General features: G+C 71.0%; 94 protein-coding genes and 3 pseudogenes (1 of these 97 only partly in view). 49 read left to right on the top strand and 48 right to left on the bottom strand.

All coding sequences use genetic code 11. The features are described from left to right. Window positions 1-113: 113 nt before the first annotated feature. The 9 genes and pseudogenes from ACIQRL_RS17840 to ACIQRL_RS17800 form a co-directional block, all read right to left on the bottom strand. Window positions 114-319 (bottom strand): annotated as a pseudogene (locus ACIQRL_RS17840) (GntR family transcriptional regulator); the annotation flags it as partial. A 118-nt stretch (window positions 320-437) separates the two neighbouring features. After that, complete coding sequence (locus ACIQRL_RS17835; protein WP_401332239.1) at window positions 438-1,274, bottom strand: undecaprenyl-diphosphate phosphatase; 837 nt, start codon at window positions 1,272-1,274, stop codon at window positions 438-440. Window positions 1,275-1,357: 83 nt separating this feature from the next. Then, on the bottom strand, window positions 1,358-1,732 hold the full coding sequence (gene crcB, locus ACIQRL_RS17830) for a fluoride efflux transporter CrcB (protein ID WP_401332237.1): 375 nt from the start codon (window positions 1,730-1,732) through the stop codon (window positions 1,358-1,360). After that, complete coding sequence (locus tag ACIQRL_RS17825) at window positions 1,729-2,145, bottom strand: DUF190 domain-containing protein (RefSeq protein WP_401332235.1); 417 nt, start codon at window positions 2,143-2,145, stop codon at window positions 1,729-1,731. Before ACIQRL_RS17825 ends, crcB (ACIQRL_RS17830) begins: the two co-directional genes overlap by 4 nt. Further along, the gene (crcB, locus tag ACIQRL_RS17820) at window positions 2,142-2,618 is read right to left on the bottom strand and encodes a fluoride efflux transporter CrcB (RefSeq protein ID WP_401332233.1); all 477 of its coding nucleotides are present in this window, start codon (window positions 2,616-2,618) and stop codon (window positions 2,142-2,144) included. Before crcB (ACIQRL_RS17820) ends, ACIQRL_RS17825 begins: the two co-directional genes overlap by 4 nt. A 247-nt stretch (window positions 2,619-2,865) precedes the next feature. After that, window positions 2,866-3,846, bottom strand: coding sequence for an SMP-30/gluconolactonase/LRE family protein (locus ACIQRL_RS17815; protein ID WP_401332231.1), 981 nt, complete (start codon window positions 3,844-3,846; stop codon window positions 2,866-2,868). Window positions 3,847-3,850: 4 nt separating this feature from the next. Then, entirely contained in the window at window positions 3,851-4,138 is a 288-nt protein-coding gene (locus ACIQRL_RS17810; RefSeq protein ID WP_401332229.1) for an ArsR/SmtB family transcription factor, read from the bottom strand. Window positions 4,139-4,282: 144 nt separating this feature from the next. After that, window positions 4,283-5,842 carry an arabinogalactan endo-beta-1,4-galactanase gene (locus tag ACIQRL_RS17805; RefSeq protein ID WP_401332419.1) on the bottom strand — a complete coding sequence of 520 codons (1,560 nt, stop codon included), beginning with the start codon at window positions 5,840-5,842 and terminating at the stop codon, window positions 4,283-4,285. An 820-nt stretch (window positions 5,843-6,662) separates the two neighbouring features. After that, entirely contained in the window at window positions 6,663-8,684 is a 2,022-nt protein-coding gene (locus tag ACIQRL_RS17800) for a beta-galactosidase (protein WP_401332227.1), read from the bottom strand. Between the two features lie 311 nt (window positions 8,685-8,995). Between ACIQRL_RS17800 and ACIQRL_RS17795 the strand changes: the two genes are divergently transcribed. The 6 genes from ACIQRL_RS17795 (at window position 8,996) to ACIQRL_RS17770 (ending at window position 14,219) form a co-directional block, all read left to right on the top strand. Then, on the top strand, window positions 8,996-10,318 hold the full coding sequence (locus ACIQRL_RS17795) for an extracellular solute-binding protein (protein ID WP_401332225.1): 1,323 nt from the start codon (window positions 8,996-8,998) through the stop codon (window positions 10,316-10,318). After that, a complete protein-coding gene (locus ACIQRL_RS17790) occupies window positions 10,315-11,238 on the top strand; it encodes a carbohydrate ABC transporter permease (protein WP_401332224.1) in 924 nt (307 codons plus the stop codon). Before ACIQRL_RS17795 ends, ACIQRL_RS17790 begins: the two co-directional genes overlap by 4 nt. Beyond that, window positions 11,235-12,140, top strand: a complete 906-nt coding sequence (locus ACIQRL_RS17785; RefSeq protein ID WP_401332222.1) for a carbohydrate ABC transporter permease — start codon at window positions 11,235-11,237, stop codon at window positions 12,138-12,140. Before ACIQRL_RS17790 ends, ACIQRL_RS17785 begins: the two co-directional genes overlap by 4 nt. Further along, window positions 12,137-13,168, top strand: coding sequence for a LacI family DNA-binding transcriptional regulator (locus ACIQRL_RS17780; RefSeq protein ID WP_401332220.1), 1,032 nt, complete (start codon window positions 12,137-12,139; stop codon window positions 13,166-13,168). Before ACIQRL_RS17785 ends, ACIQRL_RS17780 begins: the two co-directional genes overlap by 4 nt. 196 nt (window positions 13,169-13,364) lie before the next feature. Next, entirely contained in the window at window positions 13,365-13,715 is a 351-nt protein-coding gene (locus tag ACIQRL_RS17775) for a VOC family protein (RefSeq protein WP_401332218.1), read from the top strand. Between the two features lie 105 nt (window positions 13,716-13,820). Continuing rightward, a complete protein-coding gene (locus tag ACIQRL_RS17770) occupies window positions 13,821-14,219 on the top strand; it encodes a MarR family winged helix-turn-helix transcriptional regulator (RefSeq protein WP_401332216.1) in 399 nt (132 codons plus the stop codon). 32 nt (window positions 14,220-14,251) lie between these two features. Here ACIQRL_RS17770 and pqqB read toward each other — a convergent pair whose 3' ends face one another. From pqqB to ACIQRL_RS17755, 3 genes are all read right to left on the bottom strand, one after another. Then, window positions 14,252-15,145, bottom strand: coding sequence for a pyrroloquinoline quinone biosynthesis protein PqqB (gene pqqB / locus ACIQRL_RS17765; protein ID WP_401332214.1), 894 nt, complete (start codon window positions 15,143-15,145; stop codon window positions 14,252-14,254). 165 nt (window positions 15,146-15,310) lie between these two features. Then, window positions 15,311-15,727, bottom strand: coding sequence for an SseB family protein (locus tag ACIQRL_RS17760; protein WP_401332212.1), 417 nt, complete (start codon window positions 15,725-15,727; stop codon window positions 15,311-15,313). Window positions 15,728-15,937: 210 nt separating this feature from the next. After that, the gene (locus ACIQRL_RS17755; protein ID WP_401332210.1) at window positions 15,938-18,907 is read right to left on the bottom strand and encodes a carbohydrate binding domain-containing protein; all 2,970 of its coding nucleotides are present in this window, start codon (window positions 18,905-18,907) and stop codon (window positions 15,938-15,940) included. A 408-nt stretch (window positions 18,908-19,315) separates the two neighbouring features. Between ACIQRL_RS17755 and ACIQRL_RS17750 the strand changes: the two genes are divergently transcribed. Continuing rightward, a complete protein-coding gene (locus ACIQRL_RS17750; protein ID WP_401332209.1) occupies window positions 19,316-20,335 on the top strand; it encodes a permease in 1,020 nt (339 codons plus the stop codon). Beyond that, window positions 20,332-21,240, top strand: a complete 909-nt coding sequence (locus tag ACIQRL_RS17745) for a TIGR03943 family putative permease subunit (protein ID WP_401332208.1) — start codon at window positions 20,332-20,334, stop codon at window positions 21,238-21,240. The genes ACIQRL_RS17750 and ACIQRL_RS17745 overlap by 4 nt, the downstream gene beginning before the upstream one ends. A gap of 148 nt (window positions 21,241-21,388) precedes the next feature. Here the strand turns inward: ACIQRL_RS17745 and ACIQRL_RS17740 are convergent, their stop codons facing one another. Continuing rightward, window positions 21,389-22,162, bottom strand: coding sequence for a TetR/AcrR family transcriptional regulator (locus ACIQRL_RS17740; protein WP_401332206.1), 774 nt, complete (start codon window positions 22,160-22,162; stop codon window positions 21,389-21,391). A gap of 273 nt (window positions 22,163-22,435) precedes the next feature. Between ACIQRL_RS17740 and ACIQRL_RS17735 the strand changes: the two genes are divergently transcribed. From ACIQRL_RS17735 to ACIQRL_RS17725, 3 genes are all read left to right on the top strand, one after another. Then, on the top strand, window positions 22,436-24,148 hold the full coding sequence (locus tag ACIQRL_RS17735) for an MFS transporter (protein WP_401332204.1): 1,713 nt from the start codon (window positions 22,436-22,438) through the stop codon (window positions 24,146-24,148). 324 nt (window positions 24,149-24,472) lie between these two features. After that, window positions 24,473-25,594, top strand: a complete 1,122-nt coding sequence (locus tag ACIQRL_RS17730; RefSeq protein WP_401332202.1) for an aminotransferase class V-fold PLP-dependent enzyme — start codon at window positions 24,473-24,475, stop codon at window positions 25,592-25,594. A gap of 534 nt (window positions 25,595-26,128) precedes the next feature. After that, the gene (locus ACIQRL_RS17725) at window positions 26,129-27,640 is read left to right on the top strand and encodes a DUF4246 domain-containing protein (protein WP_401332201.1); all 1,512 of its coding nucleotides are present in this window, start codon (window positions 26,129-26,131) and stop codon (window positions 27,638-27,640) included. Window positions 27,641-27,701: 61 nt separating this feature from the next. Here the strand turns inward: ACIQRL_RS17725 and ACIQRL_RS17720 are convergent, their stop codons facing one another. Then, on the bottom strand, window positions 27,702-28,595 hold the full coding sequence (locus ACIQRL_RS17720; protein WP_401332199.1) for a hypothetical protein: 894 nt from the start codon (window positions 28,593-28,595) through the stop codon (window positions 27,702-27,704). A gap of 820 nt (window positions 28,596-29,415) precedes the next feature. On the opposite strand from ACIQRL_RS17720, the gene ACIQRL_RS17715 reads away from it, so the two are divergent. Continuing rightward, window positions 29,416-31,071 (top strand): ricin-type beta-trefoil lectin domain protein, encoded by a 1,656-nt coding sequence (locus ACIQRL_RS17715; RefSeq protein WP_401332198.1) that lies wholly within the window; start codon window positions 29,416-29,418, stop codon window positions 31,069-31,071. A gap of 251 nt (window positions 31,072-31,322) precedes the next feature. Here the strand turns inward: ACIQRL_RS17715 and ACIQRL_RS17710 are convergent, their stop codons facing one another. Then, the gene (locus ACIQRL_RS17710) at window positions 31,323-33,149 is read right to left on the bottom strand and encodes a cellulase family glycosylhydrolase (RefSeq protein ID WP_401332196.1); all 1,827 of its coding nucleotides are present in this window, start codon (window positions 33,147-33,149) and stop codon (window positions 31,323-31,325) included. Window positions 33,150-33,897: 748 nt separating this feature from the next. On the opposite strand from ACIQRL_RS17710, the gene ACIQRL_RS17705 reads away from it, so the two are divergent. Then, window positions 33,898-36,030, top strand: coding sequence for a glycoside hydrolase family 6 protein (locus ACIQRL_RS17705; protein WP_401332194.1), 2,133 nt, complete (start codon window positions 33,898-33,900; stop codon window positions 36,028-36,030). A gap of 612 nt (window positions 36,031-36,642) precedes the next feature. Here the strand turns inward: ACIQRL_RS17705 and ACIQRL_RS17700 are convergent. The 3 genes from ACIQRL_RS17700 to ACIQRL_RS17690 form a co-directional block, all read right to left on the bottom strand. Further along, a complete protein-coding gene (locus ACIQRL_RS17700; protein ID WP_401332192.1) occupies window positions 36,643-37,917 on the bottom strand; it encodes a sulfite oxidase in 1,275 nt (424 codons plus the stop codon). A 137-nt stretch (window positions 37,918-38,054) separates the two neighbouring features. Beyond that, window positions 38,055-38,138: a putative leader peptide gene (locus tag ACIQRL_RS17695; RefSeq protein WP_389348440.1), complete on the bottom strand. Its 84-nt coding sequence runs from the start codon at window positions 38,136-38,138 to the stop codon at window positions 38,055-38,057. 491 nt (window positions 38,139-38,629) lie between these two features. Then, on the bottom strand, window positions 38,630-39,007 hold the full coding sequence (locus ACIQRL_RS17690; RefSeq protein ID WP_401332190.1) for a winged helix-turn-helix transcriptional regulator: 378 nt from the start codon (window positions 39,005-39,007) through the stop codon (window positions 38,630-38,632). Window positions 39,008-39,141: 134 nt separating this feature from the next. On the opposite strand from ACIQRL_RS17690, the gene ACIQRL_RS17685 reads away from it, so the two are divergent. The 7 genes and pseudogenes from ACIQRL_RS17685 to ACIQRL_RS17655 form a co-directional block, all read left to right on the top strand. Beyond that, window positions 39,142-40,110: an NADP-dependent oxidoreductase gene (locus tag ACIQRL_RS17685; protein WP_401332188.1), complete on the top strand. Its 969-nt coding sequence runs from the start codon at window positions 39,142-39,144 to the stop codon at window positions 40,108-40,110. 30 nt (window positions 40,111-40,140) lie between these two features. Continuing rightward, window positions 40,141-40,461: an NIPSNAP family protein gene (locus tag ACIQRL_RS17680; protein ID WP_401332186.1), complete on the top strand. Its 321-nt coding sequence runs from the start codon at window positions 40,141-40,143 to the stop codon at window positions 40,459-40,461. A gap of 66 nt (window positions 40,462-40,527) precedes the next feature. Then, window positions 40,528-40,974: a heme-binding protein gene (locus ACIQRL_RS17675; protein ID WP_401332184.1), complete on the top strand. Its 447-nt coding sequence runs from the start codon at window positions 40,528-40,530 to the stop codon at window positions 40,972-40,974. 105 nt (window positions 40,975-41,079) lie between these two features. Then, on the top strand, window positions 41,080-41,448 hold the full coding sequence (locus ACIQRL_RS17670) for a peptidase inhibitor family I36 protein (protein ID WP_401332182.1): 369 nt from the start codon (window positions 41,080-41,082) through the stop codon (window positions 41,446-41,448). A 191-nt stretch (window positions 41,449-41,639) separates the two neighbouring features. Further along, complete coding sequence (locus ACIQRL_RS17665; protein ID WP_401332180.1) at window positions 41,640-42,563, top strand: LLM class F420-dependent oxidoreductase; 924 nt, start codon at window positions 41,640-41,642, stop codon at window positions 42,561-42,563. A 79-nt stretch (window positions 42,564-42,642) separates the two neighbouring features. Beyond that, window positions 42,643-43,467: a DUF1684 domain-containing protein gene (locus tag ACIQRL_RS17660; protein ID WP_401332178.1), complete on the top strand. Its 825-nt coding sequence runs from the start codon at window positions 42,643-42,645 to the stop codon at window positions 43,465-43,467. 161 nt (window positions 43,468-43,628) lie between these two features. Further along, window positions 43,629-43,892: pseudogene (locus ACIQRL_RS17655) on the top strand (hypothetical protein); the annotation flags it as partial. Between the two features lie 68 nt (window positions 43,893-43,960). Here ACIQRL_RS17655 and ACIQRL_RS17650 read toward each other — a convergent pair. Next, window positions 43,961-44,464 (bottom strand): NUDIX domain-containing protein, encoded by a 504-nt coding sequence (locus ACIQRL_RS17650; protein ID WP_401332176.1) that lies wholly within the window; start codon window positions 44,462-44,464, stop codon window positions 43,961-43,963. A 304-nt stretch (window positions 44,465-44,768) separates the two neighbouring features. Between ACIQRL_RS17650 and ACIQRL_RS17645 the strand changes: the two genes are divergently transcribed. Beyond that, window positions 44,769-45,290: a hypothetical protein gene (locus ACIQRL_RS17645; protein WP_401332174.1), complete on the top strand. Its 522-nt coding sequence runs from the start codon at window positions 44,769-44,771 to the stop codon at window positions 45,288-45,290. Window positions 45,291-45,404: 114 nt separating this feature from the next. Here the strand turns inward: ACIQRL_RS17645 and ACIQRL_RS17640 are convergent, their stop codons facing one another. Next, window positions 45,405-47,006: a sensor histidine kinase gene (locus ACIQRL_RS17640; protein ID WP_401332172.1), complete on the bottom strand. Its 1,602-nt coding sequence runs from the start codon at window positions 47,004-47,006 to the stop codon at window positions 45,405-45,407. Then, window positions 46,999-47,727 carry a response regulator transcription factor gene (locus tag ACIQRL_RS17635; protein WP_401332170.1) on the bottom strand — a complete coding sequence of 243 codons (729 nt, stop codon included), beginning with the start codon at window positions 47,725-47,727 and terminating at the stop codon, window positions 46,999-47,001. The genes ACIQRL_RS17640 and ACIQRL_RS17635 overlap by 8 nt, the downstream gene beginning before the upstream one ends. A gap of 175 nt (window positions 47,728-47,902) precedes the next feature. Here ACIQRL_RS17635 and ACIQRL_RS17630 point away from each other — a divergent pair, with 175 nt between their 5' ends. The 3 genes from ACIQRL_RS17630 to ACIQRL_RS17620 all read left to right on the top strand — a co-directional run bounded on the left by ACIQRL_RS17630 (window position 47,903) and on the right by ACIQRL_RS17620 (window position 52,563). Then, window positions 47,903-49,387 carry a DUF2079 domain-containing protein gene (locus ACIQRL_RS17630; RefSeq protein WP_401332168.1) on the top strand — a complete coding sequence of 495 codons (1,485 nt, stop codon included), beginning with the start codon at window positions 47,903-47,905 and terminating at the stop codon, window positions 49,385-49,387. Between the two features lie 44 nt (window positions 49,388-49,431). Beyond that, window positions 49,432-49,563 carry a hypothetical protein gene (locus ACIQRL_RS17625; protein ID WP_401332166.1) on the top strand — a complete coding sequence of 44 codons (132 nt, stop codon included), beginning with the start codon at window positions 49,432-49,434 and terminating at the stop codon, window positions 49,561-49,563. Window positions 49,564-50,397: 834 nt separating this feature from the next. Continuing rightward, complete coding sequence (locus ACIQRL_RS17620) at window positions 50,398-52,563, top strand: SpoIIE family protein phosphatase (protein WP_401332164.1); 2,166 nt, start codon at window positions 50,398-50,400, stop codon at window positions 52,561-52,563. A gap of 170 nt (window positions 52,564-52,733) precedes the next feature. On the opposite strand, the gene ACIQRL_RS17615 is transcribed toward ACIQRL_RS17620, so the two are convergent. After that, a complete protein-coding gene (locus tag ACIQRL_RS17615; RefSeq protein WP_401332162.1) occupies window positions 52,734-53,918 on the bottom strand; it encodes a type III polyketide synthase in 1,185 nt (394 codons plus the stop codon). Window positions 53,919-54,271: 353 nt separating this feature from the next. On the opposite strand from ACIQRL_RS17615, the gene ACIQRL_RS17610 reads away from it, so the two are divergent. Next, complete coding sequence (locus ACIQRL_RS17610; protein WP_401332417.1) at window positions 54,272-54,757, top strand: CBS domain-containing protein; 486 nt, start codon at window positions 54,272-54,274, stop codon at window positions 54,755-54,757. Between the two features lie 394 nt (window positions 54,758-55,151). Then, window positions 55,152-56,573: an MFS transporter gene (locus ACIQRL_RS17605; protein ID WP_401332160.1), complete on the top strand. Its 1,422-nt coding sequence runs from the start codon at window positions 55,152-55,154 to the stop codon at window positions 56,571-56,573. Between the two features lie 15 nt (window positions 56,574-56,588). On the opposite strand, the gene ACIQRL_RS17600 is transcribed toward ACIQRL_RS17605, so the two are convergent. The 4 genes from ACIQRL_RS17600 to lnt form a co-directional block, all read right to left on the bottom strand. Further along, window positions 56,589-58,514 carry a helix-turn-helix domain-containing protein gene (locus tag ACIQRL_RS17600; protein ID WP_401332158.1) on the bottom strand — a complete coding sequence of 642 codons (1,926 nt, stop codon included), beginning with the start codon at window positions 58,512-58,514 and terminating at the stop codon, window positions 56,589-56,591. A gap of 157 nt (window positions 58,515-58,671) precedes the next feature. Further along, window positions 58,672-59,472: a 3-hydroxybutyrate dehydrogenase gene (locus ACIQRL_RS17595; RefSeq protein ID WP_401332156.1), complete on the bottom strand. Its 801-nt coding sequence runs from the start codon at window positions 59,470-59,472 to the stop codon at window positions 58,672-58,674. Between the two features lie 60 nt (window positions 59,473-59,532). After that, complete coding sequence (locus ACIQRL_RS17590) at window positions 59,533-60,006, bottom strand: NUDIX hydrolase (protein WP_401332154.1); 474 nt, start codon at window positions 60,004-60,006, stop codon at window positions 59,533-59,535. Window positions 60,007-60,062: 56 nt separating this feature from the next. Continuing rightward, window positions 60,063-61,676, bottom strand: coding sequence for an apolipoprotein N-acyltransferase (gene lnt / locus ACIQRL_RS17585; RefSeq protein WP_401332152.1), 1,614 nt, complete (start codon window positions 61,674-61,676; stop codon window positions 60,063-60,065). Between the two features lie 239 nt (window positions 61,677-61,915). On the opposite strand from lnt, the gene ACIQRL_RS17580 reads away from it, so the two are divergent. Next, window positions 61,916-62,974: an O-antigen ligase family protein gene (locus ACIQRL_RS17580; protein ID WP_401332150.1), complete on the top strand. Its 1,059-nt coding sequence runs from the start codon at window positions 61,916-61,918 to the stop codon at window positions 62,972-62,974. Between the two features lie 16 nt (window positions 62,975-62,990). On the opposite strand, the gene ACIQRL_RS17575 is transcribed toward ACIQRL_RS17580, so the two are convergent. Both ACIQRL_RS17575 and ACIQRL_RS17570 read right to left on the bottom strand, forming a co-directional pair. Further along, entirely contained in the window at window positions 62,991-63,536 is a 546-nt protein-coding gene (locus ACIQRL_RS17575) for a hypothetical protein (protein ID WP_401332148.1), read from the bottom strand. 208 nt (window positions 63,537-63,744) lie between these two features. Then, window positions 63,745-64,530, bottom strand: coding sequence for a glutamate racemase (locus tag ACIQRL_RS17570; protein WP_401332146.1), 786 nt, complete (start codon window positions 64,528-64,530; stop codon window positions 63,745-63,747). Between the two features lie 58 nt (window positions 64,531-64,588). Between ACIQRL_RS17570 and ACIQRL_RS17565 the strand changes: the two genes are divergently transcribed. Continuing rightward, window positions 64,589-65,764: a glycosyltransferase gene (locus ACIQRL_RS17565; protein ID WP_401332144.1), complete on the top strand. Its 1,176-nt coding sequence runs from the start codon at window positions 64,589-64,591 to the stop codon at window positions 65,762-65,764. 16 nt (window positions 65,765-65,780) lie between these two features. Here ACIQRL_RS17565 and ACIQRL_RS17560 read toward each other — a convergent pair whose 3' ends face one another. Beyond that, the gene (locus ACIQRL_RS17560; protein ID WP_401332415.1) at window positions 65,781-67,118 is read right to left on the bottom strand and encodes a TerD family protein; all 1,338 of its coding nucleotides are present in this window, start codon (window positions 67,116-67,118) and stop codon (window positions 65,781-65,783) included. Between the two features lie 297 nt (window positions 67,119-67,415). Here ACIQRL_RS17560 and ACIQRL_RS17555 point away from each other — a divergent pair, with 297 nt between their 5' ends. The 4 genes from ACIQRL_RS17555 to ACIQRL_RS17540 all read left to right on the top strand — a co-directional run bounded on the left by ACIQRL_RS17555 (window position 67,416) and on the right by ACIQRL_RS17540 (window position 72,115). After that, entirely contained in the window at window positions 67,416-67,838 is a 423-nt protein-coding gene (locus ACIQRL_RS17555; RefSeq protein WP_401332142.1) for a DUF6643 family protein, read from the top strand. A 45-nt stretch (window positions 67,839-67,883) separates the two neighbouring features. Further along, on the top strand, window positions 67,884-68,708 hold the full coding sequence (locus ACIQRL_RS17550) for an MOSC domain-containing protein (RefSeq protein ID WP_401332140.1): 825 nt from the start codon (window positions 67,884-67,886) through the stop codon (window positions 68,706-68,708). A 208-nt stretch (window positions 68,709-68,916) separates the two neighbouring features. Continuing rightward, on the top strand, window positions 68,917-69,522 hold the full coding sequence (locus ACIQRL_RS17545) for a hypothetical protein (protein WP_401332138.1): 606 nt from the start codon (window positions 68,917-68,919) through the stop codon (window positions 69,520-69,522). A 172-nt stretch (window positions 69,523-69,694) separates the two neighbouring features. Beyond that, entirely contained in the window at window positions 69,695-72,115 is a 2,421-nt protein-coding gene (locus tag ACIQRL_RS17540; protein ID WP_401332136.1) for a right-handed parallel beta-helix repeat-containing protein, read from the top strand. Window positions 72,116-72,189: 74 nt separating this feature from the next. Here ACIQRL_RS17540 and ACIQRL_RS17535 read toward each other — a convergent pair whose 3' ends face one another. Next, on the bottom strand, window positions 72,190-74,607 hold the full coding sequence (locus ACIQRL_RS17535; protein WP_401332134.1) for a hypothetical protein: 2,418 nt from the start codon (window positions 74,605-74,607) through the stop codon (window positions 72,190-72,192). 282 nt (window positions 74,608-74,889) lie between these two features. Here ACIQRL_RS17535 and ACIQRL_RS17530 point away from each other — a divergent pair, with 282 nt between their 5' ends. Both ACIQRL_RS17530 and ACIQRL_RS17525 read left to right on the top strand, forming a co-directional pair. After that, window positions 74,890-75,720: a DeoR/GlpR family DNA-binding transcription regulator gene (locus ACIQRL_RS17530; protein ID WP_401332132.1), complete on the top strand. Its 831-nt coding sequence runs from the start codon at window positions 74,890-74,892 to the stop codon at window positions 75,718-75,720. A 239-nt stretch (window positions 75,721-75,959) separates the two neighbouring features. Further along, window positions 75,960-76,439: an SRPBCC family protein gene (locus tag ACIQRL_RS17525; RefSeq protein WP_401332130.1), complete on the top strand. Its 480-nt coding sequence runs from the start codon at window positions 75,960-75,962 to the stop codon at window positions 76,437-76,439. 367 nt (window positions 76,440-76,806) lie between these two features. Here ACIQRL_RS17525 and ACIQRL_RS17520 read toward each other — a convergent pair whose 3' ends face one another. Continuing rightward, window positions 76,807-77,931, bottom strand: a complete 1,125-nt coding sequence (locus ACIQRL_RS17520; protein ID WP_401332128.1) for a PLP-dependent cysteine synthase family protein — start codon at window positions 77,929-77,931, stop codon at window positions 76,807-76,809. 317 nt (window positions 77,932-78,248) lie between these two features. Here ACIQRL_RS17520 and ACIQRL_RS17515 point away from each other — a divergent pair, with 317 nt between their 5' ends. After that, window positions 78,249-78,572, top strand: coding sequence for a hypothetical protein (locus tag ACIQRL_RS17515; protein ID WP_261703200.1), 324 nt, complete (start codon window positions 78,249-78,251; stop codon window positions 78,570-78,572). Between the two features lie 216 nt (window positions 78,573-78,788). Next, the gene (locus ACIQRL_RS17510; RefSeq protein ID WP_401332126.1) at window positions 78,789-79,304 is read left to right on the top strand and encodes an ATP-binding protein; all 516 of its coding nucleotides are present in this window, start codon (window positions 78,789-78,791) and stop codon (window positions 79,302-79,304) included. A 62-nt stretch (window positions 79,305-79,366) separates the two neighbouring features. Here the strand turns inward: ACIQRL_RS17510 and ACIQRL_RS17505 are convergent, their stop codons facing one another. Genes ACIQRL_RS17505 through ACIQRL_RS17495 form a run of 3 tightly spaced genes read right to left on the bottom strand, consistent with a single transcriptional unit; the run spans window position 79,367 to window position 82,985 of the window. Further along, a complete protein-coding gene (locus ACIQRL_RS17505) occupies window positions 79,367-81,928 on the bottom strand; it encodes an ABC transporter permease (RefSeq protein ID WP_401332124.1) in 2,562 nt (853 codons plus the stop codon). Then, entirely contained in the window at window positions 81,925-82,683 is a 759-nt protein-coding gene (locus ACIQRL_RS17500; RefSeq protein WP_401332122.1) for an ABC transporter ATP-binding protein, read from the bottom strand. Before ACIQRL_RS17500 ends, ACIQRL_RS17505 begins: the two co-directional genes overlap by 4 nt. Further along, window positions 82,680-82,985 (bottom strand): SHOCT domain-containing protein, encoded by a 306-nt coding sequence (locus ACIQRL_RS17495; RefSeq protein WP_401332120.1) that lies wholly within the window; start codon window positions 82,983-82,985, stop codon window positions 82,680-82,682. The genes ACIQRL_RS17500 and ACIQRL_RS17495 overlap by 4 nt, the downstream gene beginning before the upstream one ends. Window positions 82,986-83,205: 220 nt before the next feature. Here ACIQRL_RS17495 and ACIQRL_RS17490 point away from each other — a divergent pair, with 220 nt between their 5' ends. The 3 genes from ACIQRL_RS17490 (at window position 83,206) to ACIQRL_RS17480 (ending at window position 85,342) form a co-directional block, all read left to right on the top strand. Beyond that, window positions 83,206-83,766, top strand: coding sequence for a TetR/AcrR family transcriptional regulator (locus tag ACIQRL_RS17490; protein ID WP_401332118.1), 561 nt, complete (start codon window positions 83,206-83,208; stop codon window positions 83,764-83,766). A 74-nt stretch (window positions 83,767-83,840) separates the two neighbouring features. Then, window positions 83,841-84,425, top strand: a complete 585-nt coding sequence (locus ACIQRL_RS17485; protein WP_401332116.1) for a DUF4865 family protein — start codon at window positions 83,841-83,843, stop codon at window positions 84,423-84,425. 35 nt (window positions 84,426-84,460) lie between these two features. After that, window positions 84,461-85,342, top strand: coding sequence for a phosphotriesterase (locus ACIQRL_RS17480; protein ID WP_401332114.1), 882 nt, complete (start codon window positions 84,461-84,463; stop codon window positions 85,340-85,342). Between the two features lie 3 nt (window positions 85,343-85,345). On the opposite strand, the gene ACIQRL_RS17475 is transcribed toward ACIQRL_RS17480, so the two are convergent. Further along, on the bottom strand, window positions 85,346-86,584 hold the full coding sequence (locus tag ACIQRL_RS17475; RefSeq protein WP_401332112.1) for an ROK family protein: 1,239 nt from the start codon (window positions 86,582-86,584) through the stop codon (window positions 85,346-85,348). Window positions 86,585-86,741: 157 nt separating this feature from the next. Further along, complete coding sequence (locus ACIQRL_RS17470) at window positions 86,742-87,419, bottom strand: alpha-ketoglutarate-dependent dioxygenase AlkB family protein (protein ID WP_401332413.1); 678 nt, start codon at window positions 87,417-87,419, stop codon at window positions 86,742-86,744. Between the two features lie 71 nt (window positions 87,420-87,490). Between ACIQRL_RS17470 and ACIQRL_RS17465 the strand changes: the two genes are divergently transcribed. Then, complete coding sequence (locus ACIQRL_RS17465; RefSeq protein ID WP_401332110.1) at window positions 87,491-88,633, top strand: methyltransferase; 1,143 nt, start codon at window positions 87,491-87,493, stop codon at window positions 88,631-88,633. Between the two features lie 118 nt (window positions 88,634-88,751). Beyond that, window positions 88,752-90,149, top strand: coding sequence for an NAD(P)/FAD-dependent oxidoreductase (locus ACIQRL_RS17460; RefSeq protein ID WP_401332108.1), 1,398 nt, complete (start codon window positions 88,752-88,754; stop codon window positions 90,147-90,149). A gap of 144 nt (window positions 90,150-90,293) precedes the next feature. On the opposite strand, the gene ACIQRL_RS17455 is transcribed toward ACIQRL_RS17460, so the two are convergent. The 3 genes from ACIQRL_RS17455 to ACIQRL_RS17445 form a co-directional block, all read right to left on the bottom strand. Then, a complete protein-coding gene (locus ACIQRL_RS17455) occupies window positions 90,294-91,526 on the bottom strand; it encodes an MAB_1171c family putative transporter (protein WP_401332107.1) in 1,233 nt (410 codons plus the stop codon). A 446-nt stretch (window positions 91,527-91,972) separates the two neighbouring features. Further along, window positions 91,973-92,824 (bottom strand): class II fructose-bisphosphate aldolase, encoded by an 852-nt coding sequence (locus ACIQRL_RS17450; protein ID WP_401332105.1) that lies wholly within the window; start codon window positions 92,822-92,824, stop codon window positions 91,973-91,975. A gap of 33 nt (window positions 92,825-92,857) precedes the next feature. Beyond that, complete coding sequence (locus ACIQRL_RS17445) at window positions 92,858-93,739, bottom strand: SIS domain-containing protein (protein ID WP_401332103.1); 882 nt, start codon at window positions 93,737-93,739, stop codon at window positions 92,858-92,860. Window positions 93,740-93,861: 122 nt separating this feature from the next. Between ACIQRL_RS17445 and ACIQRL_RS17440 the strand changes: the two genes are divergently transcribed. After that, a complete protein-coding gene (locus tag ACIQRL_RS17440) occupies window positions 93,862-94,641 on the top strand; it encodes a DeoR/GlpR family DNA-binding transcription regulator (RefSeq protein WP_401332101.1) in 780 nt (259 codons plus the stop codon). Window positions 94,642-95,079: 438 nt separating this feature from the next. Here the strand turns inward: ACIQRL_RS17440 and ACIQRL_RS17435 are convergent, their stop codons facing one another. After that, window positions 95,080-96,195 (bottom strand): GNAT family N-acetyltransferase, encoded by a 1,116-nt coding sequence (locus ACIQRL_RS17435; RefSeq protein WP_401332099.1) that lies wholly within the window; start codon window positions 96,193-96,195, stop codon window positions 95,080-95,082. Between the two features lie 473 nt (window positions 96,196-96,668). Between ACIQRL_RS17435 and ACIQRL_RS17430 the strand changes: the two genes are divergently transcribed. From ACIQRL_RS17430 to ACIQRL_RS17420, 3 genes are all read left to right on the top strand, one after another. Beyond that, window positions 96,669-98,114, top strand: a complete 1,446-nt coding sequence (locus ACIQRL_RS17430; RefSeq protein WP_401332097.1) for a glyceraldehyde-3-phosphate dehydrogenase — start codon at window positions 96,669-96,671, stop codon at window positions 98,112-98,114. A gap of 519 nt (window positions 98,115-98,633) precedes the next feature. Beyond that, window positions 98,634-99,800 (top strand): MFS transporter, encoded by a 1,167-nt coding sequence (locus ACIQRL_RS17425; protein WP_401332095.1) that lies wholly within the window; start codon window positions 98,634-98,636, stop codon window positions 99,798-99,800. A gap of 256 nt (window positions 99,801-100,056) precedes the next feature. Continuing rightward, window positions 100,057-100,833: a maleylpyruvate isomerase family mycothiol-dependent enzyme gene (locus ACIQRL_RS17420; protein WP_401332093.1), complete on the top strand. Its 777-nt coding sequence runs from the start codon at window positions 100,057-100,059 to the stop codon at window positions 100,831-100,833. Between the two features lie 194 nt (window positions 100,834-101,027). On the opposite strand, the gene ACIQRL_RS17415 is transcribed toward ACIQRL_RS17420, so the two are convergent. Then, a complete protein-coding gene (locus ACIQRL_RS17415) occupies window positions 101,028-101,441 on the bottom strand; it encodes a MarR family winged helix-turn-helix transcriptional regulator (RefSeq protein WP_401332091.1) in 414 nt (137 codons plus the stop codon). Window positions 101,442-101,526: 85 nt separating this feature from the next. Between ACIQRL_RS17415 and ACIQRL_RS17410 the strand changes: the two are divergent. Both ACIQRL_RS17410 and ACIQRL_RS17405 read left to right on the top strand, forming a co-directional pair. Continuing rightward, a pseudogene (locus tag ACIQRL_RS17410) lies at window positions 101,527-103,058 on the top strand (MFS transporter). An 87-nt stretch (window positions 103,059-103,145) separates the two neighbouring features. After that, window positions 103,146-103,481, top strand: a complete 336-nt coding sequence (locus ACIQRL_RS17405; RefSeq protein WP_401332089.1) for a DUF6332 family protein — start codon at window positions 103,146-103,148, stop codon at window positions 103,479-103,481. On the opposite strand, the gene ACIQRL_RS17400 is transcribed toward ACIQRL_RS17405, so the two are convergent. The 3 genes from ACIQRL_RS17400 to ACIQRL_RS17390 all read right to left on the bottom strand — a co-directional run bounded on the left by ACIQRL_RS17400 (window position 103,442) and on the right by ACIQRL_RS17390 (window position 106,259). After that, window positions 103,442-104,107 carry a response regulator gene (locus tag ACIQRL_RS17400; RefSeq protein WP_401332087.1) on the bottom strand — a complete coding sequence of 222 codons (666 nt, stop codon included), beginning with the start codon at window positions 104,105-104,107 and terminating at the stop codon, window positions 103,442-103,444. The genes ACIQRL_RS17405 and ACIQRL_RS17400 overlap by 40 nt on opposite strands. Further along, complete coding sequence (locus tag ACIQRL_RS17395) at window positions 104,104-105,339, bottom strand: sensor histidine kinase (RefSeq protein ID WP_401332086.1); 1,236 nt, start codon at window positions 105,337-105,339, stop codon at window positions 104,104-104,106. The genes ACIQRL_RS17400 and ACIQRL_RS17395 overlap by 4 nt, the downstream gene beginning before the upstream one ends. A 191-nt stretch (window positions 105,340-105,530) precedes the next feature. Further along, window positions 105,531-106,259, bottom strand: coding sequence for a TetR/AcrR family transcriptional regulator (locus ACIQRL_RS17390; RefSeq protein WP_401332084.1), 729 nt, complete (start codon window positions 106,257-106,259; stop codon window positions 105,531-105,533). A gap of 230 nt (window positions 106,260-106,489) precedes the next feature. On the opposite strand from ACIQRL_RS17390, the gene ACIQRL_RS17385 reads away from it, so the two are divergent. Further along, complete coding sequence (locus ACIQRL_RS17385; protein ID WP_401332082.1) at window positions 106,490-106,939, top strand: nitroreductase family deazaflavin-dependent oxidoreductase; 450 nt, start codon at window positions 106,490-106,492, stop codon at window positions 106,937-106,939. Window positions 106,940-107,033: 94 nt separating this feature from the next. Here ACIQRL_RS17385 and ACIQRL_RS17380 read toward each other — a convergent pair whose 3' ends face one another. Further along, window positions 107,034-108,305: a geranylgeranyl reductase family protein gene (locus tag ACIQRL_RS17380; RefSeq protein WP_401332080.1), complete on the bottom strand. Its 1,272-nt coding sequence runs from the start codon at window positions 108,303-108,305 to the stop codon at window positions 107,034-107,036. Window positions 108,306-108,481: 176 nt separating this feature from the next. Between ACIQRL_RS17380 and ACIQRL_RS17375 the strand changes: the two genes are divergently transcribed. Further along, window positions 108,482-109,837, top strand: a complete 1,356-nt coding sequence (locus ACIQRL_RS17375) for a dipeptidase (protein ID WP_401332078.1) — start codon at window positions 108,482-108,484, stop codon at window positions 109,835-109,837. Between the two features lie 374 nt (window positions 109,838-110,211). Here the strand turns inward: ACIQRL_RS17375 and ACIQRL_RS17370 are convergent, their stop codons facing one another. The 3 genes from ACIQRL_RS17370 to ACIQRL_RS17360 all read right to left on the bottom strand — a co-directional run. Next, the gene (locus ACIQRL_RS17370) at window positions 110,212-111,252 is read right to left on the bottom strand and encodes an NUDIX domain-containing protein (protein WP_401332411.1); all 1,041 of its coding nucleotides are present in this window, start codon (window positions 111,250-111,252) and stop codon (window positions 110,212-110,214) included. Between the two features lie 131 nt (window positions 111,253-111,383). Continuing rightward, window positions 111,384-111,581 (bottom strand): hypothetical protein, encoded by a 198-nt coding sequence (locus ACIQRL_RS17365; protein WP_401332076.1) that lies wholly within the window; start codon window positions 111,579-111,581, stop codon window positions 111,384-111,386. Window positions 111,582-112,132: 551 nt separating this feature from the next. After that, window positions 112,133-112,738 carry the 3' portion of an ROK family protein gene (locus ACIQRL_RS17360; protein ID WP_401332409.1) on the bottom strand. 348 nt of this gene lie beyond the right edge of the window, so the window shows 606 of its 954 coding nt (coding positions 349-954); its start codon lies off the right edge, out of view; its stop codon occupies window positions 112,133-112,135.

Raw genomic sequence — 112,738 nt, 5'->3', positions numbered from 1 at the left:
GCCCGCGTCGGCGACCACGAAGGTGTCCCTGGCGGTACGGGACACGGTCGGGCCCATCGTCCGGAGGGCCCGCAGCGCCTCGCGCAGCACCGGACGAAGGTAGGGTCCCGGCCCGCGTCGGCGACCACGAAGGTGTCCCTGGCGGTACGGGACACGGTCGGGCCCATCGTCCGGAGGGCCCGCAGCGCCTCGCGCAGCACCGGACGGCCGGCCTCCGGACGGCGGCAGAGCTCGGCCTCGGAGGGAGCTTGCCGCCGACGGCGTGGTCGCCTCGCTCGATGGCGTCGCGGAGGCGACCCTCCGGACGGCCGAAGCCGATACCAAGCGGGGCGTGGGGAACGACACAGGGGGCGCGAAGCCTGGAAATCGGCTTCGCGCCCCCTGTGAGCGGCGTATTCAAGTCCTGGGACCGGTTCGCACCGGCGTCCCGGGCGGTGTCAGCTGTCGATGATGCCGGCGCCCAGCAGCCCGAAGAGCAGCACGCCGATGATGATGCGGTAGATCACGAAGGCGTTGAAGGAGTGCTTGGCGACGAACTTCAGCAGCCAGGCGATCGAGGCGTAGGCGACGACGAACGACACGACGGTGCCGACGATCAGCGGAGCGGCGCCGACACCGGTGCCCAGGGCGTCCTTCAGCTCGTACAGGCCCGCGCCGGTGAGGGCCGGGATGCCGAGGAAGAAGGAGAGCCGGGTGGCGGCGACGCGGTCCAGGTCGAGGATGAGGCCCGTCGACATGGTGGCGCCGGAGCGCGAGAAGCCGGGGAAGAGCAGGGCGAGGATCTGGGAGCTGCCGACCAGCATCGCGTCCTTGAACGAGACGTCGCCCTCACCGCGCTTGTGGCGACCCATCTGGTCGGCCGCCCACATCACGGCGCTGCCCGCGATCAACGAGCCCGCGACCACCCACAGGGAGGCCAGCGGACCCTCGATGAGCGGCTTGGCCGCGAGACCCACGGCCACGATCGGGATCGTCGCGTAGATGACCCACCAGGCGAACTTGTAGTCGTGGTTGTGCCGCTCGTCCTTGTTGCGCAGCCCGCGTCCCCAGGCGGAGACGATCCGCACGATGTCCTTGAAGAAGTACACGAGCACGGCGGCGATCGCGCCGACCTGGATGACCGCGGAGAAGCCGACGACGGCGTCGTCGTCGACGGGGATGTTCATCAGTCCCTCGGTGATCTTGAGGTGACCGGTCGAGGACACGGGAAGGAATTCGGTCACCCCCTCGACAATTCCGAGGACGACGGCCTGACCGACGTTGATGACGCTCATGGGATCCAGTTCTGAGGAGTTGGTCGACAGTGCTGTAGACGGTGCAGGAGACAGTGTTACCTATGCGCGCGGACGCCCGTCATCTACGTCCACAAAGCTTGCGCAAACGAGACCCCGGCGAACGCCGCGCCGAGGCCCGCCGTCACGCTCACGATCACGTTGGCGGCAGCGTAGAACCCCGCACCTGTCTCGGTGAGCCGCAGGGTCTCGTACGAGAACGTCGAGTACGTGGTCAGCGCCCCGCACAGACCGGTCCCGATCAGCAGTTGCACGTGTTCGGACACGTGCCCGGCCGAGGCGGTGCCGGTCAGCAGACCGAGAACCAGGCACCCTGTCACGTTCACGACGAGGGTGCCCCAGGGGAAGACCGTATCGTGCTTCAGCTGTACCGCCCGGTCGGTCAGATAGCGCAGGGGTGCGCCGACCGCGGCGCCGATGATCACCAGCAGCCAGTTCACAACGACTTCTCACCCTTCCCAGGCAGGTCGCCGCCGGTGGCGCCGGGGGTGCCGTCGGGGGTGTCCCCGGGGGTGCCGTTCCGTCCCGCGTAGCGGATGACCTCGCAGTCGTCGAGGATCACCAGGCCCTCGGTGACGAGTTCGTCGAGCTGCGGCAGGAAGGCCCGTACGCGCTCCTCGGTGTCCACGACGATCACGGCCACCGGAAGGTCCTCGCTCAGCGAGAGCAGCCGCGAGGTGTGGATGAGGGAGGAGGCGCCGAAACCCTCGATGCCGCGGAAGACGCTGGCGCCCGCGAGACCCGCCGCGTGGGCACGGTGCACGATCTCCGCGTAGAGCGGCTTGTGGTGCCAGGTGTCGTTCTCGCCGATGAAGATCGTCACCCGCAGGGCGCTGCCCGTCAGTCGTGTCATCGCCGCCTCCATGCCAGGACGCGGCGGGCCGCGGTCACGCCGAGCCACACCGCCGAGAGCGCCGCGCACAGGGTCGCGGCGAGATAGCCGAGCCCGGTGCCCGGATGGCCCGTGCCGACAAGTTTCCGGATGTCGACGGCGTACGTCGAGAAGGTGGTGAAGCCGCCGAGGACTCCGGTGCCGAAGAAGGGGCGCACGAGGCGGTGCGGCGTCCACGCGTCGGTGATCAGCACCATGAAGACGCCGATCACGAAGCAGCCCACGACATTGACCGTGAACGTGGTCCAGGGGAAGGCGCCGTCCGGTGTGGGCCACAGCCGAGCCGCTCCGTACCGGGCGGTGGCGCCGAGGGCACCGCCGGCGGCGACCACCGCGACGACCGGGCCCTGGCCGTGCCAGGGGGACGGCGCTCGCGCGGGCACGCGCACGGGGCTGCCGGATTCACCGACGCGCTCGGGACGCGGGACTGTCATGGGACGGGCACTCCTACTCGCCGGGCCGGTGCGGGCACACGGCATCGCAAGCAGGGACCGTTGGCGGCTGCCGTGCCGCGGTTCGGGTACGGCGGGCCCCACCGCCGCGCCGCGACGCAAGATCGCGGCCGGTGAACAGGGTAACGCCGGGTGTGCGCGCCGCGCACACCCGGCCTGTCCCCGAAGGGCCTCTGCGGAGTCCTCCTCGGCCGGGACCTTGGCGTGCTCGGCGCCCTTGCGCGCCGGCTCAGTCGGTGGCGCCGGGCGGATCACAGACCGCGAGGCCTCGCTCCCAGATGCTTCCGAGGATCAGCCGGCCGTCGGCCTCGCAGGCGCTGGTGACCATGCGGAACCGCGCACGGCGGCTTTCCAGGTGATGCACGACACCGCCCGCGTCGTCGACCGCGAGGACGCCGGTGGTGCCGGGCGGACGGAAGGGAGCGCGCACGGCGAGCCGGGCCGCGGCGCGCCGGACGGCCGGGCCCCGGCCGTGCAGGAATTCCAGGGCGCCGACGCGGGGTCCCGCCAGCGCCACCCAGATCGGACCTTCGGGGGCGCGCCAGAGGTTGTCCGGCTGGCCCGGGAGGTCGTCGACGAAGGTCTCGGCGTGGCCGGCCCGCGGTCCGGTGAGCCAGTAACGGACGAGGCGCCACGCGCCGGTCTCCGCGACCACGAGGAAGGACTCGTCGGCCGAGGAGGCGAGGCCGTTGGCGAACTGCAGTCCCTCCAGGAGTACTTCCGGTTCCTTCTCCCCCGGCGCGAGGCGCAGCAGGCAGCCGGATCCGGTGTGTTCGACGAGATCGCCGATCCACTGCTTCAGGGGGTAACTCCGGCTGGAGATGGTGAAGTACACCGTGCCGTCCGACAGGGCGACGACATTGCTGCAGAAGCGCAGCGGCACACCGGCGACCCGGTCGGCGAGGACGCGGACGACTCCGTCCTCCAGCCCGATCCGCAGCAGTCCGCGTTCGGCGTCGCACACCAACAGCGCGTTGTCCGGGAGGAGTTCGAGGCCCAGTGGTCTGCCGCCCGTCTCGGCGACGACGCGGACGTCGGCACGGTCGGGGTCGCCGAGCCCGTCGACACGGACGATGCGGCCGTCCTCCAGACCGGTCAGCACCCCGCCCCGGGAGTCGGCCACCACGTCCTCGGGGCCGCGGCCTCCGAGGAGCACGACGTGCCGGGGTGCGAGTGCGGTGGGTCCCGCCGTCGCGGACCGTTGTCCCACGCGTCTACCAGCCCTTCTCGAAGTAATGGGTGACCTCCGCGATGCGGTACTCGTCGCGGCGATAGTAGGTCCGCCGGCCCACCTTCTTGGCACGCAGCAGTCCGACGCCGGTGAGGAGGTCGAGGTGGGTGCGCGCCACGGCACGGCTGACGCCGAGTTTGACGGCGAGGGCCTCGGGGCTGACGCCGTCCTCGACGAGGTCGCCACGACGCTGCGGCGGGAAGTGCGCCGCGGGGTTGCGGAGCCACTCCAGGATGTCCATCCGTTGCCCGTTGGCGGGCCCCTTCAGCATCTCGTCCCCCTCCGTCGCGACGGTCTCCCGCTACTGTCCCGCAGCCCGGGGTGGCACGCACGGCCTTCCACGACCCTGGCCGGAGCCCAACGGCCCCGAAAGGGCACGGGGCCCGGCCGCACCGGCGGCCGGGCCCCTGCGCGCTCAGCGGTGGCTGAACAGGGACATGGCCGGAAGCGCCTTGTCGTCGAAGCCGAACAGGGCCTGGTTCTCCCATCCGTTGCCGGAGGTCGGGTCGGTCGGGTCCCAGCCGTTGCCGGTGACCGCCGTCCAGGTCGCCTCCCAGTAGAAGACGCCGAGACCACGGCCGTTCGGCACGGCCTCCACGATGTTCATCACATCCCGGAGCCAGTTGGACTGCCCGGTGGTCGTGGCCGCGTAGCCGGAGACCAGTTCGGCGGTCGTGTCGATCTGGTTGGTGAGCGCGTCGTCACTGTCCAGACGGAAGGGGTAGGCCGTCTCGGCGACGAAGACCGGCTTGCTGTAGCGGGCGGCCGCGTCGTCCAGGGTGGTCTGGAAGTCGTAGAGCGAGCCGTGCCAGTAGCCGTAGTAGGACAGGCCGATGGCGTCGAACTTCACGCCGTTGGCGAGGGCGGTGTCGAACCACCAGCGGGTGCCGGTGAGGTCTCCGCCCTTGGCGAGGTGCAGGGCGACGACGGTGGAGGAGCTGACCGCCTTGGCGGCGTCGTAGCCGGAGTTGAGCAGTCCGGCGAGCTGAGCGAAGTTGTCCGTGGAGCCCTCGGACCAGAGCATGCCGCCGTTGATCTCGTTGCCGATCTGCACCATGTCGGCGGTGGTGCCCTGCGCCTTCAGGGCGTTGAGGACGTCGTACGTGTGGTTGTAGACGTCCGTCTTGAGCTGGCTGTACGAGTGTCCTGCCCAGGCTGCCGGCTTGGTCTGGGTGCCGGGGTCGGCCCAGGTGTCCGAGTAGTGGAAGTCGATCAGGAGCTTCATGCCCTGTGCCTTGATGCGCTTGGCCATCGCGAGGACGCGGGCCTTGTTGTTGTAGCCGTCGGCCGGGTTCACCCAGACCTTGAGGCGCGCGTAGTTCATCCCGGCGGACTTGAGGATGGCGAGCGCGTCGCCGGTGGTGCCCGAACTGGTCTTGTAGACCCCGCCGTAGGCCTCGCTCTTGGCGAGGGAGGAGATGTCGGAGCCCTTGACGGACAGTCCGGTGGTGCCGGCGGTGAACGTCAGGTCGTCGACGTTGATCCAGTTTCCGGCGTTGGCGTCGGAGTAGACGCTGATCGTGCACTGGTTGTTCGTCACGGCGACGGGCACGACCAGGTGGATCCACCCGCTCGTGGAGACCGGCAGATCGGTGCGTTGCGCGGTGCCGCCGCAGTTCTTCAGCGTGAGATAGGCGGAGTTCTGTCCGCCGCCCGAGCGCACCCACGCGGTGAGTTTGTAGTTCCCGTTGGTCAGCCCGGTGAGGGTCTGGTAGGTCTCCACCTTGTAGGCCGAGGCGGAGTAGTGGCTGAGGCGGTAACTCCCGCCGTGGCCACCGGCTTCGACGTACGAGGCGGCGGTGGTGCCGGACTCCGACCAGCCGCTGGGAACGGCGGCGCCGGCCCCGTCGGCCTCGAATCCGGCGTTGGTCAGGGTGCTCGCCGCCTGCGCGGTCTGCGCGGGGAGGGCGGCAAGGGCGAGCCCGGCCGCCAGCGGCAGCAGCAGGGCCCTGAGTGTGCGTCTGGGATGGAACATCATCGTCCGTCGTCCCTTCGACGTGGTGGGGAGAGAGTGCCTCCGGCGGATCCGGGGGCGGACCCCTCCGCCCGCGGCTTCATGGCTCACACGGGCGGAGGGGAGTTCGGCTCGCCGTCGAGTCCCTTGACTCGGACGGCTGTTGGAGCGGTCTTGGCGGGGTGCAGGACCCCGCCGGGTGGGGCGGTCGCCGGGCGCGCGACCCGGAAGACCCGGCGTCGTCCGCCGGTGACGCGACCCGCCGGATCGGGGCCGGTCGCCGGATCGTGCACTCTGGACCGTGCGGTTCGGAGGCGGTGGCCGGGTTGCGAACCCTTCGGCGGGTCCACCGGGTCACACGTCCCGGACGGTTCAGGGCAGTTGTCGAACAGCGAGCCCGACGACTCGGGGTGGTCGCTGGGTCGCGCCCACGGCAGCCGGGGTGGTCGGTGGGCTGCCACCGCGACGACCGTGGTGTGGTCGCCGGGGTCACACCCCCAACGGCGGCAGGCGCGTCGGCCGGCCGGACAGCTCTCGGTGCGTCGCGCCGCGCCCGCCCACCGGCCCCTTCGGTGACGCCGTCCGGGTGGCTGCCGGACGGTTCTCGGTGCCGTCGCCGGATCGGCGGACCCGGCCGCCTCGCGGTCGGACGAGTCGTGCACCCGGCGGGCCGTGCGGTCGGCCGGGGCGGCGGACCCGGTCGACCGCGTGGGGGCGGTCAGCGGGCCTCCGGTCCGGATGGCCGACTGGCCCAGGCGGGCGGATCTCGGTCAAGTCCCTTCCTCCGGAAGCCGGTTGGTCCCGGCCGCGCGACGGCCGACCCGCGCGGCCACCGGCCCGGTCAGCCGTCCAGGCGTACGACCCGGACGGTCCCCGCCGGCACCGCGAGGCGGCCGGCCGCGCGCTCGCCGGTCAGGAGCTCGGTACCGTGCGCGTCCAGCGGCACCTTGGCGTCCGACGAGGTGTGGTTGACGGCGAAGACGTAGGTGCCCGACTCGCCGGTACGGCGCACCACTTCGACATCGCGGGGCAGATCGGCGCGCGGCGCGATACGCGCGTCGTCGGCCACCCAGCCGATCAGGGCGTCAAGACCCTCCGCTCCGAGGCGCGTCGACACGTACCAGGCAGACCCGGTGCCGCTCTGGTGCCGCGTGACCGCGGGATGGCCGGCGGTGAGCCCGTCGGCGTACGTCCAGACGGTCTCGGCGCCGCGCGGCACCACGAACTCGGTCCACACGTCCCCGGTGAGTTCGGAGCCGTCGGGCCCGGTGATCCGGACCAGCTCGCCCCGCAGCAGCGGGGAGAACTCCTCGACGGTCAGGCCGAGTACGTCCCGCAGGGCGCCGGGATGGGGGCCCTCGTGCACGGCGTCGTGCTCGTCGACGATGCCGGAGAAGTACGAGACGAGCAGGGTGCCGCCGTTGTCGACGTACTCCCTGAGGTTGTTCCCCGCCGCCTCGGTCATCAGGTAGAGGGCGGGTACGACGACAAGGGGATAGGCCGACAAGTCGGCTTCCGGGTGGGCGAAGTCGACCGTGAGGTGACGGTCGTAGAGGGCTTCGTAGAAGGCGTCGGCGCGCTCGCGCGCGTCGTGGTCCTCGCTGGGGCGCCACTGCAGGCTCTGCGCCCACCAGGACTGCCAGTCCCACAGCACGGCCACGTCGGCGACCGTGCGGGTGCCCTTGACGGAGGCCAACGAGTCGACGGAAGCGCCGAGTTCGACGACCTCGCGCCATACGCGCGAGTCGGTGCCGGCGTGCGGCAGCATCGAGGAGTGGAACTTCTCGGCGCCGCGCCGGGACTGCCGCCACTGGAAGAACAGGGCGCCCTCGGAGCCGCGGGCCACGTGCGAGAGGGAGTTGCGGGCCATCTGGCCGGGCGCCTTGGCGGGGTTGCGGGGCTGCCAGTTGACGCCCGAGGTGGAGTGTTCGAGGAGCAGCCAGGGGGCGCCGCCCGCGACCGAGCGGGTGAGGTCGGCGGCCATCGCGAGGTTCACATGGGTGCGGCGGCCGTCGGTCATCAGGTAGTGGTCGTTGGTGACCAGGTCGACCTCGCGTCCCCAGGCCCAGTAGTCGACGGAGTCGCACTGGCTGAGGGCGGTCATGAAGTTGGTGGTGACGGGTATGCAGGGCGCGAGGCGGTGCAGGATGTCCCGCTCGGCCACGAAGTTCTCGCGCATGGTCGCGTCGGCGAACCGCTTGTAGTCCAGCGCCTGGGCCGGGTTGCCGACCGTCGGGGTGACGCGCGGCGGGTCGATCTGGTCGAAGTCCGCGTAGCGCTGGCCCCAGAAGGCGGTGCCCCAGGCCTCGTTGAGCTCGTCGATCGTGCCGTAGGCGCTGATCAGCCAGGTACGGAAGTGCGCGGCGCAGGAGTCGCAGTAGCAGGCCGAGACGGGGACGCCGTACTCGTTGTGGACGTGCCACAGCGCGAGCGCGGGGTGGTCGGCGTACCGGGTCGCGAGCCGGGTCGTGACGGCGGCGGCGGCGGTGCGGTAGTCGGTGTTGCTGTGGCAGATCGCGCCGCGTGAACCGAAGGCGTAGCGGGTGCCGTCGGCGGCCACGGGGAGCCCTTCGGGGTGTTCGCGGTAGAACCAGGCGGGCGGTGCGACGGTCGGGGTGCCCAGGTCCGCGCGGATTCCGTGCTCGTGCAGCAGGTCGAGCAGGCGGTCGAGCCAGCCGAACTCGTAGGTGCCCGGAACCGGTTCGAGGAGCGCCCAGGAGAAGATCCCGACGCTCACCATCGTGACGCCCGCCTCACGCATCAGCCGGACGTCCTCGGGCCAGACACTCTCCGGCCACTGCTCGGGGTTGTAGTCACCACCGAAGGCGAGCCCAGTCAGGCCCTTGGGGTGGGTCTCCGGCATGAATCTCTCCCGTTTAATCGATCATTTGGGAACGTGCACACACAACGCCAGCGGCGTGAGTCCAACATAACCGCACAGCAACAACCATTGACAAGTGTCCGGGATGTTTCTCTACTGTGAACGCTCACAGAAGCACCGCGAGTGTGCCGAAGGAGGCGCTCCGGTGTCGAGAGGCGACCGTGCGAAGGCCCGACGGGCCCATCACACGGTCGCTGGAACGGCATCGGCAGGCGCGCGCCCTGAGGCGAACCGCGCAAGAACAGGGCAGGCCTCCGCAGCAGGCGGAGGCCCAGGTCAGGGGAGAACGTTCCATGCCCATCACGAAGCACAACCGCCTCGTGGCCAGCACCATCGCCGTCGTCCTCGGCGCCACCTCGCTCGTCGCCTGCGGCTCGTCCGACGACGGCAAGAGCGAAACCCAGTCCGGACCCGCGACACTGACGTTCTGGACCTGGGCGCCGGGCATGGACAAGGTCGTCGACCTCTGGAACAAGGGGCCGGGGAAGAAGCAGCAGATCACCGTCGAGGTGAAGAAGCAGGCCTCGGGCGACACGCTCATCACCAAGATCCTCACCGCGCACAAGGCGAAGAAGGCACCGGACCTGGTCCAGGCCGAGTACCAGGCGCTGCCGACGCTGGTCAGCAACGACGCGCTCGCGGACATAGCCGCCGAGTCGAAGGAGGCCAAGACCAAGTTCGCCGACGGGGTCTGGCAGCAGACGACACTGGGGACGGACGCGGTCTACGCGATCCCGCAGGACATCGGCCCGATGATGTTCTACTACCGCGCCGACCTGTTCAAGAAGTACGGCCTGACGGTCCCGACGACCTGGGAGCAGTTCGCCCAGACCGCCCGCGCGCTGAAGAAGAAGGCGCCGGACAAGGCGCTGACCACCTTCTCCGCCAACGACTCCGGCCTCTTCGCCGGTCTGGCCCAGCAGGCGGGCGCCAAGTGGTGGACCTCCTCGGGCGACAAGTGGAAGGTCGGCATCGACGACCCGGCCACCCAGAAGGTCGCCGACTTCTGGGGCGGTCTGGTCAAGGAGGGCGCGATCGACAACCAGCCGATGTACCAGCCGGCCTGGAACAAGGCGCTGAACACCGGCAAGGAGATCGCCTGGGTCAGCGCGGTGTGGGCGCCCGGCACCCTGACCACCGCGGCCCCGCAGACCACGGGCAAGTGGGCGATGGCCCCGCTGCCGCAGTGGTCGGCGGGCGAGAACGTCACGGGCAGCTGGGGCGGTTCCTCGACGGCCGTCACCACGGACTCCCCGCACAAGGCGGCCGCCGCGAAGTTCGCCGCCTGGCTGAACACGGACCCGCAGGCGGTGGCCGCGCTGGCGAAGGAGAGCGGCATCTACCCGGCGTCCACGAGCGCACAGACCAGTGACGCGTTCGCGCAGCCGCCGGCCTTCTTCTCCAACCAGCCGGACTTCTACACCAAGGCATCGGAGATCGCCAAGACCACCGCGCCCTCCGCCTGGGGCCCGAACGTGAACGTCGCCTACACGACCTTCAACGACGCGTTCGGCGCCGCCGCCAAGAACAAGTCGGACTTCGGTGCCGCCCTGACGACCATGCAGGACGCCACGGTCGCCGACCTCAAGAAGCAGGGCTTCGGGGTCGCTCAGTGACCATCGCACGCCGGAAGCCGTACGGGGTCAAGGGGGCCCCGTACGGTTTCCTCCTCCCCGCGACGATCCTCTTCACCCTCTTCTTCGCCCTGCCCATCGGCTACGCGCTCTGGCTGAGCCTGCACAAGGTCCAGGTCAAGGGCCTCGGCCTGGGCGCCGGTGCCCGCAGCGAGGTCTGGGCGGGCCTCCGGAACTACACCGACGCGCTGACCGACAGCGAACTGGTCGCCGGCGCGCTGCGCGTGGCGGGCTACGGCCTGATCGTGGTGCCGGTGATGCTCGGCCTCGCGCTGGTGTTCGCGCTGATGCTCGACTCGGAGAGGGTGCGCCTCGCGCCGTTCACCCGGCTCGCGATCTTCCTTCCGTACGCCATTCCCGGCGTCGTGGCGGCCCTGCTGTGGGGCTTCCTGTACCTCCCGGACGTCAGCCCCTTCTACTTCGTACTCGCCAAGCTGGGCCTGCCGCAGCCGAACCTGCTGGACGGCGGTCCGCTGTTCCTCGCGCTGTCCAACATCGCGGTCTGGGGCGGCACCGGCTTCAACATGATCGTCATCTACACCTCGCTCCAGGCCATCCCGGCCGAGGTGCGCGAGGCGGCGAAGCTGGACGGCGCCACCCCGCTGCAGACCGCCCTGCGGATCAAGATCCCGATGGTGGCGCCCTCGCTGGTGCTCACCTTCTTCTTCTCGATCATCGCCACGCTTCAGGTGTTCAGCGAGCCGACCACCCTCAAGCCCCTCACCAACTCCGTCTCCACGACCTGGAGTCCGCTGATGAAGGTCTACCGGGACGCGTTCAACACCGGTGACATCTACGCGGCCGCCGCCGAGGCCGTGATCATCGCCGCGGCCACGCTGCTGCTGTCCTTCGGCTTCCTGCGCGCCGCGAACTCCCGTACCAAGCAGGAGGAAGCACGATGAGTTCTCTTGCCGTCCGCAAGGCCGCGCCGGCCGCGGGCACCACCCCCGGCACCGCCCAGGGCCCGCCCCTGCGCGGCCGGATCGCCCTGGTCCCGACCCTCACACTGCTGCTCGGCGCGCTCTACTGTCTGCTGCCGGTGGCCTGGGTGGTGATCGCAGCGACCAAGTCGGGCCGCGAGCTGTTCTCGACGTTCACCTTCCTGCCGGGCACCGGGTTCACCCAGAACATCAAGGACCTCAGCGCCTACCGCGACGGCATCTACTGGAAGTGGATGGGCAACTCCGCGCTCTACGCCGGACTCGGCGCGCTGCTGTCGACGGCCGTCTCGGCGCTCAGCGGCTACGCGCTGGCGATCTACCGCTTCCGGGGCCGGGAGACCATCTTCAATGTCCTACTGGCAGGCGTGCTGATGCCGCCGGTGATCCTCGCGATCCCGCAGTACCTGCTCCTCGCCAAGGCGGACCTGACGGATTCGTACGCGTCCGTGCTGCTGCCCCTCGTCCTCTCCCCATACGGGGTCTACCTCGCCCGGATCTACGCCGCCGCGGCCGTCCCCGGTGACGTGGTCGAGGCCGGTCGGATGGACGGGGCCGGCGAGTGGCGGATCTTCACCCGGGTCGCGCTGCCCATGATGGTGCCCGGTCTGGTGACGGTGTTCCTGTTCCAGTTCGTGGCCGTGTGGAACAACTTCCTGCTCCCCTACATCATGCTCAGCGACGACGAGAAGTTCCCGATCACGCTCGGCCTGTTCACCCTCCTCGAACAGGGCTCCAACACCCCGGCCCTGTACACCCTGGTGATCACCGGCGCCCTGCTCGCGATCGTCCCGCTGGTCGCGCTGTTCCTGGTCATCCAGCGCTTCTGGAGCCTCGACCTGCTGTCCGGAGCCGTAAAGTCATGACCATGAGCAACACGGGGGGTCGGCGCAGGCCGCCGACGATCCATGACGTCGCGCGCGAGGCCGGTGTCTCACGAGGCACCGTGTCACGCGTACTCAACGGCGGGCACTATGTGAGCCCCACGGCGGCGGAGGCGGTCAACGCCGCCATCCGCAGGACGGGCTATGTCGTGAACCGGCACGCGCGTTCGCTGATCACCGGACGGTCCGACTCGGTCGGCTTCCTGCTGACCGAACCCCAGGAGCGGTTCTTCGAGGACCCGAACTTCAACGTCCTGCTGCGCGGCTGCACCCAGGCGCTCGCCGCGCACGACGTTCCGCTCCTGCTGATGCTCGCCGGCACCCAGGACGAGCGGCGGCGCATCACGCGGTACATCACGGCCGGCCATGTCGACGGGGTGCTGCTGGTCTCCAGCCACTCCGGCGACCCGGTCGCCGAGGAACTGCGCGAGGCGGGGGTGCCGCTCGTCGCCTGCGGCAAGCCCATCGGCCTCGGTTCCAAGGTGAGTTACGTGGCCGCCGACGACCGGGACGGTGCCCGGGACATGGTCACGCACCTGCTCTCGCTCGGGCGGCGCCGGATCGGTATGGTGACCGGCCCGCTGGACACCCCCGGCGGTGTCGAGCGCCTCGCGGGCTACCGGGAGGTGCTGGCCGAGGCGGGCATCGAGGCCGACGACCGTCTCATCGCCTCCGGCGACTACAGCCGCGCCAGCGGTGAGGCGGGCGCCGAACAACTCCTCGACCGGGCCCCGGACATGGACGCCGTGTTCGTCGCCTCCGACCTGATGGCCCAGGGTGTGCTGGCCGCGCTGCGCAAGGCCGGCCGCCGGGTCCCGGAGGACGTCTCGGTCGGCGGCTTCGACGACTCCCCCGCCGCCACGGCCGCGACCCCGGCCCTCACCACCATCCGCCAGCCCTGGGACCGCATCAGTTCCGAGATGGTCCGGGTGCTCCTCGCCCAGATCGGCGGCGAGGACCCGGCGGCGGTGATCCTGCCGACGGAACTGGTGCGCCGCGAGTCCACCTGAGGACCGGACGGAAGCACACCGGGGCGGGCCCGCGGGGCCGCCCCGGGCCCGGCTCCGCTCGGCGGAGGTTCCGGCGCGCCGGTCAGGATTCGAGAAGCCATACGCGCCTCCCCCGGCTTAGCGTGAAGGGACCGTCGGAACGCCGGCGGCACGACAGCCGGCCGACACGGCCGCCACGCACCACGGAGGAGTCGGGATGACCACCGGAGTCAAGACGATCATCTACCCCGTCAAGGACATCGCGAAGGCAAAGGCGCTGTTCACCGCACTGCTGGGGGTGGAACCGTACGCGGACGAGCCGTACTACGTCGGTTTCAAGGACGCGGGTCAGGATGTCGGCCTCGACCCGAACGGCCACGCCAAGGGACTGGTCGGGCCGGTTCCGTTCTGGCACGTCGACGACATCAAGGTGTCGCTGGCGGCCCTGCTCGGCGCCGGCGCCGAGACGCTCCAGGAGATCCAGGACGTGGGCAACGGCAGGCTGATCGCGTCGGTGAAGGACGCGGAAGGCAACCAGATCGGGCTGATCCAGGACCCCACCCCCTGACAGGAACGGCGGGCCCGGCCTGGCGGACGCGGGCGAACGGCGACTGAATGCAGGCGCACTAGTTGCGCACTCAACTAGTGACCGGATCTCTGTTACCGTTCAGTTATGGCAACGAAGACGCCCGATGCCCGGCTGGAGGACCAGTGGCGGGACATCCTCTCGGTGCACGCGCGCACCATGTGCGAGATCGACCGCGTGTTGCATCCGCACGGCCTGGGAGCCAGTGACTTCGAGGTCCTGGACATCCTGGCCTCGGAGACCGCCACGCAGTCCGGTGAGCAGTGCCGGGTGCAGAACATCGCGGGCCGGGTGCATCTGAGCCAGAGCGCGCTGTCCCGGCTCATCGGCCGGCTGGAGAAGGAGGGCCTGGTGGAGCGCACCGTCTGCCAGGAGGACCGCCGCGGAGTGTGGGTCGCCCTCACCCGCAAGGGTCGCGACCTGCACGCCGAAGTGCTCCCCCTGCAGCGGTCCGTGCTCGCCCGCTTGCTGCGGCCGCAAGAATGACCTCGGCGGCGGTGTTCCTCGGCCACCCCGCTCTACAGCACTAACTCCGTTCCGTCCGGCAGGATTTCGGCACCGGCCCCGGTCACCGACGCGCAGGCGTCCGTGGCCGGGTCGAGCAGCGGGTTCGCGCCGTCGAGGTGGGTGTAGACCACGCGCGGTCCCGGATGCCGGGCCACCGCGGCCAGGCTGCCGTCCGCGCCGGAGACCGGAAGGTGCCCCGGAAGGCGCTGCTCGGCCGTCCGCCCGCGGTATGCCCGTACCGTCGTGTCCGTCGCCCCGGCCGCGTAGATGGTGCCGTCGAGCAGGACACAGGTGGCCTCGGTGAGCAGGTCGTCCAGCACGGGCGTCCATTCGCCCAGGCAGGGCGCGTAGACGAGGACACCCCCACTGGCCAGGTCCTCGATCCGGTACGCCGTCGTCCAGCGGTCGTCCGCGACGGCCCCGGCGAGGTGCCTGGGAGCCTTGGAACCGACCGGGTGGGCGCTGACGACCAGCCCTCCGGCCAGGACGAATCCGCCCTCCGTCAAGCTGTCCGCCCACTCCCACGGGGTCGGGCGGTCGAGCAGGGCGCGCAGCGGGGAGAGCGCGGCGAGGACCGGGGGCGCGGCGTAGACCTTCAGTCCCGGGCCGCGCAGCACGGTCAGTCCCATGACGTGATCGGTCTCGGCGTCCGTCAGCAGGACGCCACGTACGGGCGCACCCCGGGGCCCGGGTCCTGGAGCGAGCGCGGGGGTGGCGTTGAGCTGCGTACGGATGTCGGGTGAGGCGTTGAGCAGCCACCAGTCACGGGAGTTGCCGCTGACGGCGACGCAGTCCTGGGTGCGTGCGGGCAGTTTTCCGTCGCGGGCGGCCGAGCAGAGCGCGCAGGCGCAGTTCCACTGAGGGAAGCCGCCGTCGGCGGCGGTACCCAGCAGGACGACTCTCAAGGGAACCCCACTCCTCGGCGGCGGACTTTCCAGGGATCTTCCCCTTCCGGACGGGCCGGGCCACTCCACGGCGAGGAGCAATTCCGGCCGTCCTTCGCCCGCGCGCCGGCCCGACGGACCCGGGGAGGGGCCGTGGGCGGGGCCCGCGTCGCGCCGTCGCCGGCCCTACGGCCGGACCAGCAGGGTGCGTACGCCCTCGGAGGTGAGGGTCAGGCCGTGCGGTGAGGCCGCGTCGATCGTGAGGGCCAGATCGCCCTTCGGCCATTGGGAGGCGAGCGCGCCGAGCGGTACGAGCCGGTAGCGCGAGACGGAGGGAAGGAGCTCGGCCAGCTCCAGCTCTGAGGTGAACACCGGAACCACCTGTCCGCCGTCGGGCTGGTCCAGGACCGGCAGCGCGACGGCGTGCGGATCGGCGATGTCCGCGTCGGTGGCGTCGTCCGGCACGGGCACCAGTACGTCGCTGCCGGCGAGCGTGTCCAGCGCCGCGCTGTCGTCGGTGTTCGCGGCGAGGGTGTCCAGGGCCTCCTGGGCCGGTGTCGCCGCGGGTGCGGCGGGGTGGTGGTTGTTCAAGGGCGTGTCCATGGCGGGTCCCCGTGTAGTGGCGGGCGGGCGGCCACCCGGGCCGGTCCGGCTCCCGGGCGTATCGACGGTCGCGTACCCAACGCTGACGGCGCCATTCATCCTGGCTCCTGTCGGCCGCGGAAGCGGCGGTCACGGTGTCCCGCTCGGGCGTGGGGCGCCCGGCGCGATCACGGTGACCGCCGCTCCTGTGATCCGTCGGCCGGTCGCGGGTTACTTGAGGTAGGGCCCGTCGGTTCCGATCTTGCCGGGGCCGTTCAGCACGTACACCCGCAGGTTTCCCTTCCCGGGCGCGGCCACCGCCAGCGTGCCGCCGGAGACGGTCTTCACGTCACCGGTGACGGCGTCCGTGTAGGTGCCGTTCGGGATGCCGGTGAAGGTCGCGTCGCCGGTGACCGTCACGAGGGCGAAGCTGTCGGTCGAGCCACTGGTGTAGCGGCGCTTGAAGGCCATCGAGCCGGTGATGCCGTCCGTCGAGTACTGGCCCGACTGCAGGGCGGGGATCGCCCGGCGGATCTGGTTGAGCCGCTGGAGGTGCTTGACCAGCGGCTGAGCGAGGGTCGTCGCGACCTGGCCGCTCGCGGAGTCGGCCTTGCCGAAGTCGGTGGCCGTGACGCTGCCCGCGAGATGGTCCCCGTAGTACGCGCGTCCGGTGGTCGCCAGCGGGCAGGTCGGCCCGCAGTCGATCTGCTTGCCCGCCTGGAACTCGATCTCCGATCCGTAATAGAGGGTGGGGATGCCGCGGAAGGTCCACATCAGCGCCATGTTCTCGGCCCAGGCGTCGGTGCCGCCGCTGTAACGGGTGCTCGACTTGTTCGGGCCGTAGTCGTGGCTGTCGACGTAGACGACGTTGTACGTGGCGTCGTTGACGGAGTCGTCCGAGTCCTTGCCGTTGTTGTAGGCGTTCTGCGCGTCACCGAAGTTCATGTGCATGCGCATGTCGATGATGTTCATCCCGGAGAACTGGCTGCGGTCCGGGGTGTGGTAACTGTTCCCGCTCAGGAAGGCGTTGGTGGAGGTGGGCTGGTTGCCGGTGCCGAGCTGCTCCTCGTAGTTGTACTGCTCGATGGCCGCCGTCTCGTCGTCCGCGCTGTACTCCTTGCGTTCCTTCCAGGTGTAGAACTGCGCGGAGTGGTTCACCGAACCGCGGTTCCACTTGTCGTTGACGAAGGCGCCCACCTCGCCGAAGACGAAGAAGTTCTTCGCGGCGTCCGTGCCGAAGCGCTGGGTGACCCGGTCGTAGATGGCGGGCAGGAAACGGCGGTTCCAGGTGACGCGCGGGATGTGGACGGCGGTGTCGAGCCGGAATCCGTCGACGCCCATGTCGATGTACTTGTCGTACGCGCCGATCAAGTAGTTCTGGACGGTGGCGTTCTCGGTGTTGAAGTCGGCGAGGTCCTCGTGCAGCCAGCACGAACGGGAGTCCTCGCCCTCCCAGTTGCCGATCCAGCACTGGTGGTAGTACGCCTTCGGGAACATGCCCGAAGTGGGGCTGGGCCACTGGCAGTTGTACAGGGTGTACCCTTCGGCGCTCTTGCCGCCGGTGGGCTTGCCCCAGTTGAGGCAGGTGTTGCCGGAGGGCTCGGCGGTCGACCACAGGTCGCCGTTGTAGTACGACTTCCCCGACTTGGGCTCGACGGTCAGGCCGTCGTACTCGAAGCCGTCGTTCTTCTCGTCGTAGTACCAGCTCCACTCGGAGTCGCGCACGCCGTAGACGGTCGGGGTGAACAGGCCCTTCGCGCCCCAGCGGGAACTGTGGTTGTAGACCACGTCCTGGTAGATCTTCATGCCCTTGGCGTGGGCCGCGTTGATCAGGTCCTGATAGGAGGCGCCGGCCGACTCCAGGCGCGGATCGACCTTGTAGAAGTCGTAGCCGTGATAGCCGTGGTAGTCGTAGTCCGAGCGGTTGAGGACGACCGGGGTGATCCAGACGGCCGAGAATCCGAGCGCCTTGATGTAGTCGAGTTTGTCGACGAGGCCCTTGAAGTCGCCGCGGAACATGGGGTCGTTGTTGGCCGCGTTGCCCGACTTGACGTCCTGGCTGCCGCCACGGTTGTTGGAACTGTCGCCGTCGTAGAAGCGGGCGGTGAGGACGAAGTAGATCGGGTCCTTGCGCGGATCGGTTCCGAGCGGCGTCCCCGAGGCCGGCGCGGGAGCCTTCTCGCCGGTCGTGACGGGGGCCGCGGAGGAGGCGGGCGAGGTGTTCCCGGCCGCGTCGACGGCCTTCACCGTGTACGTGTAGGTGGTGTTCTCCTCAAGTCCCGTGTCGGAGTACACCGTCGAGCCGACGTCGGTGACGACGGTCCCCTTCGTCCCGCCCGTACGCGTGAGCTGATACTTCGTCACGGCGGTGTCGTCGGTCGACGGATTCCAGCTCACCACCACCGAGGTGTCGGTGGCGTTCGCCGTGACGCCGGTGGGCGTGGTCGGTGCCTGGGTGTCGGGCACCTGTGCGGCGCACGGGTCCGTGGCGCCGGCGGTGACGGTCCGGTCCTTCACGGTCGTGGTGCCGGACGGGATGGTGTAGTCGGCGCTGTTGTTGTTGTCCCAGACGCCGTTGCCGTTGTTGAAGGCCGCCTTGAGCGAGGTCGCCGTACCGATGTCGAGGGTCTTCTTCCACCAGCCCGTGCAGGCGGTCTCCATGCCGACGCCGGGGACCGTCGTCCAGGAACCGCCGGTGGGCGCGTAGTGGATGTTGGCCGTGGTCCAGCCGGACGTGGCGGTGGAGTAGTAGACCGTCGCCTGGTTGCCGCTTCCCGTTCCGGTGTCGGCGCACGGGTCGCTGTGGGCGATCACACCGTCCTTGACGGTGATCGTGCCGGTGCCCAGCGCGTAGTTGTTGCCGCCGTTGTTGTCCCAGGTGCCGCTTCCGTTGTTGAAGGTGGCCTGCAGCCCGGCGGCCGAGCCGAGGTCGACGGTCTCCTTCACCCAGTCGGTGCAGGCCGACTCCATCCGCACGCCCGGCACGGTGGTCCAGGAACCGCCGTCCGGGGCGTAGTGCAGATACGTGGTGGGCCAGTTCTTGGTCTTCGTGTAGTAGAAGACGGTCGCCGTGGCGGAGGTGGCGGAGGTCGTCTCCATGGGGACGGAGCCCGCGTCCGGCGGGGCCAGTCCGAACATTCCGGTCACCGCGACGAGCGCCACCAGCACTCGTAGCGGCGGTCGTTGGGGTCTGCGTCTCATGGGGCGTCTCCAATGCGGGTGCGGGGAGAGGGAGTTGCCTTGCAAGAAGGACCGGCAAGTTCCTGAAAGTTCTTGCGGCCCGGAAGCTACAGGTACATGACAGCGACGTAAAGAGATGTCACAACGACCGCGACGTGCGGTGAGAACAGACGAGTAGGGGTGACCGTCGCCCGCCGGGTCCCCCGGGGACCCACCTGCGCCGTCCGGACCTGCCCGGTGGAAGATGGATCAGCCGCTCACGACGGCCGAGGGGCGTGATCCGATGCCTCCGGTCCCCGCGAAGGTCAAGAATCGCCCGGGCGCAGGCAATGCCGCCGACGCCCGGTGAGAAGCTGTGGCCGAACCGGCGTATTCAAGGCGGAAGGGCATCCGCAGCCGCGCCCTTCCCCGACCGGAGGTACCTCACGCGTGACCATCACCAAGGAAGCCCCGCCGCCGGTCCACCGGCAGGACGAGGACGACCGCCGGGGCCGGCAGGGCTGGAACCTCAACTCCCCGCTCGCCCTGACCATGCTCCTGCTGCTGGTCATCGTCTCGCAGGGGCCGATCCGCGGGGCGCTGTCCGCACCGGTGATGCAGAGCTGGATGACCGTGTTCGTCGCGGTGGTGGTCCAGGCCCTGCCCTTCCTCGTCCTCGGCGTGCTGCTGTCGGCGGTCATCGCGGTGTTCGTCCCGCCGTCGTTCTTCGCCCGCGCGCTGCCGAAGCGGCCGGCGCTCGCGGTGCCGGTCGCCGGGATGGCCGGGGCGATCCTGCCCGGCTGCGAGTGCGCCTCCGTACCGGTCGCCGGGGCGCTGGTGCGGCGCGGCGTCACTCCTGCGGCGGCCCTGGCGTTCCTGCTGTCCGCCCCGGCGATCAACCCGATCGTGCTGACCGCCACCGCCGTGGCCTTCCCCCGGAACCCGGAGATGGTCCTGGCCCGCTTCGTGGCGAGTCTCCTCGTGGCCTGCGTGATGGGCTGGTTGTGGCAGCGCCTCGGCCGCACCGACTGGCTGCGCCCGCCGGCCCGCCCCGCGCACGAGGGCCTCGGCAAGGGGGCGGCGTTCTGGGGGTCGGTTCGGCACGACGTGATGCACGCGGGCGGCTTCCTCGTACTGGGCGCGATGGCCGCGGCCACCCTCAAGTCCGTCGTACCGGCGAGCTGGCTGCACGCCGCGGCCGGGAACCCGGTGGTGTCGATCCTGGCCCTCGCGATCCTGGCCGTACTGCTGTCGATCTGTTCCGAGGCCGACGCGTTCGTGGTCGCCTCCCTGACACAGTTCTCGCTCACCGCCAGGCTGGCGTTCCTGGTCGTCGGACCGATGATCGACCTGAAGCTCTTCGCCATGCAGGTCGGCACGTTCGGCCGCGGTTTCGCGGTGCGGTTCGCGCCCACCACCTTCGCCCTCGCGATCCTCATGTCCGTTCTCATCGGGGCGGTGCTGCTGTGAACCGGCAGGCACAGGCGGCCGTGCTCTTCCTCGTCGGCGCCGCGGTGCTGCACGCGAGCGTCACGGACCTCTATCTGCGGTATGTCAAGGCCGGGTTGCGACCTCTGCTGCTCGCGGCCGGTGTGGTGCTGATCGTCACGGCCCTCGCCACGGTCTGGTACGAGATACGCGAGCACCGGAAGGCCCCTGTCGAGGGCCCCGGCGCCGAGCGCGACGGCGGGCGGACGCCCGAGCGGGAGAGCCGTCACGAGCACGGACTCGCGGACTCGGACACCGGCGCGGGTACTCACGCACACGCGGACGGGCGCGAGCACGCGGCCCCGCGCGGCGACGAGCACGTGGACGGGCACGGACACGGGCATGAACAAGGGCCCGGGGACGGGCACGGGCACGGGCATCGTGAACCGCGTATCTCGTGGCTCCTCGTGCTCCCGCTGCTCGCGCTCATCCTGGTCGCCCCGCCCGCCCTCGGCTCCTACAGCGCGATGCGCGCGGGTACGGCGCTGCAGGCCCCCTTCGGCTACACCAAGCTGCCCGCGGGTGACCCCGTCACGCTCGGCCTGGTCGACTACGCGAGCCGGGCGGCGTACGACCACGGCCGCTCTCTCGGCGGGCGACAGGTCAAGATCACCGGCTTCGTCGCACTCGACCACTCCGGTACGCCCTACCTCGTCCGCATGGCCCTCAACTGCTGCGCCGCCGACGCCCAGCCGGTCAAGATCGGCCTGTCCGGGCGGGTCCCGCCCGTCCTGCAACCCGACACCTGGCTCGAGGTCACCGGCGACTACACCGGCAAGCGCACGAAGGACCCGGTCAACGGCGGCATCATCCCGTTCCTCGACGTGAGCGCCGCGCGGCCGGTCCCGACGCCGCACGATCCGTACGACGAGAGCTGGAACAACTAGGACCTGTCCGAGAGCGTCGGGGCAGTTCCACGGCGGTCTGCCCCGACGCGCCCGGGCCGGCCCTGATCAGCCGTTGTCCTGAGCCGTCGAGCCGACCGGTGCCGGCCAGGCGGCCCTCCTCGCTCAGGCCGCCGGGTCCGGAAGCCGCTCAGGCCGCCGGGTCCGGCAGATAGCTGGCAAGGCCGCGCAGGATGATCTCCAGACCGATGTCGAACCTCGCGTCCGAGGAGTCCGTCACCATCACCCCGGACAGGGCGCGCAGATGGGGGAAGTCGGCTTCGGGCAGGGACGCGAAGTAGTTCTGCATGTCGTCGGCCATCTCACGCCAGTCGGGGCGGGCCAGGGAGGACCTGTCACCGGTCTGCTGGGCGGCCCGGTCCTGCCACATGCCCTCCTCCAGGACGAAGCCGTCGATGTAGGTGGAGATGAGGTCACCGGCCTCCGCCGCGATGCGGTCGGGCAGTCCGGCGGTGCGGAAGACGGCGAGCAACGACTCGACGTGCGGCAGCAGTTCGGCGGTGAAGGGCACGTGGGCCATCGAGATCCTGGCCATGTCGCGATGGGACAGCAGGCGGTGCCGCCAGGAGCGGGCGTACTCGCGCACCTGCTCGCGCCACTGCTCGGCGTCGGGTTCGGGCATCGTGAAGCTGTCGAAGAGCCGGGTGTACATGAGTTCCAGGAGGTCGTCCTTGGAGCTGACGTAGGCATAGAGGGCGGAGACCGTGACGCCCAGTTCGGCCGCCACCTGGCGCATCGACAGCCCGTCGAGTCCTGAACGGTCCAGCACGGTGAACGCGGCCTCGACGATGCGTTCACGCGACAGCGGTTCACGCGTGGGTGTGGCGCGGGCGCGCACGGGGCGCTCGCGCTCCCAGGGGGACGGCGGAGGTGGTGCGGGGGTGCCGGCGGCCGCGTCGCTCATGAGGACAGTCTAGGCGTCGGGTGAGCAGTGTTCTCGCTCGGAGAGCGGCGTTCACTCGCGCGGAACGCGATATATCTTGTCCCGGCCACCGGTTGCGCTATATCTTAATGAACGCCGTTCTCTTGCAGAGCACTGTTCTGTTAAAGTGAACGGCGTTCACCGGCGTCTCGTCTCCTGCCTCTCCTCCGTGACGGCGAGCCGGGCAGTCACCTCCATCCGCCCACCGCGCCCGCGGGTCGTCACCCTGGCGCGGCCTCTTCACGAGGAGTTCCGATGTCCACCACCGGTGTCGCGTCCGCCGAGACGCCCATCGACTCACCAGCGCCCTACCGGTGGCGCTGGGCTGCGCTGTTCGTGATCCTCGCGGCCGAGGTGATGGACCTCCTCGACGCCGTCGTCACGAACATCGCCGGTCCCTCCATGCGGGCCGATCTCGGTGGCGGCGCCTCCACTCTGCAGTGGCTCGCCGCCGCCTACACCCTCTCGATGGCCGTCGGGCTCGTCACCGGAGGGCGGCTCGGGGACATTCACGGGCGCCGCACGATGTTCCTGGTCGGAGCCGCCGGCTTCACCCTGGGATCGCTGCTGTGCGCGGTGTCCGTCTCGCCCGGGATGCTGATCGGCGCGCGGGTCGTGCAGGGTCTGTTCGGCGCGGTGATGCTGCCGCAGGGCCTCGGCATGATCAAGGAGATGTTCCCGCCGAAGGAGTCGCAGAAGGCCTTCGGCATGTTCGGCCCGGTCATGGGTCTGTCCGCGGTGTGCGGGCCGATCCTGGCGGGCTGGCTCGTGGACGCCGACTACTTCGGCACCGGCTGGCGCATGATCTTCCTGATCAACCTGCCGCTGGGCGCCGCGGCGATCCTCGGCGCCGTGCGCTACCTGCCGAAGGGCCGGTCCGACAGCAAGCCGCGGCTCGACATCCTGGGCATGCTCCTGGTCGCACTGGCCGCGCTGCTCCTCATCTTCCCGCTGGTGCAGGGCCGTGAGTACGACTGGCCGGTGTGGACGTTCGTGATGATGGGCGCCTCGGTGGTCGTCTTCGCCGTCTTCGGCCGGTACGAGTCGAGCCGCGGCAAGTCCGGCCGGGACCCGCTGGTCGTCCCCAGCCTCTTCCGCAAGCGCGGCTTCAGCGGCGGCATGATCCTCGGGCTGGTCTTCTTCTCGGCCATGCAGGGCTTCATGCTGGTGTTCAACCTCTACACCCAGATCGGCCTCGGCTACGCGCCGCTCAAGGCGGGCCTGGTGATGGTGCCCTGGTCGGGCGGCATGATCGTCGGCTTCGGGATCGCCCAGGGTGTCGTCAAGTTCGGACGGGCCGTACTCCAAGCGGGCGCGCTCGTCATGGCGCTCGGCGTGTTCGGTGTGTGGCTGACCCTCGACATGGTGGGCGGTGGCGTCGGCCCCTGGCAGCTCCTGCCGTCGCTGCTCGTCACGGGCATCGGGATGGGCCTGCTCATGGCACCCTTCTTCGACATCGTGCTCGCCAGCGTCGAGCAGCACGAGACGGGTTCGGCCTCCGGCACGATGACCGCGGTGCAGCAGCTCGGCGGCGCCTTCGGCGTGGCCATCCTCGGCTCCGTGTTCTTCGGTCTGCTCGGCGGCGGGATCGCCACCGCCGTCGACCACCGCGCGGACGGCCTGCGGGGGCAGCTCACCGCGGCGCATGTCGCACCCGCGGCTCAGGACCGCATCGTGGCCGACCTGCGTACCTGCACCTCGGACCGCGCCGTCGCCAAGGATCCGGCCGCGACCCCGGCGTCCTGCGCCCGCCTGCAGAAGGACACCCGGTCCGCCGTGACCTCGCCCCAGGACGGCGCCCGGATACCCGCCGCGCTGCAGACCACCGCGCAGTCCGCCTTCCGGAGCGGTTTCGGCTCCGTCATGCAGACGGTGCTCTGGATCGTCGCCGGCATGCTCGCCCTGACCTTCCTGCTCGCGTTCCTCCTGCCGCGCCACGCGCGCCCCGAGGACGCCGCAGGGCACTGAGGCCCGGCGGCGCCAGTGCCGGCATCGGCATCGGCATCGGCATCGGCATCGGCGAACGTGGGCCGGCCGGGCATCCCTCCAGGGGTGCCCGGCCGGCCCGCTTCAGATGCGGGCCGGCCTCGCGGGCAGGCGTCCCGGACGGTACCCCGGGCGCGGTCCGCGCGGCACACACCGCGTACCGTGCGGGCGAGCGCACAGGGACGCGACGCGCGTACGACGGCGGAGGCGGAACTCCGGTCCGTCGAACACGCGGCACCGCCCGGCTCACCCGGCGCACGCGCCGTCACACCGCCCGACCCGCACCGTCCCGGAAGGACGAGCCCCGTGCTCACGTCGTACGCAGCCCACTTCGACACACCCGCCGGGTACCTCGACTTCGCACGGTTCGGTCCGCCGTCGCGGGACGTCGTGGCCGCCACCGCGCGTGCCATGGAGGAGTCCGCGCGCGCCGATCACACCACCGTGGACGGCCTGATGCGCGCGGAAGCGGTCGCCCGGGACACCGCCGCGCGCCTCGCTGGCACCGACCGCCGGCACGTCGTACTGCTCCCGAACACCTCCATCGGCCTGTTCCACGCCGCCTTCGGCATCAAGGAAGGTGTGGTCCTCACACCGCGGACCGAATTCCCGGCCAACCACTATCCGTGGCGCCGGAGCGCCGAACTGGGCCGGGCCACACCGCGCTGGCTCGATCCGGCGCCGGGCAGCGGGATCACCCCCGATCTGGTCCGTGCCGCGCTGACCGACGACGTCATGGCCGTGTCGCTCAGCGCCGTGGACTTCCGCACCGGCTTCCGCGCCGACCTGGCGGCGCTGCGCGAGGCGATCGGACCGGACCGGCTGCTGATCGTGGACGCCATCCAGGCGTTCGGTGTGGCCACGATGGCCTGGGACGCGGCCGACGTAGTGGTGGCGGGCGGCCAGAAATGGCTGCGCGCGGGCTGGGCCACCGGCTTCGCGGCGCTGTCCGATCGTGCCCTGGAGTCCCTGGAACCGGTCCTCACCGGCTGGACGGGGGTCGAGGAGGTCGGCGTCTTCGACGGAACGGAGCACCCGCCCGCCCCGGAGGCGCAACGATGGTCGATCACCAACCTCAGCCCGGTGACGGCCGCCGCGTTCGCGACCGCGCTGGACCTCGTCGAGCGGCACACGGTCGCGGCGATCGAGGCCGCCGTCGCCGAGCGGATCGCCGAACTCACCGAGGTCGTCAAGGAGAAGGGCGGCCACATCCTGTCCCCCGCCGACCCGGCCCGGCGCGCCGGCGTCCTCTCCTTCACGATGCCGGACCACGATCCCTCCGTCGTCGCGAAGGCGCTGCACGCCGAGGGCGTCACTGCGACGGCGCGCGCTGACTCCCTCCGCTTCTCCCCGCACGCCTCGACCCCGCCGGAGGCTTCCGAACGGGTGGCGGCGGCCCTGTCTGCCCTGTCGTCGCCGGGAAACTGAAACCACTTCAGCCCAGGGCTGCGGCGGGACAGTTCCACCGGGGCTCCTGGGTCGTCTTGGCCGACGCGAAGCGCATCCGAGTGCCCACGGCCTGGCCGGCCTCGTTGCCCGGAAGGCCAACCGCGAGGAACCCGCGGTGATCGTCAGAGAACTCTCTCTGCTGATCATCGCCGCAGGCCGGCGTCAACCGCAGCCCCCGTCACTCGAGTTGCCTCGATGTCCTGACCCCCACTGCCGATCCGCGTCGGTCCCGGACGGTCTCCGGAACCCCGAGACCACGGGGGCAGGCAAGAGATACGACCCACCTCTTTCAGAATCCATGGATGAACTCCTCGGCCCTATTCGGTCCCTGAAGGAATTTCATCCTCTGTGGAAGGGAGGGCAAACCGACTTGTGGGCGGCGGTGGGTCCGGGCGTCACGCACCACGTCGAGGCCCCGGCTCCCGGACCAGCGGCAACAGGGCCACGGCCACGGTGTCAGTCCGCTGAAGTATCCTTCCCGCCACCGCACACCGATGGGGAGGACCGAGAGAATTGACTGAACTACCTGCTTTCCCACTGCCCTTTCAAGCTTCCCGTTCCATATCGTTCGCGACACCGCGAACGCTGAGGGAACTTCAGATGATGCAGTGCAGCGCGCACATTCGGGCGAAGCCGGCGTGGTTCGACAAGAGGAACGATGCCGACATCGTGGCCAGGTGGACGCATGAGGCCGTCACCCAGGGCCTCACCGAAGCGCAAGTTTCGTACGTGCTTGCCGAACTCGCGCATTACGCCGCCCTGCGGGACGGCCGAACCGGCGTCGAGGTGTCCGCCGTCGACGGGGTATGGCAGTCGGACACACTGGTCGACGACAAGCTCAGGTCCCGGCTGCGCGAGGCGGTTCGGGTTCTGGAACAGGTCCCCGAAGCAGAACTTGACTGGCATCCCGGATCCGACGGCCAGGTCCTGGATCTGGTTCATCCCTCACTGTTCTGCCTGGTGAGAGGGGTGAGCGGCGGACCCGAACGGGCTTGGCAGAACCCGACGAACCGCTACTCGAAGTACGAGTTCTCGGAGAAGTTCCAGTGGCTGCCCACGGACGTCGACGTCCGTGACGACGGCGATGTCACCTTCCGTTCGTACGTCAACAACGTCCACCCCGAGACTCATCGCGAACTGGCCTCCGTCCTGCCGGACTTGTTCGCGTGCTTGCGCCCACTGCTGGAGAACGTTCTCACCGATCTGCACCATCCGCGGCCCTTGCGGATCGAAGCCGATCCTTACGGGTGGTACGAGTCGCGGGAGCCGGAGTATCCGGACAAATCCTCCTTCGATGATGGTGAGGCCTACGAAGAAGCCGTCCGTGCATGGGAAGAGGCCCACGACCGCTGGTGGGAGAGCCGCCGCCCGACCATCCCGGACGCCCCCGCCTTCACTCCTCCCGAGTTGCCTGAAGAATCCGCCCGAGTCGACCTGCGCGGTCGCCGTCTCCAGGTCATCGTCAAGCTCGCCACGATCCATCTCACCCCGGACAAGCCCGAGTACCCCGGCGGTTCCTGGCATGTCGAGGGGATGTTGAACGAGCGGATCGTCTCGACCGGCATCTACTACTGGGACAGCGAGAACATCACCGAGAGCCGGCTGAGCTTCCGGGCGGCACTCGACGACCCGAACTACGAACAGAACGACGACAACGGGCTGCGTGAGGTCTATGGCCTGGAGAACGAGGACGCGCTGAACCAGATGCTGGGATCGGCATCGACCCCAGCGGGCCGCTGTCTGGCGTTCCCGAACGTCCTGCAACACCGCGTCGGCTCATTCCGCCTCATGGACCACACCCGCCCGGGACATCGCAAAATTCTCGCCTTCTTCCTGGTCGACCCATCGGAAGAGATCACCTCCACGTCCGACGTGCCACCGCAACAACCATGGTCCGAGGCCTCGACCATGACGCTTGAACAGGCGAAGAGCTACCGCGAACAACTCATGCAGGAACGCAAGTTCTTCGTCGACGAACACAACGAGCAACTCTACGAACGAGAATTCTCGCTCTGCGAGCACTGAATCCTCCCGGTCACGCGCCGAAACGCGGTGCTCGGGGTGACGGAACACGCGGGGCACAAGGTCACTCGGACTGGGCGGCATCGGCTCTCGCGGGGCCTCGCGGTGATGCGTCGGGGCCCCACTGGCCGAGCTTTTGCAGCACTTCGGCGATGGTGGTCCGGTACGCCCGCAGCGCTCTCAGCCCGGCGGCGTAGCGGTCGCGGTGACGGTTGATGTCCAGGGCCTGCTGATGCGCCCGTACGGTGTGCCAGAGCTCGGCCGTATGGTGGCGGCGTTTGCAGGTGACGTCCGCGACGGCGGTGGCCCGCTCGCGCTGCGTATGCCGGGTGTTGCCGTCGCTTCCCCGTTGCCAGGCGGTGTCCGTGTACGCCGCGACGGGGTCGGGATAGTGCGTGAATCCTTGTTCTGCCACGCAGCGGGACCACGTGTCCCAAGCCGCGCGGAGGCGTGGGTCGCGCTTGGCCGCGTCGTCGACCTCGATCGCCCGTGTGCTTGCGTAGAGCCAGTCCCGCTTGAGGTCGATGCCACGCATCAACCGCCGGCTCGCCTCGGCGTTGCAGGCGGGGAGGTCCGCATACTCGGCGTTGGTCATCCGGCGGCCCTTCGGGCGGAGGGCCAGAGATTTCGCAGGGTCCCAGCCGTAGCCCCAGCGGCGGGCGATGGCGAGATCCAGAACGCCGTAGTCGGTGCTGACCGCGGTGACGACGACCGGGTCGCCGGGGTAGCGGGGGTCGAGCGGAAAGCCCGGGTGGCCACGCTCCGCCATGCACTGCCGGACCAGCAAAGCAGATGCCCGCTGTGATCGCTGGTAGTCCTGCGGCGTGTAGTTGTAACGGTCGACAGGCAGGGGGCCCAGGTCCGCCGCCGTACGGATGGCCTCCGGCCGACCTGGACCGGAGACACAGACCGCCGCCAGCACCGCCACGGCACTCAGCCGCCATCCCCGCCTCGTCATGCGATCAGATGCTAGCGAGTGCTGCCCAGCGTTCGGCCGTGGCGCCCGCCGACTCGGCTACCCACGCCAGGACTTCAAGCGAGAGCAAGCTCGATCAGGCGACACCTGTCGAGCACGTGGAGCAGTGGGGCGCGTCACTGGCCCGCGAGGGCGCGGTGACGGACGCGGCGGGAGCGTCCGCCGCCGGGCCGTCACACCGCCACAACCGATCTGCTCCGCGGGCAACCGTCCCGGATTCCTGTTGCCTCCTGGGCGGACGAGGAGGCAACAGCGGGGCGGCCCCGCGTTTCAACAGGTCATCCGGCACAAGGCCGGCGAAACCGCGACTCCTGCCGACACAGCAGCCAACTGCCAAGCCCCACAGCGTCAGGCGGTCACAGTACGGCTCAAGGACGCATGAACCGCCCTCCGAGGACAGAACCACGGAGATCGGTCTCTCCAAGTCGAGGTCCGTTGCGGAGCCTTGACGACATTGGTCCGGTCCAATAGCGTCGCCCCCGCACAGAACTCCACACGGCTCAACACCCGCCAGCCGTCACCTGCGCTGATGGTGCGTCCGCTGGTCGAGGGACGGGAGCCCGGCCGCTCGCTGCGGGCCTGCCTGTCGACGGCAGCCCAGGTGCCGGTCTTCGCCTGCTCGTCGTCATCCAGATCCTCAAGTGCGCGTGCACTGCTCACTGTTGGTGGAGATCACCAGGGCGACGTAGCGGACAGACACGATCACGCCTTTCCTTCGGAGGTCGGACATATGCAATTATCCTCTGCAAGACCGCGGCGCCGCGGATGGAAGAGAGCGCTGACTCTGATTCCCGTCGTCGTGGTGACGGTGGCGGCCACGGTCACCGGGACGCTGAACGCCGAAGCGGCAGTACCCCCGACGCCGTCGGGCTTCACGCTCACCTGGAGCGACGACTTCAACGGTGCGTCCGGCACCGGCATCGACCAGAACCTGTGGAAGTACGACACCGGGCCGGGCAGCAATTTCGGCACCGGTGAGATCGAGACCATGACCAACAGCACCTCGAACGTCTCCTACGACGGCCAGGGACATCTGGTGCTCCAGGCGCTGCACTCCGGTTCCGACCCGCGGGGCGGATGGACTTCTGGACGCGTGGAGACCCAGTCGGCGGGCTTCGGCGCCCCGGCCGGCGGAGTCGTACGTATCGAGTCCGTCCTCCAGCAGCCCAACGTCACCACCGCCAACGGCGCGGGCTACTGGCCGGCGTTCTGGATGCTCGGCGCGCCACTGCGCGACGGTGTGACCTGGCCGAAGTCCGGCGAGATCGACATCATGGAGGACATCAACGGCCGCAGCTCCGATTTCAGCACCCTCCACTGCGGCGTGAACCCGGGCGGGCCGTGCAACGAGTCGACCGGCATCGGCTCGGGTGAACGCGCCTGTGCCGGCTGCCAGACCGGCTTCCACGACTACGCGGCGGAGATCGACCGCTCGGTGTCGCCGGAGCAGATCAGGTTCTACCTCGACGGGAACAACTTCTTCACCGTCAACGCCAACCAGGTGGACGCGACGACCTGGGCCGACGCGGTCGACCACCCGTTCTTCATCATCTACGACCTGGCGATCGGCGGCGGCTTCCCGGACGCCTTCGGCGGGGGCCCGAACGCGTCGACGGTCTCCGGCGGCAAACTGGTCGTCGACTCGGTGGCCGTCTACAACAAGGGGCCTGGCTCCGGGGGCGGCGGCGGTTCGTCGACCGGCCAGACGATCACCGGACCGGGCGGCAAGTGTGTCGATGTGGCGGGTGACGACACCGGCGGCGACGGCACCGCGGTGCAACTGTGGGACTGCCAGTCTGCGGCCAAGGACCAGCACTGGACCTGGAGCGGCCAGACCCTGCAGACCCTCGGCAAATGCCTGGACATCGCCGGCGGCGCCAGCGCCGCGGGTACGAAGCTCCAGCTCGCCACATGCAACAGCGGCGGCTACCAGGCATGGGTGAGGCAGACCGACGGCTCGCTACGCAACCCGGCCAGCGGCCGGTGCATCGACTCGCCGTCGGGTGCCACCGCGAACGGCACCCGCCTCCAGATCTGGGACTGCAACAGCTCCGCCGCCCAGAACTTCGCCATCGGTACCCCGATCTACGGACCGGGCGGCAAGTGCGTGGACGTGGCAGGTGACGACACCGGCGTTGACGGGACCGCAGTGCAGCTGTGGGACTGCCAGCAGGCGACCTCGCTCGACCAGAAGTGGACGTGGAACGGCCAGACCCTGCGCACGCTGGGCAAGTGCCTGGACATCGCAGGCGGTGTCAACGCGGCCGGCACGAAGCTTCAGCTGGCCACCTGCAACGGCGGTGCCTACCAGAACTGGGTCGCCAACGCCGACGGCTCGATGTCCAACCCGGTGACCGGCCGGTGCATCGACTCACCGTCCGGCGCCACCGCGAACGGCACAGGCCTCCAGATCTGGGACTGCAACAGCTCCGCCGCCCAGAAGTTCGCCCTGGCATGAGCGGGAGGAGGCTCACGGCCCCCGGCAGAAGCCTCCTCTTCGCGTGAACTGAGGCCGGGTCCATCGAAGGGCAGCACCTCGGCCGGTGAGGCCCTTCGATGTCCCGCCGGTGAGCACGGGCGCAGGAAACGAGTCGCGAGGACCGCCTGTCCCGCTTCGGCCGCGTGCCGCCGCACGGCGAGACTCACCATGCCGCCTGCCACACCGTGCGACGTGTCGCGGTCCGGCGGGGACGGGCCGGGGCGGTCTCTCTAGCCGGCCCGGCAGCTCAGGACCGGCGTACCGGCGCCACCCGGCGTCGCACCGAACCCGAAGCCGGTCGAGGCGCCTGCCGCGATGGCGCCGTTGTGGTCGGCGTTGTTCGCGGTCACCGTCCTGCCCACCTGGCTGTAGGACGCGTTCCACATCCCGGAGATGGTCTGGCTGCCCGACCACGCCCACGTGACCTGCCACGACTTGGTCGTCGAGGAGCCCGTGTTGGTGACCGTGACGTCGGCGTTGAATCCACTGCCCCAGTCACTGCTGACCTTGTAGGTGGCGTTGCATCCGAAGGAGCCGCCCCCGGTGCCGGCGGTCGTCGCGGTGACCGACGCGGACGCCGCGGAGGTGTTGCCGGCCGCGTCGCGAGCCCGCACGGTGTAGTCGTAGCGGGTCCCCGCGGTGAGGCCCGTGTCGGTGAAGGACGTGCCGGTGGCCTCACCGGCCTTGGCGGTGCCACGGTAGACGTCGTATCCGGTCACACCTGTGTCGTCGGTGGAGGCTGTCCAGGACAGGGACACACTCGACGCGGTGGTCCCGCTCACGGCCAGTCCGGTCGGCGTCGAGGGCGCGGTCGTATCTCCGCCTCCCCCGCCGCCCCCGCCTCCGGTGAAGCCCGGGGCCTTGATGGATGCCAGGTAGCCGTCCTTCACGGTGTCCACGGTCTGCCAGTCGTCCTTGAGGATGCCTCCCGTGTCGCCGGAGTTCGGATTCCACGACCAGAAGGTCCAGTTGAAGCTGTCGGCCCCGTAGGTGTTCGTGGGGCGCAGATAGTCGACGAGCGCCGCGAGCCACTTCTGGTCGACCGTGGACTGCAAGGTGGTGCCGAACTCGCCGAGCCAGACGGGGGCGATGTTCTGTTTGAAGATGTAGCCCCAGTACTTGTCCCAGACGGCCGGCATGTTCGCCGGGAACGACGGGTCGCTGAACCACGGTTGCTGCGCGACGCTGGTGGCGTAGTCGTGGGCCGAGTAGACCAGGCGGTCGGCGACACTGAGCCGCACCGGCGCGGTGGCGACTCCGGCGAGATTGCCGCCCCACCAGTCGCCCTGACCGTTCACCGTCTGGACGCCCTCGACGAAGATCAGCAGACTCGGGTTGACGGACAGGACCGCGTTGCCGGCCCGTTCCGCCGCGAGCCGCCAGTCGGTGCTCGTGTCGCCGCATCCCCAACAGGCGGGGTCATGCGGCTCGTTGTGCAGGTCGATCCCGATCACGGCGGTGTTGCCCTGGTAGCGCGTCGCCAGGGCCTTGAGGTCGGCGATCCACGTCGTCTCGGGGACGGCGGAGGTGTACCAGAGCGCCGACTGGGCCGAGGAGTCGGGCCGATGACGGTCGAGGACGACCTTGAGACCGATCGAGCCCGCGTAGTCGACGATCTTGTCCATCACCTGGAGCGAGTTGAGACCTTGCAGGTCGGAGTTCAGACCGTTGGCGTAGCTGATGCCGTTGGGCTGGGTGCCCTTGAAGATGTCGTCGCTGTAGGGCAGGCGGATGGTGTTGTAGCCCAGGGTCTTCATCTGGTCGACCATCGACTTGTAGTCACGTGACCAGAGGCCGTGCGCAACGTAGTTGGACGTCTCGAACCCGAACCAGTTGACGCCTGCCATGCGCACCGGCTGGTTCTGCGCGTCGAGGATCCGGCGGCCCTCGGTGTGCCAGTATCCGGCGCCGGACACGGCTGCCGCGGGCGACGGGGACGAGGGGGCGACGGCGGCCTGCGCGGGAACTGCCACCGTGAACGGGACGAGAGCCGCGAGGGCCGCGGTGAGGAGCGCGACCAGGGTGCGCCGGACGCGGGATGAGGGTGGGTGACGCATGGTGGGGGTCCTCTCCGGGTGGGAGCGCTCCCATTCTTGGGCGCGCGTCTCCGGGCGGGCAGGCGGATGGGCGTCCGGCATGGCGGCTCCCGCGGACCGGCAGGAGTGTCCCGCTCCCGACGGCCGGCTCGTCGAAGCCGGACTGCGCACATGGAAGCCACTAAGCGTGTTCGCGTCAATACCTCGCGCGGCGATCGTGTCCCTCCGCGGGGTTGTCGACCGTGGGTACACGCCGTTCAAGCCGCACCCGCGCCACCGCGGCCATGGAGGTCACGCCCCGCCTTCCGGATTCCCCGCCGGACGCCTCCCGGGTCTCCCGCGCCTGCGCGCCGCGGCGACCTGGCGCGCGCACGGACGGCCCGCGAGCGAGCCACGCGGCGGGATCGATGGATGACGAAGCGTCAGCAACCCATCTTTGGCACAGGTGTTGACATCCACAGTCCGAACGCCGCACCTTGGGAGCGCTCCCACCCTCACCCCCATGTCCCCGCTGTCACAGCAGTGACCGGGCACCGTCCAGCGCGGCAGCGACAACGCCGGGCGCACGTCCGGACGACGCCGCGGCGCTCATGTTCGGCGGCCCTCCAGCTCCAGCTTGCGCGACGCACACGGTCGCACCTTCGTCATGCCTGAACGCAACGCCCGTCCGGCGGAGTTCCGTCCGGTGTGCCCGAGCCGCGGCACACCGGGGGCCGCCGGCGACCCCGCACGCCGACCGTACCCGCCTGCTCTCCCCAGGAGATGGCCGATGCCTTCCCGTAGACCCGACTCCACCGTGCGCCGAAACGGACCGAAGCGGACCGCCGTTCTGGCCGTCGGTGCCCTTCTCGGAGCCCTGTCCGTCGCCGCCCTTCCGACCACCGCGACCGCGGCCGCCAAACTCGACAATCCCTACGTCGGCGCGAAGGCCTACGTGAATCCCGACTGGTCGGCCAAGGCCGCGGCCGAGCCGGGCGGTTCGGCCGTCTCCAACCAGCCCACCTTCGTCTGGCTCGACCGGATGGCCGCGATCCAGGGCACCGCCGACGCCCGTGGTCTGAAGGCGCACCTCGACGCGGCCAAGGCCCAGGGCGCCAACCTCGTCCAGTTGGTCATCTACGACCTGCCGGGCCGGGACTGCGCCGCGCTCGCCTCCAACGGTGAACTCGGTCCCGACGACCTGGCCACCTACCAGAGCAGTTACATCGACCCGATCGCGGCGATCCTCGCCGACCCGGCCTACGCGAGCCTGCGGATCGTCAACCTCATCGAGCCCGACTCGCTGCCCAACCTCGTGACCAACGCGGGCGGCACCGCCGGTTCCACCACCCAGTGCGCCACCATGAAGGCGAACGGCAACTACGAGAAGGGCGTCGGTTACGCCCTCCACAAGCTCGGCGCTCTGCCCAACGCCTACAACTACATCGACGCGGGCCACCACGGCTGGCTCGGCTGGGACAGCAACCTCACGCCGGCGGCCCAGGAGTTCAAGAAGGCCGCCACCACCAACGGCGCCACCGTGAACGACGTGACGGGCTTCATCGTGAACACCGCGAACTACTCCGCCACCAAAGAGCCGTACGTGAAGGTGACGGACACGGTCAACGGCCAGACGGTGCGCCAGTCGAAGTGGATCGACTGGAACCAGTACGACGACGAGAGCTCGTACGCGCAGGGCCTGCGCACCGCGCTCGTCGCCCAGGGTTTCGACGCCGGCATCGGCATGCTCATCGACACCTCGCGCAATGGCTGGGGCGGTTCGGCCCGGCCGACCGGTCCCGGCCCGACGACCAGCGTCGACGCCTACGTCGACGGCGGTCGCATCGACCGGCGTATCCACGCCGGAAACTGGTGCAACCAGAGCGGGGCGGGGCTCGGCGAGCGCCCGGCGACCGCACCCGACACCGGAATCGACGCCTACGTGTGGGCCAAGCCGCCGGGCGAGTCCGACGGGGCCAGCCAGGCCGTGGCCAACGACGAGGGCAAGGGCTTCGACCAGATGTGCGACCCCACCTACACCGGGAACGGGCGCAACGGGAACAACCTCACCGGAGCACTGCCCAACTCCCCGCTCGCCGGGCACTGGTTCTCCGCCCAGTTCCGCCAACTACTCGCCAACGCCAACCCGCCGCTGAGCGGATCGGGTGGCGGTGGCGGTGACACGCAGGCCCCCACCGTTCCCGGCGGCCTCGCGGTCAGCTCCACGACGAGCAACAGCGTCTCCTTGAGCTGGAGCGCGTCCACCGACGACACCGCCGTCACGGGATACGACGTCTACCGCGACGGCACCAAGATCGGCAGCGCCACCGCCACGTCCTTCACCGACAGCGGGCTCGCCGCCTCCACCACGTACAAGTACACCGTCAAGGCCAAGGACGCGGCGGGCAACGTCTCGGCCTCGTCCACGGAGGTGTCCGCCACCACCAAGGCATCGACCGGCGGAGGCGGCTCGACGGGTCTCAAGGCGCAGTACAAGAACAACGACTCCTCCACCGGTGACAACCAGGTCAAGCCCGGTCTCAAGCTGGTCAACGGAGGTTCCGGCGCGGTCGACCTGTCCAAGGTGACCATCCGCTACTGGTTCACCGGGGAGTCCTCCTCCGCCGGCTACCAGACCTTCTGCGACTGGGCGCAGCTCGGCTGCTCCACGGTGAAGACCTCGGTGAGCGGCGTTTCCCCGAGCCGCACGGGCGCGGACCACTACCTGGAGGTGGGCTTCAACTCCGGTTCGCTGGCGGCCGGTGCGGACAGCGGTGATCTGCAGCTGCGCATGGCCAAGTCGGACTGGTCGAACTTCGACGAGTCGAACGACTACAGCCGGGGCGCCAACACCGCCTACGCGGATGCCGCGAAGGTGACCGTGTACGTGTCGGGCACCCTCGTCTGGGGCACCGAGCCGTAGAGCGGGCGGAAGCGACAGGGGCCGGGGCGGTGACGCTCCGGCCCCCACGCCGTCCGTACAGGACGCCGCTCCTTCGTGTCCGCTCGGCTGGGGCGGGCCGGGCGATCTCGTCGAAGAACTCGTCAGGGACAAGCCGGAACTGCCGACCCGGATTGCCGGAACCGCTGAAAGTGTTGCCACAACGGCATTCGAGAAGGCGGCAACGACTTGACCACGATCCGCAGATCGTGACCGACCAACGGACACCACACCGAATGCCTCACGGCTGAGCAGCCAGCAGCCCTCCGGCGAGCCGACATGGTGGCTGCACGCACAGCCGAGCCCTGAACTGGTGCCCCACCACCTACGCCTCCGACCTCTGCGTTCCTGCGGTGCGCCGACACGTACCCGTCCCCACCGCACACGAGGAAGTGGCGCACATGGCCTCCGGAACCACCGCTGCCCCACCTACCCCCGCCGGCCTCAAGCGCATCGTCGCCGCGAGCCTCGTCGGCACCACCATCGAGTGGTACGACAGCTCCTCCGATCAGAGCTACGACCTGCGGTTCCACCGCCATCACCTCTCCGAAGTCAGCACAGAACCAGGACCGGGAAATCCGGGGATGCCGTCTGTCAGACCACGCTCACCGGATGTCGCACCACCGCGTCGAACAGGTACCCCTGTGTATTCGGCACGGCGATGTCGGGCTGAGTCCGGCCGGCCGTGTCCGTGGCGCGGGCCAGCAGATGGGAGGGGCCGGGTGTGTCGGGCTGCCAACCGAGGGACCAGCGGGTCCAGGTGCCGGCGCGGGGCCGGTCGTGCAGCCGGGCCGGCCGCCAGTGGGCACCGCCGTCGGTGCTGACGTCGACCCGGGCGACGGCGCCCGCGCCCGACCACGACCGCCCGTGCAGTACATGCCTGTGGCCCGCCGTGAACGTGGCCCCGCTCGCCAGCTCGAAGGCGCTCTTCGTGGTCTGCCGGGTGAGCGGCGCGCTGCCGCCCTCCGGGTAGGCGGGGCCGAACAGCCGGTAGAAGGTGGTGTTCCAGGGCGAGTAGAGCGGCTGCGCGGACACCTCGATGTCGCCGACCCACTTGATCGACGCGATCCCCACCCAGGAGGGCACCAACACCCGCACCGGATGACCGTGATCGTACGGAAGCCGCTCGCCGTTCATCTCGTACGCGAGCAGTACGTCATCCAGGGCCTTGGCCAGCGGCAGCGGACGGCGTACCCGGCCCAGGCTCTCGCCGCCGCTGACGTAATCGGCGTCCAGGCCGCGCGGCTGCACGTCCACGGCGTAGGGGGACAGGCCGGCCCTGCGCAGCACGTCGGACAGGCGCACCCCCCGCCAGCGTGCGACGCCGATCGCCCCGAGTGTCCACGGGGTGCCGGCGACCGTCTCGCCCTGCTGTGTCGTGTAGTAGGAGCGCCCGTTTCCGGTGCATTCGACGAAGGCGGTACGGGTGACGGCCGGCAGCGCCCGCAGATCGTCGTACCCGAACTCCACCGGCCGGTCCTCACCGGGGGTGCCACGCAGCCCGCTCCCCCACAGCCGCAGCCGCCAGTCGTCGGCATCCAGCACGGGCGTGGCCGTGTGGTTGCGCACGAAGAACAACTCGTTGGGGGTGTGGTGGCCGGTTCCGCGCAGCGCCTCCCAGCGGGTCTCGGCGTTGGTGCCGCGCTCGATGAACCACTCGGGCGGCAGAGGCTTGACGATCGGCCTGTCGGTGGCGTGGGCAGCCCGCGTGCCGCCGAGTGCGGTCCCGGCGGCGGTCGCGGCGAGCAGGGTGAGCAGCCGACGGCGGGTGACCCCGTCGGCCCTGGCCTCACCGGCGAGCCACTGGCGCAGTCTGCGGCGGTCGTACTCGGATTCGTAGCGGTGACCGGCGGGGGTGGGTGAAGGCATGGCGGGTCCTCGTCATGATGGGGGAAGAACGAGAGGCGTCGGCACGTGCGGGGCGCGGGCATCCGTGGATGGGGCCGACACTTACTCAACTGGCTTTTACAGCACAGTTGTTGACAGATATGCGAGGAGCTGCGTGATCAGCCGGTCGTCCGACACAGCGCGGCGGCCACCCGGACAAGGTCCACGGCGCGGCGGCGGGTAAGCGGTTGCGACAACGGCATGGCGGGATGCAAACACGTGGGGCGGAAGGTGTCAACGGTGCATTCGCGTCACGAAGCCGACTGCCCTGGAACGTCGGCGGCCTGCCGTCGAACGACGAAGCACCCCGGCCCCGGCCGCCGACCGCTTTCCAGAACTTCCTTGACCAGCACGGGATGCCCGGCTGGAGTACTTGTGGGCCCGTCAGCGACCGACTTCCCCGACGACCGCAGGATCCCGACTGTGAGGATGCGGGAGGGACCGCCCGACCTGGAGGACCGTGTGATCCGTCCCGTCATCGCTCCCACGCCCGACGGTCCCGCCGGCCACGCCGTCGGGTTCGACCTGGACGGCACCCTCACCTTCCCTGTCAGGTCGGCGTGTTGAGAGTGGCCATCGCATCGCGGAGCGGTCAGCCCGGATGCCCCTCGGTATCCCGTTCCAAAAGGACCCCCTCAGCGCCCCGCTGACGGCGCGTCGCCTTGGCGACCGTGGCAGCGGACTGTGTGCCGTGCTACGACGCGACCGACGCGGGCCGGGAGACGTGGTCGATGTTGGCCTCGACCCAGCTGCGCAGGTGGTTGAGCGGGACGGCGGCGCTCCGGCCGAGGCCGGTGAGGGAGTACTCGACATGCAGCGGGACGGCCGGGTAGACCGTGCGGTCGAGGACGCCGAAGTCCTCCAGGCGGCGCAGCGTCTGGGTCAGCACCTTGGGGCTGACGCCCTGGAGCCTGCGCTGGAGCTCTCCGAACCGCTGCGGCCCCTCTTCGAGGGCGCCGATGGCCAGCGCGGACCACTTGTTGGCCAGCAGGTCGAGCAGGGCGCGGCAGGGGCACTGGGCGGCGTAGACGTCGTGGTGCGAGTGCTGGCCCGTCGGGCAGGTGGTTGTCATGCCTCTCCTCACCAGGTTACTTCCCGATGGGAAGTAATAGACCTTGAAGGTAACTATATCTCCGGGGATAGCGTCGTCGACGGCAAGAAGGCCGCCAACGGCCTTTCGCAGAGCGCTATTTCAGGAGATGAAGCATGTCCGCACAGACGATGCGCGCGGTGGTCCAGGACGGTTTCGGCGGTCCGGAGGTGCTGCGGGTCCAGCAGGTGCCGCGCCCGGTGCCGCTGCCCACCGAAGTGCTGGTGCGGGTGCACGCCGCCGGCGTCAACCCGGTGGACTGGAAGACCCGCGGCGGCACCGGCATGGCCGGCCTGCTGGGCGAGCCGCCGTTCACCCTTGGCTGGGACGTGTCCGGGGTGGTGGAGGAGGTCGGCTTCGGTGTGACCACCCTGAAGCCCGGTGACGAGGTCTACGGGATGCCGTGGTTCCCGCGCGTCGCGAGCGCCTATGCCGAGTACGTGACCGCGCCGGCCCGGCAGTGGGCACGTAAGCCCGCTGCCGTCGACCACGTGCACGCCGCCGCCGTGCCGCTGGCGGCTCTGACCGCCTGGCAGGCCGTGGTCGACACCGCCCACGTGCAGTCCGGCCAGCGTGTCCTGGTCACCGCCGCCGCCGGCGGGGTCGGCCACTTCGCGGTCCAGTTCGCCCGGCACCTGGGCGCCCACGTGATCGCCACCGCCGGCGCCGCCCGCCATCCCTGGCTCAAGGAGCTCGGCGCGGACGAGGCCATCGACTACACCACCACCCGGTTCGAGGAAGCCGCCAAGGACGTCGACGTCGTGATCGACCTGGTGGGTGATGACCACGACCGGACCAGCACCCGCGCGCTCGAGGTCCTGCTCCCCGGCGGTCTGCTGGTCGCGGTCCCGGCCGGCGTCTCCCCCGAGCTGGCCCGGGCCGCCGAGGCGGCCGGCGTGAGGGTCACCCCGTTCCTGGTCGAGCCGGACGGCGCCGCCCTGACGACGATCGCCGGGCTGATCGACGCCGGGGTGGTCACCGTCGAGGTGGAGGAGACCTTCCCGCTCGAGCAGGCCGGCGCGGCCCACGCCCGCGGCGAGGGCGGCCGCACCCGCGGCAAGCTCGTCCTCACCGTCGCCAACTGACCACTTCGGTAACCATGTTGGAGGAGCGCCATGTACTACGAGATACGCCGCTACCAGGCCCAGCCCGGACGCCGTGAGGAGTGGGTCCGCTGTATGGAGGACGTGGTCATCCCGTTCCAGGCCTCGCTGGGCATGGACGTGACCGCTTCCTTCGTCGACGACCAGGATCCGGACGGCTACGTGTGGATACGCCGGTTCGAGGACGAGGCCCGGGGTGAGGCGCTGTACGCGGCGGTCTACCAGCACGCCCGCTGGAAGAACGAGATCGGGCCGGTCGTCCACGGCCTGCTGATCCCCGAGAAGTCCGTGGTCACCCGCGTCACCCCCACCCCCGCCTCACCGCTGCGGTGACCCGGCCCTGACGCTCTCGCAGGTCACGGCTCCACCCGCACGGTACTGCAGCAAAGGAAATCCTTCATGAGTACCGACACGCTCCAGAAGTCGTCCCCCGCCTCCTCGATCACTCGGGCCGCCGCCGGTGCCCTCATCGCGGCCGTGCACACGGCCGCCGCCCGGATCGGCTTCACGGCGGCCGTCGCCGTCACCGACCCGGGTGGGCATCTGAAGGCGTTCGACCGTGCCGACGAAGCGCCCTTCCTGACCGCCGAGGTCGCCCTCGACAAGGCCTGGACCGCGGCTTCCTTCCGTACCTCGACGCACGAATGGAATGGCTACCTGGCCAACCCGCGGATCGCGCCACTGGCCGGCCACCCCCGTCTGATGGCGGTCGGCGGCGGCTACCCGATCATCGAGAACGGCCGGTGCGTCGGAGGTCTCGGGATCTCCGGCGGCAGCTACGAGCAGGACCAGCAGGCCGCCGAGGAAGCCCTGACCGCCCTCGGGTTCGACCTGCCCGCTCGGTGACTTCGGCGTTCGGGACCGTCTGACGACCGGACGCCCTCGAGAAGCGACAGCTGGACGCGGCGACCATGACCGCGCTTCCACGAGCGACAACGGAAAAGGAGGCTCATGAAACTGACAGTCAAAACCGCTGTGGTAGCGGCAGCCATCGCCTCCACCGCCTTACTGACGGCTCCGGGAACCGCGTCGGCTGCCCCCCAAGACGCCTGTATGCAAGGCATGATCTGCCTCTTCGACGGCCACAACAACACCGGGGACATGGTGCAGCTCTATCCGGTGGACACCCCGAGCATCGGTTGGGCGTGGAACGATCGGGCCGGCTCGGTGTGGAACCGCAGCGGCGATCAAGTCTGCGTCTGGACCAATGCCGACTACGACGGCTACTGCTTCAGCATCCCGGCGGGCGCGAAGCAGGAACTTCTGTTCCTCTACGACAACGCGGTGTCCTCCTTCTCGGTCAGTGGCTGCGGAGGCTGAGCCGGCTGGCTGACCGAACCCGCCATCCACCCGTGCTTCGAGGGAGGACGGCGGGATTTGGCCGGATGGCGGCCCGCGGGGAGGCACGCCGGGCGGGTCCGGCCTGAGAGCCGTCCCGGTACACACGAATGACAAGAAGCTGTCACACAGAGACTGGAATGGCCGATCGGGAGTCGGCCGTTCTCACTGACATGACTGTAGGAGTGGCGCTCAACACGTCAGGCGCGCAGAACCAGGTCGACGCCTCTGTGCTGCTGGCCCACGAGGCCGCGGCGGCCGGCCTGCGGTCGGCGTGGTTCGGGCAGACTTTCGGCGCCGACTCACCCCAACTCGCGGCGATCGTCGGACGCGAAGTCCCGGAACTGCATGTGGGGACCTCCGCGATCCCCGTCTTCGGCCGGCACCCCCTGCACGTGTCCAGCCAGGCCCAGACCGCCCAGGCGGCCACACACGGCCGCTACCACCTCGGGCTGGCCCTGGGCACCAAGCTCCTGACCGAGGGAGGCTTCGGGCTGCCCTTCGAACGGCCCATCGCCCGCCTCCGTGAATTCCTCATCGCTCTACGGCAGTTGACCGAGACCGGTACGGCCGACTTCCACGGCGAGTTGCTCACCGCGGCCACGCCGATCTCGGCGCGCGTACCGGGCGCCGAGAACGGTGTCCCCGTGCTGGTCGCCGCGATGGGGCCGCAGGCCCTGCGTGTCAGCGGTGAACTGGCGGACGGGATCCTGCCCTATCTCGCGGGCCCGAGCGCCCTGGAGAAGCACATCGTTCCGGCCGCGACCCGTGCGGCGAAGGCCGCGGGCCGTCCCGCGCCGCGGATCGTGGCCCTCGTGTACGGCGCCGTCACGGACGACGTCGACTCCGTACGAGAGAAGGCCACCGAACAGCTCGCGTTCTACGAACGGATCCCGTCCTACGCGCGGGTCATCGAACTCTCCGGCGGTCGACGGGCGGCCGACGTGGCCGTGATCGGCGACGAGAAGACGATCGCCGCCGAGGTCCGGCGCTACCGGGACGCCGGGGCGACGGAGGTGGTCTTCTCGGGCACGGAGATCGCGGGAGAAGCGGACCGGCGGCGCACCTGGGCGCTCCTCGGCGAACTGGCCGGGTGAGGGACCGCCCGGCGCACGCCTGGACAGAAGACCCCGCACACCGGTGTGGAGACAGACCTCTTTAGACGAAGGAGTACTGATGACCACTCAGGTCACGACGACCGACCTCCAGACCTTCACCCAGGACTGGTTGAACTGGTACCGCGCACAGGAGGAACGGCTCGCCGACCCGCACGGGTTCCTCGCGATCACCGGCCTGCACTGGCTCGACGACCGGCCGCAGCGCTTCCCGGACGCCCCGGGCACCTGGTCGACCGACGCCGATGGGGTCACCGTGCTCGTCGACGAAGGCGAGGAGTTGGTCGTGGAGGGGATCCCGGTGCGTGGGGAGCACCACTTCGGAGTGCTCCCCGAGCGCGGTGGCGTCAACGCGGTCTGGGGGAACGCCGACATCGAGGTGGCCAAGCGCGGCGGAAGGGACATCGTACGTCCCCGGCATCCGGACGCGCCGCTCCGCACGGCCTTCGCGGGGACACCCGCCTACGCCCCGGACCCGCGCTGGGCCTTGACAGGCCGTTACGTCGCTTTCGACGAGCCGCGACCGACCACGGTGGGGGCCGCGGTGGAGGGCCTGGAGCATGTGTACGACGCACCGGGCCGGATCGAGTTCGAACTGGACGGGCGTCCCCTCGCACTGACCGCGTTCCCCGGACGCACCCCGGGCGGGCTGACGGTGCTGTTCACCGACGCGACGTCCGGGGTCACCACCTACGCCGCCAACCGCGTCCTCACCGTCGAGGCGCCCGCCGCCGACGGCACGGTCGTCCTGGACTTCAACCGTGCGACGAACCTGCCCTGCGCCTACACGGACCTGGCCACCTGCCCACTGCCGCCGACGGAGAACCGACTGCCGGTGGCGATCGAGGCCGGTCAGAAGATCCCCCGCGAGCGGGGCGGCGCCTGAGCACGCCGACCCACACTCGACGACACCTGGCTGGAGTCGTGGGCGCACCCGGCCATGACTCCACCGTTGGGAGGCAGACCGTTCGGGTGCGGTCGAGGCCACGGTGAGATGGCGGCGTGATGCCCGGCAGCCGTTGTACATGAACACACACGCCTTCCGGGAAGCTCGACCACGGCGAGCCCTTGCCCACCGGTGCCGCCCGCGAGCTGTTCGAAGACACCGGCATCGCCGGAGCGAAGGATCGAGCGAGTTGTCGTCAACCCAGCACCCTGACCAGGGGATTCCAGGACCGCTGGGCGCGACGACTGTCGTCGAATTCGCATCGTTCTTGGCGTGGACCGCGCTTATTGCAAGCAAGTTGTCGCCAGCTCCGAAGATCACCGACTCCCGGGCCGGGCCTGCCGTTTGTCTGGGTGCATGACTGATCTACAAGGGTCGCTCTCACAAGGCGCGTTGGCTGCAGGCGGGCGTCCAAGCCCGCGCGGCGGGCAAGTCAGGACCGCGCGGTCCGGAACGCGAGATACCGGCTGAAGGCTTCGTGGCTGTCGGGGGTGAAGCGCCACTCCAGCAGGGCCGACCGCAGCTCCGGCTCGGTCAGCCAGCCGTGCCAGGCGACCTCATCAGGATCGGCGGCCACGACGTCCGGCATCACGGCTTCGTGCACGCCGAGCCAGTGAGGGCTCAAACCGCTGCGGTTGAGGAACGTGAACAGCAGGCGCGGCAGCACGCGAATACCCAGCTCTTCGGCCAGCTCCCGCGCGGCGGCCTGTTCATAGGACTCACCGACACCCACGGCGCCACCGACCACGACCTCGTAGAGCCCGGGGAAGCGCGACAGCTGCTCCGACCGCCGGTGGACGAGGATCCGCCCACGCTCATCACGACACACCGTCACGGCGACCCGGTGCAGCCAACCCTCCCGGATGGCCTGTCGGCGGCTGACCACCACCCCCAGCACGCGATCTCGACCGTCGACACGCTCCACCGGTTCATCCACGACGCACACCCTGGCAGAGCCCACCGACAACGGCGCTTCCCGGCGACTTCAGCCCCGCAGCAGGAGAACTCTGTTTCCGTACTGGCGTTCCATATTCTGCCCTCGATATCGCGAGGCCGTCCCTCGACTCGGCTACGCCAACGCCCCCGCCCTGAAGGACAGTTCGGGGTCGCAGCAGGTCATTCCGGTCGCCAGAGTCCTCCGACCAGCGGTCTGGCCGGAACACGGCGAGCCGCGCCGGGGCCGCGCCGGCGGTTCGTGCGAGTACCGGCGCCCCAGTCCGTCAACTCGCTACGGTCAGCGCATGACCAGCGACGGTGTAGTCGTGGACGAGGCGGTCCGCGCAGCATGGGACTCGTACCGGATCACAGAAAAGCGCACGTCAGAGAAGGAACGTCGGCAAGCGCAGGAGCGTGTCCAGACCGCGATGGACACCTACGGCCGGGAGGAAGTGTCCCGGGGCACGGTCTTCCTGGTGGGCGTGCTGACCGCGCACATCATCGGCCGGCAGGACGGCCCGGAGGAGGACCGCCTCGATCCGCTCAGTGATCTGATCCCGGCCGTGATGCGCAAGCTGCCCGGCTTCGAACTGGCCGACCCCGCCCAGGTACCGATGGCCACCGGCGTCCTCATGGCCGCGACCATGGGCTTGGACACCGTGGCCTGGCGCGACCAGTTCGGGACGATCCCACCGAAGGAAGCCCTGGTACACAACTTCGTGCTCTGGCTGCTCGCCGACCTCTTCGACAGCCTGGTCGAACAGCCCGGCGCCACCGACCTGCTCATGCGGGAGACCTTCAACTCCATGGCTGCCGAAGCTGGTTGACAGGACCCGGCAGAGCGCCTTGCCGCGCTCAAACTCGCCCAGGCGGCTGTGGGGCCCTACGCCCACGACAGCTTCTAAAAAGAAGAGACTGGCAGATGCCGTCGACGCTGCCCCTCAGGGGCGGGGCCGTATCGACATCGGGTCTCCCGCGGGCAGGCGGAGGACGAAGCACGCCCCCGAACCCTTCGGCTGCACCGCCAGCACGAGCAGGCCGCCGTGCCGGGCCGCCAGGTCGCGGGCTATGGCGAGACCGAGGCCGGTGCCGCCGTCCGTACGGGCGCGGGACTCGTCCAGGCGGGTGAACCGCTCAAATATCCGTTCGCTGTCGGCTTCCGAGACGCCGGCCCCGTCGTCGCGCACGGTGCACAGCACCGACCCGGGTGCGGCCGAGTCCCGGGCCAGGGTCAGCAGCACGCGGTCGACGGCGTGGCGCAGGGCGTTGTCGAGCAGGTTCCGGAGGATCCGTTCGAGGTCACCGGGTGCCGCGAACACCGTCGTCGGGGCATCCTGCGCGGCGACGAGGAGATCCACCGTCGGGGAACCCCCGGCGCGTTCCGCGCACTCCTCGACGAGCCGGCCCGCCAGTGCCGCCAGGTCGACCGGTGCGGCGGGGGCCGGCGGAGCGCCTGCGTCCAGCCGGGCCAGCAGGAGCAGTTCCTCCGTCAGACCGCTCAGCCGCCGCGCCTGCCGGCCGGCCGCGGACGCCACGGCGGGCCAGTCGGCCCGGTCGGGGTAGGCGGCGGCCACCTCCAGCCCCGCGAGCAGGGTGGCGAGCGGGCTGCGCAGTTCGTGCGCGGCGTCCGCCACGAACCGGCGCTGTACCGTGGCCGCCTCCTCCAGTCGCTGCAGGGTGGCGTTGATGGTCAGTGCCAGTTCCGCCACCTCGTCGGCGGTGTCGGGTACCTCCACCCGTTCGCGGGGGTCCGTCGCGGTCACCGAGGCGGTACGCGCCCTGATCGCCTCGACCGGCCGCAGTGCCCGCCGCGTGGCCAGCCACGCAACCCCGGCCACCAGCGCGGTCGCGAGGGGAACGGCCACGACGAGTTCCCCGTCGAGTTCGCCGACCGCCCGCTCGGCATCGTCCGGGACGATCAGGACGTACACCCGGACCCGGGCGTCGGCGGCCACCCCGCGCCCCTGCGTCTCGCCGGGCAGGTAGGAGGCGGGCACCGTCCCCTCGACGGTGGTCAGGGTCTGTCCGGACAGCGAGCGGGCCGCCGGCTCGGCCACGGCGGGGAACGTGAACCGGCGTCTGGTGTACAGGGGCAGGCTCCCGCCCCGGCCCGGGCCCGGGAGGAACGGGTGGCCGTCCTTTTCGTACGGCGTCAGCTCGGGACTGGACGCCAGGAGCACGCCGTCGTCGGCGACGATTTCGTACGGCGCTCCCCAGGGGCCGCCGATGGATGAGTCGGCGGTGGCGCTGAGAAGGGTGTCGACCTGCTCCTGGGCCACCGACGAGGTGGCCCGCAGCCGCTCGTCGTACAGCTGATGCCGCATCAGCAGGGCCCCGGCGGTGAAGAGCACGGCCGCGGCGAAGGCGGCGGCGAGCGCGGAACGCGCCCGTACCGAGCGTGGGAGAACCCGCAGCGAGCGGAGAAGCCGTACCGAGCGTGGGAGTAGGCGGGCGCGCTGAAGCCGGTGGAGCGTGCCGGGCGGGAACGTGTGTACCAGGGTGCGGCGCCCGCTCGGATCCCGCCCGTTCGGGACGTCAGTCACCGGAGTTCCGCCCGACCGGGGGCTCCTGAACGAGGCCTTCCCTCGTCTCTCCGCGGTCGTCGACCAACCGGTAGCCCACCCCGCGCACCGTCAGGAGGGACTGCCGTCCGAAGGCCGTGTCGATCTTCCGCCGCAGGGCGCTGACCCGGACCTCCACCAGGTTGAGGTCCTCGGCCTCGTCCGGCCAGGCGTGGTGCAGGATCTCCGACTTCGTGACCGCTTCGCCCGGCCGCCGCGCGAGCACCTCGGCGACTCCGAACTCCCGGGGCGTGAGCGGTACGGCGGCGCCCGACCTGAGGCAGGTTCTGGCCGCCACGTCCAGCACCAGGTCGCCCACCGCCAACAGCGGGGAGGCCGCTCCCCGCGCCCGGCGCATGAGCGCGCGCAGCCGTGCGACCAGGACCAGGTAGGTGAACGGCTTGGTGACGTAGTCGTCGGCGCCGGTGTCGAGGGCCTCGGCCTGGTCCCAGTCGCCGTCCTTCGCGGTGAGCACCAGCACGGGGGTGGTGATGCCCTCGCGGCGCAGCTCCGCGCAGACCCGGTAGCCGTTGAGCAGCGGCAGCATCAGGTCGAGCACGACGGCCGCGTAGTCACCGGTGCGGGCTTTCCACAGGCCCTCGCGGCCGTCATGGGCCACGTCCACGCGATAGCCCTCGGCCGTCAGCCCGAGGCGCAGCGTCTCCGCCAGTTCGCGCTCGTCCTCCACCACCAGAATCCTCATCCCGCCAGCCTTGCACAGGCTTCCGGCGGCTCCCTGACCGCTTCGTCAGGTTCGGTCAGGGCCCGGTCAGCGGCTCTCCGGCACGGTGTCCTGGCCCGGGAAGGGCGCTCGCCGTGCCGGCCCCACCCACGCGGCGAGCGCCGTACCGGTGATCCGCCGGACGAAAGGCCCCGACATGCCGACCCGCCTGCCCGCGCTCCTCGCCCCATCCCGTCTGTCTCGCCCGTCCCGCCCGTCCCGCGACGACGCGGCCGGGCCCGTCGCCGGAACGGCGCGGCCGTCGCAGGGTGCCCCCGGCTGGGCGACGGCGCTGACTCTCGCCCTGGTGTGCTTCGTGACGTACACGGCGCTGTCCGTGCGGCTGCACCAGCGGATGTTGACCACCGGTTACGACCTGGGGATCTTCGAGCAGGCGGTACGGTCCTACGCGCACGGGCATCTGCCGGTGGCCGAGCTCAAGGGACCGGGGTTCCCGCTGCTCGGCGACCACTTCTCGCCCGTGCTGGCCCTGCTGGCACCGCTGTACCGGGTCTGGCCGACGCCGGTGACCCTGCTGGTGGCGCAGGCCGCTTTGTTCGCGGTGGCGGTGATACCCCTGGCCAGGTGGGCCGAGGAGGTACGCGGCCGGCGGGCTGCGCTGGTGGTCGGTCTCGGCCACGGCGCCTCCTGGGGTGTCGCACAGGCGGTCGGATTCGACTTCCACGAGGTGTGCTTCGCCGTGCCGCTGCTGGCGTTCTCCCTGACGGCGGTGGGCCGTGGCCGGGCGCGTGCCGCTGCCCTGTGGGCGCTTCCGCTGCTGCTGGTGAAGGAGGATCTCGGGCTGACCGTCGCCGTCGTGGGTCTGCTGATCGCGCGCACCGGCGATCACGACCACCGCCGGACGGGGGGTGCCCTGTTCCTGGCCGGAGTGCTCGGGTCCTTCCTGGAGATGCTGGTCGTGATACCGGCGTTCAACCCCGGTGGCACGTTCGCCTACACCTCCAGCGTGCCCGGCGCGGGGTCCGCCACGCCGGACGTCGGCGAGTTGCTCCTCCACTACACGGTGGGACTGGTCACCCCGGACACCAAGGCGCTGACGGTGCTGGCCCTGCTGTCCGTCACCGGGTTCCTGGCCGTGCGCTCCCCGCTCCTGTGGGCGGGCGTGCCGACGCTCCTGTGGCGCTTCGCGTCGGACAACCAGGCCTACTGGGGAACCGGCTACCACTACAGCGCGGTCCTGATGCCGGTGCTGTTCGCCGCCTTCGTCGACGCGCTGACCCGGCCCGGCCCGGTGCGGTACGCGCTGACGGCGAGCGCGGCCGTCACCGTGCTCCTGCTGCCCCAGTTCCCGCTGTGGCAGTTGACGCAGCCCGCCACCTGGCACACCGACCCCCGGCTCGCGACCGCCCGGCGGCTGATGGACCGCATCCCGGACGGCACCACCGTCGCCGCCTCCAACCGGCTGGTCCCGCAGCTCACCCACCGGACCCAGGTCAGCGTGTTCGGTCTCGGGGGCAGCCGTCCCGACCCGGAGTGGATCATCGACGACAACGCGCAGCCGATGGGCTGGCCGATCTCACCCGACGACGACCGCAGGCTGCTGTCCGAGGCCCGGAACAACGGCCGCTACCGGACCGTCGCGGACCAGGACGGCTACGTTCTCCTGCAGCGGCGGCCCTGACGGAGCCGCAGGCCGGCGACGCCGTGGCACTCGTGGCGCCCCCTATGCCTGTCCCACGCCTGCGCCCGTCCCTGTTCCCGTCCCTGTTCCCGTACCTGGGCGAGCCGTTGGACGCCGAGGGCGAGGGCCTGTCCGGTGGCGTCCGCCAGGAAGGTGCCGAGGGCGCCCGGCGGTGAGGACGATCGCGGAGCAGCTCGGTAGCTCGGCCCATGACCCAGAGGTCGCAGGTTCACATCCTGTCCCCACTACAAAAAGCAGGGGCCCGGCTGGTGCCGGGTCCCTGACGCGTCCTCCGGGCACAGATTCAGCACCGGGCGAAGCGGGGGAGTTTGCCGTCTCGCCCTGGTCCTCCAGACACACGTCCCTGGGCTTCCTCGGGGTCGGCTGCCGTGACCGGCGGCCGTCCGAACGGCGCAGGAAGAGGGTCACATCGTGGACGGTCTGCCGGACTGCCGGGAGTGCCGACGCGAGATCCAGCTCGGTGCACAGCACTCGTTTCGACCACCGAGCCCCTGAACCACCCGTCCGCGAACCGACATGGTGGCCGCACGCATAGCCAACCCTCGAACTTTCAGGACCAAGCACCTTCTCGCTCTCAGTGGTCCGCGCGTCTGGGTCCGATTCAACAAGTCAGAGGTCCGGCTACCGCCCCGCCGAGCGCAATGCCGGCATCCCGCGGGCGGCAGGTCCGCACAACGTGGGGCGGCCTGACCATGCTGCTCCTGTGCGCGCCTCTACAGCAAACTCGGACCGGCCATCACCGTCGGTGCCCGCGCCCGGTGGTCCTGCGGCGGTCGTCGCATCCTGGCGGGCGACGCCCCCGGCAAGGTGAGCACGGCCCCACCGGCCGCGGCATTCCCTCATGGTCAGTGTTCACCGCGCGATCCGCTGGTGTGGGCGAAGCGGCCCCCGGTGGTATTCAATGAGGTGTGCGGTCAGGGATCTCAGTGCCCCGACGCATGGGTCCGAGTACAGCCCCGGCTCCGCGCCGGGGATTGCGAGAGAGCCGCATGGACTCCACACCCTCCCCCTCGTCCTCTTCGCCGTTTGACATGGTCAGCAGTGCCCTCGGGCGCTACATCCCGCGCGGCGGAGCGGCAGCGGCGGCCGGTCCTGCGAACGCGCAGGGCGACCGCGCCACCCGCCAACGCGTACCCGACAACCCGGGAGCCGACCGTCAGGATCAGATTCTCGGCGTGGTCAACCTGGACAGGGATCTGAGAGTCACCCGCTGCAATCTGGACGCCCCCGTGTTCGCGGGTCTGGACGCCGTGGCCGGGAGTCCTTTCGCCGATCTCCTGCCCGCCGGGGACGTACCGACGGTCACACGGCGGTTGCGGCAGGTCCTGGAAATCGGTGAGGCACATGTCGCCCGGATCCAGCGCTTGCGGCGCGCCGACGGGTCGGAGCTGGTGGTCTCGCTGAGCATCCTGCCCGCCGCAGCGCCTCAGGAGGGCTTGACCGTCTCCGTGATCGCCATGGCCAGGAGGCTGCACCTGTACGCCGCCGAGACCGCGATCGGCACCTCGCTGGACATCGGCGAGACCGCGCAGTCGCTGGCGGAGTCCCTGCTGGCTTGGGGAGACGTGGCCGCCGTCGACCTCGACTTCGCCGTGTGGACGGGCGAGGGAGTCACCGAGCACGCGCAGGGGCGCATCCGGCTACGGCGGGCAGCCCTGGTGCCGGACCGGGCGTGGCCCGAGGGCTACGTGACTCCGGGCGGCGATCTTCCGAGCGACGCGAGTCGCCTGCTGGCACAGGCGGTACGGCGGGACGATGCCCCGCAGCCCATCGTCATACCCGACCGGGAGGCGGTCGAGCGGCTGCTCGGCAGTCAGCGATTGATCCGTGCCCTGGTGCCCGGTGACCGGTCGGCGAGTGTGGCGTGCGTACCGCTGGTCCTGGACGGCGCGCCACCCGTCGTGCTGGGCGTGGCGGAGGTCTGGCGGCGGGCGGACCGCCCCTTCCGGGACAGCGAGTTGTTCGACCTGCAGGAACTGGTGGCCAGGACCGCCCATCACGTCGACCTGGCCCGTCAACACCAGCGCGAACACACGCAGGTGCTGGCGTTGCAGCGCCGGCTGCTGCCCCGGACCGGCGGCCACACCATTGAGATCGCCAGCGTCTACCAGCCCGCCACCCCCGACAGCGCGGGCGTCGGCGGCGACTGGGTGAACAGCTTTCCGCTGCCGGACGGCCGTACCGCGCTGGTGGTCGGTGACGTCGTCGGGCACGGCCTGGGAGCCGCGGCAACCATGGGCCAGCTGAGCATGGAGGCCCGCGCGCTGCTGTCCGCGGGGCTGGCACCCGACGAGGTGCTGGAGCACCTGGACGAGACCGTGACGCTGCTGGACGACGCGGAGTCCGGGCTGGCGGCCGGCTACAGCGCCCTCGGCTCTACCTGCTGCATCGCCCTCTACGACCCGGTCAGCCACCACGTGGCGCTCTCCAGCGCGGGCCACCTCCCTCCGGTCCTGGTGCTTCCGAACGGGCACGCAGGCCCGCTCGCGGTCCGCCCTCACCCCGGCCTGGGCGCCGAGTTCGCGCTGCGGGAGCCGTTCGACGTGCACACGTTCGACGCGCCCCCGGGCTCCCTGCTCGCCCTCTACACCGACGGCCTGGTGGAGGATCCGGCCCTGCCTATCGACGAGGGCATCAGCAGGCTGGCGGATGCCGTGTCCTCGGTGCACCCCTGGGATGCCCTGCAGCAGGCCGCACGGCACGTCGTCTCCGCGCTGGCTCCCGTGCGCCAGCGCGACGACGTGACCCTGCTGCTCGCGCGCATGATCGGCTACCGCAAGGGGGACACCGCGACCTGGCGGCTACCCGCTCGCGACGACGCGCCCGCCCGTGCCCGCGCGCACGTCTCCGCACTGCTGCGGCAATGGGACACCAGGAGCGACACCCAGGACGACGTGCGGCTGCTGGTCAGCGAGCTGGTCACGAACGCGGTGCGCTTTGCCGCCGGTCCCATCACGATACGACTGATCAGGGCCGGTGGTCACGGCCTGCTGTGCGAGGTGGGCGACACCGGCAACGGCAGGCCGCGTCTGAGCCGGGGCGGCCTCCTCGACGACGGCGGGCGTGGCCTGCACATCGTGCACCGACTCACCATCCGGTGGGGGGTGCGGTGGACGGACACCGGCAAGGTGGTCTGGGCGGAAGTCGCAAGATGACGCGGCTGCGGGGCGGGGCACGGCCGGGCGTACGCGAGCGCGGCGAGGGCAGGGGCGGCGTGCGCGTCAGCCGGCGCCACCGACGGTACGGACGGCGCCCTCATCGGTACCGGTGGCGTGACCGGTGATGCGGGCGGCCCGTTCGCTGCTACGGGTGGCGCGGGCTCTCACTACAGCCACTCCCCTTCCAGGGCGGTGGCGGTGAGGCCCGGTGCCGCCGCGTACAGGACGGCGCGACTGCCCGACTTCTGTCCGGCGTCGTGCGCCCGCCTCAGGATGTCGAACACGGCGGCGCCCCCGCGGTTGCCGCTCGTGTAGCTGTCCCGGCTGTAGTCCAGCAGCCCGGACGGCCATGCGTCGGGCATCGTCTGCTCCATGTACTCCAGCACCCGGGTCCCGCCGGGGTGCGCGAGCAGCACGTCGGGGTGCCAGGAGTCGGGGTCGTCCTGGTAACGGACGCGCAGCCACTCCCACATCGCGGTGACCGTCTTCTGTACGGCGCGCGGCCCGCGCCGGTCCATCACGAAGTGGGTGCCGTCCGCCCGCGTTTCCAGGCAGTGCAGGTCTTGGGTGTCCGGCACGGTGTGGTGCCAGGCCGCGTCCAGCCGCAGCACCGACTCGCGCCTCGGGCGGCCCGTGACCACCGCGGCGACCGCGGTGTCCGCGAACAGCAACCGGACGATCAGGGACTCGAGGGTGTCGTCCGCGGGCTGGTAGGTCGTGCTCAGCGCCTCCGCGATCACGACCAGGACCACCCGATCGGGGTCCGCGGCCACGAGATCAGCCGCCAGGGCCAGGGAGCGGGTCCCCGCGACACAGGCCCACTGCGTGGCCGGCAGCAGCATCACGTCGTTGCGGAGCGCAAGCTTGTTGGCCAGGGCTATGTCCAGACCGGGCAGCGCCGGGGTGGTGGAGTGACTGGTGATCAGGCAGTCGATGTCTGCGGCGTCCAGCCCGGCGATCTGCAGAGCCCCGCGCGCCGCACGCTCCCCGTAGGACTGCACGGCCTCCCAGGCCGGCGCGGTGCGCTCCTGGACGGTCTGCGGCGCGGGTATCGCCTCGAGGGCGGCGATCACGCGGTCCACGTCGTGCTGGGTGAACCCGTCGCGTGCCAGCGCCTCTTGGGCGGTCCCGATGCCGACAGCCTGCAGGCCACTGCCGTCGCCGGGCGCGACGGCGGTCTCCAGCGGCAGCATCCACCCGCGGGTCTCGATGCCCGTACTGGCCGCGATGCCGTCGATCCGCGGCGCCCACGCCGCATGCGGGTGCCGGTCGCGCACCTCCGCCACGATCTGGCTGGTCTCCACGGCGTGCTCGCCGTGTATCACGGCAGGAGGGCAGAGGTAAGCGGCCATGATGGGCACCTTTCCAGGGGAACAAGGAGGAACGTCACGAGGGCTGCGGCATGGGCCGCTTTGGAACTTCGCGCCCATGCCGACGGGCTCCACTTCGGGAGTCGCTGTCCAGGTCGAGCATGGACACGAAAGGGACATTTCCGCTGTGACCAAGCCAACTTGGGCGACTTTGAAGGGCGTGATACGGCACACACTGCTGAAACAGAGGGGCCACTCAGAGCGGGTCCACGGGTCTTACCTGACTCACCGTCAGTCGGGGGGTACCTGGTCCGGGCGTACACCGGCGGCGGGCTGGTGCCGGCGCCCGCCGTGACGGTCCCGTGAAGACGGCCCTGCCGGAGGCCACCCGGCTGATGACGCGACACGGCTTCGAACGACTCCCGGTGGTCGACGAAAAGGACCGGCTTGTCGTCATCGTCACCCGCCGCGACCTGCTCCAGGTCTTCCTGCGCTCCGCCGAGGAGATCTGGCAGGCCGTGCGACGTGAGGTGTTCGCCGACGCGCTCCGGGTCAGCCCCCAGATCTCCGAAGTCGCCGTCCACGACGGTGCGGTCACGCTCACTGGGCATTACGCGCTTGTCCTGGATCAGCTGGGCGCCCCTGGACGGTCGATACGACCTGTGCCGTGTCGTACCGCAGGACTCGCACGCCAGCACCACGGATCACGGACCAAGATCCGGACCAGGTGCGGACCAACTCGGCCCAGCAGCAGACGATTCCACCCTTTACCGCAGGCCAGAGGTGATGGTGAGCGTGTACCACCAGCAGACGAAGAATCTGCTGGGCCGCACGCGCACCGCACCCAGGCGCAGCACCTTGCCCATGCCCACGGCGGCTGAGCGGCAAGGCCGGGCTCGGTCTCTCAGCCCGGTCACCTACCACGCAACGACTCTGAGCCGATCAACTCCAGATGTCCGAGTTCAACGGAGCGTAGTCAGCACCAAGTCAGCACGGGACAGGTGAAGACGGGTGATGACATGGGCTTTTAGTCAGCACCAAACCAGCACGGGAGTCAGCACCGCACCATCAAATCACCCCGAACTACGCGTCCCGGACAGCAGTCGTTTCGACCACCTTCGAGCCCTCGAACCGCCCGTCCGCGAACCGGCATGGTGGCCGCACGCATAGCCAACCCTCGAACTATGTTGCCCCACCACATGTGCCCCTGAGGTGCGTCTTCCTACCGTGTGCCAACACGTACCCGTCCCCACCGCACACGAGGAAGTGGCGCACATGGCCTCCGGAACCACCGCTCCCCCACCCCCCGCCAGCCTCAAGCGCATCGTCGCCGCCAGCCTCATCGGCACCACCATCGAGTGGTATGACTTCTTCCTCTACGGCTCGGCCGCCGCCCTGGTCTTCAACAAGCTCTTCTTTCCCGGCTCCGACCCGCTCGTCGGCACGCTGCTGTCCTTCCTGACGTACGCCGTCGGGTTCGCGGCCCGGCCGCTGGGCGCGCTCGTCTTCGGGCACTACGGCGACCGGCTCGGCCGCAAGAAACTGCTGGTGCTGAGCCTGCTGTTGATGGGTGGGGCGACGTTCGCGATCGGTCTGCTGCCCACGCACGCGACCGTCGGCGCCGCGGCACCCGTCCTGTTGACCGCTCTGCGCCTCGTACAGGGCTTCGCGCTGGGCGGCGAATGGGGCGGCGCCGTCCTGCTGGTGTCCGAGCACGGCGACGCGAAGCGGCGAGGGTTCTGGGCGTCGTGGCCGCAGACCGGAGCACCCGCGGGCCAACTCCTGGCGACCGGCGTCCTCTCGTTGCTCACCGCCACCCAGTCCGACGCCGCCTTCCTCTCCTGGGGCTGGCGCATCCCGTTCCTCATCTCCGGCGTCCTGGTCGTCGTCGGTTTGTGGATACGTCTGTCTGTCGATGAATCACCCGTGTTCAAGCAGGCGTTGGCGCGCGCCGAGGCCCGCCGCACGACCGGGACCGACGGGCCGGAGAAGCTTCCGCTGGTGTCCGTCCTGCGCCACCACTGGCGTGACGTGCTCGTCGCGATGGGCGCCCGCATGGCCGAGAACATCAGCTACTACGTGATCACCGCCTTCATCCTCGTGTACGCCACCACCTCCGCTGGCGTCTCCCGGCAGACCGCGCTCAACGCCGTCCTCATCGCCTCGGCCGTGCACTTCGCCGTCATCCCGGCCTGGGGCGCGCTCTCCGACCGCGTCGGCCGCCGCCCCGTCTATCTGCTCGGTGCCGCGGGCGTCGGCCTCTGGATGTTCCCGTTCTTCTCCCTGATCGACACCGGCGGCTTCGCGAACCTGGTCCTCGCCGTCACCGTCGGCCTGGTCCTGCACGGCGCCATGTACGCGCCCCAAGCCGCCTTCTTCTCCGAGATGTTCGCGACCCGGATGCGCTACTCGGGTGCCTCCATCGGCGCCCAGTTCGCCTCCGTCGCGGCGGGCGCGCCCGCACCGCTCATCGCGACGGCACTGCTCGCCTCGTACGACAGCTCGACTCCCATCTCCCTCTATGTGATCGGGGCGGTCGTCCTGACCCTGATCGCCGTGGGCTTCGCGAAGGAGACCCGCGACCGAGACCTGTCCGACGTCGAGGCCACGGCCGACGAGCGGCCCGTTCCCGCCGCACCGGCGGACGCGCGCGTTCCGTCTGACCGCGGGTCCGCGCCTCCCTGTCCCCGTACGTGAGGCCGCGTGCGGGGATCAGCGCACACCTTCCGACGACAACCGGTGGAGTCTCAGGGCCAGTTGGATCTCCAGTGTGCGGGCGGGGCTCTGCCAGTCGTCCCCGAGCAGGCGCCCCACCCGCTCCAACCGCTGCGCCACGGTGTTCACATGCACATGAAGGGCGTCCTTCGTGCGCGCCGGACTCATACCGCTGGCGAAGTACGCGTCGAGCGTGCGAAGCAGGTCCGTGCCACGCCGTTCGTCGTAGGCGACGACTCCGCCGATCGTGCGGCCGACGAACCCGGAGATGTCCCGGTCCCCGGCGAGCAGCAGCCCCAGGAACCCGAAGTCCTCGGCGGCCGCGCCGTCACCGGCCCGGCCGAGCAGGCCCAGCGCCTCCAGGCAACGCCGCCCCTCCACGTAGGCCGAGGCCACCGTTTCGGGGCGTGCCGCCAGCCGGTCGACGGGCGCGGAGGCACCGACGGTGACCGCCTCGTGAACGGCCGTGCCCAGTTCCTTGGCCGTGCGGCGGGCCAGTGTCGTCGCTGTGTCGCCGGGCCCGAGCGGGAGCAGCAGGACGGTACCGCCGTCGCGGGCGGCCGCCAGTCCGTGGCGGGTGGTGGCGAGATGGGACGCGGCCGACCACAGCCGTCTGCGCGCGCCCGCCTCCTGGTCGGCGTCCGCGGCGGCGACGCCGAGTCGGGCCGCCAGCACCACGTGCGGACCGTCGAGATCGGCGTGCAGCCGCGCGGCCCGCTCCCGCAGCAGCCTCGGATCACGGTCCCGGGCGTCCAGCAGGTCGTCCAACAGCTCGCCGCGTACCCGCTGTTCGGCCTCGGAGGCGGAGCGTCTGGCGAGCAGGAGCAGCGAAGTTACCATCGCGGCGCGCTCCAGGGTGCGCTGGTCGACGGGGTCGAGGCCCGGATGCCCGCGCAGCACCAGCGAGCCGAGCAGCTCGCCTCCCGCCGCCACCGCGGCGACCCAGTCGTCCCGGTGCCGTACGGCGTGGCCGTCCGCCCGGGCCGCCTCCACGGCTCTGGCCGGTGTGTCGCCCGGCTCAGCGAACTCGACCGTTCCGTCCAGGACTTCGGACACCGCGGCGGCCACGTCGTGGACTCCCCCGCCGCGCAGCACGAGTTCGGCCAGCCGGTCGTGGACGTCCGAGGCGCGCTCGATCACTCCGCTGCGGTCCCGGATGATCTCGTTGGCCCGGCCCAGGCGGTCGAGGGCGGAGCGGGTCTCCGCCAGTGAGTTCGCCGTGTCGATGGCGGCGGCGGCCAGGGCCGCGAAGGAGCCGAGCAAGGCGATCTGTTCCCGCTCGAATACCCGCGCTCTGCGGTCCGCCGCGAACAGCACGCCGATGACCTGGGGCCCGATCATCAGCGGCACGCCGAGAATCGCGACGAGTCCCTCGTCCCGTACACCCGCGTCGATGGTCCGGGTGTGCTGGAAGCGTTCGTCCTTGAAGTAGTCGTCGGTGACGTACGGGCGGGCGGTCTGGGCGACGAGTCCGCCCAGCCCCTCCCCCATGCCGAGCCGCAGCTGCTGGAAGCGCGCGGCGACCGAGCCCTCGGTGACGCGCATATAGGTGTCGCCCTCGGCCGCGTCGTTCAGGCTGAGATACGCGATGTCCGTGCCCAGCAGTGACCGGGCCCGCTGCACGATCGCCTGGAGCACGGCGTCGAGGTCGCGCAGGCCCGCGAGGTCGTGCGCGGTCTCGAAGAGCGCCGAGAGTTCGGCCTCGCGGCGGCGCCGGCCCTCTATCTCCGTGCGCACGCGCAGGGCGAGCAGCTTGGCCTGTTCGAGCGCGGCGACGCGCTCGGCGGGCAGGCCCTCGGCGCGGGCGAGCAGCACGGGCTGCTCGTAGGCGTCGGCGGTCGCTCCTCTGGCCAGGAGTTCCAGGAACGGCGCTTCCGCGCTGTCGGCGGAGCGCTCGGCTGATGGCAGGTGATCGCGGGACATGGCAACAGGATCGCGCATCCGCTGGGCGGCGCCCCTGCCCTGTGGACAACTCACGATCGGCTCCGTCACAGCTCGGGACAGAACCGGCTCCGGCAAGGCTCGGGGTGAGGACCGGCTCCGATGAGGTCCGGGTCGAGGCAGGCGGGACGCCGACAATTCAGTGCGCGGTCCAGCCCCCGTCCAGCGCCAGCGACGTTCCGGTCATGAGGGCCGCCTGCGGTCCGCAGAGATAAGCCACCGCCTCGGCGACCTCCTCCGGCTCGATGAGCCGCTTGACGGCAGTGTCCCGCAGCAGGACCTCGGTCAGAACGCGCTCTCGCGGAATCCCGTGCGTCCGCGCCTGATCGGCCAGTTGTTCCTCGACCAGTGCGGTGCGCACATAGCCGGGGTTCACACAGTTCGAGGTGACTCCGTGGGGCGCGCCTTCGAGGGCCGCGGTCTTCGACAGACCCTCGAGTCCGTGCTTCGCGGCGACGTACGCCGACTTGAACGGCGAGGCTCGCAGCCCGTGCACGGAGGAGATATTGACGATGCGGCCCCAGCCCTGCCCGTACATGTGCGGCAGCGCGCCGCGAATGAGCCGGAACGGGGCCTCGAGCATCACGGTCAGCACCGTGTGGAACACCTCGGGCGGGAATTCCTCGATGGGGCGGACCATTTGCAGCCCGGCGTTGTTCACGAGGACATCGGTGCCGGTCGCTGCCTGCTCGGCCGCGTCGAGGTCGGTGAGGTCGAGGACGTGCGGCTCGATGGACCCGGCCAGCTCCTGGTTCCGCTCGGCCAGGGTCGCCAGGCCCGCGGCATCCCGGTCGACCGCTCGGACCTTGGCTCCGGCGGCGGCGAGCCGCAGCGAGCAGGCCCGGCCGATGCCGCTCGCGGCGCCGGTGACAAGGACGGTGCGGCCGCCGAGGTCGAGTGCGGAAGCGTGGGGGCCCGGGAGGGCGCGGGGCGCGGTCATATCTCGACCCTAGGCAGCGCTCACGCCCGAACCGATGTGGTCAGCTCACACACTTCACACTCAGGTCATGGGCTCGAACCATGTGGGTTCGTCCAGCAGCGCCTGCTTGATCCGAACGAGGGCGTAGTCGTTCAGCGTCGGCAGGGAGTCCACCGCGAACCAGCCGACCTGGAGCGACTCGTCGTCGTTGACACGGGCCTCACCGCCGACGGCACGGCACCGGAGCGTGGTGTCCATGAACTGGCAGACGTCGCCGTTGACGAAGGTCACCCGCTCCCCGGCCCTGACCATGACGACGCGCTCGACCTCGACGTGCACGGCCGTCTCCTCGTACACCTCGCGCACCGCGCAGGCCGCGGGCTGCTCCCCCGGTTCCGGGATGCCGGAGATGAGCGCCCACTTGTGGTTGTCCGAACGCTGCCCGAGCAGAATCCTGCCCTCGTCGTCGAAGACCACGACGCTCACCCCGGGAAGCCAGAGGAGCTGGTGGCCCGCGGAGGCCCGGATCGCGCGGATGAAGTCGGGAGTAGCCATGACCCCGACCCTATCGGCGCTCCCCCGCTACCCCGCGCGGACCCGAGAGCCCTGTCCTAGGCGCCGGTGTTCCGGCGGGAGCGCACCGCCGTAGCCGCCGCCCAGCCGAGGCCACCCGCCGCGACCAGCACCAGGATCATCTCCGGGATGATGCCGAGCTTCGTGGCCGGGGTCTCGGAGGAGCGCAGCGGCACCTTCTGGACCAGCGAGTCGGCGACGAACATCCCGGTCTTCTGGGTGATCTTCCCATCAGGCATGATCACGGCGCTGACACCGCTCGTCACGGGCACCGTGACGGTGCGGCTGTGCTCGACGGCGCGGATGCGGGACATGGCGAGCTGCTGGTAGGTCATCTCGCTGCGGTCGAAGGTCGCGTTGTTGCTGGGCACCGAGATGATCTGCGCGCCGTCGGTGACGGTGCTGCGCACCGCCCAGTCGAACGCCGCCTCGTAGCAGGTGACGAGGCCGACCCCGGCGCCGTTCATCTTGAACACGCCCGGCTCGGTGCCGCGGCTGAAGTCCTGGCGCACCATGCTCGTCCAGTTCTTGTTGATGGCCCCGAGCAGCGGGCGCAGCGGCAGGTACTCGCCGAACGGCTGGACCTGGCGCTTGTCGTACGTGTCCACCGGGCCCTTCACCGGGTCCCACAGGATCTGCTCGTTGTAGAGCTTGCCGTGCCGCTGGACGACCGCGCCGACGGAGATCGGGGCACCGATCGCCCTGGCCGCCCCGTCGATCACGTAGCGCGCGTCGGCGTTGGCGAACGGGTCGATGTCGGAGGAGTTCTCCGGCCACAGCACCAGGTCGGGCTTGGGCATCTTGCCCGCCTTGACCTCGGCGGCGAGTCGCTCGGTCTCCCGTACATGGTGGTCGAGGACTGCGCGCCGCTGGGAGTTGAAGTCGAGTCCCGCGCGCGGGACGTTGCCCTGGATGAGGGCGACGATCGCCGTGCCGTTCTCGGCCTTGTCGCTCACCAGCATGCGCGCGGCGAGTGCTCCGACGACGGGGAGGGCGATGCTGAGCAGTGCCACCACGGCCGCGCCGCGACGCAGGACGCCGGTGCCGCGCGTCTCGACGGCCAGGCGGACGATCTCGTACAGCGCGAAGCCGCACAGCACGACCGCGAAGCCGAGCACCGGAGTGCCGCCCAGCGCGGCGAGCGGCAGGAAGACGCCGTCGGCCTGTCCGAACGCGATCTTCCCCCAGGGGAAGCCGCCGAAGGGCGCACGCGCGCGTGCCGCCTCTCCGGCGATCCAGAGAGCCGCCGCCCACATCGGCCACCCGGGCAGCCGGGAGACGAAGGTGATCCCGGCGCCGACCAGGGCGACGTATATCGCCTCCACCGCGACGAGCGCGAGCCAGGGACCGGAGCCGACCTCGACACCGGTCCAGACCAGCAGCGGCAGCAGGAATCCGAGGCCGAACAGATAGCCGAGGCCGAGACCGGCCTTCCAGGAGCGACCACGCAGGGTCCAGCCGAAGACCGCGAAGGCCGGCAGGGCGAGCCACCACAGGGTGCGTGGCGGGAAACTGACGTACAGCAGCACTCCGGAGAGCGCCGCGGCGGCGGCCGGAACGAGGCGACGCACCAGGGCGGCCCCGCGCGGGGCGGGCACGGCCTGGGGTTCGAGCTGTTCCGGCTCGTCTACGGTGGTTGCGGTGGCGGTCACTTGGGGAGTGTACGGCGCTTGACCTGGGCGCCGACAGCTCGGCCTCCGCGGTCCCGATGGGCGGAACACCCCTGGGCTGAGCCTTCGCAGGTATCTGCCGCAACGTTCCTGCACAACAGGTGCCCAAACCGGCGCATCACCCGTTACGGTGTGGCCGAGCCTCTGACGTGCGGCCTGATGCGGTGACGGCGCCCGGGGTCCAGGAGAGTCGGGGGGCGACGGGGGTGGGTTCCACGGGCATGGCGTCCACGGCTGACGCGACGGCCACGGGCGAAAGACGCAGCGCTTCGGACGTCGCCGGCATGGCCGTGCTCGCGGCCTGTGCCTCCTGGTCGCTGATCACGGCGACCGCGCACGACGGCCGGCCCGAGGGCGTGCTGCTGGCGGTGCTCGCCGTGGCGGCGGGCTACGCCTCGGGACGCATCCTCGGGGCGCTCCTGCCGGTGGCCGCCCCCTGCGCGGGTGCGCTGGCCGGCCTCGGCCTCGCGATCGCCACGCCGGGCCCGCAGATCAGTCTGCAACTCGGCCACACCGGCGCCACGGCCGCTCTGCTGACCCTCTCCTGCGGTGCCGCCTGCTGCGCGGCCTGGGCCGCGCGACCGCCCGCCCTGCGGCTCGCGCTGCGGCTGCTGGCCGCCGGCACCGCCATGACGGCGGCGCTCCTCGGGTCCACCGCCGGATTCGTCACCTGCACCGGGGTCCTGCTGTGCTCGCTCGCCGCCGCCCGTGTGCGGCGCCGCGCCCTCGGCCTGACGGGGCTCGCGGCAGCCGCGGCGCTGGTGACCGGGGCGACGTGGGCGATCGGCGCGGACGCGCTGCCGGGCGGACTGACGGCGTCCCTGGAGGGCCAGCTCACCGAGCACCGCATCCTGCTCTGGCACGACGCCCTGCGCATGGCCCGCGCGAATCCCGAGCTGGGGATCGGGCCCGGACGTTACGGGGAGCTCAGCCCGACGGTCGCCCAGTCACTGCTGCCCGACGGCAAACCGCACTCCGCGCCCCTGCAGCAGGCAGCGGAACAGGGTCTGACCGGCGTGGTCCTGCTCGCGGCGGCGTTCTGCTGGGTCCTGTACGCGCTGTTGCGCTCGCCGCGCACCACGCCGATCGCGCTGACGACCGGCGCGGCCCTGACGGCCGTGGCCGCCATCGCGTCGATAGGCAACGCGCTGAGCTTCATGACGGTGACCGCGGGCGCGGGACTGCTCGCCGGGCTCGCGACCGCACGACCGCTCGTCACAGGGGAGCCGGACGACGTCGTGGCGTCGGCCCGGCGTACCGACAGTCACCTGGAGTCGTGACCGACGTCTCCGGTCGTCAGCGCACGACGCCGGTCGTGTCCCGGCGCAGATGGCCGCGGATGATCCGCACCGCCGCCTCGGCGTTGTCCACGGTGATCGTGAACGTGTGGCCGTCACCCAGGCGCAGCACCACACCCTCGCCGCGCCGGACGATGACGGCTGTTCCCTGCTCGGGCCGCCAGCGATACCCCCAGCCGCCCCACTGACGCGGATTGACCTGGGGCGCGAAGTCGGCACCGACGACCGTGGAGAGGGGGATGCGGCGGCGCGGCAGTCCTATGTGGCCGCAGCGGACTTCCAGGCAGTCCTCGTCCACCCGCACGGCGACGTGCACGAACGCCAGGGTGCCGAAGAGGACGAGCAGTCCGGCCGCGATGCATCCGACGACGGACATGACCAGCGGTGCCGTTCCCGACGCCGAGCCGGAAGAGACGGCCAGTTCGATCCCGAGAGCCAGACAGGCCAGTCCGCCCAGGGCGGGCAGCCACTGAACACGATTCCTCGCACGCCCGGTCCAGATGTCCGGGTGCGGGGAGGTTTCGCCGTGGGGGTGGTCCCTCATGCCCATGAGACTACTCAGGTTCCGGTGCGCGGGCACCGGGTCGCGGAGTGTCACTCCGCCGGGTGGACGAGCGCCCCACCGAGGGCGTGCGAGCCGTGACCGACCGTGCCCGCGGGGCGGCGCGCGCCCGCGTGTTCGCCACCGGTGTGCCCGCGTCCGACGTCTTCGGCGGCCGGCACGGCGTTACGAGCCTGAGGGCCCGCCTCGCTCAGCGCGCGGGGCTTACCGCGGAGAGGATGCGGCCTTCCTCATAGGTCAGCGCGGTCGCGGGCAGCGTGCCCTCGCGTCCGCTCAGCAGCACCGTGACCGTGGAACCGGCGGGGGCCCCGGGGTCCGGGAGCTCGCCGATCCGGCGCAGTGCCTGGGCGGCGACCGCCCCGGCGGAACCGTGCAGGACGAGCGGCGGGCGGCCGGGGCGCTGCACGGCGGCGCGGATGCGCTCGGCGACGAGCTCGTAATGGGTGCAGCCCAGGACGACGGTCCTTACGTCCTCGGGGGTGCGCGCTGCGGCCGCCGCGATGGCGGCGCCGATGGCCGCCTGGTCGGCGTACTCCACGGCGTCCGCCAGTCCGGGGCAGGCCACCTCGGTGATCTCCACTCCGCCGCCGAACTCCTCGATCAGTCCCCGCTGGTACGGGCTGCCGGTGGTGGCGGGCGTGGCCCAGATCGCCACGGGTCCGCCGCCCGCGGCGGCCGGCTTGATCGCCGGAACGGTGCCGATGACGGGCACCTGCGGCTCCAGGCGGGCGCGCAGGGCGGGCAGGGCGCGTACGGAGGCGGTGTTGCAGGCGACGATCAGGGCGTCGGGCCGGTGCGCCGCGGCGGCCTCGGCGACGGCCAGGGCACGCGCGGTGACGTCTTCCGGTGTGCGGGGTCCCCAGGGCATGCTGCCGGGGTCGGAGGAGAGGACGAGATCGGCGTCGGGCCGCAGTCGACGTACCGCGGCGGCAGCAGCGAGCAGTCCGATTCCGGAGTCCATGAGCGCGATCTTCACCCGGTCACCATAGACGATCCGCCTTTACGGGCGAGTGTGGTGGGGCAGACTGCGGCAGGTGAGCGCCCTCGTGTGGACCGCTGTCGGATCACTGGCCGCGTGGCTGTGGCTGCTGCTCGGCCAGGGCTTCTTCTGGCGTACGGACGTGCGGTTGCCCCCCTGCCGGGAGCTGTCGGACTGGCCTTCTGTGTGCGTCGTGGTGCCGGCCCGGGACGAGGCCGCCGTCCTGCCCGAGAGCCTGCCCTCGCTCCTCGCCCAGGACTATCCGGGGCGGGCCGAGATCTTCCTCGTCGACGACGGCAGTTCGGACGGCACGGGCGAGCTGGCCCGTGAGCTGGCGGGCCGGCACGGCGGACTGCCGCTCACCGTCGGCTCACCGGGAGAGCCGCCCGCGGGCTGGACGGGCAAGCTGTGGGCGGTACGCCACGGCATCGGTCTCGCCCGCGCGCGGGAACCCGAATATCTGCTGCTGACCGACGCGGACATCGCGCACGCGCCGGACAGTCTGCGTCTGCTCGTGGCGGCGGCGCGCACCGGCGGATTCGACCTTGTCTCGCTGATGGCACGACTGCGGGTGGAGAGCCTGTGGGAGCGGCTCGTCGTGCCGGCGTTCGTCTACTTCTTCGCCCAGCTCTACCCCTTCCGCCGGATCGCCGTGCGGGGCTCGCGGACCGCGGCCGCGGCGGGGGGCTGCGTCCTGCTGCGCGCGGACACCGCCGAGCGGGCGCGGATCCCGGACGCGATCCGGCACGCCGTCATCGACGACGTGGCGCTCGCCCGTGCCGTCAAGCGCGGCGGCGGCCGCATCTGGCTGGGCCTGGCCGAGCGGGTCGACAGCGTGCGTCCCTATCCGCGGCTGCGCGATCTGTGGCGCATGGTCTCGCGCAGCGCGTACGCCCAGCTGCGGCACAGCCCGCCGCTGCTCGCCGGAACGGTCGCCGGGCTCGCCCTGGTGTATCTGGTGCCGCCGGTCGCCCTTCTGGCGGGGCTCGCCTCGGGAAACGGGTGGGCGGCGTCAGCCGGCGGGCTCGCCTGGCTGGTGATGACGGCGACGTACGCGCCGATGCTCCGCTACTACCGGCAGCCCCTGTCGCTGGCTCCCCTGCTGCCGGTCACCGCGTTCCTCTATCTCCTCATGACGGTCGACTCCGCGGTGCAGCACTACAGGGGGCGCGGCGCGGCCTGGAAAGGCCGCACCTACGCGCGCCCCGACACCGCCCTCGACGAGAACTGAGGGGCGGCACGGACGGTCATTTCCTGCCGGGCGTCCAGTTCATGCCCCAGCCGTAGGCGTGGTCGACGGTGCGCTGCGGACTCACTCCGCGCGCGGGGACCAGGTACCGGGCCTCGCGCTGGACGACCAGGTCGGCGCCGTTGCCGGTGATGAGGGCGAGCGCGCAGACCGTGGAGGGCACGGTGCACTCGTCGAGCGAGAAGTCGATCGGCGCGCCGTTCAGCGGCTGGAGGGTGACCGTGGCGTGCAGGTCGGCGAAGGAACGTGCGCCTTCGTAGATCGTGACGAAGATGAGGATGCGCCGGAAGCTCTGTTTGTGGTCGAGGTTGATGGAGAGGTTCTCGCCGGAGGCGACAGCCCCTGTGCGGTCGTCCCCGTCGAGATGTATGTAGGGCGGCTGGTGCAGGGCCCCGAAGGCGTTGCCGAGCGCCTGGACGACTCCCTTGCGGCCGTCGGACAACTCGTAGAGCGCGCACAGGTCGAGATCGAGGTCGGCGTGCATGGCGACGGCCCGGCCGCGTTTGCTGCCCCACCCCGAGAACTGCTTGCGCACTTCCCAGTTGAGGTTCACGCGCAGGGCACCGGCCGTGCCGCCCTGTTTGCTGAGCGAGACGGAGGGGGCCTCCTTGGTCAGCGTCACCTTGGACAGGCGGACTGGCGCCGGAGTGGCCGCGGGCGGCCTCGGAGGCATGGACGGGGTCATCGGCGGGGGCATCGTCGCGTGCGGGGCGACCGGCGGCGGCACGGTGACCGGCGGAGCCGCGGGGGGCGGCGGCCCCTGGACGAGCGTGGCGGGAGACGGGGGCGCGGGGGTCACCGGGGGTGCCGCGCGCTGCGGCTCGTCCACCGTGATCCCGTAGTCGGTGGCCAGGCCTTCGAGACCGCTTCCGTAGCCCTGTCCGACGGCGCGGAACTTCCAGGCCCCCTGGCGCCGGTAGAACTCGCCCAGCACGAAGGCGGTCTCCACGGTCGCGTCGCTGCTGTCGAAGCGGGCGACCTCCGTGCCGTGCTGTGCGTCGAGCACCCGGATGTACAGGCCGGGAACGCGCCCGAAGGAGCCGCCGTCCGCGGAGGCGGCCAGCACCACCGTCTCCACGACGGGTTCCGCGCGCGTGAGATCGACGAGCAGCGCGTCGGTCTCCTGACCGCCGTCGTGCCGCTTCCCTTCGTGGCGCACGGCGCCCGAGGAGTGCGCCGGCTGGTTGTAGAAGACGAAGTCGCCGTCCGAACGAACCTTTCCGGCCACCAGCAGAAGGGCGGAGGCATCGACGTCGGGCACCCCCGGTCCTGAACGCCACCCCAATTCCACCCGGAGTGCGGTCGTCGGGACAGGAACATTCGATCCCTTAGGCATTGACATGTACGCCCCCATCGCGTGTCTCCGCGCCGGCGCGAGCCCCGAAACGGACCGCCGGCTCCGCTCTCGCCAAACCTAATCCCCAGGTCCGGCGACTCCCATGACTCGGACAGAAGATCCTGGTCAACCGCCGGTAACCGGTCCGAAGCTCGGCCTTTACACGATCTCAACCATCTTTGACGTCCCTTTTTGCCGAGTTCGCTCGTATTGGGGATCCCGCGTCACCGCCGACACGGAAAACAACCCTCTTATCGGTCTCCCCAACCAGCACATCGTGGGCTTAACTTATGTGCCATGACCTCCCCCCGCTCCACCTATGGCGGCGGTTACTACTCCGCCTTCCAGGACACCCCGATCTACGACTCCCTCGTCGCTGAGCGGGGTACCCCTCAGATCGCCCCGATCCGGGTCCCTTCCGCCTACGACCCGGGCATGAGCAACAACCTCCCGGCGCTGCCGTCCGCGCTCCCCGCGCTGCCGGCCGGCCCCTCCTCGTACGGCTACCAGCAGGCCCAGCAGCCCTCGCCGCTGCAGCAGGCCCCCGCGCCGTACATCCCGCAGCAGGCGGGCGCGCCTCGGGGCTATCCCAGCCCCCAGCCGCAGCAGCCGCGTCCGATGGCGGGCACGGGCTACGAGGCGATGCGCCCCGCGGCTCCCCGGCCCGCCCCGGCTCCGTACCAGGACCCCTACAACGGGCAGCAGTACCGCGGGTACTGACACCTGCGAACCGGATTGTCGGTGCCTCCTGGCACCATGGCGGTCATGGGGAACGCGGTGCTGCACTCGATTCACGTCCATCCGGTCAAGGCATTCCGGGGCCAGTCGCTCCGGGAGGCCGAGGTGGAGCCCTGGGGGCTGGCCGGAGACCGACGCTGGGTCCTGATCGACGACGGGGGAAAGGTCGTCACGCAACGCGAGCAGCCGCGTCTGGCGCTGGCCGCCGCCGAGACACTCTCGGGCGGCGGCCTCCGTCTGTCCGCCGAGAACCGCGAGCCGGTGAGTGTTCCCGTGCCCGAGCCGTCCGGTACGACGACGGTGGAGATCTTCGGCGACAAGGTGGAAGCGGTCCTCGCCGACCCGGCCGCACACGACTGGTGCAGCGGGTACCTGGGCACCGATGTCCGCCTCGTCCACATGGACGATCCGGCCGTCCGCCGGCCCGTCGACCCGGACTTCGCGCTGCCGGGCGAGACCGTCAGCTTCGCCGACGGCTACCCCCTGCTCGTCACCACGCTCGGATCACTGGACGCTCTCAACTCCTTGATCGCGCGGGGCGACCACGCGGAGGAGGGCCCCCTGCCGATGAACCGCTTCCGGCCGAACGTCGTGGTCTCCGGCACCGACGCCTGGGCCGAGGACGGCTGGTCGCGGATCGCCATCGGCGAGGTCACCTTCCGGGTCACCAAGATGTGCGGCCGCTGCGTCGTCACCACGACCGACCAGGACAGTGCCCGACGCGGCAAGGAGCCCCTGCGCACGCTCGCCAGGCACCGCCGCCTCGGCGGAAAGCTGATCTTCGGACAGAACCTGGTGCCCGAGTCCCGCGGCTCACTGCGCGTCGGCGACCCTGTCCGGGTCCTCGCCTGAGGGCTGTCCCCCACGAGGACCGTGCCGCGCCACCGCGCTTCCCTCCGGAGGCCGGTCGACGGGAACCCCGGCGCCGGGCGGGATCGTTGAGCCGGTGTGAGATGTTCATGAAGGGCCCTGGGGAGGGTGATGTGGCTCTCTCTTCCCCGGCCTCATGCGTGAACGGCTCCGCTGCGGGTTATCACGGACGCGGAAGGGGGGTGCGGGGGTGGGCGCGATCATCGGTCTCCGGCGGTGGCGGCACAATCCGCTGCGCCGCACGACAGATCTCGTGGAGGCCTGGCTGGCCCTGGCCGCCCTCCTGCTCGTCCTCGTCGCGGCCCCGCTCGTGGGTGCGGCCGTGGGGGCCTCGGTCCAGGGCACGCTGCAAAGGGCCGTGCGGGACCAGCGCAAGGACCGTCATCAGGTGGCGGCCGTCGTCGTCAGGAAGCTGTCCCGGGGCCCGCTGGCGCCCGACCCCGAGACGCCGTCGGGACGGGACACGCGCAGCCGCGTCCTGGCCGACTGGACGGCGCCGGACGGCAGCCCGCAGCGCGGCACGGTGGTCGCTGCCCTCAAGTCCCCTCGCCCGGGGGACCATTTCTCGATCTGGACCGACCGGCACGGCCGAATAGTGGGCCGCCCGCTGGACGGCACCACCGCGACCGCGCACGCCGTTCTGGCCGGTTTCGGCGCGGCCGTACTGTCGGCGGGACTCATCGAGGGCGGCAGGCGGTGGATCCTCTGGCACATGATCCGCCGGCGTTACGCCCGATGGGACCGTGCGTGGGCCAAGGCGGGTCCCGACTGGGGCAAGGCAGACACCGGCAGCTGACGGCCTTCCCGCTCCGGTCAACCGGTCGTCCCCGCGCACGCTACGGTGGACCGGCCGAACTGTTCGGCACCGTCGTGAGAGGCTGTCCGGCAGGCACCGGGATCCCGACCGACGGGGCATCAGCACGACCTCGCAGGACCCGCGTACGACGAGGTGGGGGCACAGCAGCGCCATGGCACAGGGCACGGTCCAGGTGACGCACACCGGAACCTCGCGGTGGCGGCGCCGCACGGGTGAGTACGCATCGCTGGCCGCCGCCCTGGAGGCCGCGGCCGACGGCGATGTGCTGACCGTCGCCCCCGGCACCTACCGGGAGAACCTGGTGGTGGAGCGCGCGGTGACACTGCGCGGCCCCGAAGGATCCCCCGGCTCCGTGCGCATCGCACCGGTCGACGGAGTGGCGTTGACAGTGCGCGCCTCCGCCGTGGTCCAGGACCTGCATGTGGAGGGCCAGGACTCGGCCTCGCCCGCGCTGCTCGTCGAAGAGGGCACGCCGGAACTGCTGGACATACGGATCGTCACGCGCTCGGCCGCCGGGATCGAGGTGCGCGGCGGCGCCCGCCCGACCGTACGCCGTTGCACGGTCGACAACCCCGCGGGCGTCGGTATCGCCGTACTGGACGGCGGCGGTGGGGTGTTCGAGGAGTGCGAGGTCGTCGCGGCCGGCCAGTCGGGAGTCGCGGTCCGCGGGGGCGCGCACCCGCGCCTCGAGCGCTGCCGGGTGCACCACACTTCCGGTGCGGGCCTGTCGGCGACCGGCGAGAACTCGTCGCTGGAAGCGGTGGGTTGCGAGGTGTACGAGGTCAAGGGTTCCGGGGTGCAGATCACCGGCCGGGCCACCGCTCATCTCACCGACTGCGATGTGCACCGGACGACCGCGGACGGCGTCACCCTCGACACGGACGCGGTGCTCACACTCGCCGACTGCCGCATCCACGACATCCCGGAGAACGCGGTCGACCTGCGATCGCGCTCGGTGCTCACCCTGACCCGTACGACCGTGAGGCAGTTCGGGCGCAACGGCCTCTCGGTCTGGGACCCCGGCACCCGCGTGGACGCCAACCAGTGCGAGATCTTCGACAGTACGGGCGACTACCCCGCGGTGTGGGTCAGCGACGGCGCGACCGCCGTACTGGACTCGTGCCGGGTGCACGACGTGCCGGACGCGCTGTTCGTCCTCGACCGGGGTTCGCGCGCGGACGTCGTCGACTGCGACATCTCGCAGGTGCGCAACACCGCGGTCTCGGTGAGCGACGGTGCCACCGCGCAGCTCGACGACTGCCGCATCCGGGACGCCGCGACGGGTGCCTGGTTCCGCGACCACGGCAGCGGCGGCAATCTGTCCGGCTGCATCGTGGACGGCACACAGACCGGCGTGATCGTCACCAAGGGCGCCGATCCGACCATCGAGCGCTGCACGGTCACCTCGCCCGCCGAGGCGGGCTTCTATGTGTCGGCGGACGGCCGGGGCAGCTTCCTGAACTGCCGGGTCGTGGACAGCGGTGGCTACGGCTTCCATGTGATCGACGGCTGCCGGGCGACCCTGCGCAAGTGCCGTACGGAGCGGTGCGCGCGCGGAGGGTACGAGTTCGCCGACGCGGGCTCGGCGCCCGGCGGAGGTCCCGTCGTCGAGGACTGCGCGAGCGACGAGAGCACCGGACTGCGCACTCCGGCGCATGAGACGGCCGTCGAGACGTCGGCCTCGACCGGGAGTCTGCTGGGGGTCATCCCCGGTCAGCGCAGCACCGAGCGGGAACCGCTCGTCAACGCCGTGGAGCCGGCCCGCGGATCGAAGATCGTTCTCGGTGAGCTCGACACTCTGGTGGGCCTGGAGAACGTCAAACGCGAGGTGCGCGCCCTCACCGACATGATCGAGGTGGGCCGCCGCCGGCAGCAGGCGGGCCTCAAGGCGGCGTCCGCCCGCCGCCATCTCGTCTTCACCGGCTCCCCCGGCACCGGCAAGACGACCGTCGCCCGGCTGTACGGCGAGATCCTGGCCTCGCTGGGTGTGCTGGAGAAGGGACATCTGGTCGAGGTGTCCCGGGTGGACCTGGTCGGGGAGCACATCGGGTCGACCGCGATCCGCACCCAGGAGGCGTTCGACCGGGCGCGCGGCGGCGTGCTGTTCATCGACGAGGCGTACGCGCTGTCGCCGGAGGACTCGGGCCGCGACTTCGGGCGCGAGGCCATCGACACGCTCGTGAAGCTGATGGAGGACCACCGGGAGGCGGTGGTGGTGATCGTCGCGGGGTACACCGCCGAGATGGAGCGGTTCCTGTCGGTCAACCCCGGGGTGGCGTCCCGCTTCTCACGGACCATCACCTTCAACGACTACCTTCCCGACGAACTGCTGCGGATCGTGGAACAGCAGGCCGAGGAGCACGAGTACCGGCTGGGTCCGGGCGCGGCCGAGGCGCTGCTGAAGTACTTCACGGCCATTCCGAAGGGCCCCGCGTTCGGCAACGGCCGTACGGCGCGCCAGACGTTCGAGGCGATGGTGGAGCGGCACGCGGGCCGGGTCGCCCAGCTCGACGAGCCGAACACGGACGACCTGACCCTGCTCTACTCGGAGGACCTGCCGGAACTGCCCTGATCCTCCGCCGCCTTGAGGCCGCCGGGACAGACTGCCCGGACAGACCGCTCGGGCAGACTGCTCGGACAGACCGCTCAGACCCCCTGAGCGTCCTCGCGGGGACGCTGGCCCGGAACCTCGGGCAGCAGCCGGGTCAGCAGCAGTTCCCGCTCCTCGGCGAAGACCGGGTCCGCCTGGTAGTCGGAGTGGCCGAGAACCGGCGCGGGCAGCGGCTGCCGCTCGGTGCGGCCGTAGGCGAGCGGGTCCTTCAGGGGTTCGTGGTCGACCTCGGGACCGCAGTCCCCCGGCAGCCGGACGGGTCCGCCGATCGGGTCGGTGGGACGGTACAGATTGCGCCAGCAGGCGACCTCGCGGTGCAGCGAGGCCAGGGCGGCGGGGCCGAAGTGGGCCGGGAACCAGCGTCCGTACAGACGCTCCAGCGGTGAGCCGTAGGTGAGCAGCGCGACCCTCTTGCGTACCGAGGGCTTGAGCTGCCAGGCCGCGGCGGCCGCCAGCACACTGCCCTGGGAGTGTCCGGAGAGCACGAGCCGTCCGCCCGTCGCGCGGGTCCAGGTGGCCATGCGCCAGGTGAGGTCGGGCACGGCGCGCTCGGCGTAGCAGGGCGGCGCGAAGGGGTGGGCCGCGCGCGGCCAGAAGGTGCCGACGTCCCAGAGGATGCCGATGGTTCGGCGGGCGGCGGGGTCCTTGTAGGCACGGCGGCCCCAGGTGACGAACAGGATGAAGCCGAGGCCGATCAGCCAGGAGCCGAGCGCCTGCGCGGTCTCGGCCGCGCCGTGGACGAAGCCGTTCGCCCCGCGCGCGGCCTCGCTCGGTGCGTCCCCGGTGGCGAAGGCCCCGGCCAGGGCGCAGGCCCCGAGCAGCAGGGTCACGGACGAGAGGACGCCGACCATCAGCGGGGCCCGGTCGGTGAGAGCGGCCATCGCGCGCGTGCTCGCGATACGGCGGGTGCGGGCGGAGTCCTTGGCCTCGCCCGGGTACTCGCGCTCGACCGCGAGCGTCTCGCGACGGCGCAGCCGCCAGGTGCGCCGGGCGAGCCAGCCGGTCAGGGCGAGCAGGACGACGAGCAGCGGCGGGATCGCGGAAGCCTGCCAGGTCAGCAGGACGGGCGGGCCGGGGATCGAGTGGCGGGTGCCGTCGAGCCAGTCGGCGACCCGCTGGGACACTCCTCCGGACATCACACCGCCGAGGGCGCAGGCGAGCATGGCGACGGCGGGCCCCGCGAAGCCGCGCATCGCGGTGCGCGTGCCGAAGGTGCCGGCTCGGGTGCCGGCGGGGATGCCGTCCGGCGTGCTGCGCGCTGTGCGGCGGGATGCCCGGACCTCGGGGTCCGTGCGGAACAGGGTGCGGGCCACGACACCGAGCGCGATCACGAGCAGGCCCTGTACGAGGGTGAGGCCGCCGAAGGTGGCGTCACCCGGCAGGCGGCCCGTCGAGTGCCAGTGGGGCCGTGACCAGCCGGCGTACACCAGGGTCAGGACGAGCAGGGCGAGCGAGCCCAGCAGCAGCCGCCGTACGAGCATACGGTCGCGTCCGTGGTCGATCCGGTTCTCGCTGCGGCCGCGGCGGCACACCACCCACAGCACAACGGCTGCACCCACCACGAGTGTTGCGTTCAGGAGCCCGCCGAGCGTCTCCAGTACGACGGACCCGCCCTGCGCGCGGTCCTGGCGGGCGGCCGAGGAGCCCACGGTCGCGGCGACGGTCAGGAACCCCGCGGCGGTGTGCGCGGCGCGCAACCGGGCCACGAGGCGGCGCCCGTACCAGAAGCCGGGGCGGCCGAGTCCGGTGCCGTCGGTCTCGTCGTCGTGCTCGGCCGCGCGGGCCATCGGCTGCTGCGACTCGTACGCGCTCCAGGTGCGGTGCGACAGGTACCACAGGAGGGTGGTGAGCGCCACGGGCACCAGGCAGGCCAGGGCGAGGCGGCGGCCCGGCTGGCTCCACCAGCCGGCGTCGGGCCGGTCCGGGGAGAGGAAGCCGAGCCAGGAGTGGTTGCGCACGCACGCACGGGTGCCCGCGCACTGCCAGGCGGCCAGGTCGAGGGCGACCTCGCAGGCGGCGGCGACCAGCAGCACCGTGAGGGTGAGCCCGGCGAGCCGGACGAGCAGCCCGTACAGGCGCACCGCCCGTCCGCGGCCCTGTGCGGCGGGGCGCATCCAGTGCGCGAGGTTGACCACCATGAAGGGCAGTAACAGCAGCCACAGGGCGCGGGCGCCGTTGCCGGAGGTGAGGTTGCACCATACGTACGCCTCGCGCACCGTCTCGCCGCTGTGGGCGCCGGGTCGCTCCTCGGCGTCGGTGTCGTCGGCGCGCCGGAAGACGGCCGCGGTCGCGTCGCCGGTGATCCGCACCGTCCGCGGATCGTTCAGCATCTCCTCCGGCGTGGTGCCGCCGACCCCGTGGACCAGGAGTTCGAGGGCGGTACCGGCCGCTTCGGGCCGCTGTACGGGGCTGCCGGGCTCCCCGTCGATGGCATGTTCCCGTGCACGTTCCACTGTTCCGCACTTCCCCCGTGCCCCGCGTGTCTCTTGTGTCATGTGCAGGCACAAGGGTCTCGCGGTACGGGGTGCGCGCACACCCGAACTCACGGAATCTCCCCGATACGTGTGAACGTGGTGGCACGGGAGGGGCACGGTGGGTGTGCGGGCAGTGGCGCGACCGGCGGTGTGCCGTGCGAGGATGGGTCGTCCTCCAGACCTCGGGCAAGGAGAATGTCCACGTGGGAGTGGGTTCGGACGGAGTGTCGGGCAGGCAGCGACGAAAGGACCGGAGCGGTCGTGAGTGAGAATCAGAACCTCCTCGCGGAGCAGCGTCGCGCTCTGATCCTCGACGAGGTGCGCCGCCGCGGCGGTGTCCGCGTGAACGAGCTGACGCGAAGACTCGGCGTCTCCGACATGACGGTCCGCCGTGACCTCGACGCGCTGGCCCGTCAGGGTGTCGTCGAGAAGGTGCACGGCGGCGCGGTCCCGGTGGTCGAGGCGAGCACGCACGAACCGGGTTTCGAGGCCAAGTCGGGTCTGGAGCTGACCGCCAAGGAGGACATCGCGCGGACGGCCGCCGAGTTGGTCGCGCCGGGCTCGGCGATCGCCCTCTCCGGTGGCACGACGACGTACGCGCTGGCCCATCACCTCGTGGACGTCCCCGACCTGACCGTGGTCACCAACTCGGTACGCGTGGCTGACGTGTTCCACTCGGCGCAGCGCACCGCCGGTCAGCGCCAGGGGGCCGCGACCGTCGTCCTCACCGGTGGGGTACGCACGCCGTCCGACTCGCTCGTCGGACCGGTGGCCGATCAGGCCATCGCGGCACTGCACTTCGACGTCCTCTTCCTCGGTGTGCACGGCATATCGGCCGAGGCCGGACTGTCGACGCCGAACCTCGCGGAGGCGGAGACCAACCGGCGGCTCGTGCAGTCGGCGCGACGCGTCATCGTGGTCGCGGACCACACCAAGTGGGGCACGGTGGGCCTCAGTTCGTTCGCGGCGCTGGACCAGGTCGACACGCTGGTGACCGACGGCGGAATGCCCGCGGAGGCTCGCGCGGAGATCGCGGAGCACCTTCGGCGGCTGGTCGTGGCCGGTGAACCCGAGGACGATACAGACATCTGACGGTCCGCCAGTTAAGGTGACGCTGCCCGCGCCGCCGGTCACGCCGTCGGCGCCGTCCGTGGCGCGGGTGCGCCGAGGCCATCGCTCGCGCCGAGGGGGGCCGGTTCCGCGGCGCGGCCGAGCGGGCGGCGGCTCCGAGACTGTCGGGCGAGTTCGGTTCGCGAGGCGGTCCAGTGGGCCGTCACGGACGTTCCGCGCACACGGAGACCGGAACCCGGTTCCGGCAAGGGGGTTCGGTCATGGCACGTCGCCTGCGTCCGGTGGGACCCGACTTCGTCGAGAGCGCTCCGCTGCGCCTGGTGTTCGCGCGGGAGGTCGCCGCGCCTCCCGAGGCGGTCTTCTCGGCGCTCGCCGAGGACGTGTCCGGCTGGAGCGAGTGGTTCTCGGCGGTGACGCTCGCCCGGCCCACAGCGGACGGCACCGGGCGCGAGGTGCGACTCCGCGGCGGAACACGCTTCGAGGAGACCGTCCTGGTCTCGGAGGCTCCCGAGGTGTACGCGTACCGGGTGGATGCCACGAACGCGCCGGGGCTCCGCGCCCTGGTCGAGGAGTGGCGGCTCGCGCCCGCGGGCACGGGGACGCGGGTGCAGTGGACCTTCGCCGCCGACGGAACGGCCTTGTTCCGGGCGGCACTTACCGTGGGGCGGGGTGGTCTGGGGCGCGCCTTCCGCGGCGCGGTGACGGCCCTGGACCGGCGGCTGGCGTCGACAACCGCCTGAGCCCACCGACGCGCTGGTCCAGGCGGCTGGCGCAGACAACCGCCTGAACCCACCGACCCGCTGGTCCGGCGTCCGGCATCAGGAGCCCGAGCTGACGCCTAAGACCTCAGGCGTCAACTCGGGCGAGGGCGCCGGGCGTCGGGCGTCGGGCGTGAGACCCAATAGCCAGGACCACAGGCGTCAGCCTCGGGCGAGGGCCGTCAGGCATCAGGCTCCGGCTCCGGCTCCGGCTCCGGCTCCGGCTCGGGCTCGGGCTCGGGCGAGGGCGAGGATCGTCAAACGTCAACAGCAACCAGGTTCCCCCGGCCCGGAGTTGGACAGCCGAACCCACCGGCGCGCCCTGCCGCCCGGTGAGGCCGGCCGGAGGTCAGGACGGCCAGACGCCCGTCTCCAGCAGGGAGTTGATCGCCGTCGTGTACGGCGCGATGTCCAGGCCCTGTTCGGCCAGCCAGGCGTCCGAGTAGTACTTGTCCAGATAGCGGTCCCCGGGGTCGCACAGCAGCGTCACCACGCTCCCCTTGCGCCCCTCGGCCACCATCTCGGCGACGATCTTCAGGGCGCTCCACAGGCCGGTGCCGGTCGAGCCGCCCGCCTTGCGGCCGATGGCCTGCTCCAGGGCGCGTACGGCGGCGACGCTCGCCGCGTCCGGCACCTTCATCATGCGGTCGATGGCCCCGGGCACGAAGCTCGGCTCCATGCGGGGTCTGCCGATGCCCTCGATGCGTGAGCCGCGGTCGCAGGTGACGTCCGGATCGCCGCTGGTCCAGCCCTCGAAGAAACAGGAGTTCTCCGGGTCGGCGACACAGATCCGGGTGTCCGCCTGCATGTAGTGGACGTAGCGCGCGAGGGTCGCCGAGGTACCGCCGGTACCCGCCGTCGTGACGATCCACGCGGGCTCCGGGAATCGCTCCAACGCCAGTTGGCGGAAAATGGATTCGGCGATGTTGTTGTTCCCGCGCCAGTCCGTCGCCCTTTCCGCATAGGTGAATTGGTCCATGTAGTGACCGCCGGTCTCGACCGCGAGAGCGGCGGACTCCTCATAGATCTTGCGCGAGTCGTCCACGAAGTGGCACTGCCCGCCGTGGAATTCGATCAGTCGGCATTTCTCGGCGCTCGTGGTGCGGGGCATGACCGCGATGAAAGGAACACCGATGAGCCCCGCGAAATAGGCCTCCGACACGGCCGTCGAACCGCTGGACGCCTCGATCACCGGGCGGCCCGGCCGGATCCAGCCGTTGCACAGGCCGTACAGGAAAAGGGAGCGGGCGAGGCGGTGCTTGAGGCTGCCGGTGGGGTGGGTCGACTCGTCCTTCAGGTACAGGTCGATGCCCCACTCCTCGGGAAGCGGGAAGCGGAGCAGATGGGTGTCGGCCGAGCGGTTCGCGTCGGCCTGGACCTTGCGGACGGCTTCTTTGAGCCAGCTCCGGTACTCCGCGTCACTGCGGTCGACATCGAGGGTCTCACCGGTCCGGATCTGCTGGGGAGTACTCACGGGAAGGCTCCTAACGCATGGCGCCGACACCGCTTCAACCGGTCGGACACCTCGATCATAAACACCTTCCGCACGCTCCTCACCTGCATAAACACACCTTTGGGCGACCCAAAGGCGCCCCTGGGGGGACGGCGGGAATCCGAATTCGGGGGGCGCATCCCGGCCTTTGCTCCCGTCGCCGCCACCACCTCGCCATACGCACTGGTGCTCGACGCCACCTGCGGGCAGACTGCACCGAACGGGGCGATCGCCCCCGACCTGGATGCACACTGGGTCACGACAGGGCACAGCCGGAGCGCACAAGGGGGCGGGGCATCATGGCGGAGCCGGAGTTCACGGCCACGGGCGTGCGGATCGGGAAGAGGCTGCGTTCGCTCACCCGGGCCGGACAGGTCCGGATCAGCGACGGCAGGCTGGAACTGCTCACCAGCTACGGCAGCGAGATCGACAGCGCGCCGGTGCAGGCGGTGCGGGCCTCGAAACCCTGGTTCGCGCACGAGGACCGGGCGTTGGCCGACGTCAACGGCACGCGCTACTCGCTCACGCTGGGCGAGCACGATCCGGCACCCGGCAGGCCGGGGCCGCCCTCGGCGCGCCGCTTCATCGAGGCGGTCCGCAGGGCGGCGGGACGCAGCGGCTGAGCCGCGCCCACGCGCCCGACAGGAGTCCTGAGGCACCGCGAGTTGCGGGGCGGTGCCCCCTGAGTCACTCTGATGTCACATCACTACTCTGGGTTTACCGGCGATAACGCTGCGAACCAGCCCGCCGGCCACCACAGCGGCGGCCGTTCCACTCAGCCGCCTCTGCTGGATCCGATCTCCGTCTTCTTCCGGACCTCAATTCGGGGAGTCGCAGCCGTGATCAGCCAGCCAAGCAGGCATTGCACGGTGGAGCTCCAAGCCCTGCCGTCGCGGATCGGCCAGGTCCGCAGAATCGTCTCTGCGCAGTTGCGCTACTGGCATCTGGACCCCTTGATAGACCGGGCCGCGCTCGGAGTGACCGAGCTGCTGAGCAATGTTCACCGGCATGCCCAGCCGGACAAGATCTGCACCGTGGAGATCGAGCTGCTGCTCGACCGGCTCACGGTGTCGGTGCACGATCACGACCCCCGGCTTCCCGTGGTGCGGGAAGCCGACCCCGGCTCCACCTGCGGACGCGGCCTCGCCATGGTCGCGGCGGTGAGCGAGAGCTGGGGTGTGCGGCCCGACGGCGAGTCGGGCAAGGCCGTGTGGTTCACGCTTCCGGCGTCGACACCCGTGGTGGCGGCTTCCCTCCGTTCGCCGTACGAGACCGCGAGCGAGGCCCCACTCCGTCACACCGTCGACGTCCTCAGGCCAGAACATGCTCCCGCCCGGTCAGCCGTTGTCGGCTGACCGGGCGGTGACATCCCCCTCGTACGTCGCTCGTCCGCGGGCGTCGTACGGCACCGGGTGGCTCACTCCGTGGCGATGGCCCGCAGCACGTCCAGGCGTGCCGCCCGCCGTGCCGGACGCAGTCCCGCGAGGGCCCCGGCAGCGAGACCCACCAGTGCCACCACCGCGAGCCGCAGCGGCGGGATCGCGAAGGCGAAGGCGCTGTCCGACGCTCCGTCGGAGGCCTCGACGAGCACCCAGCCGAGGAAGGCACCGAGGGCGAGCCCGCCCGCCGTGCCGAAGGCGGCGACGAGGACCGACTCCCAGCGGACCATGGCGCGCAACTGCGCCCGGGTCTGTCCTACGGCCCGCAGCAGACCGAGTTCCCGTGTGCGCTCGTGGATCGCGAGCGTGAGGGTGTTGGCGATACCGAGCAGGGCGATGAGCACCGCGAGGGCGAGCAGGGCGTAGACGAGGGTCAGCATCATGTCGATGCCGCCCGCCGAGGACTGCGCGTACTCGTCCCGGGTCTGCACCTCGGGACTGCCGTACCGCTCGGCGACCTTCTTCACCGCGGCTTTGCCCTCCGCCGTGCTCACTCCGTCCTTGAAGGAGACGGCGACGAGCGTGTCGGTGTCCTGGGTGCGGTGCGGGGCCCAGGCGGCGCGGGTGATGACGTAGTCGCCCGCGAGTTCCGACCGACCGTAGACGGCGCGGACGGTGAAGTTCGCCTCCCGTCCGTCGGTGAAGGCGAGCCTGGCCGTGTCGCCGGTCGCCAGATGCTGTTTGTCTGCCTCCTTGCGTGTGATGGCGATGCCGTCGGTGCCGAGGTCCCTCAGCGAGCCCTGTACGTCACCGAGGTCGAAGACCTTGCCGAGCACGACCGGGTCGGTGACCGTCAACGCGCGCCCCTTGCCGTTGACTTCGGCGACGCCCTTGCCCAGCCCGACGGCGTACTCGACCGTCGGCTGACGTGCGACGGCAGGGGCCAGTTTCGGGCTGAGCCCGCTGCCGCCCGCGCCGAACGACGGTGTGCTGACGGCGACATCACCCGCGAAGGAGCGGGAGACCGTCTGGTCCATGGTGGCCTTGAGCGAGGCGCCGAAGACGGTGAACAGCGACACGACGGCGACGCCGATCATGAGCGCGCCCGCGGTGGCGGCGGTCCGCCTGGGGCTGCGCAGCGCGTTGCGCCGGGCGAGTCCGCCGGTGACGCCGCGCAGCCTGCCGAGAGGCGCGCCGAGGACCCGTACGGCGGTCGTGGACGCGACCGGGCCGAGGACCACGAAGGCGGCGAGGGCCAGCACGGCGCCGAGTCCGGCGAGCCACAGCGACGGAGTCAGCAGGACACCGGTCAGGGTGACGGCCAGTGCCAGGGCGGCCAGTCCCCCGCCGACGGCGGCACGTCCGCGCGAGGCACCGGACTCGTCGACCGCCGTCTCCCGCAGCGCGGCGAGCGGCGCGGTGCGCCCCGCCCGGGCGGCGGGCAGCAGGGCCGAGCCGAGACAGACCACGACGCCGACGACGAGCGGCAGCAGCATGGACAGAGCGCTGATCACCAAGTCGCCGTCGGGGAAAGGGAATCCGATGGCCGGGAACAGCGCCTGAAGTCCGGCCGCGATCCCGATGCCGCCGGCGATCCCCACGGCCGAGGCGGTCACGGCGACGACGCTCGCCTCGGCCAGGGTCGACACGGTGACCTGCCGGCGCGAGGCGCCGAGGGCACGCAACAAGGCGTTCTCACGGGTGCGTTGGGCGACGACGATCGCGAAGGTGTTGTGGATGGAGAAGGTCGCCACGAGCAGCGCGATGCCGGAGAAGACGAGCAGGAGCGTGGTGAAGACGGTGAGGAACTGGCTGGAGACCATGTCGGTGTTCTCCTGCGCGGACTCCTGTCCGGTGATGGCCTCGACTCCCTTGGGGAGTACGGGAGTCAGGGCGGAGACGAGCTCGTCCTGACCGACTCCCGGGCCCGCGCGCACCCGGATGCTCGCGGCCTGCCCGGGCTTCGCGGTCAGGTACTTCTCCGCGTCGACCTGCGTCATCCCGGTGAACGTCACCTGGGCCATGCCGTCCGCGCCGCCGAAGGTCGCGAGGCCCACGATCGTCACCCTCACGGGGTCGGGCGTGCGCAGGACCGTCGTGTCGCCGATCTTCAGGTGGCCCTTCTTGGCGGTGCCCCGGTTGACGACGACCTCGCCGGACGTCGACGGGGCGCGACCTTCGGCGAGCCGGTAGGCGTTGAGCTTCGGGTCGTCGATCCAGTTGCCCGCGAGGGTGGGCGGCCCCTGTCCGCCGATGGGTTTGCCGTCCGAGCCGATGAGCTGGCCGGCGCCCTGGATGTCGGGTGCCGCGGCCGCGACACCGGGGGTCCGCTCGATCGTCCGCACCAGATCGATGCCGACCGGCCGACGTACGCCCTGGCTCTCCCCCGGTGTGGTGATGGTGTCGGTGCTGCGGACCACGGCGTCGGTGCCCTTGGTCGCGTTGCCGAACATCGTGTCGAACCCGGCGCGCAGCGTGTCGCCCATGACGAGCGTGCCGGCCAGGAACGCGACGCCGAGGAACACGGCGAAGAACGTGCCCGCGAAGCGGCGTTTGTGGGAGCGCAGCGACGAGACGCTGAGCCGCAGTGCGGCGTTCATACCGGGGCGCCCTTGCTGTCGAAGGCCTTCATGCGGTCGAGGACCTTGTCGGCCGTCGGGTTCTCCATGCGGTCCACGAGACGTCCGTCGGCGAGGAACACCACCTCGTCGGCGTGCGCGGCGGCGACCGGGTCGTGGGTGACCATGACGACCGTGCGGTCCATCCGGCGCACGGCCCGGCCGAGGAGGTTCAGGACCTCCTCGCCGGAGCGGGAGTCGAGGTTGCCGGTGGGTTCGTCCGCGAAGACGACGTCCGGCTGTCCGGCGAACGCCCTTGCCACGGCGACGCGTTGCTGCTGTCCCCCGGACAGTTCGCTGGGCCGGTGGTGGAGCCGGTCGCGCAGTCCGACGATGTCGACGAGGGCGTCGATCCAGTCGCGGGAGCCCTTGGTTCCGGCGAGGTCCATGGGCAGCGCGATGTTCTCGGCGACGGTGAGCGTCGGGATCAGGTTGAACGCCTGGAACACGAAGCCGATCCGGTCGCGGCGCAGCAGGGTCAGGCGGCGGTCGTCGAGGGTGCCGAGCTCGGTGTCGCCGATGTAGGCGGCTCCCGAGGTGAGGGTGTCCAGGCCGGCCGCGCAGTGCATGAGGGTGGACTTGCCGGATCCCGAGGGTCCCATGATCGCGGTGAAGCGGCCGGCCGGGAAGCCGACGCTGACCCCGTCCAGGGCCCGTACGGCGGTGTCGCCGCTGCCGTACACCTTCACGGCCCCGGCGACGCGGGCCGCGTCCTTGCGGTCGGTCGTGGCCGTCATACCGGACCGCCCTTGCCCGTACGCCCGAACTGCTCGTCGAGGACGGACAGGCGGCGCCAGTACTCGTCCTCGTCGATCTCTCCGGAGGCGAAGCGGCGGCCGAGCACGGCGATCGGTGAGTCGCCGGTTGTCAGGGGAGCGCCGGGGCCGAAGCCGTCCGTCCCGCGCCACGGGCCTCGGCGTCCGCGCCAGGCGGTGCGGCGCAGGACGGTCACGACGCCGATCACTACGGCCGCCCAGATCAGCGGAAAGAACAGGATCCACGGGCCGGGGCCGCCGTCCCAGTTCGCCAGGGTCTGCATCTCGAGTCATCTCCTCGGTGGAGTCGCGCGTCTCCGCGGGATCTCTTGGTGATGCTTCGAGACTCGCCCCGGCAGGGGGTCCGAGTCGTCGTACGGCCAGCGGCCGTGCCCGTACCTCCGGGGGAGTACGCCGGGCGCCCCCGGCTGCTCCACACGGCCGCTCCCCCTCGGAGACACGGCACCTCGACCTCTGTACCTACTAGTATGTACAGTGGCTTTCATGAGCACTCCGGACCGACTGATCGAGTCCACGCGCGAGCTGCTGTGGGAGCGTGGCTACGTGGGCACCAGCCCCAAGGCGATCCTGGAACACGCGGACGCGGGGCAGGGCAGCATGTACCACCACTTCCGGGGCAAGCCCGGTCTGGCGCTCGCCGCGATCCGCCGTACCGCCGAGGAGATGCGGGCCACCGCCGAGGGCGTCCTCGGCTCCCCCGGATCGCCGTACGAGCGGATCGAGGCCTATCTGCGGCGCGAGCGCGACGTCCTGCGCGGCTGCCCGATCGGACGGCTCACGATGGACCCGGACGTGATCGCGAGCGACGAACTGCGCGCCCCGGTCGACGAGACGCTGGACTGGCTGCGCGGACGGCTGGCCGCCATCGTCGAAGAGGGCAAGGAACAGGGTCAGTTCGCGCCCTCGCTCGACGGCGAGGAGACCGCCGCGACGATCCTCGCGACCGTCCAGGGCGGCTACGTCCTGGCGCGCGCCTCCGGTTCACCCGCCGCGTTCGACACGGGAGTCCGGGGACTGCTCGCCCTGCTGGCACCCGCCCGCTGACCGCGCCGCCCCGAAGGCCGCCGCTCCGGCGTCCGCCCTCCTCGCGAACCGCGCACTCCAGGAAGGACCTTCCCATGCACGCGATGCAGTACGAGCTCACGTTTCCCGCCGACTACGACATGACCGTCATCCGGGACAGGGTCGCCCGCGTCGGCCACCGGCTCGACGCGTGGGACGGCCTCGGGATCAAGGCGTACCTGATGCGCGAGCGCGGGGTGGCCGGATCCCCGGTCAACCAGTACGCGCCCTTCTACCTGTGGAACACGGCCGAGGGCATGAACTCCTTTCTCTGGGGCGGCGCGTTCCAGGGCCTGGTGAACGACTTCGGGCGCCCCCTGGTGCAGCACTGGACGGGTCTCGCGTACGAGGAGGGCGGCGCCGCCGGATCGCCGGCCAGGGTCGCGGTCCGCCACCGCCGGGCCGTCGCCGAGGGCGTGGAGCTGTCCGAGGCGATGGAGGAGGCGGTGCGCGAGGCCGGGCGGCTGGCCGCGCTGGACGGGGCGGTCCACGTCGGTGCCGCCGTCGATCCGCGGCACTGGGAGGTCGTGCACTTCTCGCTCTGGGACCACGACTCCCCCAACGCTTCGGGCGAGGTCTTCGAGGTGCTGCACGTGTCCGAGCCCGAGCGCGACCGGTTGCCGCAGGGCCGGCAGTGGTGAGCCCGGCGGCCACGGTCCGTACGGTTGCCGGTGACGTGCCGCCCGAACACCTCGGAGTGTGCGACGCGCACGACCACCTGTTCTTCGGCAGTCCGCAACTCCCGGGCCAGGAGCTGTGCGACGCGTCCGCCGCACGGGCCGAACTCGCCGCGTTCCGCGCTCAGGGCGGCGGCAGCGTGGTCCAGTGGACGCCGTACGGTCTGGGCCGGCGGGCCGCGGATCTGCCGCTGATCTCGCGCGACGCCGGGGTCCACGTCGTCGCGGCCACCGGACTGCACCAAGCGGCGCACTACACGGCGGAGTTGCTGAGCGAGCTGCGCGGAAGGCTTGCCGAGGTGTTCGTCGCCGAGCTCACGACGGGTATCGGCACGACCGGGGTCCGGGCCGGTCTGATCAAGGTCGCGGGCGGCTTCCACGCCCTGGACGCGCACGCCCGCCGGACGATGACCGCCGCCGCGGAGGCCCACCACGCCACCGCAGCGCCGATCGCCGTGCACCTGGAACTGGGCACCGGAGCCCTCGACGTACTCGACCTGCTCTGCGGCGAGTTGGGCGTGCCACCGCACCGGGTGATCCTGGGACACCTCAACCGCTCCCCTGACCTCGTGACGCAGCGCGAGGCCGCCGAGTCGGGCGCCTACCTCGCCTTCGACGGCCCCTCGCGCGCCAACCACGGCACGGACTGGCGCATGCCCGACGCCGTACGCGCCCTCGCCGACGCCGGTTTCGGGCACCGGCTGCTTCTCGGCGGGGACACGACGACCGCGGCGGCACGCTCGGTCAACGGCGGCCCGGGGATGCCGTATCTGCTGCGCCGGGTCCGCCCGAGGCTCGAACTCGCCCTGGGCAAGGACCTGGTGGACCGGATCCTCACGGAGAACGCCGGGCGTGCCTTCGCCGTCGCCTGGCGGCCCTGAGCGTCAGACGGGCAGCGCCCTCAGCGGGTCGTCGAGGACCGGCTGCCACGCCAACTCGGCCGCCCCGACCAGGCTGTTGTGGTCCAGGGTGCAGGCGAGGATCGGCACCCCGCCGCTCTGTCCCCACAGGCTGCGGTCGGCGACGACGGCACGCAGCCGGTCCGGGTCGGCGTCCAGCAGGGCGCGGTGCAGTCCGCCCAGGATGATGCGGTCCGGATTGAGGATGTTGACGAGCCCCGCGAGGCCGAGGCCCAGGCGGTCGATCAGCGCCTCGATGGCCCTGCGGACGGACGGATCGGCGTACTCGTCGCGGATCAGCTCGTTCGACTGCTGGAGCAGCGACACCTCGGGGCCGGGGGCACGGCCGGCCGCGGTGAGGAAGGCCAGCGGGTCGGCCTCGACGTCGAGGCAGCCGCGGCTGCCGCAGTGGCAGGGGCGGCCCTCGGGATTGACGGTGAGATGGCCGACTTCGAGGGCGAGCCCCGAACTGCCCGTGTGCAGGCGCCCGTCGAGCACCAGGGCACCGCCGACACCACGGTGTCCGGTAGCCACGCACAGCAGATCGCGGGCGCCGCGGCCCGCCCCGTGCCGGTGCTCGGCGAGGGCGGCGAGGTTGACGTCGTTGGCGGCGAACGCCGGCCCCTCGATACCGGCCGCGCGCACCCGCTCGGCGAAGATCTGCCGGACGGGGGAGCCCGCGGGCCAGGCCAGGTGCAGGGGGTTGAGGGCGAGCCCCTCGGGTTCGGCGACGGCGGAGGGGACGGCGAGCCCGGCGCCCACACAGCGGCGTCCGGTCTCGCGGAGCAGTTCGGCGCCGGCTTCGACGACCGAGCCGAGCACCTTCGCCGGATCGGCGTCGACGGTCTCGCAGCCGGGCGCGGTCGCGACGATCCGGCCGCCGAGGCCGACCAGCGCGGCGCGGAATCCGTCGGCGTGCACCTGCGCGGCCAGCGCGACGGGTCCGTCCTCGGCGACCTCGAGCCGGTGCGAGGGCCGTCCCTGCGAACCGGCGGCGGCACCGGGCCGCGCGTCGACGCGGATCAGCCCCAGCGCCTCCAGCTCCGCGGCCACGGCGCCCGCGGTGGCGCGGGTGACACCCAGTTCGGCGGTGAGCACGGCTCGCGTCGGCGCCCGCCCGGTGTGCACGAGTTCCAGCGCCGGTCCGAGTGCCCCGCGCCCCCGGTCGAGCCGTGTCCGCGTGCTGCCATCCCCCGCCGTCCGGGGGCCCGCCTTGCCGTTCATGAGGGCGAGTCTCCCATGATCCGCTCCCGCGGGGCCCGTCCGGTCGCGGGGGCCGCCGCCAGGGGACGCCCCGGAGCGGGGCCGCCGTCCGGATCGCGCGTCGGCCCCGCGGTCCGGGAGCCCTCCGCCTCCACGTCGCCCGCGATACCGCGCGCGGTCAGCGCGCGGGCTCCGGCGGGAAGCCGCTGACCCGGAGCGTGAGGTTCAGTCGCCCGGTCAGTCCCAACTCGGGGGGCGCCGTGCCCGCGTACACCCTCGGTACTCCGTGATACGCGAGCCGTGACGCGCCGCCGAACACGAAGAGGTCTCCGCTGCGGAGCTCGACGTCGGTGTACGGCCGCGTCCGGGTCTCGGTGTTGCCGAACCGGAAGACGCAGGTGTCGCCCAGGCTCAGCGACACGACCGGGGCGTCGGACGATTCGTCGCCGTCGCGGTGCATGCCCATCCGGGCTTCGGCGCCGTAGAAGTTGATCAGCGCGATGTCGTAGGCGGCGGACGGATCCGTGCCGAGGATGCCGACGCCGAGGGTGTCCGTGACCGCCTCGCGGGCCAGGTCCCCGAGCCGGTCGGGGAAGGGCTTCACCGGCGAACCGTCACCGTCGGCCACCGTCCGCGCATAGGCGTACGGGTACCAGTGCCAGCCCAGACAGACCTGCCGGGAGGTCATCGTGCCGCCGCCGGGGGTGCGGACCGTGCGCAGTCCCGCCGGCGGGCGCGCCCAGCCCCGGCATGCCTCGACGAGCCGCCGCTGTTGTTCTCCGTCCAGCCAGTCCGGGAGGTGCACGGCGCCGGGCGCGATCTCGGTCCGGCCGCGCGGGAACAGCTCCGCGTCCATCGACATGCCCCCATCCTCGCGCACCTCAGGCGCTCCGGGTCGCTTAGCCTTGACCCACGATGAACGACCGGATGACGACACCCTGGGGCGATTACGAGCTCGCCCGCTTCCCCGAGGACCCTCGCGATCGACTGCGCGCCTGGGACGCCGCCGACACCTATCTGCTGGGACATCTCGCGGAGAGCGGCACCCCGCTGACGGGTTCGGTCGTGATCGTCGGCGACCGGTGGGGTGCGCTCACGACGGCGTTGTCGGACCGGCGGCCGACCCAGATCACCGACTCCCTCCTGGCGCAGGAGGCGACCCGCGCGAATCTGGCGCGGGCCGGTGCCGAGGAGTCAGCGGTCCGGCTCCTCACGACCCAGGACCCGCCCCCCGAGCGGATCGACGTGCTGCTCGTGCGGGTGCCGAAGAGCCTCGCCCTGCTGGAGGACCAGTTGCACCGGCTGGCGCCCGGCGTGCACGAGGGAACGGTCGTCATCGGTACCGGCATGGTCAAGGAGATCCACACCTCGACGCTGCACCTCTTCGAGCGGATCCTCGGGCCGACCCGCACCTCGCTGGCCGAGAAGAAGGCCCGGCTGATCTTCTGCACCCCGCTCCAGGGGATCGCCCGGAAGGCCAACCCCTGGCCGTACAGTTACCGGCTGCCCGACGACGTCGGCCCGGTCTCCGGCCGCACGGTCGTCAACCACGCGGGCGTCTTCTGCGCCGACCGCCTCGACGTCGGCACCCGCTTCTTCCTGGGGCACCTGCCGCGCAGCCGGGGCGTCGAGCGGGTCGTGGACCTGGGCTGCGGCAACGGCGTGGTCGGTACGGCGATGGCGCTGGCCAATCCCGACGCCGAGGTGCTGTTCGCCGACGAGTCGTACCAGGCGGTGGCCTCGGCGGAGGCGACCTACCGGGCGAACGCCGACGGGAGCGCCGAGTTCCGTGTCGCCGACGGGCTGGACGGCGTTCCTTCCGGGAGCGTCGACCTCGTCCTGAACAATCCCCCGTTCCACTCCCACCAGGCGATGACGGACACGACCGCCTGGCGGATGTTCTCCGACTCCCGGCGCGCGCTGCGGCCGGGCGGCGAGCTGTGGGTGGTCGGCAATCGCCACCTGGGCTACCACCTGAAGCTGCGCCGGCTCTTCGGCAACAGTGAACTGGTCGCGGGCGACGCCAAGTTCGTCGTCCTGCGGGCCGTGAAGAAGGACGCCGACCGGTAGCGACGGGCAACCCGGCGCGTCGCCGACTGACAGATTCAGCGCAGTTTTTGATCTCCCCTGTACACCTACGCGTCCGACCGTAGAGTGAAGTCGCTCACCAATGACAACTGGGGGAATCATGTCGCGCCGTGCTGTCGTCATCGGTGGGAGCGTGGCCGGCCTGCTCGCCGCCGCGGCCCTGTCCCGGTCCGTGGACGACGTGATCGTCCTGGAGCGGGACGAACTGCGCGACGGCCCGCACCCGCGCAAACGGATCCCGCAGGCGCGGCACGCCCACATCCTGCTGCCCAGCGGGCGTGACGCCATCGAGGAGCTGCTTCCCGAGGCCGACGTGCGCCGGCGTCTGCTCGCGTCGGGAGCTCACGAGCAGCCCATCACCAGCATGCTGGGCTTCGGCCCGCAGGGCTGGTTCCGCCGCTGGCCGACCGTGGCCGACGACCTGCTGCTCACGTGCTGCAGCCGGGACCTTCTGGAGTCGGTCCTCCGCGACGCCGTCCTCGGGACCACCCCGGTCACGGTCCGCCGCGCCGAAGCACTGTCGCTGCTGGGGACCGCCGAGCGCGTCACGGGTGTACGCGTCCTGGCCGACGGCGCCGAGGAGGACCTGAGCGCCGATCTCGTCGTCGACGCCTGCGGACGGGGTTCACGCGTCGAGCACTGGCTCGAAACCCTCGGGGTGACGGACATACCGACCGACGAGGTCGACTCCGGTCTCGTCTACGCCAGCCGGATCTTCCGGGTTCCGAAGGGCGCGGAGGACTTCCCGCTGACGCAGGTCGAGGCGGACCCCGCCGCCTCCCAGCCGGGGCGTTCCGCGAATCTGGTGCCGATCGAGGGCGGCCGCTGGCTGGTCAGCCTCGCGGGTACCCGGGGCGGCGAACCCACCGCCGATCCGGAGGAGTTCACCGACTTCGCCCTCGGCTTGCGCCACCCCCTCGTGGGCCTGCTCATCTCCGGTGCCGAGCCGCTCAGCGAGGTGTTCCTCAGCCGCAGCACCCGCAACAGGCGCCGCGAGTTCGAGAGGGCGGCCATGCCCGAGGGCCTCGTGGTGCTCGGTGACGCCGTCGCCACCTACAACCCCGTCTACGGCCAGGGCATGTCCGTCGCCGCCCTCGGCGCCCTGGCCCTGAGCCGGCAGTTGCAGCAGAGCGACGTCGCCGCTCCGGGGTTCGCCCGCGGCGTCCAGCGCGCGGCCGCCAAATCCGTCTCGGCCGCGTACACCATGAGCACCTCGCAGGACCAGTGGTTCCCGGAGGTCGTCGGCAAGGCTCCGACGTTCGTGGACCGGCTCCTCAGCCGCTACATGGGCCGCATGGCACGCGTGGCCACCACCTCGTACGACGTGTCCGCGGCCATGTGCAGGGTCATCATGCTCCAGGTCGACGCGAGCCGTCTCGTGGAGCCCAAGCTGCTTCTCGCCACCTTGAAGGGGCCCGTCATGGAGCCCCTGACCGGGCCGCCGCTGACCCCCGAGGAGAGCGCCTTCCTCGACTCCGTGGGCCCCGTCGCCGTGTGACGGCGTCCGCTGTACGGGCGTGGGCCCGCCGGTCCACGCCCGCCCGTCTGTCCGAGGGCCACCGCGGAGCGCGTGTCCGACCGGGCGGGCGGACGGTCGAGGGGTCGGGCGACGCAGCCAATGCGCGGGCCGCACCGGGCACTGTCAGGAAAGCTGTCGTACCGCGGTTCGCCGCGACTGGATCGCGGCGTCGACGATGGGCGTGCGCACCGCCTTGGACAGGCTCAGCAAGGACGGCTGGCCCGTGTCCAGCGACCGCGAGTCGGCGGCCGGACGGCGCACGCGCGCGCTGACCGAGACCACCACGTCGACGTCGCCGACCGTGATGCCGATGGTTCCGGTCTCCGCGACGGGGGTCGGGGTCTCGGCGAGCGCGGCGACGGCGACCATCGCGGCCATCCCGATCACCTCGGCCTCCGCCGCGCAGGAACCGGCGGCCAGCGCGTCCCGGTAGGCGCGGCGCCGCACCTGGTCGTCGAGCTGTCCTGCGAGCCGCTTGAGGCCGTCACGGATGGCCGTTTCCCGTGTGGTGAGGCGCAGTTCGACGTCGCCGATCGTCCGCCACGACAGCGCCGCGACGCAGCGCCGACGGCTGGTGGGCCCGGACAGCAGACGGAACAGCGGACGCAGGCGTACGAACGTGATGGCGGAGTCGATACGCGGACCGACCAGCGGAAGGATGTAGCCGGCCGAGGCCAGGCAGGAGCCGACGGCCACCAGCGGTGCCACGCTGGTGCTGAGACCGTCCCAGTGGTGCCCGAGCCAGTGGGCGGTCAGCGCGACGGACTTGACGACGCTGTAGGCGCTGGTGAACAGCCAGCCCAGCACGAGCAGGGCCAGCGAGCCACGGGTCCAGCGCCTGACCTTCCGCGTCCAGCGCCAGCACAGCAGAGTGGTCGTCACCGCGGCCACCATGTGCGCCATCAGATACAGCACGATCATCTCTCGGATGAACGGCGTCGAGGCGTAGTAGGTGTCGAAGTCGGCCCGGCGCTCGACCGGCGCGTCGCCCAGTGAGAACAGGACGCCCTCGGCGGCGATCACTCCCAGGTAGCTGAACAGCCAGGCCCGGGACGTGCGTCGCACCTGGACGGGGTCGCTGCCCCGCCAGTGCACGATGAGGATGAGGGAGGCCGCGCCGAAGGCGGTCACCGCGCCGTAGGTCAGCGGCGCGGCCACATTCGGTATGCCCGTAAGGCTGTTGACGAGGGCGACGGTGGGCGGCGCCCCGAGGACGAAGCACAGTCCCGACAACAGGATGACGGCGCAGAACGACCGCTTGAGCGGGTCTCTCCAGTGGCGGCGCAGGTCGGGCAGCTGGGCGGCGAGTCCCATCCACAGGACGGCCGCGGCCAGGTAGTAGATCAGTCCGTTCACATCGGGCCCAGAGGCACCCGGAGGCGGACTTCTCGCTGCGCGCCGGGGCGCGGACCGTGGCCGGACATCGCACCGTTCACCGGGGTGCACGCGTCCTCTTCGCGCACCAACCTGCGATAACCAGCCAGAAGTTGACCGCTCAAGGCCTTCTCCGTCCTGCGCCCGGTCCAGCGCCGGATCCGCCCCGAAAACACCGCAAACCCCTGCTCCCCGTGTACATGGGGCATCCGGACGCTTGCCCGAGTGGCGTCCGGGGCGATCCCTCGCCCGCGAGCCTGCCGTGCCCTTTCGGCCTTCTCATACTTGTTCACCCTAGCCACCTTGTCACCCACTCGAACTGTCGTCGGTGCAAAAGCACATGCGCCAGGAGCCGCTTCGACCGGACCGGGCACCGGTGAAGCGGCCGCTTTGGGCCGCATATCAGTCCGTAGCGGCATCTGGACGGCTCATCCCCGCAGTACGCCGATGAGCCCCGTCACCGTCCGCGCCATCGCCTCCCGTCCCACACTGAGGTACTTCCGCGAGTCCACGGCTTCGGGACTTGCGGCGAGGAACTCCCGTACGGCGCCCGTCATCGCGATGTTGAGCGCGGTGCCGACGTTGACCTTGGCGATACCGCCTTCGACGGCCGCCCGGAGCTCGCCGTCGGGCACCCCTGAGGAACCGTGCAGGACGAGGGGGACGCCGAGCGAGGCGGCCAGGCGCTTGAGCAGGTCGTGGTCGAGGGCCGCGGTCCGGGTGGTCATCGCGTGCGAGCTGCCGATCGCCACGGCCAGCGCGTCCACACCGGAGTCGGTCACGAAGGCCCGGGCCTCCATGGGGTCGGTACGGGCGCCGGGCGCGTGCGCGTCCCGCGGCGGCTCACCGTTCTTGCCGCCGATCTCACCCAACTCGGCCTCGATCCACAGCCCTTGGGCGTGCGCCCAGTCCGCAGCGGCCCGGGTCGCCGTGAGGTTCTCCTCATACGGCAGCCGCGACGCGTCGTACATGACGGAGCTGAACCCGGCAGCCGGCGCCTCCCGCAGCAGGTCGTCGCTCTGTACATGGTCGAGGTGCAACGCGACGGGCACCGAAGCCCGTTCGGCAGCGGCGGTGGCGGCGCGGGCCAGCGGGAGCAGTCGGCCGTAACGGAACTTGACGACGTTCTCGCTGACTTGGAGCACGACGGGCGCGCCGGCGGACTCCGCGCCCGCGATGACGGCCTCGATGTGCTCCAGGGTGATGACGTTGAACGCGGCGACGGCGGCGCGCGTCCCGGCGGCCGCGGCGACCAGGTCACCGGTTGCTGCGAGGGGCATAATTCCTCCTTCTCCGTGGGTGGTCGAGCCGGCTCAGTGGCTGAGGATCACCGAGCGGGTGAGGTGGCGCGGCCGGTCGGGGTCCAGGCCGCGCGCCGCGGCGACGGCTACGGCCAGACGCTGGGCGCGGACGAGTTCGGCGAGCGGGTCGAGGCCGCCCTCCACCCACAACCCGCCGGTCCCCCGGACCTGTTCGGCCAGCCCCTCGGGTGCCTCGCCGAGCATCCAGGTGGCGGTGCCGTGGGTGGTGACGCTGATGGGACCGTGGCGGTACTCCATGGCCGGGTAGGCCTCGGTCCAGGCGAGGGACGCCTCCCGCATCTTGAGGCCGGCCTCGTTGGCGAGGCCGACGGTCCACCCGCGGCCGAGGAAGGTGAACTGCGAGCATCCGACGAGCCCTTCGGGCAGCGGAGTGTCCAGCGCGGTGCGCGCGTCGGCGACGACCGCGTCGCTGTGCAGACCGAGGTGGGCCCGGAGCAGGGTGAGCGCGGTGGTCGCGAACCGGGTCTGCACGACGGACCGCTCGTCGGCGAAGCCGAGCACGACGACATCGTCCGCGGACTCCATCACGGGCGTGTGCGGATCCGCGGTGACGGCGGTCGTACGGGTGTGTCCACGGAGCCGTCCGAGAAGTTCGAGCACTTCGGTGGTCGTCCCGGAGCGCGTCAGCGCGACGACGCGGTCGTACGAGCGGCCCGCGGGGAACTCCGAGGCGGCGAAGGCGTCCGTCTCACCCTGCCCGGACTGTTCGCGCAGCGCGGCCGCGGCCTGCGCCATGAAGAACGAGGTGCCGCAGCCCACGATCGCGACCCGTTCTCCCGACGCCGGCAGCGCGCCTTCGTGCACGGCCGCCTCTTCGGCGGCGCGGATCCAGCACTCGGGCTGGCTGTTCAGCTCGTCCTCGACATGGGTCATGCCGTACCCCTCCCATGGATGCTTGTTCTTGCAAGATATAGCGAGTTTTCGAGCACAATCAAGCATTTGAATCGAGGTGGGGTGCGTTAAGGTCGCAAAAGATCGAGGAACGGAGGGTGCGGATGTCGCGCGACGCCCGATGGAAAGCACTGCTGGAACTGCTCGTGGAGCGGGGCCGCCTGGATGTCGAGGAGGCCGCGACAGAGCTGGAGGTCTCGGCGGCGACGATCCGGCGCGACTTCGACCAGCTCGCCGAGCAGCAGATGCTCGTGCGCACCCGGGGCGGCGCGGTCGTGCACGGCGTCTCCTACGAACTGCCCCTGCGCTACAAGACCGCCCGCCACGCATCCGAGAAGCAGCGCATCGCGAAGGCGGTGGCCGACCTGATCGCCCCCGGCGAGGCGGTGGGCCTGACGGGCGGCACCACGACGACCGAGGTGGCGCGCGCCCTCGCCGTACGCCCGGACCTGGCATCGGGCTCTCCCGCGCTGACCGTCGTCACGAACGCGCTGAACATCGCGAACGAGCTCGCCGTGCGCCCCCAGTTCAAGATCGTGGTCACCGGCGGGGTCGCCCGGCCGCAGTCCTACGAACTCATCGGCCCGCTCGCGGACGGCGTGCTCGGGCAGATCACGCTGGATGTCGCGGTGCTCGGCGTGGTCGCCTTCGACGTCACGCACGGCGCCGCCGCCCACGACGAGGCGGAGGCCGCGATCAACCGCCTGCTGTGCGAGCGGGCCGAGCGGGTGATCGTCGCCGCCGACTCCAGCAAACTCGGTCAGCGCGCGTTCGCCCGTATCTGCGCGGCCGAGTCGGTGGGCACACTCGTCACGGACGCGGCGGTGGGGCCTGAGACGATCGCCCGTTTCGAGGAGGCGGGGATCGAGGTCATGGCCGTATGACATCGATCCCGCCGTGGGACTTCAAGGTCATCGCGGGACTTCAAGGTCATCGCGAGGCTTCCATCCCGTCGCGTGGCTTCCATCCCGTCGCGTGGCTCCGATCCCGTCGCATGGCCGCCAGGTCATCGCCGAACGACGATGACACCTCGGGTGACGGACGAGCCGCACGGGCCCTGATGCCCGCGTCCCCCGCAGGAGCGCCCACGCCGTCCCAGGTGAGCCGTCACGCCTGGCCTCCTCGCCCGTGACGGCGCCGGAAGCGGCCCGCGTACCGGCGGCGAGGCACGGCGGGCGGCGCCCCGTGCCGCGCGGTCGCACGGGCCTACGGGCGCACGGGCGGGCGCGGTCGCACGGGTCGACGCGGGGCGTACCCGAGGGGCCTCCTCGCCCGATCCGCTCGGCCTCGGAGACCCCCTCGGGTGATGCCGGGCGCCCCTGTCAGCGAGGGCGCGGTACCGCTGCGCCGGATTCCGCGCGTCCCGAAGCACGCAGGGTGCCCACGGTCTTGAGCAGCCGGTCGGCCGGATCGCGGAGCGCGGGATGGGCGAGGACCGTGTTCCGCAGACCGCGTACGGGCCTGCGCCACAGCCGGTGCGCCGCCGCCACCGGATGGGGGCGGGCCGCGAACCCCTCGGCGACCCGCAGCTCACGGGTCTTGAGCCAGTCCTTGTACTCCTTGTCGCCGCGCCCCAGATCCAGCACGCTCACGCCGTTCCGGCCGGCCGCCTCGGCGGTCCGCAGGTGCATCATCAGACCGGGCGAGTACCGGTGGAACTCGGGGTCGTACGCGGTGAACCAGGCCGCGAGGACCGAGCGCGAGCGGGGTCCGAAGTGCGCGGCGACGGGCCGGTCCCCGGCGTAGAGCACGGACAGCACGCCGGTGAAGTGCTCCTCGCGGACGCCGAACAGATGGTCCACCAGGCCCACGATCCAGGGCCGCGCGAACCGGTCCATGCGTCCCGTCCTGCGGTACTGGGCCGACTTCCACTGCATGAGCGTGCGCAGCATCCGGGGGTCGCGCTCGTCGAAGACGAACCGCACCTCGCCCACGTCACGCCCGAGGCGCCGCTCCTTCTTCAGGGTCGTCTTCGCCTGGCCCGGATAGGCGCTGCGCAGCCACTCCGGATAGCCGCTGTCCCCCGGTTTCAGGTCCACGACGGGGGAGGCGAAGGTCCCAGTAACGTATCTTCCGAACGGCTTCTGCTCCTCGACGAGATGATCGAACTCGAAGATGGACAGCCCGCAGGCGCGCAGCACCTCCTGTGCGTCCCAGATGACCCCGGGGCGGTGGACGAGCGCCTGACAGTCGGAGAGTCCGAGGCCGATGGCTCTGCCGACGCCGAGCACGTTGCGTTCGTACGGCAGGAAACCGACGGGCTCACCGCCCTCGCGCAGCACCGCGACCTGCGCACCGCCGCGAAACCCGGCGACCCCCGTCGCGAACTCCGGCGCCAGGAACGGATTGGCGTATTCGGGCGACGCGTCCATCGCCCCGTGCCAGGCCTCGCGCAGCGGGGCGCCGAGGCCGTCGAGTCTGTGGATCGTGATCTCCACCTCAGATCAACCGCCCTTCCGTGGGCGCTGCGAGGGATGCACCGGTCACAGCACAGGCCAGTCGGGCGTGTGGATCTTTGTTGATGGATCGCATGGACGACAGCTCCCCCCATGACGCACTGTCCGCGTCCTGCCACTTTTCTGATTTTTGCCGTTCCGCACCGCACAAGGACTCGTCTCCCGGCCGGCGGCCGCGATCCGAGCCAAAGGGCAGGGGCTCAAACGTCGCGAAACAGTACGCACGCTGTCAAGGGTGCCTACAGCAACGAAAGAGTCCGGAACGGAAGATGGAGGCTTTGTCGTACTGGTGGACGACATCTGTCAGCCATATCGCGAGCCCCACGGAGGGCCGGACTCCGATGCTCGCCGGCGCCGCGGCGGACACCGCCTTCCGCGTAAGTGGACACCGCATGAACGATCAGAAAGTCGGTCCGGTTAGCATATGAGCGCCACCTAGCTCGAAAGATGATTCTGTGACTGTCAACGACGACGCGTTCACCAACTGGAAGACCCGCGAAGAGATCGCGGAGTCGATGATCCCGATCATCGGGAGGCTGCACCGGGAGCAGGACGTCACGATCCTCCTGCACAGCCGCTCCCTGGTGAACAAGTCGGTGGTGAGCATCCTCAAGACCCATCGCTTCGCCCGGCAGATCGCGGGCGAGGAGCTCTCGGTCACCGACACGCTGCCGTTCCTGCGGACGCTCACCACGCTCGACCTCGGTCCGTCCCAGATCGACATCGGCATGCTCGCCGCGACGTACCGGGCCGACGACCGCGGCCTGTCCGTCGAGGAGTTCACCGCCGAGGCGGTCGCCGGCGCCACCGGCGAGAACAAGATCGAGCGCCGCGAGGGCCGTGACGTCGTCCTCTACGGGTTCGGCCGCATCGGCCGCCTCCTCGCCCGCCTGCTCATCGAGAAGACCGGCTCCGGCAACGGCCTGCGACTGCGCGCCATCGTCGTGCGCCAGGGCGGCGAGCAGGACATCGTCAAGCGCGCCTCGCTGCTGCGCCGCGACTCCATCCACGGCCAGTTCCAGGGCACGATCACCGTCGACGAGGCGAACAGCACGATCATCGCCAACGGCAACGAGATCAAGGTCATCTACGCCAACGATCCGTCCGAGATCGACTACACGACGTACGGCATCAAGGACGCCATCCTCGTCGACAACACCGGCAAGTGGCGTGACCGTGAGGGCCTCTCGAACCACCTGCGCCCCGGGATCGACAAGGTCGTCCTCACGGCTCCGGGCAAGGGCGACGTCCCCAACATCGTGCACGGCGTCAACCACGACACGATCAAGCCGGACGAGCGGATCCTGTCCTGCGCCTCCTGCACCACCAACGCGATCGTGCCGCCCCTCAAGGCGATGGCGGAGGAGTACGGCGTCCTGCGCGGCCACGTGGAGACCGTCCACTCGTTCACCAACGACCAGAACCTGCTGGACAATTACCACAGTTCCGACCGTCGGGGCCGTTCCGCGCCGCTGAACATGGTCATCACCGAGACGGGTGCCGCCTCCGCCGTCGCGAAGGCGCTGCCCGACCTCAAGGCGCCGATCACCGGCAGTTCGATCCGCGTCCCGGTGCCGGACGTCTCGATCGCGATCCTCAGCCTGCGCCTGGGCCGCGCGACCACCCGCGAGGAGGTACTCGACTACCTCCGCAACGTCTCGCTGACCTCACCGCTCAAGCGCCAGATCGACTTCATCAGCGCCCCCGACGCGGTGTCCAGCGACTTCATCGGCTCGCGCCACGCCTCGATCGTCGACGCCGGCGCCACCAAGGTCGAGGACGACAACGCGATCCTCTACCTCTGGTACGACAACGAGTTCGGCTACTCCTGCCAGGTCATCCGTGTCGTCCAGCACGTCTCCGGGGTGGAGTACCCGACCTTCCCGGCTCCGGCGGTCTGAGCGAGGAGCGACGCAACGGTTCGCCGTCCGAGCGGGCGGGACGGCGAACCGCCGAGTCACGGAGGCGACCCGCGCATCCCATCCCATAGGGGTTCCGCGGGCCGCCCCTTTCGTTCACGGGGCCCGGCCCCTCGCTCCCAGGGCCCGCCCCCTCGTTCGCGGCACCTGACCCCGGCGCCCTCCCGTTCGCGCGCGAGACCTCGCCCCGCTCCCCACCCCGCCACGCACCGCACCGCACACAATCCCGCCACGCACCGGCACGTTCGCGGGACCGTACCCGGCCGGCCAGTGCGTTCGCGGGACGCCGCTCGGCCCGGCCGGCGCGCCTGTGGTGCCTCGCCCGGGCCCGGACCAGGGATTTCGCGCACCCCCGCCCGGCCCGGATCAGCGCGTCCGCGCAGCCTCGCCCCTCGCCTGCCGGCCCACCGCTTCCCCGTGCTGCGATCCCTTGCTCCGAGCGTGACAGCCATCTACCTTGAGTTTGTGCCGCAAATAAACAAAACAGTTCCGCACAGCGTTGTGCCGGATGGTTCCCTCACCCGACTCCGCATCACCCTCACCGCCTTCTTCGCCCTCGACGGCTTCGTCTTCGCCGGCTGGGTCGTGCGGATCCCCGCCATCAAGGCCCAGACCGGCGCCTCCGCCGGTGCCCTCGGCCTCGCCCTCCTCGGCGTCTCGGCCGGTGCCGTGATCACCATGATGCTGACGGGACGGCTCTGCCGACGGTTCGGCAGCCATCCGGTGACGGTGGTCTGCGGTGTGCTGCTGTCGCTGAGCATCATCCTGCCCCCGCTCACCCATTCGGTACCGCTCCTGGGCCTCGTCCTGCTGGTCTTCGGCGCGGCCTACGGCGGGATCAACGTCTCCATGAACAGCGCGGCCGTCGATCTCGTGGCCGCTCTACGACGCCCGGTGATGCCCAGTTTCCACGCGGCGTACAGCCTGGGCGGCATGCTCGGAGCGGGGCTCGGCGGGCTGGTCGCCGGGCAGCTGTCACCGACACGCCATCTGCTCGGGATCGCCGTCATCGGTCTGCTCGTGACCGGCATCGCGGGAAGCTCACTGCTCCGCCAGAACGTGCCCCCGTCGCCGGATCGCCCACAGGGTGACGAGCCCTCGGGACGATCGCGTGTCGATGTCCGCACCCGCGGCCTGGTCGTCGTCTTCGGGCTGATCGCGCTGTGTACGGCGTACGGCGAGGGCGCGCTCGCGGACTGGGGCGCGCTCCACCTGGAGCAGGACCTGGACGCGCCCCCGGGGATCGCCGCCGCCGGCTACTCGTGCTTCGCGCTGGCCATGACGGTCGGCCGCCTGAGCGGGACGTCGCTGCTCGAACGGCTGGGCCGGACCCGCACGTTGGTCGTGGGCGGCACGACGGCCGCGTTCGGCATGCTGCTCGCTTCACTCGCGCCGTCCGTATGGGCGGCTCTGCTCGGATTCGCCATCACCGGGCTCGGCCTCGCCAACATCTTCCCCGTCGCCGTCGAACGGGCGGGCGCGCTCGCCGGAGCGAGCGGGGTCGCCGTCGCCTCCACTCTCGGATACGGGGGCATGCTGCTCGGGCCGCCCGCGATCGGCTTCATGGCCGACTGGTACTCCTTGCCGACGGCACTCACGAGCGTGGCGGCGCTGGCGGCCGTGGCCGCACTGATCGGATTCGCGACGCGCCGCGCCGCCGTGGGGTGACGCGCCGCACCGCCGTGGGGTGAGAGGGGCGCGGAGGCACCGTACGAGGAACACGCGAGGTCGCGTACCGGTCCGCCCGCGCGCACAGGGCTCGCACGCGGGCATGCGAGGACGGCAGGAGCGGACGCGCTCGCGCGTGGCGCACGCGAGCGCGCGCAGGCGCTGGTGCTTAGCCCTGCGGGCCCCCGGGTTCGACGAAGCCGGATCCGCTCCCCCGCACTGCCGGGTACCGCCCCGCATCCGGCACACTCTCGGCATGGAGATTCGGGAGTTCGTGGAAGCCCTGGACCGGGAAGGCCGGTCGCTGGCCGCAGCCGCCGAGGAGGCGGGCGTCGACGCCGAGGTGGCCACCTGCGCGGGCTGGCAGGTCAGGGATCTGGTACGGCACACGGGCATGGTCCACCGCTGGGCCACCGCGTTCGTCGCCGAGGGACACACCTCCTACCACCCCGACGGCGGGCTGCCGGATCTGGACGACGACGAACTGCTCACCTGGTTCCGTGAGGGACACCGGCTGCTCGTGGACACGCTGGCCGGCGCCTCGCCGGACGTTCGGTGCTGGAGCTTCCTGCCGGCACCCTCGCCGCTCGCCTTCTGGGCGCGCCGGCAGGCTCACGAGACCACCGTGCACCGGGTCGACGCCGAGTCGGCGCTCGGCGGGGAGCCGACCGCCCTCCCGGCGGACTTCGCGGTCGACGGGATCGACGAGTTGCTGCGCGGATTCCACGCGCGCGAGAAGAGCAGGGTGCGCACCGAGGAACCCCGTGTGCTGCGCGTGCGCGCCACCGACCGCGCGGACGCCGTGTGGACCGTACGACTCTCGTCCGGGCCGCCGCAGAGCGAACGCGGCGCGCACGCGACCGCGGACCTGGGCACGGACACGAACGAGGACGTGGACGTGGACTGCGAACTCGCGGGACCGGCCGAGCGGCTCTACCTGGCGCTGTGGAACCGCGTGCCGTTCCCGAGCGTGACGGGCGACGCGTCGCTCGCCACCCTGTGGCGGGAGAAGTCCGGCATCACCTGGAGCTGACGCGCGCGCCCGGAGTCCGGTCCGCCCGGAGACGAGCGGCGGACGTCCGTCGCGCCCCGAGGTGACGGCCGCGGTCCAACGCCCGGGCCGAGCACACGCCGAACACGTACCGAACACGTACCGAGCACGCGCCGAACGGGATCAGAACGACCAGGAAGGCCGACACCGTCAACCCGGCGAACCGGACGGCCTGATCACCCGCCGGATGCCGCCGGGCCGCCCGCCAGCATCCGGGTGAGGACCGCACGCTGCAACGGCAGTACCTCGCCGTGCAGTTCGCGCCCTTTCGGCGTGAGGCACACGCGCACCCCCCGCCGGTCCTCGGCACACATCCCGCGCGTCACGAGACCGTCCTTCTCCAGGCGCCCGATCAGCCGGGACAAGGCGCTCTGACTCAGATGGACCCGCTCGGAGATCTCCTGGACACGGAAGGAGGGTCCGCCGTCCGCGGCGGTACCCACCGCCAGCAGGTCGAGGACCTCGAAGTCGCTGGCGCCCAGGCCGTGTCGATGCAGCTCGCGGTCGAGCTCACAGACGGTGCGGGCATGCACCGCCAGGATGTCGCGCCACTGGTCAACGAGCCCTTGCTCGGCATTCTCCGCCGCCATGCCCGCACCGTAGCAAAGAACCAGCTTTGTTGCATCGGAATTAAATGCACTTGCATTGAATGCATGTGCATGTACTGTCGCTGTCATGACCTCTCCGCTCACCCACGCCGTGCCCCAGGGGCGCTGGACCCCCCGGCTGTGGGGCACCTTGCTGGTGCTCTGCGCCGCGATGTTCCTGGACGCGCTGGACGTTTCGATGGTCGGCGTCGCCCTGCCGTCCATCGGCTCCGAACTCGACCTCTCCACCTCGACGCTCCAGTGGATCGTCAGCGGCTACATCCTGGGATACGGCGGGCTACTGCTCCTCGGCGGACGCACCGCCGACCTGCTGGGCCGCCGCCAGGTCTTCCTGGTGGCCCTCGGGGTGTTCGCGCTCGCCTCGCTGCTCGGCGGACTCGTCGACTCGGGCCCCTGCTGATCGCCAGCCGTTTCATCAAGGGGCTGAGCGCCGCGTTCACCGCTCCCGCGGGCCTGTCCATCATCACCACGACCTTCGTCGAAGGCCCGCTGCGCAACCGCGCGCTCTCGATCTACACCACCTGCGCGGCCACCGGTTTCTCCATGGGCCTGGTCCTGTCCGGTCTGCTCACCGAGGCGAGTTGGCGGCTGACCATGCTGCTTCCCGCACCCATCGCCGTCGTCGCGCTGATCGTCGGGCTGAAGCTCATCCCGCGCAGCGAGCGCGAGAAGGACCACCGCGGTTACGACATCCCGGGCGCCATCATCGGCACCGCCTCCATGCTGCTGCTCGTCTTCACCGTCGTCCAGGCACCCCAGGCCGGCTGGGGATCGGCCCGGACCCTGCTGTCCTTCCTCGCCGTCGCCGTACTGCTCACCGTGTTCGTCGGCATCGAGCGGCGCAGCCCCAGCCCGCTGATCCGCCTCGGCGTCCTGCGTTCCGGCAGCCAGATCCGGGCCCAGCTCGGCGCGATGGCGTTCTTCGGCTCGTACGTCGGCTTCCAGTTCCTGGTGACGCTGTACATGCAGTCGCTGCTGGGCTGGTCGGCCCTGCACACCGCGCTCGCCTTCCTGCCGGCCGGCGCGCTGGTGGCGCTGTCCTCCACGAAGGTGGGGGCCGTCGTCGACCGGTTCGGCACGCCCCGGCTCATCGCGACGGGCTTCGCCCTGATGGTCGTCGGGTACGCGCTCTTCCTGCGCGTCGACCTCGACCCGGTCTACGCGGCGGTCATCCTGCCGACCATGCTGCTGATCGGCGCCGCGTGCGCCCTGGTCTTCCCGTCCCTCAACATCCAGGCGACCAACGGCGTCGACGACCACGAGCAGGGCATGGTCTCGGGCCTGCTCAACACCTCCGTCCAGGTCGGCGGTGCGATCTTCCTCGCGATCGTGACGGCCGTCGTCACCGCGAACTCCTCCGACGGTTCCTCGCCCCAGGACGTTCTCGACAGCTACCGCCCCGGCCTGATGGTGGTGACCGGCATCGCCCTGGCGGGTCTGCTGATCACTCTGCCCGGGCTGCGGACACGGCGTCCGAAGGAGTCCGTGGTGATCGCCCGGTCCGCCCGGTCCACCGACTCCGCGCACTCCGGCCAGTCCGCCCAGTCCGCCCAGAAGGGGGAGGAGTCGGGGTCCGAGCGGGTCTCCGTCCGCGACTAGCAACTACCCAGCAACCAGCGGACAGCTCGGACGGACGCGCCCGGCGGGTTCCTTGCCCCGCCGGGCGCGGGCCTGTTGACTCGGCGGATGAGCAACAACGGCGAGAAGAGGGACAGTTACGCCGACTCCACCGAGGGGACGCACGCGTCGCGGACCCAGGCCCGGCGGGACGCGGTCACCGTCGAGATCGGATACGCCCTGGCCAGCGCGGCGTTCGTGGCGGCGTTGGCCTTCGGGGTCGTCACCGGGCCCGCCCTCTTTCTCAACCTGTCGGGCGGTGCGGTACGGGCGCCGGTCACCTCGGGTGGCACCCTGGCCGCCGCCCTCTTCACGCTCCGCGTGGCCACGGTGCTGTACCGCTTCCGCCAGGACGCTCCCGCGCCTCAGCCCAGCCAGCCCGGTCGCACCAGCCCCGACTCATAGGCGAGCACGACCAGTTGGGCCCGGTCGCGAGCGCCGAGTTTCACCATCGTCCGGCTGACATGGGTCTTGGCGGTGAGGGGGCTGACGACCAGACGGCGGGCGATCTCGTCGTTCGAGAGGCCGATGCCGACCAGCGCCATCACCTCCCTTTCCCGCTCGGTGAGTTCGGCCAGGGACGCGACGGACTCGGGCTCCTTGGAACGGGCCGCGAACTCGGAGATCAGCCGGCGCGTCACCCCGGGCGAGAGCAGGGCGTCGCCCTCGACCACCGCCCGTACCGCACGCAGCAGTTCCTCGGGCTCGGTGTCCTTGACCAGAAAGCCGGAGGCACCGGAGCGGATGGCCTCGAAGACGTACTCGTCGAGCTCGAAGGTGGTCAGCATGACCACCTTGACGCCCCCCAGGTCCGGATCGCCGGTGATACGGCGCGTGGCGGCGAGGCCGTCCAGCACGGGCATCCGGATGTCCATCAGGACGACATCGGGGCGCAGTTCACGGACGACGCGCACCGCCTCCCCGCCGTCGGCGGCCTCGCCGGCCACCTCGATGTCCGGCTGCGCGTCGAGCAGCGCCTTGAAGCCTGCCCTGACCAGTGACTGGTCATCGGCCAGCAGTACGCGGATCACCGGTCCTCCTTGACCTTCCACGGCAGTACGGCCAGCACCCGGAACCCTCCGTCGTCGCGCGGACCCGCCTCGATCGTGCCACCCAGCGCGGCCGCCCGCTCCCGCATACCCGCGAGCCCGTTGCCGCTCCCGCCCGCGTCCACGCCGGTGGCCGGCCCGTCGTCGTCGATCCGCAGACGCAGCGCGCCCTCCGCGTGATCGAGCCGCACCCGTGCGCGGCGCGACCCGGAATGACGTACGACGTTGGTCAACGCCTCCTGGACGATGCGGAACGCGGCCAGGTCGGTACCGGGTGCCGGTGTCGGGACCTCGCCCTCGATCTCGACCGTCAGACCGGCGCTCGCCGCCTGATCGACCAGTTCGGGGAGCCGGTCGAGCCCGGGGGCGGGCGCACGCGGTGCCTCGCCCGGCGCACGCAGGGTGCCGAGCACTTGGCGGACCTCGCCGAGCGCCTCCTTGCTGGCCGCCTTGATGGTGGTGAGCGCCGTGCGCGCCTGTTCCGGGTCGGAGTCCAGGAGCGCGAGGCCGACGCCCGCCTGGACGTTGATCACCGAGATGCTGTGCGCCAGTACGTCGTGCAGTTCGCGGGCGATCCGCAGCCGTTCCTCGTCCGCGCGCCGCCGGGCCGCCTGCGCGCGCTCGGCTCTGTCACGGCCCCACTGCTCACGCCGCGCGCGCACCAGTTCCGACAGCGCCAGCACGGCCACCACCCAGGTGGCGATGCCGATCTCCTGCATCCAGGAAGGAGGGCCGTCGCCCGTCGGCGGCAGCCGGTGGTACAGCCAGTGCCCGGCCACGAGATGCCCTGCCCACAACAGGCCGACCGCCGTCCAGGCGGCCCTGCGATGTCCGGCGACCACGGCGCTGAAGCAGCCCACCGCGACCGGGAGGAAGACCGGCCCGTACGGATATCCCGCGGCCACGTAGACGAGGGCGACCCCGGCGGTGCCGAACGCGACGAACACGGGGTACCGCTGCCGCCAGAGCAGCAGACCGGAGCCCACGAGAAGGAGCGCCCGGGAGAAGAAGTCCAGCGCGAGCCGGTCGCCGTGCTGGGCGTGGGCGGCGAAGTTGGAGCCGAGCAGCACGAACGCGGTCAGCAGCAACGTGGAACGCCACGGCCATCGGGCGCGGCGCTCCTCGTCGTTCCAGCGGTTCCACCCGGGCGGTCCGTGCCGCCACCACGGTGGACCGCCCCACGTCGGTGCCGTGGACGTGTGCTGCTCTTCCATGACCGTCACGCTAGACGGCCGACCACGGCGACGGCGTCCGCCGGGCGAGGTGATCACCCGTACTCCCCCCGGAGTACGGGTGCGGCGCAGGGCCCGAGGTACGGCAGGAGGTGCGGCACGGGGTACAGCACGAGGTATGGCACGAAGTACGGCAACGAGCAGGCGCGACGTAGGGCGCCGTTGACGCCGGGCTACGGCGAAGGCGGCCCACCGGCGGCAGCGCCGTGCTCCGGGTACACGAGCCCCACGTCGTGCGCGAGCCGCCCCACCGCATGCCGGAAGAACGGCTCACGGTCCTCCACGACCCGGTTGAACTGCCCGAACAACTCGAACCCGATCAGCCCGTAGAGCTGCGCCCACGAGGCCACCAGCGTCACGATCACCTCGGGCGGCAGATCGGGGGCGAGATCCGCGGACATCCGCTGCGCCTCGGTCTTCAGCTCGGCGGGCAGCGGCGTGCGGGCCACACCCTTGCCCCGATACGCGTCCCGGGTGATCCCGATCAGGAGCACGCCGACCCGCGCGGCCGCCGGAACGGTCTCCTGCGTCGCGACGTACCCGGGGACCGGTGTGCCGTAGATGAGCGCGTACTCGTGCGGATGCTCCAGCGCCCAGCGCCGCGCCGCCATGCACACGGCGATCCAGCGCTCGCGGGGGCCGGCGGCCTCGACCTCGGCGTGCGCGGACTCGGCGGCCTCGCCGAGGGAGTCGTAGGCGTCGATGATGAGCGCGGTCAACAGGTCGTCCCGGCTGGGGAAGTACCGGTAGAGCGCGGAGGAGACCATCCCGAGCTCACGTGCCACGGCCCGCAGCGAGAGCTTGGCAGCGCCCTCCGCTGCGAGCTGTCTGCGCGCCTCGTCCTTGATGGCGGCTGTGACCTCGATCCTGGCTCGGGCACGTGCCCCTCGCGCGGTGTTCATACAGAGCAGTGTCCCACGTTCAGAGCAGTGCACACAAAGGAGAGCAGCGATCCGAAAATAGATCAGCGCTCCGCGGAACGATCAGCGACCTGAACCCAAAGGAGAGCGGCGCACAAAAACGAGAGCGCTGCTCTTGCATTGGATCACCGATCCGATGCAGACTCTTCCCAAGCGAGAGCGGTGCTCACAAAAGAGATCGGCGCTCTCATCACATGCCTCGAGAGGTCACCGTGTCCACACACGTCCAGAAGCCGGGCTGGTTCACCGTCAACGTCTTCAACCGCGCCGTGGCCTGGATCACCAGGCGCGGCCTCAGTGTCTGGGGTTCCCGGGTGCTGGCCGTCCGGGGCCGCAAGAGCGGCGAGTGGCGCACGACCCCGGTCAACCTCCTCACCGTGGACGGCGAGCAGTACCTCGTCGCCCCCCGCGGTCATGTCCAGTGGACGCACAACATGCGGGCGGCCGGCGGGGGCGAGTTGCGCCTCGGCAAGAAGGTCGAGACCTTCACCGCCGTCGAGGTCGCCGACGACGACAAGGTCTCGCTGCTGCGCGCCTACCTCAAGCGCTGGAAGGCCGAGGTCGGAGTGTTCTTCGGCGGCGTGGGCCCCGACTCGTCCGACGAGGAACTGCGGCGCATCGCGCCCGACCACCCGGTCTTCCGGATCTCGGTCAAGGGCTGACGGCGGCCTCGGCCGTTCCCCCGCCGCCGCACGGCCGAATTGACGGCCGCCGATCGGAGGCGGCCGTCGGCGGCTCCGGCCGCCGCACCTGCCGCTACCGCTCCCCCTCGGTCGCCCCGGTCGCCTCCGTCCCCTCCGGACGGCGATCGAGTGTGGTCAGGGCGCGTCCGACCATCGGGTGCGACCTGATGATCTCGCCGAGCGTGGTGGAGCCGCGGGTGATCCCGGTGAAGGCCTTCCACACCGGGCGCACGCCGGTGAGCCCCGCGTGGAACATGCCGGGGCGCCGCTCGAAGGCGCCGAGCAGTCGCTTGCCTACGCTCATCTCGACGCCGAGACCCGCCTTGATCGCGAAGGCGTAGTTCAGGGCCTGCCGCCGGGCGTCCACCGCGTCGTGCGCCTCGGCGATCCGCACCGCCCACTCGCCCGCCAGCCGACCGGAGCGGAGCGCGAACGAGATGCCCTCCCGGGTCCAGGGTTCGAGCAGTCCCGCCGCGTCGCCGCAGACGAGCACCCTGCCGCGCGAGAGCGGCGAGTCCTCGGCGCGGCAGCGCGTCAAGTGGCCCGAGGAGATGGCCGGTTCAAAGCCGGCGAGCCCGAGCCGGGCGATGAAGTCCTCCAAGTACCGCTTGGTGGCGGCGCCTTCGCCGCGTGCCGAGATCACGCCGACGGTGAGCGTGTCCCCCTTCGGGAAGACCCACCCGTAACTGCCGGGCATGGGGCCCCAGTCGATCAGGACGCGCCCCCGCCAGTCCTCGGCGACCGTCTCCGGCACCGGGATCTCGGCCTCCAGACCGAGATCGACCTGGTCGAGCTTGACCCCGACGTGCGCTCCTATCCGGCTGGCGCTGCCGTCGGCGCCGACCACCGCCCGCGCCAGAACGGTCTCACCGCCCTGCAGGACCACGGCGACGGTGCGCCGGTCCGGCACCGCGGAGCCGTGCTGCTCGACGCGCGAGACCATGGCACCCGTACGCAGTTCGGCGCCCGCCTTCTGCGCGAACTCGACGAGCTGCTGGTCGAACTCCGGGCGGTTGATCAGCCCGAACAGCATGTGCCGGGACCGCCGGGTGCGGGCGAATCTGCCGTCCATCGAGAAGGTGACCGCGTGCACCCGGTCCCTGAACGGCAGTTCGAAGCCGGGAGGCAGGGAGTCGCGCGAGGGGCCGATGATGCCGCCGCCGCACGTTTTGTAGCGGGGCAGTTCGGCTTTCTCCAGCAGCAGGACACTGCGTCCCGCGACCGCTGCCGCATAAGCGGCCGAGGCACCCGCCGGCCCTCCACCGACGACCACGACGTCCCATACCTGCTGTCCGTCGTCCGCCGTACGCCGCTCGTCGTCCGCCGAAGAGTTCTCGCTGCTCACGTTGGTCTACTGCTCCCAGTCCAGCCGTCTGCCGCACCTGTCCCCCGCATCCTACGGCGGGCGTCACCGCAGACTGCTGTGGGAGGATCGGCGACGGATGCGTCCTGCACACCAGTACGCATCACCCGATCATCTGTACACACACGTACAACGTCGCACCCACGAGGAGCGTGCCCATGTCGTCGAATCCGGTCGCCGAGACCGTCGCCTCGCTCATGCCCCGGGCGAAGGCGGAGCTCACCGAGCTGGTGGCCTTCAAGTCGGTGGCGGACTTCGACCAGTATCCGAGGAGCGAGAGCGAGGGCGCCGCGAACTGGATCGCCGACGCGCTGCGATCCGAGGGCTTCCAGGACGTGGCGCTGCTCGACACCCCGGACGGTACCCAGTCGGTGTACGGCTTCCTGCCGGGACCCGAGGGCGCGAAGACGGTCCTGCTGTACGCGCACTACGACGTGCAGCCGCCGCTGGACGAAACCGCCTGGACGACACCCCCGTTCGAGCTGGTGGAGCGCGACGGCCGCTGGTACGGGCGGGGCAGCGCCGACTGCAAGGGCGGCGTCGTCATGCACCTGCTGGCGCTGCGTGCCCTGAAGGCGAACGGCGGCATCCCGGTGCACGTCAAGGTCATCGTCGAGGGCTCCGAGGAGCAGGGCACCGGCGGTCTGGAGCGGTATGCCGAGCAGCACCCGGAGTTGCTGACCGCCGACACGATCGTCATCGGCGACGCCGGCAACTTCCGGGCGGGCCTGCCGACGGTCACGGCGACCCTGCGCGGCATGACCCTCGTACGGGTACAGGTGGACACCCTCGAAGGGAACCTGCACTCGGGGCAGTTCGGCGGCGCGGCACCCGACGCGCTGGCCGCGCTGATCCGCGTACTGGACTCGCTGCGGGCGAAGGACGGCTCGACGACCGTCGACGGTCTGGCGGGCGACGCCGCGTGGGACGGGCTCCAGTACGAGGACCAGGCGTTCCGTGAGGACGCCAAGGTGCTCGACGGGGTGGAGCTCATCGGCTCCGGCACGGTCGCCGACCGGGTCTGGGCGCGTCCGGCCGTCACGGTGCTCGGGATCGACTGCCCGCCGGTCGTCGGCGCGACGCCGTCGGTGCAGGCCGGTGCCCGTGCGCTGGTCAGCCTGCGGGTGCCGCCGGGCGTCGACGCGGTCGAGGCGACCAAGCTGCTCGAGGCGCACATCGAGGCGCACACTCCGTGGGGCGCGCGGGTGAGCACCGAGCGGATCGGGCAGGGCCAGGCGTTCCGCGCCGACACATCCAGCCCCGCGTACGCGTCGATGGCCGAGGCCATGGCGGTCGCCTATCCGGGCCAGGAGATGCAGTCGGCGGGCATGGGCGGCTCGATCCCGCTGTGCAACACGCTGGCCTCGCTGTACCCCGAGACGGAGATCCTGCTCATCGGCCTGAGCGAGCCGGAGGCGCAGATCCACGCGGTGAACGAGAGCGTCTCGCCGGACGAGCTGGAGCGTCTGTCGGTCGCGGAGGCGCTGTTCCTGCGGAACTTCGCGGCGAGCTGATCGTCCACGGACATGGCTGGGGCCCACGCCTGATGGCGTGGGCCCCAGCCATGTCCGCTCCACCACCGCGACGGAAGGCCTCCCGACAGCGCCGGCCGGGGCGTGAGGGTCTCGCGCGACGGCGACGGCGACGGCGACGGCGACGGCGACGGCCACGGCGACGACCACGCGGGACGGCCACGACCACGGCCACGACCACGCGGGACGGCGACGGCCACGACCACGCGGCACGGCGACGGCCACGGCGACGCAGCACGGCGACGGCGACGCGGCACGGCCACGCGGGACGGGGAGGCGGGACCGGGAGGCGGGGCAACCGGCGGTCCGTACGCGCCCGTCGAGCGGGCCGGAGCGGCGTGGAGAAGGCCCCGGCGTCAGCCCAGCGGCACCCCGGCCTCCAGGTACAGCGCCGCGCCGCGCTCGCGGGCCCGCAGGGCCCAGCGGAGCCGTTCGTAGCGCACGGGCGGCAGCAGGTCGGCAGCCTCCTGCTCGGTGACGAAGCGCCAGCCGCGCAGTTCCGGTCCGGGGAGCAGGAGTCCCCGGACGGCCTGTTCGTCGAGGTGTCCGCCGTCGAACAGGAGCCGCAGCCCTCCGTAGCCGGGGGGTGCGGGCGACTCCCAGTCGACGACCAGGAGCGAGGGCACCTCGTCGAGGGTGATGCCGGTCTCCTCGGTGACCTCGCGCATACCGGCGCGGGCGGGGGCCTCACCGGCCTCGACGACCCCGCCGGGGAACTCCCAGCCGGCCTTGTACGTCGGGTCGACGAGCAGGACCCGGTCGCTCTCGTCGAAGAGGAGCACGCCGGCGGCGACGGTCTCGGCGGTGGGTTCGGGCGTCTGCACGATGGCGCACACGGGTGCGTCCCCGGTGCGTACGGCTTCGGCGACGCGCAGTGCGGTGGCGTACGGGGTGAGCGCGCTGGTGTCCACGGGGTGGGCGTCGGCGGTGAGCCAGGCGAGCGCGGCCCGGTAGGGCTCGATGTGGTCGTAGGACCACTGGCGCACCCGTATCTCGCCGTCGGGCAGGTCCGGGGGCACCTCGCGCCGGGCTATTCGCTCACGCAGGATCGTTTCCGCCGGGGCGAGGAGCACATGGCGTACGGGAATCCGGCGTGCGGCGAGCCCGCCGAAGATCTCGTCGCGGTACTCCTGGCGCAGCAGGGTCATGGGGACGACGAGGACACCTCCGAGCTCCGCGAGCAGGGCGGCGGCGGTGTCGACCACGAGCCGGCGCCAGATCGGCAGGTCCTGGTAGTCGCCGACCTCGGCGAGGTGTTTGGCCGGGAGCAGCTGTGTGAGTGTGCCCCCGATGACCTCGGGGTCGAAGAGCGTGCTGTTCGGGATCAGCTCGATCAGTTCCCGTGCGGTGGTGGTCTTCCCCGCACCGAACGCACCGTTGATCCAGACGATCACGATTCCCCCTCTTCTGTTGGCCCCCTGAGGCTTGCCCGCTCCACCCTGCCACGGAAACCAGCCGCTGATGAGGGGCGCCGACGATGCGGCGCCGGTGCCCCGGGGCGGGGTCACCGGCGCCGGGCGGCGTTTCCTCAGCTCGTCCGGCCGCCGAGAGCGCCCTCGTCGACCGCCAGGTTGTCGCTGCCGATCGTGTGATCGACCGTGCTGAGCGTGTCGTTGACGTTCAGATTGTTCAGGGCCTCCGTGCTCAGGGCATGGGACGGGGTGATCGCCGCGACGACGAACCCGGTGGCGAGGGAGGCGATGGCGAGCATGCTGCGCTTCTTCATGCCCGGTTCAACTACGAAGCCCGGACGGGGTCACGGGTGGACCAGACACCGTCATCCGGTTCATCCCGCCGCCCGAAGCCGACCACACAGGCAACCGCGCCCCCACCCGACGCCACGAACCCACCAACACCGGCCACGGGCCAACCCAGTGCCAGACGCCCTCCCGCAGCGGGTCCCGGACACCCGGCTCCACGGACCCACCGAACCGAGTGCGGGCCCACCCAGCGCCACACGCCCACCAACACCAGCTGCGGGCCCGCCCAGTGCCACGCGCCCGCCCCCAGCGGGTCCCCGACACCCGGCGCCACGGACCCACCGAACCGAGTGCCGGCCCACCCAGCGCCACACGCCCACCAACACCGGCTGCGGGGCCCGCCCAGTGCCGCAAAGCCACCCCAGCCCCGAGTGCAGTGCGGGGGCGACCCATCGGTCGGACGGGGTCCGCAGCCGGGACCACCGCGTCGGCTCCGGGCCGCAGCCCGGAGCCGTCGGTCCGCCGCGGGCCGCGCGCCGGAGGGGTCCGGGGTCGGCAGCGAACCGGCACCACCGGGTCAGACCCGGGCCGCAGGCGAATGCGCCCTCCGGGTGAGTGCCGCGGCGGCCGCGCCGACCAGGCCGGCGTCCGTACCCATCAGCGCGGGTGTCACCTTCAGCCGCTGGACGAAGGACAGTGTGGCGTAGTCGGCCAGTGCCCGGCGCAGCGGCGCGAAGAGGACCTCGCCCGCCTTGCCCACTCCCCCGCCGATCACGGCGATGTCGATCTCGACCAGGGTCGCGGTCGCCGCGATGCCCGCCGCGAGAGCCTGCGCGGCCCGTTCGAAGGAGGCCACGGCGACCGGATCGCCCGCGCGGGCCGCCTCGGCGACCGCCGCGGCCGAGGTGTCGCCGTCGGGGCCGGGCCGCCAGCCCCCCTCCAGCGCGCGGCGGGCGATGTTCGGGCCGCTGGCGATGCGTTCGACGCAGCCCCGGGAGCCGCAGGGGCAGGGATCGCCGTCCAGGTCGACGCTGATGTGTCCGATGTGGCCCGCGTTTCCGGTGGGACCGGCGTGCAGTTGCCCGTTCAGGACCAGCCCGCCGCCCACACCGGTCGACACCACCATGCACAGCGCGTTGTCGTGGCCCCGGGCGGCGCCCTGCCAGTGCTCGGCCGCCGTGAT

Source organism: Streptomyces sp. NPDC091209 (genome assembly GCF_044757755.1).
Lineage (GTDB): Bacteria > Actinomycetota > Actinomycetes > Streptomycetales > Streptomycetaceae > Streptomyces.
This window is presented reverse-complemented; position numbering and strand designations above follow the sequence as displayed.

What these genes read in the sequence shown, in the direction of transcription:
- ACIQRL_RS17490 (WP_401332118.1), top strand. Translation starts at nt 83,206, where the DNA reads ATGAGCACTCCGGACCGACTGATCGAGTCCACGCGCGAGCTGCTGTGG.
- ACIQRL_RS17605 (WP_401332160.1), top strand. Translation starts at nt 55,152, where the DNA reads ATGGCCTCCGGAACCACCGCTCCCCCACCCCCCGCCAGCCTCAAGCGC.
- ACIQRL_RS17375 (WP_401332078.1), top strand. Translation starts at nt 108,482, where the DNA reads ATGTCGTCGAATCCGGTCGCCGAGACCGTCGCCTCGCTCATGCCCCGG.
- ACIQRL_RS17395 (WP_401332086.1), bottom strand. Translation starts at nt 105,339, where the DNA reads ATGGAAGAGCAGCACACGTCCACGGCACCGACGTGGGGCGGTCCACCG.
- ACIQRL_RS17450 (WP_401332105.1), bottom strand. Translation starts at nt 92,824, where the DNA reads ATGCCCCTCGCAGCAACCGGTGACCTGGTCGCCGCGGCCGCCGGGACG.
- ACIQRL_RS17660 (WP_401332178.1), top strand. Translation starts at nt 42,643, where the DNA reads ATGACCACTCAGGTCACGACGACCGACCTCCAGACCTTCACCCAGGAC.
- ACIQRL_RS17415 (WP_401332091.1), bottom strand. Translation starts at nt 101,441, where the DNA reads ATGGCGGCGGAGAATGCCGAGCAAGGGCTCGTTGACCAGTGGCGCGAC.
- ACIQRL_RS17630 (WP_401332168.1), top strand. Translation starts at nt 47,903, where the DNA reads ATGCCGACCCGCCTGCCCGCGCTCCTCGCCCCATCCCGTCTGTCTCGC.
- ACIQRL_RS17775 (WP_401332218.1), top strand. Translation starts at nt 13,365, where the DNA reads ATGACCACCGGAGTCAAGACGATCATCTACCCCGTCAAGGACATCGCG.
- ACIQRL_RS17665 (WP_401332180.1), top strand. Translation starts at nt 41,640, where the DNA reads ATGACTGTAGGAGTGGCGCTCAACACGTCAGGCGCGCAGAACCAGGTC.
- ACIQRL_RS17550 (WP_401332140.1), top strand. Translation starts at nt 67,884, where the DNA reads ATGGGGAACGCGGTGCTGCACTCGATTCACGTCCATCCGGTCAAGGCA.
- ACIQRL_RS17420 (WP_401332093.1), top strand. Translation starts at nt 100,057, where the DNA reads ATGGAGATTCGGGAGTTCGTGGAAGCCCTGGACCGGGAAGGCCGGTCG.
- ACIQRL_RS17560 (WP_401332415.1), bottom strand. Translation starts at nt 67,118, where the DNA reads ATGCCTAAGGGATCGAATGTTCCTGTCCCGACGACCGCACTCCGGGTG.
- ACIQRL_RS17735 (WP_401332204.1), top strand. Translation starts at nt 22,436, where the DNA reads ATGTCCACCACCGGTGTCGCGTCCGCCGAGACGCCCATCGACTCACCA.
- ACIQRL_RS17405 (WP_401332089.1), top strand. Translation starts at nt 103,146, where the DNA reads ATGAGCAACAACGGCGAGAAGAGGGACAGTTACGCCGACTCCACCGAG.
- ACIQRL_RS17600 (WP_401332158.1), bottom strand. Translation starts at nt 58,514, where the DNA reads ATGTCCCGCGATCACCTGCCATCAGCCGAGCGCTCCGCCGACAGCGCG.
- ACIQRL_RS17495 (WP_401332120.1), bottom strand. Translation starts at nt 82,985, where the DNA reads ATGCAGACCCTGGCGAACTGGGACGGCGGCCCCGGCCCGTGGATCCTG.
- ACIQRL_RS17465 (WP_401332110.1), top strand. Translation starts at nt 87,491, where the DNA reads ATGACGACACCCTGGGGCGATTACGAGCTCGCCCGCTTCCCCGAGGAC.
- ACIQRL_RS17590 (WP_401332154.1), bottom strand. Translation starts at nt 60,006, where the DNA reads ATGGCTACTCCCGACTTCATCCGCGCGATCCGGGCCTCCGCGGGCCAC.
- ACIQRL_RS17470 (WP_401332413.1), bottom strand. Translation starts at nt 87,419, where the DNA reads ATGGACGCGGAGCTGTTCCCGCGCGGCCGGACCGAGATCGCGCCCGGC.
- ACIQRL_RS17800 (WP_401332227.1), bottom strand. Translation starts at nt 8,684, where the DNA reads ATGCCGGAGACCCACCCCAAGGGCCTGACTGGGCTCGCCTTCGGTGGT.
- ACIQRL_RS17580 (WP_401332150.1), top strand. Translation starts at nt 61,916, where the DNA reads ATGGCGTCCACGGCTGACGCGACGGCCACGGGCGAAAGACGCAGCGCT.
- ACIQRL_RS17575 (WP_401332148.1), bottom strand. Translation starts at nt 63,536, where the DNA reads ATGAGGGACCACCCCCACGGCGAAACCTCCCCGCACCCGGACATCTGG.
- ACIQRL_RS17770 (WP_401332216.1), top strand. Translation starts at nt 13,821, where the DNA reads ATGGCAACGAAGACGCCCGATGCCCGGCTGGAGGACCAGTGGCGGGAC.
- ACIQRL_RS17720 (WP_401332199.1), bottom strand. Translation starts at nt 28,595, where the DNA reads ATGACGAGGCGGGGATGGCGGCTGAGTGCCGTGGCGGTGCTGGCGGCG.
- ACIQRL_RS17505 (WP_401332124.1), bottom strand. Translation starts at nt 81,928, where the DNA reads ATGAACGCCGCACTGCGGCTCAGCGTCTCGTCGCTGCGCTCCCACAAA.
- ACIQRL_RS17615 (WP_401332162.1), bottom strand. Translation starts at nt 53,918, where the DNA reads ATGGCCGCTTACCTCTGCCCTCCTGCCGTGATACACGGCGAGCACGCC.
- ACIQRL_RS17690 (WP_401332190.1), bottom strand. Translation starts at nt 39,007, where the DNA reads ATGACAACCACCTGCCCGACGGGCCAGCACTCGCACCACGACGTCTAC.
- ACIQRL_RS17610 (WP_401332417.1), top strand. Translation starts at nt 54,272, where the DNA reads ATGACGCGACACGGCTTCGAACGACTCCCGGTGGTCGACGAAAAGGAC.
- ACIQRL_RS17540 (WP_401332136.1), top strand. Translation starts at nt 69,695, where the DNA reads ATGGCACAGGGCACGGTCCAGGTGACGCACACCGGAACCTCGCGGTGG.
- ACIQRL_RS17595 (WP_401332156.1), bottom strand. Translation starts at nt 59,472, where the DNA reads ATGACCGCGCCCCGCGCCCTCCCGGGCCCCCACGCTTCCGCACTCGAC.
- ACIQRL_RS17645 (WP_401332174.1), top strand. Translation starts at nt 44,769, where the DNA reads ATGACCAGCGACGGTGTAGTCGTGGACGAGGCGGTCCGCGCAGCATGG.
- ACIQRL_RS17780 (WP_401332220.1), top strand. Translation starts at nt 12,137, where the DNA reads ATGACCATGAGCAACACGGGGGGTCGGCGCAGGCCGCCGACGATCCAT.
- ACIQRL_RS17555 (WP_401332142.1), top strand. Translation starts at nt 67,416, where the DNA reads ATGACCTCCCCCCGCTCCACCTATGGCGGCGGTTACTACTCCGCCTTC.
- ACIQRL_RS17805 (WP_401332419.1), bottom strand. Translation starts at nt 5,842, where the DNA reads ATGTTCCATCCCAGACGCACACTCAGGGCCCTGCTGCTGCCGCTGGCG.
- ACIQRL_RS17680 (WP_401332186.1), top strand. Translation starts at nt 40,141, where the DNA reads ATGTACTACGAGATACGCCGCTACCAGGCCCAGCCCGGACGCCGTGAG.
- ACIQRL_RS17755 (WP_401332210.1), bottom strand. Translation starts at nt 18,907, where the DNA reads ATGAGACGCAGACCCCAACGACCGCCGCTACGAGTGCTGGTGGCGCTC.
- ACIQRL_RS17635 (WP_401332170.1), bottom strand. Translation starts at nt 47,727, where the DNA reads ATGAGGATTCTGGTGGTGGAGGACGAGCGCGAACTGGCGGAGACGCTG.
- ACIQRL_RS17705 (WP_401332194.1), top strand. Translation starts at nt 33,898, where the DNA reads ATGCCTTCCCGTAGACCCGACTCCACCGTGCGCCGAAACGGACCGAAG.
- ACIQRL_RS17710 (WP_401332196.1), bottom strand. Translation starts at nt 33,149, where the DNA reads ATGCGTCACCCACCCTCATCCCGCGTCCGGCGCACCCTGGTCGCGCTC.
- ACIQRL_RS17475 (WP_401332112.1), bottom strand. Translation starts at nt 86,584, where the DNA reads ATGAACGGCAAGGCGGGCCCCCGGACGGCGGGGGATGGCAGCACGCGG.
- ACIQRL_RS17695 (WP_389348440.1), bottom strand. Translation starts at nt 38,138, where the DNA reads ATGCCGTTGTCGCAACCGCTTACCCGCCGCCGCGCCGTGGACCTTGTC.
- ACIQRL_RS17685 (WP_401332188.1), top strand. Translation starts at nt 39,142, where the DNA reads ATGTCCGCACAGACGATGCGCGCGGTGGTCCAGGACGGTTTCGGCGGT.
- ACIQRL_RS17785 (WP_401332222.1), top strand. Translation starts at nt 11,235, where the DNA reads ATGAGTTCTCTTGCCGTCCGCAAGGCCGCGCCGGCCGCGGGCACCACC.
- ACIQRL_RS17625 (WP_401332166.1), top strand. Translation starts at nt 49,432, where the DNA reads ATGCCTGTCCCACGCCTGCGCCCGTCCCTGTTCCCGTCCCTGTTCCCG.
- ACIQRL_RS17390 (WP_401332084.1), bottom strand. Translation starts at nt 106,259, where the DNA reads ATGAACACCGCGCGAGGGGCACGTGCCCGAGCCAGGATCGAGGTCACA.
- ACIQRL_RS17825 (WP_401332235.1), bottom strand. Translation starts at nt 2,145, where the DNA reads ATGACACGACTGACGGGCAGCGCCCTGCGGGTGACGATCTTCATCGGC.
- ACIQRL_RS17795 (WP_401332225.1), top strand. Translation starts at nt 8,996, where the DNA reads ATGCCCATCACGAAGCACAACCGCCTCGTGGCCAGCACCATCGCCGTC.
- ACIQRL_RS17810 (WP_401332229.1), bottom strand. Translation starts at nt 4,138, where the DNA reads ATGCTGAAGGGGCCCGCCAACGGGCAACGGATGGACATCCTGGAGTGG.
- ACIQRL_RS17620 (WP_401332164.1), top strand. Translation starts at nt 50,398, where the DNA reads ATGGACTCCACACCCTCCCCCTCGTCCTCTTCGCCGTTTGACATGGTC.
- ACIQRL_RS17835 (WP_401332239.1), bottom strand. Translation starts at nt 1,274, where the DNA reads ATGAGCGTCATCAACGTCGGTCAGGCCGTCGTCCTCGGAATTGTCGAG.
- ACIQRL_RS17440 (WP_401332101.1), top strand. Translation starts at nt 93,862, where the DNA reads ATGTCGCGCGACGCCCGATGGAAAGCACTGCTGGAACTGCTCGTGGAG.
- ACIQRL_RS17670 (WP_401332182.1), top strand. Translation starts at nt 41,080, where the DNA reads ATGAAACTGACAGTCAAAACCGCTGTGGTAGCGGCAGCCATCGCCTCC.
- ACIQRL_RS17700 (WP_401332192.1), bottom strand. Translation starts at nt 37,917, where the DNA reads ATGCCTTCACCCACCCCCGCCGGTCACCGCTACGAATCCGAGTACGAC.
- ACIQRL_RS17760 (WP_401332212.1), bottom strand. Translation starts at nt 15,727, where the DNA reads ATGGACACGCCCTTGAACAACCACCACCCCGCCGCACCCGCGGCGACA.
- ACIQRL_RS17740 (WP_401332206.1), bottom strand. Translation starts at nt 22,162, where the DNA reads ATGAGCGACGCGGCCGCCGGCACCCCCGCACCACCTCCGCCGTCCCCC.
- crcB (WP_401332233.1), bottom strand. Translation starts at nt 2,618, where the DNA reads ATGACAGTCCCGCGTCCCGAGCGCGTCGGTGAATCCGGCAGCCCCGTG.
- ACIQRL_RS17485 (WP_401332116.1), top strand. Translation starts at nt 83,841, where the DNA reads ATGCACGCGATGCAGTACGAGCTCACGTTTCCCGCCGACTACGACATG.
- ACIQRL_RS17500 (WP_401332122.1), bottom strand. Translation starts at nt 82,683, where the DNA reads ATGACGGCCACGACCGACCGCAAGGACGCGGCCCGCGTCGCCGGGGCC.
- ACIQRL_RS17525 (WP_401332130.1), top strand. Translation starts at nt 75,960, where the DNA reads ATGGCACGTCGCCTGCGTCCGGTGGGACCCGACTTCGTCGAGAGCGCT.
- ACIQRL_RS17515 (WP_261703200.1), top strand. Translation starts at nt 78,249, where the DNA reads ATGGCGGAGCCGGAGTTCACGGCCACGGGCGTGCGGATCGGGAAGAGG.
- ACIQRL_RS17365 (WP_401332076.1), bottom strand. Translation starts at nt 111,581, where the DNA reads ATGAAGAAGCGCAGCATGCTCGCCATCGCCTCCCTCGCCACCGGGTTC.
- ACIQRL_RS17445 (WP_401332103.1), bottom strand. Translation starts at nt 93,739, where the DNA reads ATGACCCATGTCGAGGACGAGCTGAACAGCCAGCCCGAGTGCTGGATC.
- ACIQRL_RS17460 (WP_401332108.1), top strand. Translation starts at nt 88,752, where the DNA reads ATGTCGCGCCGTGCTGTCGTCATCGGTGGGAGCGTGGCCGGCCTGCTC.
- ACIQRL_RS17675 (WP_401332184.1), top strand. Translation starts at nt 40,528, where the DNA reads ATGAGTACCGACACGCTCCAGAAGTCGTCCCCCGCCTCCTCGATCACT.